Raw genomic sequence first — 113,619 nt, forward strand, 5'->3', positions numbered from 1 at the left:
CGAGCAGCTGGCCGGCGGGGCGCGTCATCGGGATGTGAGTGCCGCCGTCGAGGCCGAATTGCGCTGGCGTCCCGCGCCATTGGTATTCATGCTGGCGGTGAGCGCGGCCGTGGCGCTGGTGCTCGCGGTGCTGCTCGGCCGCTGGCAGTTGGTCGTCTTCGCGGCGCCGCTGCTCGGTGTGCTCGCCACCGCGCCGTGGCAGCAGTCCAGGACCCGGATCCAGGTGGACGGCGGCGGCACGCTGCGCTGTTTCGAGACGGAGGAGGTCGTGACGACGTTCGCCGCCTTCGTAGCATCGGGTCACGCGTTGCTTCGGTTGAAGCCGGAGCAGCTCGCGGGACTCGGGATCGGCATCGAGGAGGCGATCGATTCCGGGAGGGCGCCCGCCGGGCTGCGGTTGGCCCTGACGGCGGACCGCTGGGGTCGCTATCCGCTGTCGGTGCGGGTCACCGCGCTGAGCCCGGCGGGACTGTCCGTGGCGTCGGCGGTGCTGCCCGCGGGCCAGTTGTTCGTCTACCCGATCACCGATCCGCAGCGAATGAAGTTGCCGCGCACCGAACTTCCCGAACGGCTCGGCACCCACCTCACCCGCAAGCACGGGCCGGGTGTGGAGTACGCCGGTATCCGCGCCTACGCGCCCGGTGACCAGCTCCGCATCGTGAACTGGCCGGTGAGTGCGCGACGCGGGCGACTGTATGTCACCGAGCGGCTGACCAACCGATCCGCGGATGTGGTCGTGCTGGTGGATACTTCGCAGCAGGCGCCGGGCCCGGCCACCGATTCGCTCGAGCTGTCGGTGCGCGGTGCGGCGCAGGTGGTGCAGTCGACGCTGCAGGCCGGGGACCGTACCGCGGTGGTCTGCCTCGGCCAGTCTCCGCGCTGGCTGCGTCCGGATATCGGGCGACGGCAGTTCTATCGGATCGTGGATGCCGTGCTCGATGTCGGCGACGAGCATATTCCGACCACCGGCACCTTGGCGCCGCATGCGGCCGTCCCGCTCGGTGCGATCATCGTCGCATTCTCCACACTGCTGGATACCCAGTTCGCGCTCGCGCTGATCGATCTGCGCAAGCGCGGACATGCGGTTGTGGTCGTCGATGTCTTGCGCGGCACGCCCTTCCACGAACATCTCGATCCGACCCTGGCTCGGATGTGGAATCTGGAGCGGGCCTCGATGTATCGGGATATGGGAACCGTCGGCGTCGATATCGTGGCCTGGACCGAAGACGCGCGACTCGATCAGGTCATGCGATTGATCCCGGATCATCGCCGAACCGTAAGGGTGCGCCGATGATTCGATTCCTCGCCATGCTGTCCGGGGTGCTGCTGGTTACCGCGGTGACATTGATGACGCCATGGGCGGGAATTCCGGCGGTGGCACTCGTGGTGGCGGGCTGGTGGTTCCGGCTGCCCGCGGTCGCCGCGGTACTTCTCGCGGTCGGGGTGCTCGCCGCGGCCGACACGGGTGTACTCGCCGCAGCCGCAACGGGTTTGGTGGCCACGGCTTATCTGCTGAATACCGCGACGGTGTCCGCGCCGGTCGGTGTTGTGCCGACCACGGTGCCGTCGGTCATCGGTGCGATGGCATTCGCCGCCGCGGCTGTCGGTGCGGCGCTGCTTCCCTTGCGCTTGGCATGGGTTCCGATCGCCGCCCCGATCCTGGTGATCCTGCTGTATGCCGTGGTAATCCAGGGCATCGCGATCAAGCGGGCACGTGATAGCGACGAGACCGCTCAACTGAGCGCATAAAGCGGCCCAGAGCTTTCGTGATGCCGCGCTGTGTTCGAGAATGTGGTGGCGCCGGGTGTTCGCCACCACCACATGGTTCGGGCGCTCAGGTGAAGCGCAGGCTGACGTCGGCGAGTACCGGCGCGTCGTCGCGGTCCACGACGGTGGCACTGATGATCAGCTCGCCCTCGGTGCGCCAGATTCTGGTGCGGATGGTTTCGCCCGGGTAGAGCACACCGGCGAAGCGGGCGCGGAATCCGGTGACCCGGCTCGCATCCGAATCGAGCACGGTGTCGGTGGCCGTTTTGCAGACGATGCCGTAGGTGCACAGGCCGTGCAGGATCGGGTTGGGGAAGCCAGCGGCGCGGGCGAATTCGGGGTCCGAGTGCAGGGGGTTGCGGTCGCCGCACATGCGATACAGCAGTGCCTGCTGGGGCAGGGTCGGCGTGGTGACATCGAAATCCGGTGCGCGGTCGGGGAGTTCGGCCTTGGTGCTCGGGCCGCGTTCGCCGCCGAAGCCGCCTTCACCCTTGGCGAAAATGGATGAGCGTGCGGTCCAGAGCGGTTGACCGTCGGAACCCGTGACCGTCTGCTCCTGGACCACTACCGCGGCCGAGCTCTTGTCCCAGAGTTCGGTAATGCGTCCGGTGCCGGTCGCCTTGCCCGACGCCGGTATCGGGCGATGCACCTCGACCTCCTGATGGCCGTGCACCACCTTCGCCAGATCGATATCGATGCCAGGGAACTTGACCTGCGGCGGTTCGGTGTCGTGGAAGGTGGCCGCCACGGTCGCGAAAGTGGGCAGCACCTGCGGCGCGCGATCGTCGAGGTAGCGCAATTCGGCCGCATCGGTCCAGCGCGTACCCGCCCCGAGCCCCAGCTGGTACAGCTGCACATCCGACGGCGTCCAAGCGAACTCCCGGCTCGGAAGTTCCGCGCCGAGCGCGATATTCGGGTCGATGGGCATCCCAGGTTCTCCTTGTGCATATTCGTCGTATCAATCGTGCGGCGGCCGCGCCGCGGCGGGCAAGGTGGCGTCCGCTCCGTGAGACGCCACGCCCGGCCTACGCCTGCGCGGTGTCCGCGGCCGACAGCCGCTTCTTACGCTCGGCGATATCCAGCACCGCCAGGTAGCCGAAGGTTATCGCCGGACCGATGGTCGCGCCGGGACCCGCGTACGTATGACCCATTACCGGTGTCGCGCTATTGCCGGAGGCGTACAGGCCCTCGATCACCGTGCCGTCCTCGCGCAGGACCCGCCCGGCGGTATCGGCGACCAGGCCGCCCTTGGTGCCGAGGTCGCCCGGCACGATCTTGGCCGCGTAGAACGGGCCCTGCACCAGCCCGGCCAGGCACGGGTTCGGCTTTACGGTCGGATCGCCGTAGTACCGGTCGTAGTGGCTGTTGCCGCGGCCGAAATCCTCGTCCTTACCGGTCGCGGCGAAGGTGTTGAACCGCTCGACGGTCGCGGTCAGATTCTCGGCGGGCACACCGATCTCGGCGGCCAGCTCCGCGAGGCTATCGGCCTTGACAATCAGGTCGTTTTCCATCCAGCGGGACGGAAACCGCTGACCAGGCTGCAGTCCGGCGAAGATGTAGCGGTTCCGGTAGCGCTGGTCGAACACCAACCACGCGGGGATGTTCTCGCCCGGACCCGCACCCTGCCCGTATTCGCCGCCGTACATGGTGTGCACGGCCTCGACGTAAGGAGCGGACTCATTTCCGAATCGCCTACCGTCGCCGTTGACCATGATGGTGCCGGGCAGATTCCGCTCGGCCAGCGCGAACCACGGCTTACCGCCCTTGAAGATGGTCGGCCCCCACCAGGAATCCGCCATGAAGTCGACCGCGCCGCCGACCTCCATCCCGGCATTGATGCCGTCGCCGGTATTGGCGGCCGCACCGGTGGTCCACTCGGTGGTGATGGGCTGGCGCTGGTATTTGGTGCGCATCTCGGCGTTGTGCTCGAAACCGCCGCTGCCGAGCACCACGCCGTATTTCGCGGTGAACCGCACGGGTTCGCCGTTCTGCTCGGCCTCGACACCGGTGACCACGCCGTCCTCCACGACGAGTTTGGTCAGCGGAGTGTTCAACAGCAGCGGCACGTTCGCGTCCATGAGCCCCTTGCGCATGGCGGCGATGATCGCCTGTCCCATGCCGAGGATGTGCTTGCCGGTCCATTTGGCGAAGTAGGTGCGGGCGCCGACGCGCATGGCCCGCATAATGCCCTTGGGGTGGCGCCGGATCAGATTGAGCCGGACGAAGTCGGCCTGCATGACCACGACATTGAGCGGTGCCTTGGCATACGGCGGCTCCAGGTTGAACCGCTCCGCGCCGAGGGTCTTGGCATCGAACGGCGCGGGTTCGCACGAGCGGCCCTGGCCGAGGCCGCCAGGGGCCTCCGGGTAGTAGTCGGAGTAGCCGGGCACCCACTTCATCTTCAGCGGGGTGTGCTCGAGCACGAAGTCGAAGGCCTCCGCACCACGGTCGATGTAGGTGTCGATCCGGTCCTTCGGTACCACGTCGCCGATGATGCTGTGCAGATAGGTGCGGGCGTCCTCGCGGTCATCGGGACGGCCGGAATCCTTCAGTGCCTTATTGCCAGGGATCCACACGCCGCCGCCGGAGCGTGCGGTCGATCCGCCGTAGTGCGCGGCCTTCTCGATGACGACCACACTCAGCCCGTGATGGGCCGCGGCCAGGGCGGCGGTCATCCCGGCGGCGCCGCTGCCGACCACTACCACGTCATAGCTGTGCGGATCATTAACCGGATCAGTCATGTAGAACACGTTATAGAATGGGACCGCATTTGGTCTATGTTGAGTGGCAGAAGACGCACTCGACGTTCCATTAGTCGAGAAAACTTGTTTCAGTTTATGACCGGAGTGAGGTACATGGGCAGTGTTGTTTCGAGCGACCTGCAAGCAGTCGCCAGCGGCGACTGGGACCTGACTGCGGATGTGGTCGTCGTCGGCTACGGCGCGGCGGGGGCCGCTGCCGCACTGGAAGCGACCGAGGCGGGTGCGCAGGTGCTGGTGCTCGAGCGGTTCGCCGGTGGCGGGGCTTCGGCGTTGTCCGGCGGCGTCATCTACGCGGGCGGTGGCACTTCGGTGCAGCAAGAGGCCGGGGTACGCGATACGCCGGAACAGATGCTGGCCTACCTCGAACGGGAGGTCGGCACGGCCGTCACGTCCGAGACGCTGCGGCGGTTCGTGGCCGAGAGTCCGGCGCTGATCGAGTGGCTGAAGGGGCACGGGGTGCCGTTCGAGGCATCGCTGTGTCCGTACAAGACGTCGTATCCGAATGACAGCTTCTACCTCTACTACTCCGGTAGTGAGGTCTCCGGTTACGGCCGCGAGGTCGCGACGCCCGCGCAGCGCGGACATCGGGTCAAGGGCAAGGGCACATCCGGGAAGAAGCTCACCGGTCCGCTCGCCGCGTCGGCGTCGCGGCGCGGGGTTCGGGTGGAAACCCTCACGCAGGTAACGCGATTGATCACCGATGCCAACGGCGCGGTAATCGGCGTCGAATGCGAGTCACTGCGCGACGCACCCGGGCGGATCCGGGATCGCTACGCCCGGATGGCGAAAATCGCCGCCAAGCCGGGCATTTACTATCCGCCGCTGCGCAAAGCGCTGGAGTGGCGGCTCGCGAAGCTTGATCGCCGGTACCGCACGACAATTCGGGTTCAGGCTCGCCGCGGTGTGGTGCTCAGCGCGGGCGGATTCATCGCGAATCGGGAGATGCTGCGGGAACACGGGCCGCAATACCGCGGCGGCCTCGCGCTCGGCACCACCGGTGATGACGGCAGCGGCATCCGGATGGCCGAACAGGTCGGTGCGGCGACGGATCGGATGGGCAATATCTCGGCGTGGCGATTCATCTTGCCGCCCAGTGCTTTTACCGGTTCGGTGCTGGTCGATGCGCAGGGGCGCCGGGTTATCGATGAAACCCGCTACGGTGCCGCGGTCGGTCATGCGCTCATCACCGAGCACGGCGGCAAGGGTTGGCTGCTCGCCGACAACGAACTCATGCGCACCGCGATCTCCCAGATTCGGACACAGTCGGCCTGGTTTCAGCGCGGACAGTTCGAGGCCATGCGGCGCAATGCCGTGCGCGGCGAAACCCTCGGTGCCGTCGCGGCAAAGGCCGGTATCAACGCCGATGGGTTACGCGCCACCGTCACCGAGCACAATGCCGCCATCACGAATGGTGCGCCCGATCCGGTCGGTAAGCCCGCCGAATTCACCAAAACGGTAGGGGCCGGCCCGTTCTGGTTGTTGGATGTGGGTATCAAACCGAGCGTCATCAATCCGTGCCCGATGCTCACCCTCGGCGGTGTCGTCGTCGACGAACACACCGGAGCGGTGAAATCCACTGCCGGAACCGATATTCCCGGCCTGTTCGCGGCCGGGCGGACGGCGATCGGCATCTGCTCGGACTCCTATGTCAGTGGATTGTCCCTGGCCGACTGCATTTTCTCCGGTCGGCGTGCGGGGAGATTCGCCGCAGACGCCGCAGGGCTTTCCCGGGCAGCGCTGCCCGAAGCGACCACAGTGGAAGGAAATTAGCTTGCTGTCCGACGCTATACGAATCGAACTGGCCGATGAACTAGCGGCCGCCGAACGCGATCGGGTCGGCATCGACCCGCTCATCGCGAGGCATCCCGATATCGATGTCATCGATGCCTATGAGATCCAGCTGATCAATATCCGGCGCAAACTCGATAACGGCGCCAAGGTGGTCGGGCACAAGGTCGGACTGTCATCGCTGGCGATGCAGCAGATGATGGGTGTAGACGAACCTGATTACGGTCATCTGCTCGCGGATATGGAGGTCTTCGAGGATGTTCCGGTCGAGGCCGCGCGCTATCTCATTCCGCGAGTCGAGGTCGAGGTCGGATTCATTCTCGGCGCGGACCTGCCCGGCGAAGATTGCACCGAGGCCGATGTCCTCGCCGCGACGGTCGCCTACGCGCCGTCCATCGAGCTGATCGATTCGCGGATCAAGGATTGGAAGATCGGGCTGGCCGACACCATTTCCGATAATGCGTCCTCGGCCGGTTTCGTGCTGGGCGCGGCGCGGGTCGCGCCGAAAGACCTGGACATCAAGGCCATTGATGCCGTGCTCACCCGCAACGGCGAAGTGATCGCGCAGGGCCGCAGCGATGCGGTGCTCGGCGATCCGGTGATCGCGGTGGCCTGGTTGGCGCGCAAGGTCGCCGGTTTCGGAGTGCGATTGAAGGCGGGCGACATTGTGCTGCCCGGTTCCTGCACCCGCGCCATCGATGCCCGCGCGGGCGATTCGTTCGTTGCCGAGTTCGCCGGACTCGGTTCTGTCCGTTTGCAATTCAAGTAGGAGGCTTGCCGTGTCCGAAACGGGGACCGTCACCGCCGCGATCGTCGGATCCGGCAATATCAGCACCGATCTGCTGTACAAACTGCTGCGCTCCACCAGAGTGCAACCGAAGTGGATGATCGGAATCGACCCGGAGAGCGAGGGGTTGAAGCGTGCCAGCGGGCTCGGTCTGGAAACCTCGCACGAGGGCGTGGACTGGTTGCTGGCGCAGTCGGAACTGCCGGATCTGGTATTCGAGGCGACCTCGGCGTATGTGCATCGGGCGGCCGCCCCGAAGTACGCCGAGGCCGGAATTCGCGCGGTCGATCTCACGCCCGCCGCGGTCGGGCCCGCCGTGGTGCCGCCGGTGAATCTCGGCGCGAATCTCGATGCGCCGAATGTCAATATGATCACCTGCGGTGGTCAGGCAACCATTCCGATCGTCGCGGCGGTATCGCGCGTGGTGCCGGTGCCCTATGCCGAAATCGTCGCCTCGGTGTCGTCGGTGTCCGCCGGACCGGGCACCCGCGCCAATATCGATGAGTTCACCAAGACCACCTCGCGTGGTGTGGAAACCATCGGCGGTGCGCAGCGCGGCAAGGCGATTATCATCCTGAACCCGGCCGAACCGCCGATGATCATGCGCGACACCATCTTCTGTGCGATTCCCGAGGACGCCGATACCGAGGCGATCGCGGATTCCATTCATCGGATGGTCGCCGATATCCAGAAATACGTGCCCGGTTACCGGCTCCTGAACGAACCGCAATTCGACCCGCCGTCGGTGGTTTCTGGTGGGATGGCGAAGGTTTCGGTCTTCGTCGAGGTCGAGGGTGCGGGCGACTTCCTGCCACCGTACGCGGGCAACCTCGACATCATGACCGCGGCCGCCACCCAGGTCGGCGAGGTCATGGCACAGCAGATTCTGTCGGCTCGGGTGTAAAGGAGCTCAACCATGGCATATTCCGCAGAACTCGACATCCGCGTCACCGACACCTCGCTGCGTGACGGCTCGCACCACAAGCGCCACCAGTTCACCGCCGACGATGTGCGCAATATCGTGACGGCGCTCGATGGCGCCGGCGTGCCGGTCATCGAGGTGACGCACGGCGACGGCCTCGGCGGCTCGTCGTTCAACTACGGCTTCTCGCACACTCCCGAGCAGGAGCTGGTCAAGATCGCCGCGGAAACGGCCAAGCAGGCCAAGATCGCGGTGCTCATGCTGCCCGGCGTGGGCGTCAAAGAAGATATCAAGATCTCCCAGGACAACGGTGCGTCGATCTGCCGCATCGCCACCCACTGCACCGAGGCGGACGTATCGATCCAGCACTTCGGCCTCGCGCGGGAGCTGGGATTGGAAACCGTCGGCTTCCTGATGATGTCGCACACCCAGCCGCCGGAGGCGCTGGCCAAGCAGGCGCGCATCATGGCCGATGCCGGATGCCAGTGCGTTTATGTGGTCGACTCCGCGGGTGCGCTTGTGCTCGAACAGGTTTCGGACCGGGTGGCGGCACTGGTTGCCGAACTCGGCGACGACGCCCAGGTCGGCTTCCACGGGCACGAGAACCTGGACCTGGCGGTCGCCAATTCGGTATACGCGGTTCGTGCCGGTGCGAAGCAAATCGATGGCAGCGCGAGGCGTTTCGGTGCAGGCGCGGGTAATACACCCGTCGAGGCATTCGTCGGTGTCTGCGACAAGCTCGGTATCAAGACCGGTATCGATTTCTTCGCAATCGCCGATGCCGCCGAGGATGTGGTGCGGCCCGTCATGCCACAGGAATGCCTGCTGGACCGCCAGTCCCTGATGATGGGCTACGCGGGTGTGTACTCCAGCTTCCTCAAGCACGCCGAGCGTCAGGCCGAACGCTATGGGGTCTCGGCGGCCGAAATGCTGGTGCGTGCGGGCAAGCGCAAGCTGGTCGGTGGTCAGGAGGACCAGCTGATCGATATCGCGCTGGAGCTTCAGCGCGAGACCTCCGTCTCCGCCTGACCTCGGTCCGCAAGGCCGTGCCCCAACCGGGTCGCGGCCTTGCGCGCGGGGGAACCGTTATCGGAGGTGGAGATTGACTGGCTCGCCGACGGTTGGTGGCCGCCGCGTGCCACCCGCGAAGCTGCTCACAGCGTTGGAGCGTGCGGTCGAGCGGATCGACGATGCGGCCGATCCAGGGGCTGGCATCCAGGCGGGGAGTGGGACGTTGGATCATGCAAGAATCCCGTGGTGAACAAGGGTGCACTTCCGGACGGTTGGACCATCAACGAGGTACGGCAACGCGCCCAAGACAACACCGTGGAGTTATTGGATCCCAGCACCCGGGTATTTCTACGTTTCGCCGAGTCTGACCAAGCAGTCTTCCTGGAAGTCGACCTGATCATCGGTTTCACTGGTCTGTGCCTCGCGCGCTGCATAGAAGACGGCGAGTGGTACATGGGCGACCGGGGCCGGTCGGGAGAACCGATCTTCTGCTGGTCCAGCTATGGCGCTGACCTCGGCACCGCGATCGACAGCCTGTAGGACGACATACCTGAGGCGAAGGCAGCAGAGTTGCGGTGACTGTCCGGACGGTTCGCAATGGGTGTTTAGATTCCGTGCTGATGGCGAGGCTGGACTGGTTCCGCAGCAGGGCGCGCCGGCGGCGAGGCAGTTGGCTTGCTCACCGATGAGCGCTGGATCGAGACCGCGCGGGAGGTGATGGCCGAGTACGCCGATCAGTCGCGGCCATCACGAACGATGGTGATCCTCGCATTCGGACCGAGTGGTTCGGCTTGCTGCGTTCTGCGATGATGCCAATCACCAACGACCATCCGAAAATGGCAAATCGGTGCGCTTTGCGATGAATCAGCCATGCTACCGAACCCACCAGCAATGGCCCCAAGACGAGTGCGACCGCTAGCCCCCGAAATCTGGCGTGGCGACCTGGATTGCCGTCCACAACACCGCACCGAGGATCACGCCCACGACTACTTGCAGCTCGAATAACCTGCGGAAAGGACCCACTCTGGCTCCCTTCCCTGCAGGTTACCGAAGTTGCTACTCGTGCAAAATGATCAGGTCGTTGCCATCCTCGTTCTCGAGCCCGACCGGATTCGGCACGATGCGGGCCTCGTGCGCATAGGCCAAGCTGGTGGAGATAATCCCCGTCAGGTCACACAGTCGCGCCGCGACTGCAAACAGCTCGGGCGCCGTGCGACTATCGTACGAGCCACGCAGTGCCGGTCCGACTACGTCATCAAGAAACCGCGCCAGAGTTGCACGCGCGTAGCCGCCACCGAGATGGTGGTCCGCATTAGAGAACACGTCGCACATCGACCACATGACCTGGTGCCAACACGCCGATGGTTCCCGCCTGTGGCGAAGACCGGAACCGTCTCGTCCAACCATTCGCGCACAGGATCGAACACATCGCACCCGACCCACGGCACATTGGGCTCATCCGCTACCAGAAGGCCAGTTGAATCATCTTGTAGCGCTGTCGAATTCAAGTCGAACCACATGCGTTCGAGAACGCCGCCGGTCTCCAGCGCTTCGTCCAAGCCGATTACGACCAGTTGGTGGATGCCCATAGAGTTCTCCCGTCCTCGATGCCACACCGCCGTCGAACCCGGACCAGGTATGCCGGGCCAGTGCGGTAGGTGAAAGCTGTTGCAGTGCCGTTTATTTCGGCGACTCATCGGCGATGCGACAACTCTCGGCAAACACTATGGTCGGCTCTACCGGCTTACCCCTGCTGTCCTTGGGAAACGTCATGACGATGAACTGCGACACGACGGCGCCGGTGGGTAAGCCTGCACGGAGCGGCAGGACTCGCACCTGGACGTTTTCGCGGGTGCGCAGGTCCGCGATGTGGCGCGACTGGGCAGCCATTACGCGCGGTCCGCCGACGATGGTACGCAACACATTCTCATGCAGGATGACCGAGAGCCGCACCGGCTGACGCTGGCGCGTGACGCTGTGCTGCTGCTGCATTCGGAGCGCCACGTGACGTTCCAGCTCCCCATCCGAATCGTTTGGAAAGTAGTGCCTATCAAGGGTTCTCGCGTAATCGGCGGTTTGAAGTATGCCCGGCACGATGACAGGATGACAGATATGCCCCATCGACGACTCACACTTGCCGCATTGCTCGTCCTGCCCGCGATGGCCGGGACGCTCGCCACCGGCGCCATCGCCAGCGCGGGAGCGGGAGCCGCACCTCCGACTCTCGAGGTCTCCACCGTGCCCGGCACCGTCTCGGCGACCTTCCACAACCCGAACTCGATCGGCGTCTGCTGGGCACTCAACGACGCCACCGGAGAAATCTTCGGCGGCAACAACCCCACCTCCTTCGCCCAGGCGGGCCAGACGGTTCAGGCCTCGCTGAGCAACCTCCCGACCGGCCAGATCCGCGTCCGCGCCGTCTGCGCGGAATCGCGCCCGAACGGCGGCAACCAGGACTACGCCTCGACCAGCGACGTGATTACCGTCGACGTTACCGGCAGGCCCTCGACCGGCAGCTTTGGCTGATCCGCATCAGCTGATGCGGCGCGATCGCTCGATCCCCACCATTCGTCGCTCGCGACCACTGCGCGCGAGTTGAACAGCGAAGGCCGCCTCCATCTTTCGATCGAGGCGGCCTTTGTCGATGAGGCCCGGATTCGGCCTGGTGAGCAACGCATGGACGAAGCAACGAGGGCGCTGAGCACACCCGACCCGGACGCAACGCCGACCTGAAACGCACCCCTCGCTGACCAAGTGATCACCAGCCGCGACCAGATGGAGACCGCCGTCCGCTCCTCGTTCCACCGCGTCCAGAAACTGCCCGACCGGGTCCGCGGCTACTTCCAGGCGCCACACACCGTTTACGTTTCAACCAAATGGTCCGGCTGATCCCGCGGCTGCTGCCGCGCTTCGGCCCGAAACCAGTGACGGTAATCGGCGCAGTGTTGATGGCGGCCGGTTTGGTGCTGCTGACCCAACTGACGGTCGACACAGCCTACTTTCCGATGCTGTTCATCGCCATGATCTTGATGGGAAGTGGTATCGGTCTATTCTTTTCACCGTTCAATGTGATCATTATGTCGAGCATCGCGCCGACCGAAGCCGGTGCCGCGGGTGGCGCGCTGCAGACCTTGCAGCAGACCGGTGGCTCGCTCGGCCTCGCCATTCTGGTCACCATATTCGGCACCGCCTCCCGCAATGCCGAAGGTTCGGCGCAGCATGCTCTGGTCAGCGGTATCATCGCGGCCTTCACCGGGGCGGTGGTCATCGCCGCCCTGTCCATCGTTGTCGCTCTCACCTTCCGCAGCACGCGGCCCGCGGGCTGAAATATGGCCCCGTCCAGTCGATTCCGGGCGAGGCCACATTTTCTACAGCCAGGTGTCCAGCGTCGTCGTGGTGAGGAAATGCTCCAGATCGTGCCGCCAGGGCGCTGGTACGGTCTTGTCCGGTTCGATGGCGGTGTACTGGCCGCGGTAGAACAACAGTGGCCTGCCGGAGCTCGTCGACTCCGACAGGGCCAGCACTCGGCCGATCACGATGTAGTGATCGCCGCCGTCGACGACGCTGTCCACTGTGCACTGGATGGTGGCCAGGGCGTCGTCGAGGAGTGGGAGCTCCAGTTCCGAGGTGTGCCATTTGGTTTCGGCGAACTTATCGGGTTCGCGGGAACCGAAGCGGGCACACAGTTGCTGCTGTTCCTCGGCGAGGACATTCACACAGAAACGTCCGGACTGTTCGATGGCTGCCCAGGACCGGGAGGTCTTGGTGGGGCAGAACAGCACGAGCGGTGGTTCCAGGGACAGGGCGGCGAAGGATTGGCAGGCAAAGCCGATCGGGGCGCTGTCGGTATCGAAGGTGGTGATCACCGTGATGCCGGTGCAGAACTGCCCCAGTACATTTCGGAACTGCCGCCCGTCGATCGCCGGATACTCGTCGGTCGTCATCGTCTCCCCGCTCGCCCGGTACATTACTGCTGCCGCTGTCCGACCGTGAAGTCGTGACCCCACAGGCTGACCGCGGTGGATTCCCGTGCGATCCAGTCGGCGTCGTCGACTTCCAAACCTTCACAACCGAATTCGACGTCGAAGCCGCCCGGTGTCTTCATATAGAAGGACAGCATCTTGTCGTTGACGTGCCGGCCCAGTGTCGCCGACATCTTCACCTTCTTGCGCAGTGCGCGATCGAGGCAGAGCCCGACATCGTCGGAGCCCTCCACCTCGACCATCAGGTGCACGATGCCGCTCGGCGTCGGCATGGGCAGGAAGGCCAGCGAGTGGTGGCGCGGGTTGCAGCCGAAGAAGCGCAGCCAGGCCGGTTCACCGTCGGCGGGCCGCCCGACCATCTGCGGTGGCAGCCGCATCGAATCGCGCAGCCGGAAGCCGAGCACATCGCGGTAGAAGGTCAGCGCGGCCGCATCGTCGGTGGTGCTGAGCACCACGTGGCCGAGTCCCTGTTCGCCCGTGACGAATCGGTGCCCGTAGGGGCTGACCACCCGCCGATGTTCCAGTGCCGCACCGTGAAACGCCTCCAGGGTGTTGCCGGAGGGATCCTCGAACGAGATCAACTCGTAGACCCGGCGATCGGCCTTCTCCTGTGTGGTGCCCTCCTTGAACGGCACCCCAGCCGCATCCAGCCGGTTCCGAATGTCCTGCAGCTCAGCGGCATTGGCGGTCTCCCAGCCGGAGACCCGCAGCCGATCCTGCTCGCCGGGCACGATGACCAGCCGAGCGGGGAAGTCGTCCATGCGCAGGTACAGCGCCTCGGGATCGGTGCCCTTGCCCTCGACCATGCCGAGCACTTTGAGGCCGTATTCACGCCAGGCCGCCATATCGGTGGCCTCGATGCGCAGATACGCCAGTGATCGAATACCCATCACTTCTCCTTCACGCCGGCAAGAAAGTCCGTTGTCAGCCGGTTGAATTCGTCGAACTTCTCCAGCTGGGCCCAGTGCCCGCAACCACCGAAGACGTGCAGCTGCACCCGTGGGATCATCTTCGTCGCGACCAGCGCGCCGTCGAGTGGGTTCACCCGATCCTCTCGGCCCCAGATGAGCAGCACCGGCTGGCGCAGCTTGTAGGCATCCCGCCAGATCATGCCCTGCTCGAAATCGGCTCCGGCGAAGGACTTTCCCATCGCCCTGGTCGCGGCCAGTGCCTCGGGCGTACTCGCCGAGGCAAAGCGCTCATCGATCAGCTCATCGGTGATCAGCGACTGATCGAAGACCATGATCCGTAGGAATGCCTCCAGGTTTTCCCTAGTCGCCTCGTGGTTGAACTTCGCGAGGTGCTTCACCCCCTCGGTCGGATCCGGTGCGAACAGGTTGACGCTCAACCCGCCTGGACCCATCAGCACCAGCTTGCCCGCCCGATCCGGATAGTCCAGCGCGAATCGCACCGCGGTACCGCCGCCGAGCGAATTGCCCAGCAGGTGTACGCGTTCGGTGATCTCCAGCGCATCGAGCAGATCCTTCAGCGCCGCGGCGCTGTGCGTGAAGTACTGCGGATGCTCGGTCGGCTTATCCGAGCGCCCGAATCCCGGTTGATCCACGGCGAGCACATGAAAGTCACGCGCCAGCACCGGGATGTTGCGGGCGAAGTTCGACCACGAAGAGGCACCGGGCCCGCCACCGTGCAGCAGCACGATCGTAGGGCCGTTGCCGACTCCGGCCTCGTGATAGTGCAGGCGCAGATCGCGCCGCGCCTGCGCGTATCGCGAGGTCGATTCGTAGGTGAGTTCGGCTGTCGCGGTCATGCCTAGACCATGCCGTCGGTAACCGGAAGCCCGAACTCGTGCGTGCCGTACATGACATACGCGCGCTCGGGGTCATTGGCCGCGTGCACCCGGCCGGCGTGCGCGTCCCGCCAGAAGCGCTGCAGCGGAGTGCCGTTCGCGAGCGCGGTGGCACCGGAGGCCTCGAAGAGCTTATCGATCGAGGAGATCGCCCGGCCGGTCGCGCGCACCTGGTCGCGGCGGGCCCGCACCCGCAGGTCGAACGGAATCTCCTTGCCCGCCACCAGCAATGCGTATTCGTCGGCGACATTGCCCGACAGCTGACGCCAAGCCGCATCGATATCGCTGGATGCTTCGGCGACGCGCACCTTGGTGAACGGATCGTCCTTGGCCTTCTCACCGGCGAAGGCCGCCCGCACCCGCTTGCCCTGATGCTCGACATGGGCGGCATACGCGCCGTATGCCATGCCGACAATCGGTGTCGAGATGGTCGTGGGATGGATGGTGCCCCAGGGCATCTTGTACACCGGATCGGTGTTCTGTTCCAGGCCGGGGGATTTCAGCTCGCTCATCGCGCGGAAGCTGAGAAACCGGTGCGATGGCACGAAAACATCTTCCACCACAACGGTATTGGAGCCGGTGCCGCGCAGGCCGACTACATTCCATACGTCATCGATGCGATAGTCGGTGCGCGGGACCAGGAAGCTGCCGAAGTCGACCGGCTTGCCGTCCTTGATCACCGGACCGCCGAGCACCGCCCAGGTGGCGTGATCCGAGCCCGAGGACCAGGCCCACGCGCCCTTGACGAGGTAGCCGCCGTCGACGACCGTGCCCGCGCCCATCGGGGCGTAGGACGAGGAGATCCGGACCTCGTTGTCCTCGCCCCACACGTCCTCCTGCGCCTGCTGCGCGAACAATGCGAGGTGCCAGTTGTGCACGCCGACGATGCCCGCCACCCAGCCGGTGGAACCGCAGGCGCTGGCGAGCTTGCGAACCGTGTCGTAGAACACGACCGGATCGGCCGCATGGCCACCCCACTGCTTGGGCTGCAGCAGACGGAAGAAGCCGGTCTCCTGCAGTGCCTTCATCGTTTCGTCGGGGATGCGCCGCAGGTCCTCGGCCTCCTGCGCGCGCTCGCGCAGCATCGGCAACAGTGCTTCGACCCGTTCGGTCACTTCTTGCGTCATCGCGGGAGCCGCTCCTGCCTGGTCGGATTGGTAACCGGTACTCATTTGCCTCTGAGATTAGAACAGGTTCTTATTTATGTCGAGAACGGGTGACCATTAGGGCCATTCGTCACCGATTCGCAGGTGGTCGACTGAATCGCTGGCGTGGAACGCGACATTTTTGTAACGTGTTCTAGTACAGAACGAGGAGGAATCGCGATGGCAGTTACCCCACCGCCGCCGAGCGACGGGCCCGGAGGTGGCAGCGTGCGTAACCCCGGAGGGACCCGGGAGGCGGCAAATCAGACACTGCGGAGCGGTGCGAAGGTTCGCGAGCTCGATGTGGGCTCCGTGCCCACCCGATACGCGCGGGGATGGCATTGCCTCGGTTTGGCGAAGTCGTTCCGCGACGGCAAGCCGCACGCGGTCGAGGTGTTCGGAACCAAGCTCGTCGTCTGGGTCGACAGCAATGACGAAATCCGAGTGCTGGACGCCTACTGCAGGCATATGGGTGGCGACCTGAGCATGGGTGAGGTCAAGAACGGCGATATCGCCTGCCCGTTCCACGACTGGCGCTGGTCCGGCACCACTGGCAAATGCACCGCGATCCCCTATGCGCGGCGCGTGCCGCCGCTGGCGCGGACCCGCAAGTGGACCACGCTCGAGCGCAACGGCCAACTGTTCGTCTGGCACGATGTCGAGGGCAGCCAGCCGCCGCCGGAGGTGACCATTCCGCACATCGTCGGTCCGTACACCGACGCGGATGGCAACCCGAGCGAACAACTCGACAGCGGGTGGACCGAATGGACCTGGAACTCCCTGCTGATCGAGGGCGCGAACTGCCGCGAAATCATCGACAACGTGGTGGACATGGCCCACTTCTTCTATATCCACTTCGCCTTCCCGACCTACTTCAAGAACGTCTTCGAGGGGCATATCGCCACTCAGTTCCTGGAGACCAAGGGTCGTCCCGATATCGGCATGGCCACGAAGTACGGCGGCGACACCCTGTTGAAGTCGGAGGCGTCGTACTTCGGGCCGTCTTACATGATCAATCCGCTGGTCAATATCTACAGCGGATACGAGGTCAAGAGTGTCCTGATCAACTGCCACTATCCGGTGACGCAGGATTCGTTCGTGCTGCAATGGGGCGTCTCGCTGGAGAAGCCGAAGGGCGTCGACAATGAGATGGCCGACAAGCTGGCCGCGAAGATGACCGAGGGGATCAGCGTTGGGTTCCTGCAGGATGTCGAGATCTGGAAGCATAAATCCAAAGTCGAGAATCCACTGCTGTGCGAGGAGGACGGCCCCGTCTACCAGTTGCGTCGATGGTACGACCAGTTCTATGTGGATCTGGCCGATGTGACCGACAAGATGACCCAGCGCTTCGAATTCGAGGTGGATACCACCAAGGCGAATGAGGCGTGGGAGGCCGAGGTCGCCGAGAATCTGCGGCGCAAGCGGGAAACGGAAGCGGAAGCAGGGGTCTGATGGCGCCGACCTGGGCGAAAGCACCCGACTTCGCTGACCAACCGGCGCGGCGGGCCGCGGTGCAGGCCCAGACCGTCGCCGACAAGCAGCGCTATCTGGAGGAGGGACTGACGCCGCTGCGGTGTCAGTCATGCCAAATCGAAGTGTTGGTCCGGAAAAGTTCAACGCACCAGACTTCGGTGCAGTGGACCGAGAATCCGGCCGCGCGCTGCCCGGTCTTCGCCAGGCTCAGCGCGCAGGGTTACGGGCCGGGGCGTCCGGAATCCTGCGCGCAGTTGGAGAAGACGATCAAATGGGCCGTCGACGAGGGTGTACTGGAAATCGACTGATCAGTCGATGGTGGCGTCGGCGAAGTCGAATCCCGGCGAAACGATGCAGCTCACGAGCACGTGATCAGCGCCGGCCGGGCGCGCGGCCTGACCGACCCCATCCGGTACCACCGCCTGTCCGTGCTCGACATCGGCGCGAGGACAATCTCCCGCCCCCGATGTCGAGCACCAACGCCGCCCCCCGATGCCATAGCCACAACTCATCCGAGCGCACCGTATGCCGTGCCGGCTGCGCACCCGGCAGCAATAAAAGTAGATCGCGGTAGCGCTGGCCCGCGGTCAGATCAGAAGAGGGTGGGTTCGCCGAAGCCAGGGGTGCGTTCGATTTCCAGAAGACGTTGTTTGGTGGTGATGCCGCCGGGAGCGGAGAACCCGGTGAGCGCGTGGTCGGCGGCCAGCACTCGGTGGCAGGGGATGATCAGGGGAATCGGGTTGCGGCCGAGGGCCTGCCCGACGGCTTGGGCCGCGCCGGGGGCGCCGATGCGGTCGGCGACCTGGCCGTAGCTGAGGGTGCGGCCCGGATCGATGGCGCGGGTGATTTCGTAGACGGCGCGGTGGAATTCCGGAACTCCCTTGGTGGTCACGGGAATCCAGCGCAGATCATCGAGTTCGCCGGCGAGGTGGGCCCGGATGTGCGCGATGGCATCGGCGATCGGGCCGGAGGGTGTCGCCTCCGGAATTTTCTCGGCGTCCGGAATTCGGCTGCTCGGACGCATGATCCGGGTCCGCGTCGCGGCGGGGCTCGCCTCCGGCAGTCCGAATCGGAAGACGAAGTCGTCGGTCCAGGCGATCGCGCAGGTGCCGATCGCGGTGTCGAACAGCGCCGACCCGGTGACCGAGCGAGCGGAAGCACTCATACGGTCAGTGTGCACTGCGGGTCCGACAACTTCGAGCAGACCAGTCCAGTTTTCCAAAACTGGCCTGGGTTCCACCGACGGTCGACTTCGCGGCACCGCAACCCGGGTTCGAGATCGGGCGCTGCCCGGCCCGTTCGGGATGTGCGAGGGCGGGAACATCCGGATCCGGCACGTCATCACGGCCGTAGATTGCCGTGAGATCCGTGTATTGGCGCTGGTTTTCATAGTACGAGGGCGACCATTCGGTCAACGGTCCCGCCGCGCGGAACCGATCGAGGCGGAAGCCCTCGCTCGAGCGTCGCGGTCCGAACCGGTGGACGAAATAGGCGAAGGCAGCGATCACGAGCAGAGTAGCGAGGGCGGTCATGCGAGCCAGGATGCGCTCACTGGCCTTGCCATTAAATATCCACTCAGCCAATACTGGACTTTATGTCGACGAGAGTTATCGGTGCCGCCAGCCTTGCCCGTGATCTGGGGAGCTGGCGCAGTGCCGACGAGAACGGCGAACCGGGGGAGCGCCGGTCGACGCGCCCGGCCTATTTGGCTCTCGCCGAAGGCATCCGTCTGCTCATCCACGATGGCCGCGCACCGCTCGGCGTCGCCCTGCCGAGTGAGCGCGACCTGGCCGCGACCCTCGGCGTCAGCCGTACCACCATCACCTCTACCTACAGCCTGCTGCGCGAACACGGTTATCTGATCAGCCGCCAGGGTTCGCGCAGCACCGTCGCCCTCCCGCGTGACGTGCAGCACGACGGCAGCAAACCGGCCCGCAGCATCCTCGCAATGATGGCGCAACCGGAACTGCCGACCGTCGATATGACCTATGCCGCGATGGCCGCGCCGCTGGAAATGCAGGAAGCGTACTCCGTTGCGCTGCAGGAGCTTCCGGCCTATCTCGGCACGCACGGTATGGATCCGATCGGCGTGCTCGCGCTGCGCGAGGCACTGGCCCGCCGCTTCACCGAGCGTGGCCTGCCCACCGGACCGGACCAGATCCTGGTCACCCTCGGCGCTCAGCACGGCCTGCGCCTGCTGCTGAATGTGCTCACCGCACCCGCGGCCCGGGTGCTCATCGACCACCCGACCTATCCCAATGCCATCGAGGCGATCCGCGATGTCGGCGCTCGCCCGGTACCGGTGCCGCTGCGCCCCGAATCTCTGGAGTCCGGCTGGGATCTCGACGGAATCCGCAGTGCCGCAAGACAAACCGCGGCCACCCTGGCCTACCTGGTGCCGGACTTCAACAACCCGACCGGCCTGCTGCTCGACGCCGAAGGCCGCGCCGAACTGGCCGCCATCGCCCGTGAGACCCGGATGACCGTGGTGATCGACGAATCGATGGTGGATCTGAGCCTGACCGGCCGGACCGCGCCCCCGCCGGTCGCGGCCTTTGCCAAGGGCGGCGAGATCATCACCATCGGGTCGGCCTCGAAATCCTTCTGGGGTGGTCTGCGCGTCGGCTGGATACGCACGAACCAAACATTGATAACGAAACTGCTCGGCATCCGCTCCACCGTCGACCTCGGTACGCCCGTCATGGACCAGTTGGCCACCATCCACCTGCTCGAACATGCCGACACCGTCCTCACCCGCCGTCGCGACCAACTCCATGCCCAGCGTGCGACCCTGCTCGCCACGCTCGCCGAAGACCTCCCGGACTGGCGCACGATCGTCGGCGACGGCGGCATGTCGGTGTGGGCGCAACTACCGGTCCCGGTCTCGACCGCACTGGCCGCCACAGCCCCCAACCACGGTGTATTGCTCGCCGCTGGACCGAGGTTCGGTGTCCAGGGCGCCTTCGAACGCTTCATCCGCCTGCCATTTACCCACTCCGAACCCGAACTCCGCCTCGCGGTGAAGTCCATTGCCGCCGCCTACGAAGCCCTCACACCCCGCGCCGCTGACCCGCTCCAACCCATCACCTGTTACTGACCGGGTGCAAGATCGAAGGCATGGATCTCATTTCGGGACCGTGCGTCCCCGATAGTGTCGACGGTTTCCGTGAGTTGGCGGGCGCACGGTTGGGCGCATTTCCGTACCTGGAAGTTGCCGACGCACCAGGTATTCGTCGGGCGGCGGTGTTGCTGTGCGTGGTGACGGTAGACGGTCCGCCGTCGGTGATGGTCATCATGCGCGCGTATCGCGGGCGCAATGCCGGGCAGTGGGCATTGCCGGGTGGGCGGGTCGACGAGGGGGAAACGGTTGAACAGGCGGCGATACGTGAGCTACATGAAGAACTCGGACTGACCGCGACCCCGGCCGATCTGCTCGGCAGGCTCGACGACTTCCCCGCCGCATCGGGCTTCGTCATTACCCCGATCGTGGCGGCTCTCGCCGACGCGTCCGGGCTGCGGCCGAGCCCGGACGAGGTCCACTCGGTTCATCTGGTGGATCTCGCCCGGCTGGCCGCCGATGATGTCCCGCACTGGGTGCACCCGAAAGACGCGGTGCGACAACAGGATCTGCGGGCCGACGCGCCTTCGGTCACTTCCGAAGGCTCAGGTCTACTACAGATGCGCCTTGCCGAGAACATGACCATCCACGCACCGACCGGCGCGATGCTCTGGCAGTTCCGCGAAGTCCTGCTGCTGGGCCGCGAACCCGCCGCCGCCCGCATCGCGCACTTCGCCCAGCCGGACTGGACGCGCCACTAGCCGCGAATTATCAATCCGCCCAGACGGATTCGAACGGCGTCGCAGCACTGGGCGGCGGGGTCGGCGTACCGGTGGGGGTGCGGGAGAAGCGTGGTGCCGGCGCATGCTGGACGACACCGTCGATCTCGATCAACCCGGTGCGGGCGACAATGTGCGGATTCTGTTCTGCCTCGGTGAAAGTCAGCACCGGCGTCGTGCACGCATCGGTACCATCGAAGATCGCGGCCCATTCGTCGCGGGTCTTGGTCTTGAACTTCTCCGAGAACAGCTTCTTCAGCTGATCCTGGCCATTCGGATCGAGCTGCGCCGGCAGCCCCTCGGGATCGATCTCCAAGCCCTGCAACAGTTCCGCGTAGAACTGCGGCTCGATCGCCCCGACCGCCATGTACTTGCCGTCCGAAGTCTCGTACGTGTCGTAGAACGACATACCGGTATCGAGCAGATTGGTGCCACGCTCGTCGGACCACAGGCCCACGCCGCGCATACCCCAGATCATGTGCGAAAGGGCAAGCGCCCCATCGATCATCGCCGAATCGATGACCTGTCCCTTACCGGAACTCTGCCGCTCGACCAGGGCCGCGAGAATGCCGAATACCAGGAACATCGAGCCGCCACCGAAGTCGCCGACCATATTCAGCGGTGGCACCGGACGCTCACCCTTGCGGCCGATGGCGTGCAACACACCGGTCAGCGAGATGTAGTTGATGTCGTGTCCGGCGCGATCGGCCAGCGGGCCGTGCTGACCCCAGCCGGTCATCCGTCCGTAGACCAACCGCGGATTGCGCGCGAGTACGGCATCCGGACCGAGGCCCATGCGCTCGGTGACGCCGGGCCGAAAGCCCTCGATCAGCACATCGGCCTTCTCGGCGAGCGTGAGCACCTTTTCGATATCCGCCGGGTCTTTCAGATTGGCCTCGACGATGGTGCGCCCGCGCCACTGCGGCCGCTCCATGAAGCCGGGCAGCATATTGGGCCGCTGAATCCGCACCACATCGGCGCCGAGGTCGGCCAGCAGTAGTGCCGCATGTGGACCGGGCCCGATGCCGGCCAGCTCGATGACCTTGATGCCCGCGAGCGGGCCCAGTTCGGCGGTGGATGGTGTGCTCACGCCCTACCTCGGTTCGTCGTTGATCAAGCGCTCCCCGGGCGCGCCCGCGAGGCTGTATTGACTGTATGACAATAACGCTGAAGCTGCATCACCTCGCAGCGCGAGACGGTTCGCAAGCCCCAACGCACGATGCGGATCTGCGCGCCGGTCTGATCGGCGCGATCACCATCGGCGCCGCATCGATCGGCATTTGCTCCAGTTGGACCGACTGTGCGATGCCCCGCCCGAGCGCATCATCGCCCTGTTCCGCGCGGCCTTCCACGACATCGCCTGCGGCCCAACGACAACACCGCCGGAAACCGGTGCATGGCTCTCTAGCTTCGCTAGTCGGATGTGAGTTTCTCGAGTCCGTCGGGGGTGTACAGACGTACCGCTCGAACCGCGGCGGCGACCGCTACCAGCGGGGGTATGCGATGGCCGTGTCCGCCGTTCGCCGACCATGCGAGGCCAGGTCCCGAAACGGGGGGCAGGGGCCATACGGCGCGGCCGACGTGCAGCACCGCCCCACAGTGTTGGAGGTACTCGATGGCCCGATCGGCTTTGCTGACGCCGGTGACGAGCCGGATATGGCGCCCGACCGGACCATCGATAGCGATGCTGGGTCCCGACAGGCCGTTGTCCTGGAAAAACAACTCCACCCCGATTCGCAGCGGAGCGGGTAGCTCGATTCCGGCGCGTTCCACTCCGAACGTCACCACGAGCGTGTCGCCGGTGTGGCTGATCGACCAATCGAACCGGTTGGCCGTGGTGATGGGTTCGGCGGCCGTGGATGTCAATGGATTCGTCGGTGTCGTAATCAGTGTTTACTCCCTTTTCGGGCATCGATAATGTTCGTGGAACGCGCATATGCCCAGACGTCGGTGGTGGGACGCGATATTGTTACGCGGGCCGATCGGTTGGGGGAGGGCATCGGGCATTCGCCTCGCCCCAGGTCCGCTATCTGGAGTCCAGGTTTTGTTCGAGCGGATTTCGTGGACCGGAAGACCCGTTTCGGCTGATGTCTTCGAAATCGAGCAAACGGTAGCCGAGAACCAACCGCTCGGCACGCTGCTAATGCTCAGCTATCAAATAAGTCATTGAAAGAAATTTAATTAAGACCGATCCGGTAAATCTGTGAACAGGATGTACCTCCCAGCTAGAGTCTCTGGCTATGACTGATGTGCAGGTAGGCGGCGGGTATGCCTTTGCGCGAGATATGTGGGCAACTGAACGGTTATGGCTGTCACGGTCCGTGCGGGCCATCCTCGTCGGACTCGCCGGCCAACTGAGCGGGCTCGGACCACAGGCATGGACTCGCTATGAAGACGGTGAGCTGGAATTCGTGGAGGCGCGTGAGTTCCAACTAGCCCTGCTGCGAGTGCACAGTGTGCTAGCGAGTGAGATCGACGCCGGGATGTTGGAAGCCGCTGCCGCCGCCCTCGACCATACGGCCGGGCTTGGCGACGTCGCCTCCGTCACCGGCCTGGACCGGGCGCATGCCTATCAGCGCTGGGGCGCCCTCACCGCGGTCGGTGAACGTATTGCGCTCATCATCTCGCAGCCGTGGCCGGATGCCGGGCCGTCTGCCCTCCGATCCCCCGAAGCGCTCTACGAGCGAGATCGGCGATGGTGGCGAGTGAGCAGCGCCGCGAGACGCAACGCCCACTACGCCATCGTTGTCGTCGACCGACTGGTCCAGCGGGTATACGCGATCGACCCAGACGGTTGGCAACCGGATGCCACGGGAACACGCTGGGAGTTCCAGGCATTCGGGTCCGAACCGCTATCGCAGATCCATGTGGACCGGGCATACCGAAAGGGCCACCTACCGGTCCAATTGGGCGACCCCTATCCCGCCCGGCTGGATCGCGCGTGCGTCCCCAGTTACTTCTCGGATGGGCACGATGGCGACTGAGGCGCGGACATCGATGCCATCCTCTAGCACAATCCGATGTCAGCGAACGCTGGCGTAAGCGAACTTTCGGTATGCGCCTTGCCTGATTTCCCGACATTTGCTCGCACCCATCACCTAATTCTCGGTGTGAAGCTGGTCAGGACATTACGGCTGTGCTTGGGTGTTGGCTCATAGCTGCCGGCCTCCGGTCGCGCACTTCAGTAGGTCCGTCTCGTATGCCTGGTCCATGAAATAGAAAAGGACATTTCGTGATCGAAATCTCGCGCATCGCGGCGATCGCCATCGCATGCGTTGCAGCAATCGCGCCGGTAACCGCCCACGCGGAAGCACCCGCCGAACATGACATCGAGTACAAGGTCACCTCGGCGGAACGTGTTGTGACAACCACGCTCTCGGGAGGGACCTTCGTACTCGACCACGATCACAGCTCGTTCACAATTCGCAATGAGAGCGGCGCCCCCGTGATGGTCGTGCCAACGCGATTCACCGTGGGCGACAAGGTGCTCACAGTCGACTCAACACTCAGCAAAGACGCGAAGGAGTTGCGGTTGACGCCCGGTGAGCTGCGTCCCGCCGCCGCGCCGACCGCGACGCCGGTCGCATCGCCCGTCGAGAACCAGGCCGCGCTGGCGGAGTTCGCGACCCGATTCGGGCTCGCCACCACGATCGGCACATTCGTCGGCACCGCGATCGGCCTGGTCGTCGGAGGCGTTACCGGATGCATTATCGGTTTGCCGCTGTTCGGGGTGGGCTGCATACCTGCGGCGATCGCCGGTGCGGGGATCGGCGGCGTTCTGGGGACAATCGCTGCCGGGGGACCGGTGCTGGCGCTTTCGGCCATGGAGCTGATCGAAACGCTCAACGCGCCCGACGGTACGAGTAAATGGGCGCAGAACTCTTCGCTCAAACCTGCAAATTAGGTGATCGGCTGCGCGATGGCATCAGAAGCGACATAGCGCCGACCTGGGCCGCCAGGTATTTGCCCGATTCTCGGCGAATGCTACGTCGACCACCATGGGTTGCCGCAAACGGCAACGCAGCGATTTATCGCCCGCATGATCCACCTCGATGTGAAAAAGGTCGGCAGCATCCCCGACGGAGTCGGCTGGCGCCGGAAACCGGCCACCAGTCAGCCGACTCCACGTCGGCGTCACCAACGTCACGGCCTCATACATTCAGCTGAGCGCGTTATCCAGATCGCTGAGCAGATCCTCGACATCCTCGAGTCCCACCGATATCCGGACGACACCATCGGAGAGCCCGATGGTGGCGCGACCTTCGGGGCCCATTGCGCGGTGGGTTGTGGTGGCTGGATGGGTGATGAGGCTTTTGGAGTCGCCGAGGTTATTGGAGATATCGATGATGCGCAGGCGGTTGAGGACCTCGAAAGCGCGTTTCTTGGCCTCGCTCGCGGGCGCGTTCAGTTCGAAGGTGACCACGGTGCCGCCGCCGCTCATCTGGCTGGTCGCCAAGTCGTGCTGTGGATGCGATTCCAGATACGGGTAGCGCACCCATGAGACGGATTTGTTGCCCTCGAGGAAGCGCGCGATGCGCAGTGCGGATTCGGTCGAATGACGCACGCGCAGCGGCATGGTCTCCAACCCCTTGAGCAGGGTCCAGGCATTGAACGGGCTCAATGCCGGACCGGTATGGCGCATAAGGTTTTTCACCGGACCGCCGATGTAGTCCTGGGCGCCGAGAATCGCTCCACCGAGTACCCGGCCCTGACCATCGATGTGCTTGGTGCCCGAATACACCAGCACATCCGCACCGAGTTCGAAACCGCGCTGCAGCAGCGGCGTGGCAAAGACATTGTCCAGCACGACTTTCGCGCCGGCGGCATGGGCGAGTTCGGTCACCCGCCGCACGTCGACCAGCGTCTGCATCGGATTGGCCGGTGTCTCGAAGAAGACGGCCTGGGTCGGCACCGAAAGCGCCTGCTCCCACTGATCCAAATCATCGCCGTCGACGAAGACCGTTTCCACACCCCAGCGCGGCAGAATCTCGTTGCACACCACGAAGCACGAGCCGAACAGGCTGCGCGCGGCCACAAGACGGTCACCTGCGCCCAAAAGCGCACCGAGCGAGGTGAATACCGCGGACATACCGCTCGCGGTCGCGAAACAGGCTTCGGCGCCGTCGATCAGCCGCAGCCGCTCCTCGAACATGGCCACCGTGGGATTGCCGTAGCGGGAATAGACGAAATGTTCGATATCGCCGGTGAACGCGGCCTCGGCCGCCTCGGCGCTCTCGTAGACGAAACCGGAGGACAGATACAGCGCCTCGGCAGTTTCCTCGAACCCTGAGCGGCGTAGGCCACCTCGCACGCCGAGCGTCGCGGGACCGATGCCTTCGGGCAGCGGCTTATCGAACGCACCACCGGTGATCATGACTGCCGCCACGGCAGGCCGATGGCGCGCCAACCCGAGCCGCCACGATGTCCGAACTCGTCGATCGGGCCTTCGAAGCCGTCCAGCACATTGAACGACGGGGCGATGCCCGCGCCGGTCGCGGCTTTCGCCGCACCGACGGAACGCTGTCCGGAGCGACAGAGGAAGACGACGGGCGCCGCCGGATCGCGACCCTCGAGCGCCTTGGTCAGCTGCTCGATGAACTGACCGTTGCGGGCGCCGAAGCTGTCGACCCATTCGATCAGCACCGTCGGCCGCTCGATCGAACTCGTATCCGGAACACCGACGAAACGCCATTCGGCCTCGGTGCGCACGTCGACCAAGACGGCTTCGGGGTTGTCCTGCAACAACTCCCACGCCTGCCGCGGGGTGATGTCACCGGCATATGTCATGCGATCCTCCTGTGAATCCACGCTTGCCGCACCCGGGTTTCGGTGCGCGGCCAGGTCGTCACCCGGAGCACCCCACCGCGGAGGAGGGTTGCCGACCAGCCAGCCGGGGCTTGGCGCTGGTACTCATGACCTGAAAATGAGATTGCCTGGGCATGGGTGGCCATGTCAAACCCCAGTTCGCGTCGCGCGTGAGCAATCAACCGCAGACGATCCAGCGGTCTCCGGAACGGGTCAGATTCCAGGTCGCCGGCGTTTCGCGGCCGTCGACCGCGATGGTCACCGTCGCCTTGGCCTTATCGCCGTCGACCATCGCATTCTCAATCTTGGTGACTTTGATCGACTTTCCGGCCGCGGCCCCACCGAACTGATCCAGGAGCGGTGTCTTGCTCTCGTCGAATCCCGGACAGGCAACACCGGGTGGCGGCGTGTTGTCGGTGGTGGCGCGGGCCTCCGCGTAGCGCTGCACCGCGGCGGCGATCTTGTCCGATTCTGTGACATTTTTCTCAGCGGGCGAGAGCACTGCACCGAGCACGATCGCGATCAGTACGACAGCGGCGAAGCCGGCCGCCGCGATGAACGGCGCGATGGAGCGACGATCGGTCTGATCGACCTCGATTACCGGTTCTGCATCGGTGCCCTGCTGCTCTGTCATGGGTCGATCATCCCTGGTGGGGGACGGTATCCGGCATTCGGCCCCCGGCCGCCCCGGATATCCGGCACGCGCGGAGTCGATAGATGTCGGCGGAGCGGGTAGTCACGATAGGTGAGTCGGGCAGCGAACACCCGGTGTACGCACTGCCGCAGGGTGCGCGGTATGCCACCGATAGAATCGCGAGGCTGCGGTCCTGCTGTCATAGCCGAGATGGCCGCCTGCCCGCATCGTCAGGTGCGACCGAAAGGATGCGTCAAGTTAGCCTAAGCTAAAACTGACGCCGTTGAACGCTTCGACCATAAGGGTGCGCGTAAAAGATGACCGAACACAGTGCAGAGTCGACTAGCGGTGCACACGGGCCCTCCGTGGTTACGCAGGCTGGCGGGCCTGACGCGCACACCGCCGGGACTCGCCCGCTTCGCATCGCGATCGTAGGCGCGGGACCGGCCGGTATTTATGCCGCCGACGCGTTGATGAAGTCCGATGCCGAGGTGAGCATCGACCTGTACGAGCGCATGCCGGCGCCGTTCGGGCTGATCCGTTACGGCGTCGCGCCGGACCACCCGCGCATCAAGGGCATAATCACCGCCCTGCACAAGGTGCTGGACAAGCCCCAGGTCCGCCTGCTCGGCAATATCGACTACGGCACCGATATCACCCTCGACGATCTGCGCGCGTTCTATGACGCGGTGATCTTCTCCACCGGCGCCAATGCCGACCGCGCGCTGCCGATTCCCGGCATCGACCTGGACGGCAGCTACGGTGCGGCGGACTTCGTGTCCTGGTACGACGGCCATCCGGATGTGCCCCGCACCTGGCCGCTGGAGGCGGAGAAGGTCGCGGTCCTCGGGGTCGGCAATGTCGCGCTCGATGTGGCGCGTGTGCTCGCCAAGACCGGCGACGAGCTGCTGCCGACCGAGATCCCGCCGAACGTCTACAACGGTCTGAAGGCCAATAGGGCGATCGAGGTGCACGTCTTCGGTCGCCGCGGCCCCGCCCAGGCCAAGTTCACCCCGCTCGAGCTGCGCGAGCTCGATCATTCCCCGACCATCGAGGTCATCGTCGATCCCGAGGACATCGACTACGACGAGGGCTCCGAGGCCGCGCGCCGGCACTCCAAGCAGGTCGACATGATCTCCAACACCCTGGAGCAGTGGGCCATCCGCGATGTCGGCAATCGGCCGCACAAGCTGTTCCTGCACTTCTTCGAATCCCCCGCCGAGATCCTTGGCGAGGACGGCAAGGTCGTCGGCCTGCGCACCGAGCGCACGCAGCTCGACGGCACCGGCAATGTCAAGGGCACCGGCGTGTTCAAGGACTGGGAGGTGCAGTCCGTCTACCGCGCCGTGGGTTACCTGTCGCAGAACCTCACCAACCTGCCGTTCGACGATCAGGCCGGCGTCGTCCCGAACGAGGCCGGACGCGTCCTCGCCGATGAGGACGCCGACGGTGCGGACCGCTACCTGCCCGCCACCTACGTCACCGGCTGGATCAAGCGCGGTCCGGTCGGCCTCATCGGCCACACCAAGGGCGACGCCAACGAGACCGTAGCCTGCCTGCTCGACGACAGCGTGAACTTCACCCCGGCCGCCAAGCCGGAACTGGATGCGGTCACCGACTTCCTCGAGGGCAAAGGCATCCCGTTCACCACCTGGCAGGGCTGGTATCGACTCGACGCCCACGAGCGCGCCCTCGGTGAGCCGGAGGGCCGCGAGCGCGTCAAGGTCGTTGAGCGGGAGGACATGCTGCGCGCCAGCGAACCGCACAAGGTCTAGTGCGAATGCCACCGGGGGTGACCGTCACCTTCTGTGGCGCTCCACAATCCGACCCGGCCGCGGCAGCACAAGATCTGTCGGGTCCGCAGCAGCAAAAATTCCGCCACTGAGGCATTCTGTACAAGTGTTCGATGCCCATCTCCACATCTTCGACCCGCGGTTCCCGCTGGCCGAGAACGAGGGCTACCTGCCCGACCCGTTCACCATCGCCGACTATCGAAAGCGTATGTCGCGCTTCGATATCGGCGGCGGTGCCGTGGTCAGCGGATCTTTCCAAGGCACCGACCAGACCTATCTGAAGGCGGCGCTGGCGGAGCTCGGCGAGGGTTGGGTCGGCGTTACCTCGCTGGACCCGGACGCCACCGATGACGAGATCATCGAACTCGATCGGATCGGCGTGCGGGGACTGCGGTTCAATGTCAAGCGCGCTGCCGCGGATATCACCGCGATGACGCTGCAGGCATTGCGTGCGCACGACCTCGTCGGTTGGCATGTCGAGGTCTATATCGACGGCACCATGCTCAGATCGATGGAGCCGGTGATCTCGAAGCTGCCGGTGCTCTCCATCGACCACCTCGGTATGTCCGAGGAGGGGCTGCCCTATTTGCTGGGTCTGGTGGATCGTGGGGCGCGGGTCAAGGCGACGGGTTTCGGGCGGGTGCAGATGAAGGTGGCTCGTACGCTGCGCCGGATCCACGCGGTCAATCCCGAGGCGCTGATGTTCGGTACCGATCTGCCCGGCACACGTGCGGGACGGCCGTTCCGGGATTCCGATGTCGATCTGATCTGCGATGTGGTCGGCAGCGATATGTTCAAGGTGCTCGAGGACAACGCGCGGGCGTTCTATCGACTGCCGGCCCGCGAGCGCGCGATTCCGGCGGATCCGACGCCGACCCTGCCGATGCATCGCACCGAACTGCCGACACTGCCGCTGCGGCGCGATGAACTGCCGAAAATCGAACCGGCGGATACGATTCCGTTTACGATTCCGTTCCCGATCATCGAGTGAGGACGGGTCGTCTCGCCGTTTCGGCTAGGCCACCAGCGACCCTGGTGCTTGTGCCGAGTACTGGTGGAGGTGTCCGGATTCATTGACGGGCGCGTTGACACAGGTGCGGCGGTGCTGTTGCGAGAGGTGTATGCGGTGCTGTGGTGGCTGGGCGTCATCGAGATCGTCGACTGATCGTCCCGCCGTTCACCATCCGTGGATAGCCGTGACCAGACCGGACGCGAGTCCAGCGATATCGCTGATGGCCGGGAGCGACTCAGTCTGATGCTTCTGCCGAGAACGGTACGAATGGGATAACAGTCGGAGATGGCGCCGCCAATGACGCCGTCATCACCAGCCTCGCAAGTGTCATCGGTTGAGCGAAACGCGGCCTAGCCTAACGCACCGATGACCCACACCCCGGCAGCCAGTAGCGCGCCGAATAGTTCGATGAGCATGGACAGGCCGACGCCCTTGAGCGCGTGCACCGTTGCCTGCCAAGCGGGTTGGTTGTCGCGCAGCCGATGCAGCTCCGAAAGGTAAACGCCCAACACGAATCCCACGAACAACCCGACTACCGGGATGAGGAAGAAGCCCACGATGCCGAAGATCGCGCCGACGAACAGCGCGCGACTGGATACACCCGCATCTTTCATCTTCCGCCCCGGCCAGGCGTACTTGATGATGCCGGACAGCACCAGAAACGCTGTGCTGATGGCGAATACGATCCACGCCGCTGCGCCTCCGGTCAAGAACGCCCACACGGCAATGGCCCCGAAGATCAAGATGACGCCCGGCAGAATCGGGATGATGATCCCGACCAGTCCGACCAGGATTACCAGGCCGACAAGTACTAAAAACCACCCCTGGTGGGCGTACGTTTCCACGGGCCAAAACCCTATGCGCGCGCGAGCCGAGCCGCGAGCCGAGTACGCGACCCTCGATACGTCTCAGTCGAATCACTGGGTCGATGACTAGGCGTGGGGAGAACCGACCACGGTCGATTCCCCATTCCAGAGGAATGGCCTGACCTGGCGAAATGCGCTGAGATCAGTCCACGACCTGCGATTTCTCCGCCCCGCCTCGGCCCCTTTGGCATGTCACAAATCGACATGCCAAAGGGGGCAGGCTGCCGCAGCCGAGGTATCTGTCGGTCTATTTCAGCTGGTATCACCACCTGTTCGGAACAGTGGACATCTGTCCAGCCGTCGCGGGTTCGTCTGCGGCGGCATCGGGAGCTGGGCCGAGGGCGCGTGGAGGTGCGGTGAGGGCCTGCGTCGCGCCGAGGCCTGCGCCGATTCCTGCGCCAATCGCAGCGAGCGGTGCTGCCATCAGGGCGGCGCCGTATGCCGCGCCGGCGGGCACCGCGGCCAGACCGATCGGTGCGAATGGCAAGCCGATCGCCAGTCCGAGCGCACCGCCGACACCCGCGCCGATCAGTGCGAACGGGCTCGCCACCGCCGCGCCTGCGGCAGCACCGAGCGCCGCGGAGCCGACGGTCTGACTCGCAATACGATCGGAGCGAGTGCGTTCCATACCGACCGAGTCGAAGAACGTCGCGAGATCGGCCTCGGTAACCGCCGCGGCGTCGTTCAGTTGGATGGCGGGCTCCCGTGGCAGCCAATCCGGCGCCGCTACCTGCACGTCGCCGAACCGCAGCATGCCCGGCGGCGGCGCGATCGGGGGCACCGGCGCGACCGGGACCGGTCCGTGCAGGAACTCGACCGGCGAGAGGTACTCGCTTTTCGGTACCGGCCGCGCCCACTGCAGTGAACTATCCGTGTCGTCCGGGATCCGCATTCCACGGTAGGGGCGCACATTCGGCGCTTGGGCGGCGGGCCAGTCCGGGGACTGCTCAGTCGGCGCTGTCTGGGCGGCGGGGGTCCCCTCGCCTGAATCCGGGTCGTCGGCCACGAAGGCGGCATGGGCGACGTGCTCGGTCTGGCTCATCGGAATGTCGGGCTCGGCGTTCGCGGTACCGTTGCTACCCACCAGAGTGAGAACAACGGGAACCGCGCCCGCCGCAACCATCGACCCCACCTTCTGCTGACGCGAACTGACTTTTCTGTGCTTGCCCATCGATAACCTTTCACCGTGCAGAGACCTTGTTGATTCGCATTCGGATCACGGGGGCATCTTGGATGGTGCAGCACTCCTTGCGGGGTCGCTGAAGACTATGGCCGTGTGCGGACCGTCAACTACTGCCGCCGATAGCAATTGATCTCGAGGACAGCACGACTGGTGCAATAGGCGACGAAGAACGGTCATGAGGACGAGCCGCTCGCTGTTTTCGGAGCTGCGCAGTAGGAGCGTTATTACGCTTGGGGTATGCGAATTTCGGTTGCGGCGGATGAGCGGGTTGGGGTCGCCGAGGAGCTGGTGGAGGAGCTCGGGCGGCGCGGGTTGGAGACACTGGTGCACGGCGCGCTGTCGGACAGTGAGCGGGACGACTGGGCTTGGGCCAGTGAGGCGGCGGCGCGGGATGTGGCCGAGGGGCGGGCGGAGCAGGGGGTGGTGTGCTGTTGGACCGGGACGGGTGCGTCCATTGCCGCCAATAAGGTCGCGGGGATCAGGGCCGCGCTGTGCGGTGATGCGGTGACGGCGGCTGGTGCGCGGAAGTGGAATGACGCGAATGTGCTTGCGCTGAGCCTGCGTTCGACTTCCAGGGCGGAGCTGACCGAGATTCTGGACGCGTGGTTCGGTGGTGAGCCGAGTACGGATGTGGAGGATCGCGCAAATATCGCGCATCTGGCGAAAATCGAGCGGCGACGCTGAGCGTTTGACAGCCTCCTGTCAAATGTGACAGCATGCTGTCATGCCTACGCAAACAGTTCATATGGCCGTATACGACACGCTCGCCGACTGGGAGGTCGGCGCCGCGACCGCGCATATCAATAGGCCCCTCTGGCAGAAAGCGCCTGGAACCTTCCAGGTGCGGACCGTCGGGCGCAGTGCCGATCCGATCATCACGACCGGCGGGATGCGCATTGTGCCGGATGTGGTGCTCGCCGATCTCACCCCCGCCGCGAGCGCTATGCTGATCCTGCCCGGCGCCGACACCTGGGAGGCAGGCGAACTCGCGCCCTTCGCGCACAAGGCGCGGGAGTTTCTGGGCGCGGGCGTTCCGGTTGCGGCCATCTGCGGCGCTACCTTCGGATTAGCGAAGGAAGGGCTGCTCGATAAGCGCGCGCACACCAGCGCCGCCGCGGAATACCTTGCCTACAGCGGATATTCGGGCCGCGATAGCTATCTGGACCAGGCGGCGGTATTGGACGGCGATCTCATTACCGCGGGCCCGACCGCGCCCTTCGAATTCGCCCGCGAGGTGCTGCGCAGGCTCGACGTCTATGAAGCGCATGTGCTGGATGCGTGGTACCGCATGTTCGGCCAGAGCGATCCGACGGGCTTCGCTGCACTTTCCGAGTATGAGGCGCAAAGGACCACCGCTTCCGGATAAGGAAGAATCCGGGGCAACCCGCCGATCCGGGAAGGGCACGTAGAACAGGAGTTCCGATCGTCATGGAACGTAGTGCGGCGGAGGAGGAAGTCAAATGAGTGACACGCCCGAGCAGGAACTCTTCGCGACTGTCGCTATCACCTCATTCCAGTTGAACGGTCAATTCCTCGCCATCGCCGAGGAATTGGCCGCTCCCGGCGGAATTACCGCGGCGTGGTGGCAGGTGCTCGGCGCGGTGCTGCGCGAACCGCTGCCGGTGGCCGGAATCGCCCGAGCCATGGGAATCACCCGGCAGAGCGTGCAGCGCATCGCGGACCTTTTGGTGGACAAGGGACTTGCCGAGTTCCAACCGAATCCGGCCCATCGCCGCGCCAAACTCGTCGCGGTTACCGGCATGGGCCGCGAGGCGATCAAACGCATCAACCCACAGCACGCGGTCATGGCGAAACGGCTCGCCGACGAACTCGGCCCCGAACAATTCGCCCTGACCGTCCAGGTCTTGACTCGACTGTCCGCCGCCCTGGACGCGATCACCGACGAAACCTGATCACCGGCTGCGGTCCCGTCTGTCGACGATCGCCCGACCCACGTACAACGGCGCTCTTTCTCGGGATTCGTGCTCGGCGCCCGCAAGCATTGCGGGTACCGAGGAGGGGTGCGAATTCGCTCACCTCGACCCACTTCGCCCTTATCAGCTTGCGGGATATGCGAATCCGTGCCGGTCAGGCGAAGGGGTTGTCGGTTCGGCCGACAAGGTCGGCTACGGAGTCGACGACGAGGGTTGGGCGGTAGGGGAATTGCTCGACGGATTCGCGGGTGGAGATGCCGGTGGTGACCAGGACGGTGCGCATGCCCGCCTCCAAGCCCGAGACGATATCGGTGTCCATTCGGTCGCCGATCATGACGGTCGACTGCGAATGCGCGCCGATCCGGCGCAGTGCCGAGCGCATCATCAGCGCGTTCGGCTTGCCGACGTAGTACGGCTCCTTGCCGGTCGCGCGGGTGATGAGCGCGGCGACCGAACCGGTCGCGGGGAGCAGACCCTCGCGGGACGGTCCGGTCGCGTCCGGGTTGGTGGCGATGAAGCGCGCGCCCCGATCGACCAGGCGGATCGCGGTGGTGATCGCCTCGAAGGAGTAGGTGCGGGTTTCGCCGAGCACCACGTAATCCGGGTCGCTATCGGTCAGCACATAGCCGATTTCGTGCAGTGCGGTGGTGAGTCCGGATTCGCCCACGACGTAGGCGGTGCCATTGGGGCGCTGGTCGTTGAGGAAGGTCGCGGTGGCCAGCGCCGAGGTCCAGATCGCCTCCTCCGGAATATCGAGTCCGGTGTGACGCAGCCTGGCCTGCAGATCACGCGGCGTGCGGATGGAGTTATTGGTGAGCACCAGAAACGGGATCTCCTTGCTACGCAGCTCGGCAAGGAACTTATCGGCGCCGGGCACCAGATGGTCCTCGTGCACCAACACCCCATCCATATCGGTGAGGTAGGACAGAATCACGTCATCTGGTGTGCTCACAAGTCGAATTGTCAGCTATCTCCGCACTCAGCGCGCGAATACCCACCCCGATTGCGACCATCGCCACACCGCGCCACTCACACCCGCACCAATTCGAGCACCAGAACTGCTGCTGTCACATATCCAGTGAGCATCGCGCAGAAGGGCAGAAGTATGGGTTGTCCCTGTGACAGCACAGAAGGTATGGAGCCTGGTACTGGATCGTGATCTCAACGCCGCCCGGAACCCGGCGGTATTGGCGTCCACGCAGAGTTGCGGCGGGACGGTAAACATGCCCGATGGAAAATGTGTAAGCCCCTGCCGGAACGATCCAGCATGTCACGGAACACAACAACGCACTCCGTGAACGGTGACCCTGCACACGTCGAGGTGGTGGCGCGCTGACTATGGTCGAGGGGAGGCCGTGTGAGGAACGATCGACTCAGGTAGGCCGATCGAGGCGCGGGAACTCCGGTGTCGCGCTTGCGGTTGTACCGGGGTGCGGTCGTGGGATTCAGGCGGCCGACGGTGTGCGGAACCCTCCCGCACGGACCGTTGAGCGAAGTGACAGGAGTGGCGCATATGGGTGATCTCAAGCTCGGATACAAGGCGTCGGCAGAACAGTTCGGACCGCGGGAATTGGTGGAAATCGCGGTGCTGGCCGAGGAACACGGCCTCGACAGCGCGACCGTGAGCGACCATTTCCAGCCGTGGCGGCACAAGGGCGGACATGCGCCGTTCTCGCTGGCCTGGATGGCCGCGGTCGGTGAGCGCACCAAGCGCATCCAACTCGGCACCTCGGTGCTCACCCCGACCTTCCGTTACAACCCCGCCGTGATCGCGCAGGCCTTCGCGACCATGGGGTGTCTGTACCCGGACCGCATCATGCTCGGTGTCGGCAGCGGTGAGGCGCTCAATGAGATCGCCACCGGCTACACCGGCGAATGGCCGGAATTCAAGGAGCGTTTCGCTCGGCTGCGCGAATCCGTCGACCTCATGCGCGCACTGTGGACCGGTGAGCGCACCGACTTCGACGGCGAGTACTACAAGACCGTCGGCGCCTCGATCTACGACGTGCCCAAGGGCGGCATCCCGATCTATATCGCCGCGGGCGGACCGCTGGTCGCGCGCTACGCGGGCCGTGCCGGTGACGGTTTCATCTGCACCTCCGGCAAGGGTATGGACCTCTACACCGAGAAGCTGATGCCCGCCGTCGCGGAGGGCGCCGCCAAGGCCGGCCGCACTGTCGAACAGATCGACCGGATGATCGAGATCAAGATCTCCTACGACACCGATCCCGAACTGGCACTGGAGAATACGCGCTTCTGGGCCCCGCTCTCGCTCACCGCCGAGCAGAAGCACTCCATTACCGACCCGATCGAAATGGAGGCCGCCGCCGACGCCCTGCCGATCGAGCAGATCGCCAAGCGCTGGATCGTCGCCAATGATCCGGACCAGGCCGTCGAACAGATCAAGCCGTACCTCGACGCCGGCCTCAACCACCTGGTCTTCCACGCCCCCGGCCACGACCAGTCCCGCTTCCTCGACCTCTTCCAGCGCGACCTTGCCCCGCGCCTGCGCGCCCTCGGCTGAGTCGCAATCGTTCCTGCCTCGGACTCCGCCGCACCAGGCCAGCTTCGGTGAAATGTTCCAGCCGCTGGTCGGCAGGGTGCGGCTGGTCAGGTGCGGGTGAGGGCGAAGATGCGGAGGTCTCGGGTGGTGCGGGTGCGGTAGACGCGGTAGGCGCTGGTGATCTCGACGAAGCGGGTGAAGATGGCGTCCTTGTCGGATTCGACCAGGGTGGCGCGTACGGGGATGCGTTGGCCGGCGATAGCGACGGTGGCATTCGGGTTGGCCAGCAGGTTGGCGGTCCAGGCCGGATGGTGCTGCTGGCCGAAGTTGCTGCCGATCACGTAGATCGTGTCGCCGTCGTGCAGGCAGAGCAGCGGCTGGGTGCGCGGTTCACCGGATTTGCGGCCGGTGGTGGTCAGCAGCATGACCGGGGCGCCGATCGGGCCGAGCAGCGTGTACTTGGCAGCGGTGCGCTCGAGAATGGCCCGATCCAGCGGTGCGACCGTCCGGATCAGCCACGAACCGGGTTTGGTTGACGCGAGTTCGGTCGCCAGGCGGGCAAGAAAATTGGTGTTCGAACCCCACTGCCGTTTCGGGAACTCCTCAGCCATCTCCGGACTATATCCGGATCGATGCGAATCGGAATTCCGGATCGCCGTCTAGCCGCACGGTCCAGGTAGCCGCGGGTTTACTAAGCTCTCGAACATGGCCGATTCCGCTCCATCCGCTGTGTACATCGCATCTCCGGAGGGTGACACCGGAAAATCGACGGTGGCCCTTGGCATGCTCCAGATGCTGTGCGCGACGACCGCCCGGGTCGGCGTATTCCGGCCGATCACCCGCTCGACGACCGAGCCGGACTACATCCTGGAACTGCTGCTCGAGCACAGCACCGCCGATATCGATTACGCGCAGGCCATCGGCGTCACCTACGAGCAGGTGCACGCGGATCCGGATGCCGCGATCAGTGAGATCGTGATGCGCTTCCACGAGGTCGTGAAGCTGTGTGATGCGGTGGTGATCGTCGGCAGCGACTACACCGATGTGGCCAGCCCGAGCGAACTGCGCTTCAATGCGCGCATCGCGGTGAACCTCGGGGCGCCTGTACTGCTGGTGCTGCGCGGTGCGGGCCGAACCCCGAACGAGGTCAAGCAGCTGGCCGAGCTGTGCGCGTACGAGCTGTCCCTCGACCACGCGCACCTGGTGGCCATCGTCGCGAATCGTTGCGTACCGGAGCAATTGGATGCGGTCGGTGCCGCGCTGGCCGGCTTCGATGTCCCATCCTGGACGCTACCCGAAGTGCCGCTGCTGATTTCGCCGACGATGGCCGAGCTGTGTACCGCGATCGGTGGCGAAATGTACAGCGGCGATGTGGAATTGCTGCAGCGTGAGGCCTTGGAAGTCATGGTCGGTGGCATGACGGCCGAACATATTCTGGAGCGGTTGGTCGACGGTGTCGTCGTCATCGCGCCGGGCGATCGCTCCGACGTGCTGCTCAGTGTCGTGAATGCGCATGAGGCGGAAGGCTTTCCGTCGCTGTCGGGCATCATCATGAACGGCGGCATGCTGCCGCATCCGGCCGTCGCCAGGCTGATGAGCGGGCTCAAACCCAAGCTGCCGATCCTCACCACCGACCTGGGCACCTACGACACCGCCAGCGCCGCCTACCGCACCCGGGGCCGCATGTCGGCGGGCAGCCCGCGCAAGGTCGATACCGCGCTGGCCCTGATGGAACAGCATGTCGATGCGTCGGAGTTGTTGCAGCGCATCGAGATTCCGAATACGTCGGTGGTGACACCGCAGATGTTCGAGTACCAGCTGATCGAACGCGCCAGGGCCGATCGCAAGACAATTGTGCTGCCCGAGGGCGACGACGATCGGATTCTGCGCGCTGCCGGACGCGTATTGCAGCGCAAGATCGCGGATCTGGTCATTCTCGGCGACGAGGCGGCGGTGCGCGCCCGCGCCGCGGAACTCGGCGTCGATATCTCGGCCGCGCGGGTACTCGATCCACGCACCTCCGATTATCTCGACGAATTCGCCGCGGAATACACCGAGCTGCGCAAGCACAAGGGCATGACACTGGAGCGCGCACGCGAAACCATGGCCGATATCTCGTATTTCGGCACCATGATGGTGCACAAGGGCATTGCCGATGGCATGGTCTCCGGTGCCGCGCACACCACGGCGCACACGATCCGGCCGTCCTTCGAGATCATCAAGACCGTGCCGGGTGTCTCCACCGTCTCCAGTGTGTTCCTCATGTGCCTGGCCGATCGCGTGCTCGCCTACGGTGACTGCGCCGTCGTGCCCGATCCGACATCGGAGCAGCTGGCCGATATCGCGATCTCCTCCGCACACACCGCGGCCCGCTTCGGCATCGACCCGCGCGTCGCGATGTTGTCCTATTCGACCGGCGAATCCGGCAGCGGCGTCGATGTGGACAAGGTGCGGGTAGCGACCAAACTGGTCCGCGAGCGCGCGCCGGAACTGCTGGTGGAGGGCCCGATCCAGTACGACGCCGCGATCGAACCCACCGTGGCCACGACCAAACTCCCGGACTCCGAAGTGGCTGGGCGTGCAACGGTCTTCGTATTTCCGGACCTCAACACCGGTAACAACACCTACAAGGCGGTCCAGCGCAGCGCCGGTGCGATCGCGATCGGCCCGGTGCTGCAGGGGCTGCGCAAACCGGTCAACGATCTGTCCCGCGGCGCCCTCGTCGCCGACATCGTCAATACGGTGGCCATCACGGCGATCCAGGCGCAGGAGGGCTGATGTGCGTGGGGTGCCGGGTGTCGATGTCGTGCGGCACAGAGCGGAACAATGCAGCCCGATTTGCGGTTGCCGATCGAGTGCGGGCGACGCGCGCGATGCAGGAGGTGCTGGTATGAACGATGACCTGGTGCTGGTGCTCAATTCCGGTTCGTCGTCGATCAAATACCAACTGCTGGACCCGGAGTCGAGTGTGGTCGCCGCGTCCGGCATGGTCGATCGGATCGGCGAGGAGCACGCCGGGATCGAGCATCGGGTCGATGGCCGAATCATCGAACATCGCGGGCCGATCGCCGATCACGCGGCGGGGCTGCGGCTGGTTTTCCAGATGTTCGCCGAATCCGGCCACGATCTGGCCGCGGCCGGTGTGCGCGCGGTCGGGCACCGGGTGGTGCACGGCGGCGAGGTGTTCTATCAGCCGACACTCATCGATGACGCCGTTGTCGCGGCCATCTCCGAGTTGTCTTCGCTTGCACCGCTGCACAATCCGGCGAATGTCGCGGGCATCGAGAGCGCGCGTGAACTGCTGCCCGGCGTACCGCAGGTGGCGGTCTTCGATACCGCGTTCTTTTACGGCCTGCCCGGTGCCGCCAAGACCTATGCCATCGACGCGAAAATCGCTGTCGCGCATGGCATTCGGAAGTACGGGTTCCATGGCACATCGCACGAGTACGTTTCGGGCCGGGTCGCCGCGCTGTTCGGGCGAGATCCGGCCGAGCTGAACCAGATCATCTTCCACCTCGGCAACGGCGCGTCGGCATCGGCCATCCGCGGCGGACACCCGATCGACACCACCATGGGCCTCACCCCGCTGGAGGGGTTGGTGATGGGCACCAGGGGTGGCGATCTCGATCCCGGGATCATCGCGCATCTGGCCCGCTCGGCTCAGCTGAGTATCGACCAGATCGACGAAATGCTGAACCGCAACGCCGGACTCAAGGGCCTATCCGGGGTCAACGACTTCCGTGAGTTGCAGCGGCTGATCGACGCGGGCGACGCCGCGGCCCGCCTGGCCTACGACGTGTACATCCACCGCATGCGCCGCTATCTCGGCGCCTACCTGATCGAGCTCGGCGGTGTCGACGCCATCACCTTCACCGCGGGCGTCGGCGAGAACAGCCCGCAGGTCCGCGCCGACGCGCTCGCCGGGCTGTCCCGCTTCGGTATCGACGTCGATCCGGACCGCAATGTCGCCAAGGACCGTGCCGCCCGGTATATCTCGGCACCGGGTGCCGAGATCGCCGTGCTGGTGGTGCCGACCAATGAGGAATTGGCGATCGCGCAGGCCGCGCACCGTGTTGTCACAGATCAGGGCGCTGGCTGAGGGCTAGTGTTTTGAAAGTTACCCGTATAGGGCGGCGCATCAACAGCAGACCGACCGCGAAATCCCTCTGGTCGTGGTGGAGCAGGACAACAAGGATGTTTGAAGGTCGGCTCAGCGTAGCCATTGGTTGATGGCGGCGATGTGGACGGTAGCGAGGTATCGGACGGCCCACCTTCAAAACACTGGCTAGCGGACCGGCCCAGGAAAACCTCACGGAATCCTCACAGTCGATGCGGCAACATGGGTGTCGGATCGGGTTCGCGCCGGACGCCGAAACCGGGGCCGGACCAACCGCCGCTATCGGGACCGCGATGCCCTCGCCACGCTCGATATGCCCGCGCTGGCTGCCCTCGGTGCGGGCCGCGAGCGCGCGGAAATCCGGGGATTCGGCGGCGTGCCGACTGCTGCGCGAAACCGGATCCGAGCCCGGCCGGTATTCCCTCCCGGCCGGGTGCTCCCCGCCTCCCCGGGCCTTGCCGGTCGTTGGGAGGCGGGGCCTGTCGTCGCGGGCCGGCGGCTGCGAGTGTCGCTCGGTTCTGGGGTACCCGGTGAGTTACCCATGTTCATACGAGACCAGTTGTCCGGCCGCGAATCTAGATCCAAGTCTTGGCACGGATCGAGTTCGCCAGGTCGACCAGGGCGTAGCGGTGATTGCGGCCGGGGGCGCTGCGGGCCAGCGCGCGCAGGCCGGCCTCGGTGCCCGCGCGCAGCTCGCGCTCGGTGAACGGCGCGCCGAAGAGGGTCGCCTCGTCGTTGGCGGGCGTATTGCCCGATTTCAGCCAGGCCAGGGCGGCGCCGAGAACGAGCACGCGCAACTGGGTCGCGCGGCCCTCCCCGCTGGGCAGGCCGGCGACGCGCGCGGCCGCGATGTGCAGGGTGGATTCGGGGAGTTCGGCGATCGGGGCGGCGGTCAGCAGCAGCCACACCGCGGTCATCCTGGCCGTTGTGTAGTGCCGGGCGGCGGCGGGCACCTCGTCGAGTGCGCGCACCGCCTCGTCGACCCGACCCACCGCGGCCGACTGTCTGGCCAGGCCGAATGCCGCGCTCACCACGGCGCGGTCGGTGTGCCAGACGGCGGCGTAGAACTTCTCCGCATGGGTTCGCCATTGCTCCGGATCGGCCGAATCCCAGTGCTGCAGAATGAGTTCCGCGGTCGCCGCGAGTGCGAGCTTGGGTGCGATCTCGCCCGGAAGTACCCGCAGCACCGCGTCGAAGCTGTCATAGGCCCGCTGATAATCCAACTCCAGCAGCCGGGCTTGGCCCAGGTACCAGTCGATGCGCCAATCGTGATCATCGGGCAGCCGCGACAGCATATCCAGCACCTCCGCCGATTCGCCGAGTTCGAGCCGTAGCCTGGCCTCGGCCAGTGTCAGCTCCAGATCCCGTTTCTCCGGGGCTTTTTCGGGATCGGTCACGGCGCGTTCATGTGCCTCCTGCAACGCTGCCAGCGCGTCACGCGGCTGCGGATGTGCCAGGGCCGCGAGCACCGGCACCGACGCGTCTGTTGGATCGATGAGCGGAACCGCAAGTGCCACAGCCACTTCGCGAGCGCGCAGCAGGTTGCTCCTGGCAATGCCATCGGCATACGCGTCGGTCTGGCTGATCAACTCCTCGGTGCCGAAGCTGCCGCGCTGTGGACTGAAAACTGTGGACAACTGTGGATGTTCGACACCGGTCTCCACGGACAGGATCTCGCGCAGTACCCCGGCTAACTGGGCCGACATAACCCGTGCGGAGGGAAAACGGCGCTCGGGATTCGGATCGGTCGCGCACAGCAGCAGACGATGGAAGAACTCGTAGCGTTCGAGTACCGGATGGTCGGCGGGGTCGGGTATGCCGTCGAGATAGCGGCCCTGTTCCATCGGCATGCTCAGCGTCAGCACGGCCAGCGTCCGTCCGACGGTGTAAATGTCCGAGGCCACCGTCGGTCCGGTCCTGGCGATCTCGGGTGCCTGAAAACCCCTGGTGCCGTATAGGTTTCCGTAGGCATCGAGGGTGGTGACGGCACCGAGGTCGATGAGTTCGACCTGGTCCTCGGTGACCATGACGTTGTCGGGTTTGAGGTCGTTGTAGGCCAACCCGATCGAATGCAGATACTCCAGCGCGGGCAGGATCTCCAGCAGATAAGCGATCGCCTCGGGCACCGGCATGCGCTGCGGCCGCGGGTAGGTGTCGAGGATATCGCGTAGTGAGCGGCCGCCGACGTACTCCATGACGATGTAGCCGATCGACTCGCCGTCCGGGCCGGTGTGCTCGACGAAGTTGTGGATCTTGACGATGCTGGGATGTGCGACCTCGGCGAGGAATTGACGTTCGGCCACGGCCACCGCCTGCGCCTCGGTATCGCCCGCATGCAGCAAACCCTTCAGCACCACCCAGCGGTCGCTGACATTGCGGTCGATCGCGAGGTAGACCCAGCCGAGCCCGCCGTGCGCGATACAGCCCTGGATCTCATACTGGCTCGAAACGATATCGCCATCGTGCAGCGACGGTCGGAAATCGTATGGCGCACCGCAGGTTTCGCAGGTCCCCGCGGTTGTCGCGGGGCGGGTCGCGGTGGCGCGGCCGACCGGGTTGCCGCAGCGCCAGCAGAAGCGCCTGCCTTCGGAGACAACGGGATCGGCGAGCACCGCGGTGCGTGGATCGGCAGGCGCGATATTCGGAATCGTGACCAGTCCGGCACCGAGTTTGCGCGTCGTCGGTCGCGAGCGCGCGGTGCGCACGCTGCGGCCGGAGGTGCGCATGGTGGCGGCCGAGGTCGGCTCCGGGGCATTCCACGCGCCGACGGTGAATTCGGCGGCCATATCGTCGCGGCGAATGGTTTCGGCGCAGGCGGATTGCTGGCGGATCGTCTCGGCGGAGGCGCGGTACTGCCGCGCCGCTTCCGCGGTGTGTTCGGTGGTTTGCTGTGGCTCGCTTTCGGTCGAATCGGCGGCATCGTGTGTTGATGTCATCGCCGTCAGTCCTGATAGGTCGGAGCGGGCGGGGTGGGGACCGGCCCAAGAGCGATCAGGTATTGCTGGTACAGCCGGACCCAGGTGCCGTCGTTGCGGATACGCTCCAGCGTGCCGTTGACGAAGCGGACGAGATCGTCCTTGCCCTTGGGTATTCCGATGCCGTAGGGCTCGATGCTGATGCTGGGGCCGACCAACTCGGTGTACGAGGAGTCCTGCGTGGCGAGACCCGCGAGGATGGCGTCGTCGGTGCTGATCGCGTCGACTTGACGCTGCTGCAGTACCACCAAACAGTCGGCCCAGGTGGGCACGGTGAGGATGGTCGCGGCAGGCTGTTCGCGGCGCATGTGGTCCAACGAGGTGGTGCCGGATACGATGCACACCCGCTTACCCGCCAAATCGGCCAGACTTCGGATGCCGGAGTTCTTCACGGCCAGCACGCGCTGATTCGCGTGGAGATAGACGGTGGAGAAGCTGACCTTCTGTCGCCGTTCACAATTGACCGTCATCGTTTTTGCGACGATATCGACGACATGATCCTGCAGCGCGGACTCACGCTCCGCCGATCCGAGACTGCGGTACTCGATCTGGTCCGGGCTGCCGAGCAGATCGCGGGCGACCTCCCTGGCGATATCGGCATCGAAACCGACAATCGTGCCGCTGACCGGATCCCGGAAGCTGAAGAGGTTGCTTCCGGTATCCAAGCCGACCACCAGCCGACCGCGGGCGCGAATCGCATCGATGGTCGGTCCGCGGGCGGCCGCACCCGCCCCGGTGGGCCGCAGGCTCGCGGTCGGATCGCCGCAGTGCTCGTCACGTACCGGTGGAATCGGCGCGTCGGTCGGAATCGAAACGGCCTTGGCGGGCAGCGGTGGTTCGGTGTATTTGGCGGTCTTGGCTTCGATCGTGTCCGCGCCCGCGGCGCACCCGGCGAGCAGGGTGATTGCGGCGAGCGCGGCGAGCAGCCCGCGCACACGGTTCATCGGTACTCCCGAAGTCGCGGCCAGATACCGAGGCCGACATAGCCCGCGGCGAGTATCCCCAGCACCATCGCGCCCGGTGCCAGGAAGTCCAGTGCTCGAGTCGCACCGGAGATGTTGTCGCGCAACGTTTTGCGCGTCGCGTCCAAACCCACTCCCAGGGCGCGGTCCAGCGAGTCCACCTGTGCCGCGGCATCCGCCGCGCCCGGCCCGGTCGTCACCGTCGCCGCCCCGACGAAGTCGCCGCGCGCGAGAGAATCGTTCATGCGCTGATGGGCCGCTCGCCAACGGGTGAGTGCCGCACGAGCCTGGGTGATCTCCTCGGACGCCGGCGCATCCGAGGGATAGCCGCTGAGTAGTTCGTTGAGCCGGGTGACACTCGACTCGTAGGTCCGGTCGTAGTCGCCGGTGGCGTCGCGGCGCACCAACTTCAGGGTCTCCGCCGCACGGGCCTGCTGGGTCAGGATGCGGCTTTCGGTCAAACGGGAGCTCGGTACCGCGCCGTGGTCGCGGCCGGCGATCATTTCCGTGGCCGAGACGGATCCGGCGGTAACCGTCCAGGCCAAGAGGATCAGCATCGCGGCCGAGGCGAGCAGCAGTCCCGGGTTGAGCACGCGGTGCCAGCGTTTCGACAGATCGAACTGCGCCCAGACCAGCGCGCCCAGCGCCAGGATCAGCAAGCCGATCGGGCCCCACGGCGGCTGTACGTGATGCCGCTGCGCCGCGCTGACGGCATCGGATCGATGGCTCTGCAGCTGTGCGGCCATCGGCAGCAGGACGGTCTGCATCTGATTCGATGCCTCGCTCAAATACGCGGCGCCGACCGGGTACCCGTTGCGATTGTTCGCGCGGGCGGTTTCGACCAGACCAGAGTAGACCGGCAGGCCGGTGGCGATGCCGGCGCGCAGTCGGGCATCGGGACCGTCGTCGCTGCCCACATGACCCGTTTGCGTCACCAATTCCGCGGAAGCCTCGCCGAGCGCCTGGCTGTAGCGATCGCGCACGGCCTCCGGTTCCAGGCCGCCGGCGATGAATGCGGTACTCGCTGCGGCGTCGGCGATGGACAGCGAGGTGTAGAGGTGATGGGACGAGTTCGCGTCCGGCTCGGTGTTGTCGAGCAGGATGTCGAGTGCCTGTTGGCGATCGCTCACCGTCGCGGCGGTCATCATGCCCGCGGCCAGGCACACGCCGATGAGCAGCAGGCCGATGGCAATGAGCCGGCCCGGGGTCGACAGTGCGAAGGATCGTAGGTTGGCCGGGTCCAAATGGGCTCGTAACCCCGCCTCGCGCGGCACGTCCACCCGCTCGGGCCCGCCATCGGCCGTGACCGACGGCGGCCGCGGGGCCGTCGTCGACTCGAGCGCTGCCATCTCCACCTCCCCGGTTGGTGCGCACGTTGGTGCTCCTGCTGGGAGCTTATTGTGGTCTTACCGGCGCCGTGGCGTGTGGAATACCTTCGCTACGGCTGGATGAGGATGGTAACCAGATGCGTGGTGACGGTGACGGTTGGTCACACGGTCCGGACGGATTGCGGCATTGGGGCCGCTTCGGCGCCGCCGGACTGCTGCTGCGCGCCCCGCTCGCGGGCGGCGGTTCGGCGGTGTTATTGCAGCACCGCGCGCCGTGGAGTCATCAGGGCGGTACCTGGGCGCTGCCCGGCGGCGCCCGCGACAGCCATGAGACCCCGGTGCACGCGGCGGTCCGCGAGGCATGGGAGGAAGCGGGCATCGATCCCGCCGATGTTCGGGTGCGCGGCGAGCGAGTCACCACGACGGCAGTGAGCGGCTGGACATACACCACCGTGGTGGCCGACGCCGTGATGACGCTGCCGACGAGTCGCAATCGGGAGAGCAGTGCACTGGCCTGGGTTCCCGAGGACGAGGTCGACAGTCATCCGCTACACCCCGGCTTCGCCGCCTCCTGGCCTAGGCTGCGCGCGGCTCCCGCATGTGTCTGTCTCGACGAAATAGCTGTGGATGAAACCGATATGGTGGCGGCTGCGCTGCCCCGCACCGTCGACCTCGCCGATCGGGGCTTCGTCTGGTTGCACGCGGATCCCGACGGACCCGGTGCCTACGCCCGCATCGTCGACGTGCAAATGGATGCGACGAATGCCGCGCCCGATGCGAATTCGGAGACCGCAGCGGCCGATTCGATCTTGTCGTTCACCCGTGTTCAGTTGCTGTCCTGAAGGGCAGCCGAGTCGAGCATTGAACGGGCGCTGGGACTCTCAGCCGCGGTGCGCGTTCTCCAGCAGCGCTGCCTTGAGCTGCCGTGCCGCCGCCTCCGGATCACGCGCCTCGGTAATCGCGCGCACCACGACAACGCGTTCCGCTCCCGCCGCCAGCACTTCGGGTAGCCGCTCGGCATCGATGCCGCCGATCGCGAACCACGGCCGGATCGGATGGGCGTCGGCGGTGGAACGCACCAGATCCAGGCCGGCCGCCTGACGTCCCGGCTTGGTCGGCGTCGCCCAGACCGGCCCGGTGCAGAAGTAGTCGATGTGCTCGTCGATCGCCGCGAGCCCGGCCTGCGCGCGGCTGCTGGTGGAGCGCCCGATCACCACCTCGGGTCCGAGAATGCGCCGCGCGTACCACGGCGGCAGATCGTTCTGTCCGAGATGCAGCACATCGGCGCTGGCGGCGAGCGCGATATCGGCGCGGTCGTTCACCGCGACCAGTGCGCCGTGCCTGCGGGCCGCGGCCTTCAATTCGGCGAGCGCGCCGATCTCGGCCTTGGCCTCGAGCGGGCCGAACTTTTCCTCACCGGGTGAACCCTTATCCCTGAGCTGAATGATGTCGACACCGCCCGCGAGTGCGGCCTCGGCGAACTTGGCCAGATCGCCCCGCTCCCTGCGCGCGTCCGTGCACAGATACAGCCGAGCAGTAGCCAAACGCTCCCTGGGCGATAGGGACCGGGACAGGTGGGAGGGTTGCACGTGCTCGACCGTAGTCGCGCTACGGTGGGGATGCGAATAGTGAGGCAGGTGGACCAAATGCGGACTCTGGCGGTCGTTGGTGGCGGCGCCATCGGACTGGCCACCGCCTGGCGGGCGGCCGAGGCGGGCTGGTCGGTTACCGTATTCGATCCCGCCGTCGGATCCGGCGCTTCCTGGGTTGCCGGGGGGATGCTCGCACCACTGTCCGAGGGCTGGCCGGGGGAGGATCTGGTTCTGGAGTTCGGCGCGGCTTCGCTGGCCCGCTGGCCCGAATTCGCCGCGCGACTCGAATCGACGACCGGTGTGTCGGTGTTCGTCGCCGAAGAAACCCTGACCGTCGCGCTGGATGGCGCGGACGCCGCCGACCTGCGCACGGTGGCCGAATGGGTGGGTGCGCGTGGCCATGAGCTCGAGATGCTCGACCGAGCGGGGGTGCGCGCGCTGGAACCCGAGCTGGCACGCACCGTGCGCGCCGGTCTGCGCGCCACCGCCGAACCCGCCATCGATAATCGGAAACTGCTCGATGCCCTCCAAAAGGCTTGCAGCACAGCCGGAGTCGAGGTGCGCGCGGAAACGGTCGAAGCGGTGCACGCGCTGCCGCACGACCAGATCGTGCTCGCCGCCGGCGCGGCATCGTCGCGACTGTGGCCCGGACTCCCGGTCCGCCCGGTGAAGGGTGAGATCCTGCGCTTGCGTCATCGTCCAGGTGCGACACCGCCGCCGCTGCGCGTGATTCGCGCGCGGGTGCACGGCAGGCAGGTCTACCTGGTGCCGCGTGCGGACGGAATCGTCGTCGGCGCAACACAATACGAGGCGGGCTACGACACGACAGTGACCGTCGCCGGAGTCCGCGACCTGATCGCCGACGCCGAGGCGGTGCTGCCCGGTATCGGCGAATACGAATTGGCCGAGGCCAGTGCCGGATCCAGGCCGGGCACCCCCGACAACCTGCCCTTGATCGGACGGCTCACCGATCGGATCGTGGCGGCCACCGGCCACGGCCGCAATGGCATGCTCGCGGTTGCGCTCACCGTCGACGCGGTGCTGAGCCTGCTCGACGGCGCACCGCTCGAGGCTGCGAAGGCCGCCGACACCCAACGTTTTTCGACGGTGCACCCGCCGTCGATCGCCATATCTGTAGGAGGAGTTCGATGACCTCGGTCCCCATCGGTGTCACTGTGAACGGGCAGGACCACGAATTCGACCGATCCCTCACGGTGCGCGAACTTCTCGATCGTCTCGGGTTGCCGTGCCAGGGGGTCGCGCTCGCGGTGGACGGTGCGGTTTTCCCGAAGTCCCGCTGGGACGAGCCGGTCGGCCGCGGCTGGGAGATCGAAGTGCTGACGGCGGTTCAGGGTGGCTGACGCACTGGACACCCCCGAGGCATTGGAGATTGCGGGCAAGCGGTTCGGTTCCCGCCTGATCATGGGCACCGGTGGCGCCGAGAATCTCGCCGTGCTGGAGGAGGCGCTGGTCGCCTCCGGCACCGAGCTGACCACGGTCGCCATGCGCCGGGTCGATGCCGTCGGCGGCACCGGCGTGCTCGACCTGCTCAAACGCCTCGAGATCATGCCGCTGCCCAATACCGCTGGCTGCCGCACCGCCGCCGAGGCGGTGCTCACCGCGCAATTGGCCGCGGAGGCACTCGACACCAACTGGGTCAAACTCGAGGTGATCGCCGACGAGCGCACCCTGCTCCCGGACCCGATCGAATTGCTCACCGCGGCAGAACAATTGGTCGACGCCGGATTCGTCGTACTGCCGTACACCACCGACGACCCGATCCTGGCCCGCCGACTGGAGGATGCGGGCTGTGCCGCCGTCATGCCACTCGGCGCCCCGATCGGCACCGGACTCGGCATCGGCAATCCACACAATATCGAAATGATCGTGGCCGGTGCCGGCGTACCGGTGATCCTCGACGCGGGCATCGGCACCGCAAGCGATGCTGTGCTGGCCATGGAACTCGGCTGCTCGGCCGTATTGCTCGCCACCGCCGTCACCCGCGCTCAGCACCCCGCACTCATGGCAGCGGCCATGCGCTCGGCGGTCGACGCCGGCCACCTCGCCCGCCGCGCGGGCCGCATTCCCAAGCGCTTCTGGGCGCATGCCTCCTCACCGGCTCGCTGAGTCAGGGGCACCCTTGGTCCGACGCTAACGCGGAGCTCGGCGGTGTCAGCAGGTCAGGTGCGTGAAGCGAGCGTCGGAAGCCGCGCATACTCGTACGGCCGCATGTACCCCTGCTTGTCGGCGCGGTGTGTTGGCCCGCCGATGACCGCAATGACGAGGACGAGTAGACCCGGCAATTTGTCAACGGGACGACCGTTTGCGGACCACAGTCGCCGCTCATGTCCAGCGGCTAGTATGTGGCGGGCCGACCGGAGCCTCGGCTCGTTAACGGCGGTCAGGGTAATTCCCTGATGAGGCTCGGGGATGAGGGGATCCTTCGTCATCCTCGAGGATGATTGAACTAGGCACCATTTTAATGACGCGCGTGGCCGCGCGATGAGGAAAGCTGGTCACCATGATCGAGCTGAGAGGCCTGACCAAACATTATGGGCAGACCGTCGCGGTTCAAGATCTCTCTTTCACTGTTCGACCCGGACAGGTGACTGGGTTTCTTGGGCCGAACGGCGCCGGTAAATCGACCACCATGCGGATGATCCTCGGCCTGGACAAGCCCACCGCGGGCACCGCATTGATCCAGGGCAAGCCCTATCACCAGCTCGATCATCCGCTACGGGCCGTCGGTGCGCTGCTGGATGCCAAATGGGTGCATCCGAACCGTTCGGCCCGCGCGCATCTGCAATGGATGGCCGCCTCCAATGGCATCGCCTCCGCCCGCGTGGACGAGGTGTTGCGGCTGGTCGGCCTGTCCGAGGTGGCGGGTAAGAGCGCCGGTGGCTTCTCCCTCGGTATGTCGCAGCGGCTGGGTCTGGCAGGGGCGCTGCTCGGCGATCCGCCGGTGCTGCTGTTCGACGAGCCGGTGAACGGCTTGGACCCCGAGGGCATCCTCTGGATCCGTCGCTTCATGCAGCGGCTCGCGGCCGAGGGGCGGACCGTGCTGGTCTCCAGCCATCTGCTTTCCGAAATGGCCCAGACCGCAGAGCATTTGGTCGTCATCGGACGCGGTCAGCTGATTTCCGATTCGACCACACAGGAATTCATCGAGCGCGCCTCGGAACAGTCGGTGCGCGTGCGCAGTCCGCAGCTCGAACAGCTGCGCAGCCTGCTCACCTCCAATGGCATGACCGTCCGCGAGGACGGTGCGGGCCAGGACGGCGCCGCCTTGGTCGTGGCCGGGGTGACCAGTGACGCGGTCGGCAAGCTGGCCGGCGCGAACGACATCACCCTGTTCGAGCTGGCACCGCAGCGGGCCTCGCTGGAGGAAGCCTTCATGCGGATGACCGGCGGCGCGGTGCAGTACCACGGCGAAGGCCTCGAACAGGTGATGGGAGGTGCGATCTGATGGGCGTGCTGGCAGCGGAACGTATCAAACTCACCTCGACCAGGTCGCCATGGTGGTGCTCGGCGATCGTGATTGCGCTCGCCCTCGGCCTGGCCGCGCTCTTCGCGGTGGTGGCCCGCTCGTCATCGGGCCAGGAGAATGTGCTCGACCTGACCGTCGCCACGGCGGTCGGCGGGATCAGCGGATTCGGTGTAATGGTCCTGATGATCATGGCCACTTTGTCCGTGACCAGCGAATACCGCTTCGGCATCATCCGGACCACCTTCCAGGCGACGCCGCATCGCGCCAAGGTGATCGCCACCAAGGCGGGGCTGGTCGGCGTATACGGCGCGGTGCTCACCACCGTGCTGGCCTTCGCCGCTTTCGCGATCGCCAAGGTAGTCGGCGGCGATGCGGGCAAAAACCTGACGCTCTCCGGCGGTGATGCCTGGCGCGAGATCTACGGCATTCCGATTTATGCCCTGCTCGGCGTGATCCTCGCGGTCGGCATCGGGGTGCTGGTCCGGCAGTCGGCCGCGGCGATTTCGCTGATCGTGCTCTGGCCGCTGCTGATCGAGCCGCTGCTCGGCGCATTCGGCAGTTTCGGGCGCAATGTGCAACCATTCCTGCCTTTCGCGAACGCGAGCCACTTCTACAGCGCCACCCAATCGCCGGCGAACTGGCACTGGGGACCGTGGGGGAGCCTGCTTTACTTCACGGCTTTTGTCGCGATTGTCTTCGGCGCCGCGCTGGTTATGGTCAACCAACGCGACGCATGATGGATACCGCCCGAGTTGCCCTCCCTCGCCACTCGGGTGATGGGTGCCGACCTTGTCGGGAGGTCCGAGCACCCCGCGCATCGTCTGCCACTGCCCGGCGGACGATGTGACATCGGCCCGGTGTGTGAATCCCCTTCCACACCGGGCCGGTGTATGTATGGGGACAATCCGGGCGGCAAGTGAACATCCCGGAAACTATGACCGGCTCGGCTTCCATCCGAAATCAGCGCTGACTACCCTCGGGGACAGCAACCAGTGAGTTACCCATTGGCGGACCCGATGCAGTGCCCGCTCAATCTGATCGAGGGGGTGCAGGTGGCGGCAATAAGTAACCCGCCGACGGTTGGTTGGCTCAGATACGCTCGGGGCGTGACCGAAACACCTTCCCGCGGTGCTGAGCCGGGGACGGGCGACGAGGACAGATCCGCTCGTCGCGGTTCGGGAATTCGACGTGGCCAGTTCTCCGCACTGATGAATGCCGCGAGCCAGCGGCCCGACATCATCGGTGCGTTGCGGAAGGCACGCGAACAACTGCCGGGTGACCCGTCTTTCGGTGACCCGCTTTCGGTTTCGGGTCCCGGCGGCGCCCGTGCGGTGGCGCGCGCGGCGGATAAGCTGGTCGGCGATACGCCGAGCGCGGCGCGCGAAATCGGGTTCGGTGCACTGCAGGTCTGGCAGGCCATATTGGAGCGTGTCGGCGGCGGTCGCGATAGCGAAGAAATAACTGTGATGTTCACCGACCTGGTGGCGTTCTCCAGTTGGTCACTTTCAGCGGGCGATGAGGCGACCCTCGAATTGTTGCGTGGGGTTGCCAAGGCCATCGAACCGCCGATCGCCGATGGCGGCGGTCAGGTGGTCAAACGCATGGGCGACGGTGTGATGGCCGTGTTCACCTCGGCCGATGGTGCGCTGCGCGCCGCGGTGCAGGCCAAACGGAATCTTGCCGATGTCGATGTGCACGGTTATCGCCCGCAGATGCGGATCGGTCTGCACACCGGCACACCGCGCGAGATCGGCGGCGACTGGCTCGGTGTCGACGTGACGATCGCCGCTCGGGTGATGGAAGCCGGGGGCAATGGCAACACCATGCTTTCGGATGCGTCATTGCAGTCACTCGGGCCGGAGACGCTCACGGAACTCGGGTTCTCGATCAGGCCGTATCGGCGCGGTTTCTTCGCCGCGCCGCTGAATGGCGTGCCAGAGGATCTGCGGATCTTCCGCTGTGTCTAATTTGCCGCGCCTTCGGCGCTGCGTGTTCGCGGCCCCCTGGTGTCTCGCGACTGACCCTTTCGAGCGACCTGCAAGCAGTCGCTAGCGGCGCCGTCGAGACTCGCGACTTCGTCGCATGCGCTTCGACGACTCGGCTGTGTTCGATGGCCGCGCCTACGGCGCGGACGCGAGACGGGCCGCGAACTCCTCGCTCGTAAGACTCGCTCCGTGGTGGTTGTGTGGGTGGTGAGGTCCTACATCAACCAGACGACCGCACCCGCGGCGGCGAGTACGGCGAGCACCACGAGGGTGATGGCAAGTGGGCGGGCGGTCTTCCAGGTGGAGTAGGCACCGCCCAGGAGGAACCCGGCCAGCGCGAACAGGATGACGGACGACATCCAGTCATTCTGCCTCGCGCGCACTGGCCAATTAACAATCACGCGTGCTTGCTTTTTTCTGGATCGGGTGTGATGCTGGACCTCGGAACGCGGACTCCACCGATGGCGCATGCGGCGGCATCGGGACGGTTCGCCGCACAGGAGGGCCTTCCAGCTGATGAGTATGCTGGCCGCCGATCCGGAGCTGATCCGGATCGGCAACTGTTCCGGGTTCTACGGTGATCGGCTCAGCGCCATGCGGGAGATGCTCGAGGGTGGGCAGCTCGATGTGCTCACCGGGGACTATCTCGCCGAGTTGACCATGCTGATCCTCGGTCGCGACCGGATGAAGGACCCCAGCCTCGGCTATGCCAAGACCTTCGTCCGCCAGATCGAGGACTGCCTCGGGTTGGCGCTGGAACGCAATGTTCAGATCGTCACCAATGCGGGCGGACTCAACCCGGCCGGGCTCGCGGAGAAGCTGCGCAAGGTTGCGGCGGACCTCGGGCTCGATGCCAAGGTCGCGCATGTCGAGGGTGACGACTTGCTGAGCCGGGCGGGCGAACTCGGCCTCGGGGCGCCGCTGACCGCCAATGCTTATCTCGGTGCCTGGGGCATCGTCGAATGTTTGAATGCCGGTGCGGATATCGTGGTCACGGGTCGGGTCACCGATGCCTCGGTGATCGTCGGCCCGGCCGCCGCCCATTTCGGTTGGGGGCGAACCGATTATGATCAGCTGGCCGGTGCGGTCGTGGCCGGGCATGTGATCGAGTGCAGTACGCAGGCCACCGGCGGTAACTTCGCGTTCTTCACCGAGCTGGCCGATCTGGGACGGCCCGGCTTCCCCATCGCCGAAGTGCGCAGAGACGGCAGCAGTGTCATTACGAAGCATTCGGGCACCGGCGGTGCGGTCACGGTGGATACCGTTGCGGCACAGCTGATGTACGAAATCCAGGGTGCGCGCTATGCGGGGCCGGATGTGACCACGCGGCTGGACAGCATCGAGCTGAGTCCGGAAGGTCCCGATCGGGTGCTGATCAGCGGTGTGACCGGCGAAGCGCCGCCGCCGCAGCTCAAGGTGTCGCTCAATACCCTGGGCGGTTTCCGCAATGAGATGGAGTTCGTGCTCACCGGACTCGATATCGAGGCGAAAGCCGCACTGGCACAACGACAGCTGGAGTCCTGGCTGCCCGTGCGGCCCGCGGAGCTGACCTGGACCCTGGCACGACTCGACCGGCCGGATGCCGAAACCGAGGAGCAGGCAAGCGCTTTGCTGCGCTGCGTGGTTCGCGATCCGGATCCGAACAAGGTCGGCCGCGCCTTCGCCAATGTCGCGGTCGAGCTGGCCTTGGCCAGCTATCCAGGTGCCAACTTCACCGGCCTGCCCGGCAATGGTTCGCCGTACGGCGTGTACACACCCGGATTCGTCGATGCCGCCGAGGTGCCGCATGCTGCGGTGCTGCCGCAGGGCACGCGCGTCGATATCGCACCCGCGTCGGACACGCTGGAATTGGCGGAGGTGGCCGAACCGGAACTGCCGGAGCCATTGCCCGCCAACGAAACTCGCCGAGTGCCACTGGGCACGATCGCGCTGGCCCGCAGCGGCGACAAGGGGGGCAATGCCAATATCGGGGTGTGGGTGCGCACCGATGAGCAATGGCGCTGGCTGGCGCATACCCTGACGGTGCAGCGCCTCGAGGAACTGCTGCCCGAGGCCGCGGCGCTGACGGTAACCCGGCATGTGCTGCCGAATCTGCGTGCCGTGAACTTCATTATCGAGGGGCTGCTCGGGCAGGGTGTGGCCTATCAGGCCCGCTTCGATCCGCAGGCCAAGGGGCTCGGCGAATGGCTGCGCTCGCGTCATGTTGATATCCCAGTGGAGTTGCTGTGAGTCCGTGGAATACGCCGGAAAGGCGCGAATTGCGCGCCACCGTAAGGGGTTTCGCCGAGCGCGACGTGCTCCCGTACCTCGATGACTGGGAGCGTGACGGCGAGATCCCGCGTGAACTGCACAAGAAGGCCGGAGCGCTCGGCCTGCTCGGCATCCAATTCCCCGAATCCGCGGGCGGTTCCGGCGGTGATGGTATCGACGCCATGATCGTCTGCGAGGAGATGCATCAGGCCGGTTGTTCCGGCGGCCTGTTCGCCTCGCTGTTCACCTGCGGTATCGCGGTGCCGCACATTATCGCCTCGGGCAATGAAGATCTGATCGAGCGCTTCGCCCGCCCGACTCTGGCCGGGGAGAAGATCGGCTCACTCGCCATTACCGAACCGGGTGGCGGCTCTGATGTCGGCCACCTCACCACCACCGCGCGTCGTGATGGCGACCATTACATCGTCAATGGCGCCAAGACCTACATCACCTCGGGTGTGCGCGCCGATTTCGTGGTGACCGCCGTGCGCACTGGTAGTCCGGGCTCCGGCGGGATTTCGCTGCTTGTGGTGGAGAAGGGCACGCCGGGCTTCACGGTCAGCCGCAAGCTCGACAAGATGGGTTGGCTGGCCTCCGATACCGCCGAACTGTCCTATGTGGATGTGCGGGTGCCGGTGGAGAATCTGGTCGGCCCGGAGAATTCCGGCTTCTATCAGATCGCCGGTGCGTTCGTCAGCGAGCGGGTCGGCCTTGCGGTGCAGGCGTATTCGCAGGCTCAGCGCTGCCTGGACCTGACCCTGGAATGGGTGCGCAACCGACAGACCTTCGGCCGCCCACTGATCAGCAGGCAGGCCGTGCAGAACACGGTGACCGAAATGGCCCGCCGCATCGATGTGGCCCGCGTCTATACCCGAAATGTGGCGCAACGCAGCGCCGAAGGCGAAACCGATTTGATCGCCGAGGTGTGCTTCGCCAAGAACACCGCCGTGGAGGCGGGCGAATGGGTGGCCAATCAGGCCGTGCAGCTGTTCGGCGGGCTCGGTTATATGCGCGAATCCGAGGTCGAGCGGCAGTATCGCGATATCCGCATTCTCGGCATCGGCGGTGGCACCACGGAAATCCTGACCGGACTGGCGGCGAAACGATTGGGGTACCAGTCTTGACGACACTTCGCACTACTCTCGATACCGCGTCGCCGGAGTACGCAGCCGCGGTCGAGGCCATGACCAGCAAACTCGCCGAGGTGGAGGCCGAATTCGCCAAGGCCATCGCGGGTGGAGGCCCGGATAAGCTGGCCCGGCATCGCAAGCGTGGCAAGTTGACCGCGCGCGAGCGCATCGAACTGCTCGTCGACGAGGATTCGCCATTCCTGGAGCTGTGCCCACTTGCCGCGTGGGGCAGCGACTTCCACGTCGGTGCGAGCGTGGTGTGCGGTATCGGCATCGTCGAAGGCGTCGAATGCATGATCGTCGCACCGGATCCCACGGTGCGTGGCGGCACCTCGAATCCGTGGACGTTGCGCAAGAACCTGCGCATGAACGACATCGTCATGCAGAACCGGCTGCCGGTAATCGGACTCGTCGAATCCGGCGGCGCCGATCTGCCGACGCAGAAGGAAGTCTTCGTCCCCGGCGGACGAATGTTCCGCGATCTCACCAGGGCATCGGCAGCCGGAATCCCAACCATCGCTTTGGTTTTCGGCAATTCCACCGCGGGTGGCGCATATGTACCGGGCATGTCCGATTACACGGTGATGATCAAGGAGCGCTCCAAGGTATTCCTCGGCGGACCGCCGCTGGTCAAGATGGCGACCGGTGAGGAATCCGATGACGAATCGCTCGGCGGCGCGGATATGCACGCGCGCGTCTCGGGTCTGGCCGATTACCTGGCGGTCGATGAGCAGGATGCGATCCGCATCGGTCGCTCCATTATCAAGCGGCTGAACTGGAAGAAGCAGGGTCCGGCACCGCGCGCTGAGGTCACCGAGCCGCTTTACGACCAGGAAGATCTGCTAGGCATCGTCCCGTCGGATCTGAAGATTCCGTTCGATCCGCGCGAGGTGATCGCGCGCGTGGTCGACGGTTCCGATTTCGACGAATTCAAACCGCTCTACGGCAGTAGTCTGGTTACCGGCTGGGCGCAGCTGCATGGTTATCCGGTCGGGATTCTCGCCAATGCGCGGGGTGTGCTGTTCTCGGAGGAATCGCAGAAGGCGACCCAGTTCATCCAGCTGGCGAACCAGTCGAATACGCCACTGCTGTTCCTGCACAACACCACCGGCTACATGGTCGGCAAGGAGTTCGAACAGAAGGGCATCATCAAGCACGGCGCGATGATGATCAACGCGGTATCCAACTCGAAGGTGCCCCATATTTCGCTGCTGATGGGCGCGTCCTACGGCGCGGGCCATTACGGCATGTGCGGTCGCGCCTATGACCCGCGCTTCGTCTTCGCTTGGCCCAGTGCGAAATCCGCTGTCATGGGCGGTGCCCAGCTGGCCGGGGTGATCTCGATCGTGGGCCGGGCGGCGGCGGAGGCCAGGGGCCTGCCGTTCGACGAGGAGGCCGACGCCGGAATGCGCGCCATGGTGGAGGCGCAGATCGAGGCCGAATCGCTGCCCATGTTCATGTCGGGGCGGTTGTACGACGACGGCGTGATCGATCCCCGTGATACCCGCACGGTATTGGGAATGGCGTTGTCGGCCATTCACAATGCCCCAGTCAAGGGCGCCGATGGCTTCGGCGTCTTCCGGATGTGAGGCTTTCATGACCTTCACTACTGTTCTGGTTGCCAATCGGGGTGAGATCGCCCGTCGGGTATTCGCCACCTGCCGTCGCATGGGTATCGGCACGGTCGCGGTCTACTCCGATGCGGATGCCGCGGCACCGCATGTCGCCGAAGCCGATGCGGCGGTGCGCCTTCCGGGCAATACTCCGGCGCAGACGTATCTGCGTGGCGAGCTGATCATCGAGGCGGCCCTGGCCACCGGTGCTGACGCCATTCATCCCGGTTACGGATTCCTTTCCGAAAATGCGGAATTCGCACGGGCGGTGCTGGCGGCCGGACTGGTGTGGGTCGGCCCGCCGGTCGAGGCCATCGAGCAGATGGGTTCGAAGGTCGCGGCCAAGAAGATGATGGATGCGGCCGGAGTCCCGGTGCTCGCCGAACTCGATCCCGCTGAGGTCACCGCGGCACAGCTGCCGGTGCTGATCAAGGCATCCGCCGGTGGTGGTGGGCGCGGTATGCGCGTGGTGCGCGAACTCGCCGACCTGGAACCCCAGATCGCCGCCGCGCGCCGGGAGGCCGAATCGGCATTCGGCGATCCGACGGTGTTCTGCGAGCGGTACCTGGAGACCGGCAGACATATCGAGGTCCAGGTCATGGCCGATACCCATGGCACCATCTGGGCGGTGGGCGAGCGGGAATGCTCCATTCAGCGCCGCCACCAGAAGGTGATCGAGGAGGCGCCGTCACCGCTGGTCGAACGGGTCGACGCCATGCGCGCGCCCGCAGGGGCCCCGCGCATGGCCGATGGACACGCCATGCGTGCGTCAGGCCCGGAGGCGGTAGCGGAGCGTGACCACGCAGGGGCCGCGCGCATGGCCGATGGACACGCCATGCGTGCGTCAGGCCCGGAGGCGGTAGCGGAGCGTGACCACGCAGGGGCCGCGCGCATGGCCGATGGACAGAGCATGCGCGAGCGGCTGTTCGTGGCGGCCAGGCTGGCGGCCGGTGCGATCGGCTACACCGGTGCCGGGACCGTGGAATTCCTCGCCGACGAGGCAGGCGAGTTCTTCTTCCTGGAGATGAATACCCGACTGCAGGTGGAACATCCGGTCACCGAATGCACCACCGGACTGGATCTGGTGCGGACTCAGCTGGAGGTCGCGGCCGGCGCCGAATTGGCTGCCGGTCCGCCGCCGCTGCGTGGGCATTCGATCGAGGTGCGGCTGTATGCCGAGGACCCGGCGCACGATTGGCAGCCGCAGAGCGGGACGGTTCATCGGATCGATATCCCTTCGGCGGTAACCGAATTCGATGTTCTCGATCGGCCGGGCATACGCTTGGATACCGGTGTGGTGGACGGTTCGGTTGTCGGTGTGCACTACGACCCGATGCTCGCGAAGGTCATCTCTTATGCCGCGACCCGTGGCGAAGCGGCGCGGCTATTGGCAACGGCCCTACAGCGGACCAAGATTCACGGTTTGGTGACCAACCGCGATCTGCTGGTGCGGGTGCTGCGCCACCCGGCATTCTTGGCCGGAGACACTGATACCGCATTCTTCGAAACGCACGGATTGGACTCGCTCTCGGCACCTTTGGTGTCCGAAAGCGATGAGGCACTGTCCATCGTCGCCGCCGCGCTCGCGGATGCCGCGGCGAATCGGAAGGCGGCCAGGGTCGGCGGCGGGCTGCCCGCGGGCTGGCGGAATCTGCCGTCGCAGTCGCAGCGCAAGTCGTACGAAAGTCGCACCAGCGGAACACATGACATCGGTTATCGCTTCACCCGCACCGGCGTCGCGGTGGACGGTCACAATGGCCTGGAATTGGTGCAAGCGGGTCCTGAACGCGTGGTCCTCGCGGTTCCTGGTGAACGCGGACCGGTGCGTAGGCAATTCGATATCGCCCGCTACGGCGAGCTGGTCTGCGTGGACTCCCCGCTCGGACCGGTGTCGGTGCGCAGACTGCCGCGCTTCAGCGATCCGGCTGATCAGGTCGCACACGGTTCCCTACTTGCGCCCATGCCGGGCAGCGTGATTCGCATCCGCGCCGAGGTCGGCAGCGCCGTCGAACAGGGGCAGCCGATTCTGTGGCTGGAGGCCATGAAGATGGAGCACACCATCTCCGCGCCTGCCGCGGGCGTGCTCAGCGTCCTCAATGTCACCGTCGGCCAACAGGTCGATGTCGGCACCGTGCTCGCCGTCGTCGATCCCACCGAATCCCAGGAGAACTGATGAGTTTCATCGAAACCGAAGAGCAGAAGGCGCTACGGGCGGCGGTCGCCGCGCTCGCCGCGAAGTACAGCTTCCGCGATTACGTGCTGCCGAAGGCGCGCAAGAACGAACCGCTCACCGAATTATGGGATGAGGCAGGCAAACTCGGCTTTCTCGGCGTGAATCTGCCGGAGGAGTACGGCGGCGGTGGCGCGGGCATGTACGAGCTCGCGCTGGTCATGGAGGAGCTGTCCGCGCAAGGCGCGGGACTGCTGCTGATGGTGGTCTCACCGGCCATCTGCGGCACCATCATCACCAAATACGGCACCGATGAGCAGAAGCAGCAGTGGCTGCCCAAACTCTCCGACGGCACCGCCAAGATGGTATTCGGCATTACCGAACCCGACGCCGGTTCGAACTCGCACCAGATCACCACGACCGCGCGGCGCGACGGTGACGACTGGATCCTCAACGGCCGCAAGATCTTCATCTCCGGCGTGGACCAGGCCGAGGCTGTGCTCATCGTCTCGCGCACCGAGGACCACAAGACCGGCAAGCTCAAGCCCGCGCTGTTCATCGTGCCCACCGATGCCCCCGGCTTCATCAAGACGCCGCAGGAGATGGACATTATCGAGCCGGACCACCAGTTCACGCTGTTCCTCGATGACGTGCGCCTGCCGTCGGATGCCTTGGTCGGCAAGGAAGATGCCGCGCTGATGCAGCTGTTCGCGGGCCTCAACCCGGAGCGCATCATGGGCGCGGCCATGGCCGTCGGCATGGGGCGCTACGCCATCGACCGTGCCGTCGAATACGCCAAGCAACGCACGGTGTGGAAGACGCCGATCGGTGCGCACCAAGGCATTTCGCATCCGCTCGCCGCGGTGAAGGTCGAGGTGGAGCTGGCCAAGCTGATGATGCAGAAGGCCGCGACCTGCTACGACGCGGGCGATGAGATGGCTGCCGCCGAGGCCGCGAATATGGCCAAATACGCTGCGGCGGAAGCCAGTATCAAGGCACTCGATCAGGCCATCCAGACCCACGGCGGCGCGGGACTCACCAAGGAGTACGGCCTGGCCGCGATGCTGGCCGCGGCCCGCATCGGCCGCATCGCGCCGGTCAGCCGGGAGATGGTCCTGAATTTCGTCGCCCAGTACTCGCTGGGCTTGCCGAAGTCCTACTGACACCCCGGCCTCGTCGCCGTTATCGGGCGACGAGGGATCGGGCCGGATGCCGCTATAGGAGGGTCGATGACCGAGATATCCACCGCACCATATGTGCGTTACGAGGTCAGCAATGGATTCGCGACACTCACGCTCGACTCGCCACACAACCGCAACGCACTGTCGTCGCGGTTGGTCGCCGAGCTGCTCGAGGGCCTCGACAATGCCGCGGCCGATCCCGCCGTCCGCGGTATTGTGCTCGCGCACACCGGCAATACCTTCTGTGCGGGCGCGGACCTGTCCGAGGCCAGCAATACCGACCCGGCGACGGCCGCCGAGGAGCGTACCCGCGTGATGATCGGCGTACTGCGCCGGCTCGTCGCAACACCCAAGCCGATCATGGCCCGGATCGATGGCAATGTGCGTGCCGGCGGTATGGGCATCGTCGCGGCCTGTGACATCGTGGTGGCCGGTCCCGGCAGCAGTTTCGCACTCACCGAGGTGCGAATCGGCTTGGCGCCGTTCATGATTTCGCTGACCCTGCTGCCGCGGCTCAGCTCGCGCGCTGCCAGCCGCTACTACCTCACCGGCGAGAAATTCGGTGCGGATATCGCCGAGCAGATCGGCTTGGTCACCATCACCGCCGCCGATCCGGTGGCCGAGGTGGCTCGGCTGTGCGCTGAACTGCGTAAGGGCTCCCCGCAGGGCCTGGCCGAGGCCAAGCGACTGGTCAATGCGGGCATCCTGGCGGAATTCGACAGCTCCGCCGAGGAACTGGCGAAACGTTCCGCGAGCTTCTTCGGCACCCCGGAGGTACAGGAGGGCATGTTGGCCTTCTTGCAGCGCCGTCCACCGACCTGGGCAGAATAGCGCCGTGACGACGCCGACGACCGAAGCCGCCATGGCCGCGAGCCTGTTCGGAGTGAACCAATGGTGACTTCCCACGAACCCAAGCAGGACCGCAGCCGGGCCACCCGGCAGCGTCTGCTCGAGGCGACCATCGACTGCCTGGCCGAAACGGGCTGGGCAGCCGCCACGGTCTCGGTTGTCGCGGAACGGGCCGGGGTATCGCGGGGTGCGGCCCAGCATCACTTCCCGACCAGGGAAGACCTGATCACCGCCGCACTCGAGTACATGTTCGACAGCCGCACGCAGCAGGCCACGGGCGAGGCGAAGGCGGTGGCCGCGCTGGCCGAGGGGGTCGAGCGGACCGAGGCGGTGGTGGCCGGGCTGGTCGAGTCCTACACCGGCCCGCTGTTCAAGGCGGCGCTGCAGGTGTGGACGCATGCGGCGGCAGATCCGGCGCTGCGGGAGCGAATTGTGCCGCTGGAGGCCAAATTCGGGCGTATATCGCATCGGCGGGCGGTGCAGGCGCTGGGGGTGGACGACGGTGATCCGGTCGCCCATCACCTCGTTCAGGCCACGCTCGATATGGCGCGCGGGCTCGGGCTGGCCGATGTCCTGACCGATGACTCAGCGCGCCGCAAACAGATCGTGTCGCAATGGGCGGCGACACTGCACGCCGCATTGCACGGCCACGGTCCTGACGCCGCTGGGACGCATCGCGCCGAGTCGAGCCGCTAGTCCTCGGTCGGCGCCTTGGCCGGTGACACATGCTGGAACCACATCGATGAAGCGATCGGTAGTCGTGCTTATATCGGCACGCTAACACGTTGCCGGGCAATGGCTTTCGTGACTAGCACAGGCCTTGCTGCTGGAGGTGTCCTTCATCGACCGCGTAGGAGGTGGAACCGATGAGGACGCCGAGAAGTCCGCCGATGACCAATCCCGGAATCGCGCCGGCTAAGAAAATGGGCAGGCCCGCAATGCCGCCGATGGCCGCGCCGAGCAGTCCACCGACCAGCGTCCTGACCTCGATGGTGTCGCCGGGCGGCAGGGGGCATCCGCCGATGGGGGTGGCCCGCGGGGTCGGTCCGGCTGCGGCTGCGATCGGCTCGGTCGGGACCGGTGCGGTCGGCTCTGGCGATCCGCCCGGCGTGGCCGATGCGGTCGCGGCGAAGCCGACGGTGAGCGCGATGGCGACGAGCGCGCCGATGACGGTTAGGGCGAATCTCGAAATGCTTCTCACGATTTTCCTGATGGTTCGGAGTGGGTGCTTGACCTGATGGCCGACCCCGGCCGGAGTCGTCCCGCGCTGGACCATCATTCCCGGAGTTCGCGGTGCGCGAAAGGGTTTCGAATGAATACCACATCAAGAGGATCTCGAGGAAGCAGGTAAAGGGATCTCGAGCGCACCGGGCGAATCGCGTGTGGATCAGTGGGCGACGGTCAGGTCGTAGAGGGTGATGCCGTCTACTTCGGTTGCCGTGAAGTGCTCTTGCACCCACGTGCGGATCTCGCTGCTGGTGCCGGAGCGGCCGAAACCGCCACCGCCATCCGCACCGCCGCGGTTGCCATTGCCGATGAAGTAGTGGATCTTTCCATCGGCGACATACTGTTCGAACTGATCCAACGTCGGCGACGGATCGCTGCCGTTGAAGCCGCCGATCGGCATGACCGGCAGTTCGGTGGCCAGCTGGAATCCGGCGGCACTGTTGGAGCCAATGGCTGCGGCGACCCAGGTGTATTCGGAGCCATTGCTTTCCAACATCGCGATAACCTTCGCGCTCGGCCTGCTCGCGCCGAGCAGACCACCGGTGGGCCCGCCCATCATCGGACTGCCTCCGGCCTCGATGGTGCCTTGCATATCGGTTTCGCCGGGTTGTCTATCCCGCATGCCATGGGATCCGGCGCCATTGCGACCGTCGGCATTTCGCGCACCGGGCATTCCGCCGACGGGATCGCCGAAGTCGCCCTCGCCCGCGGGGGGAGGTCCGAACATCCCGAATTTCCCGACATTCGGTCCGGCCGATACGATCCCGCCCTCATGACCGGTCGAAATGGTTTGCGCGGAATACGCGACGGGCCCGGCCGATCCGGTGAATGCGGCCGCGAATGCCGCGACCAGCGCCAGCTTGCGCGGCGTGGGGAGCAGCACCGTGATGGTCGCGAGCACACCGACCACCAACACCGCCCAGCGCAACCACGGCACGAAGCTCGAGCTGCGCGACAACAGCATCCACGCCGTCGCGGTGGTCAGTCCGACGGCCAGCCCGGCGAACAACCGGACCCACAGCCGATGCCGATCCCGCCACAGCGCAACCGCGCCGATCCCGACCAACGCGGCGACCGCGGGAGCCAGCGCCACCGTGTAGTACTGGTGGAAGATACCTGCCATGAAGCTGAAAGTCAGCCCGGTCACCAGCAGCCAGCCACCCCACAGGATCAGCGCCGCGCGCCCTCGATCGGTGCGTGCGGCCTTGCCACGCAACAGAATTCCGGTCATCAAGGCGACCAATGCCGCGGGGATCAGCCAGGCGATCTGACCGCCCTGTGCCGGTTCGAACATCCGGGTGATTCCGGTACTGCCCCACATGCCGCCGCCACCGCCGCGCGGCATATCGCCGCCGCCGGGGGCGACGCTGCCGTGTTCGTTGCCGTTCAATCGACCGAGCCCGTTGTAGCCCAGGGTGAGTTCGACGATCGAATTATGTTGCGACCCACCGATCCACGGCCGCGACGAGGCGGGCCAAAGTTCCACCGTGACCAGCCACCAGCCAGCCGCGGCGATCATCGACAAGCCCGCCGCGAGCAACTGCACGATCCGCTTGACGAGTGCGGGCGGCCCGGCGAACAAATAGGTCAGCGCCAGTGCGGGCACCACCAGTAGTACCTGCAATTGCTTGGTGAGGAAGCCGAATCCGATGCAGACACCGGTGAGCAGCAGCCAGCGAGTGCGCCCATCCTCGACCGCCCTGGTCATCGCCCAGATCGCCGCGATCATGAGGAATACCAGCAGTGCATCCGGGTTGTTGAACCGGAACATCAGCGCGGCAACAGGAGTCATCGCGAGTACCAGTCCGGCGATGAGTCCGGCCGCCGGGCCGAAGGGCCTGCGCACCGTTGCCCACACCAGTGCCACAGCGGCGACGCCGAGCAGCACCTCCGGAACGAGAATGCTCCAGGAGTTCAGCCCGAACATCCGCACCGACAATTCCATCAACCACAGCGAGGCCGGTGGCTTGTCGACGGTGATCGAGTTGCCCGCATCCGAGGAACCGAAGAAGAAGGCCTCCCAGGACTTCGAACCCGCCTGTACCGCTGCGGAATAGAAGGAATTCGCCCAGCCGCTGGCACTGAGGTTGCACAGGTAGGCAATTCCGGTGCCGAGCAGCAGGACGGCCAAGGCCGGGTATTCCCAACCGATCTCGCGCACGGGGCGTGGTTGTGGCCGTACCTCTGTCGACGGTGGTGTGAGCGTGGCCGTCACTGCTGTCCGCCCGCGCAGACCAGCGGGGTGCGGGTGGCCGTCGGATTCCGGAAGACCCAGCGCAGGCCGACGAATCGGATCAGCGTGGCAATGAGATTGGCAACCACGAGTACGAACAATTCCAGATGAACCGCGGCGTCGGGGGCCCATCGGTGCAAGGCGAACAACGAGCCGCAGGTGACCAATAAGCCGAAGCCGAATATCAGCAGACCTTGGAATTGGTGTGACACAACGCCATTCGACCCGCGCACCCCGAAGGTGAAGGCACGGTTGGCGGCGGTATTGCCGATCGCGGTGATCAGCAGCGCGGCGCAGTTCGCGACCTGCGAGCCGGTCATGGGCTGCAACACCAGATACAACAGCATGTAGGCGAGTGTGGAGAAAACGCCGACTATCGCGAACCGCACCACCTGCCCGACCATCCCCAGTGGCACGCCGGGCACCAATGGTTCACGTCCGACCGAGCGGTGTAGCTCGTCCAAAGCCAGCGCACCGGTCGTCAGTCCGCGCAGCAGTCGCCACACGCCCAGCAGGTCCTTGCGCGCGGTATCGACAATGTCGACCCGGCTGTCCGGATCGTCGATCCAGTCGACCGGCACCTCGTGGATGCGCAGCCCGGCGTGCTCCGCGAGCACCAGGAGTTCGGTATCGAAGAACCATTCACCGTCCTCGACCAGCGGCAGCAGCCGCCGCGCCACCTCGGTGCGCATTGCCTTGAAACCGCACTGCGCATCCGAAAAACGGGCCTGCAGTGAGGCTTTCAGGATCAGGTTGTAGCAGCGCGAGATGAGTTCGCGCTTGGGTCCGCGCACCACCCGCGATGCCGCGTCGAGCCGGGTGCCGATGGCCAGATCCGAGTGGCCGGAGATCAGTGGCGCCACCAAGGGCAGCAATGCATTCAGGTCGGTGGACAGATCCACGTCCATGTAGGCGACGACCTGGGCGTCGGAGTGCTCCCATGCCGCACGCAGTGCGCGGCCGCGGCCTTTGGCGTCGAGGTGCACCACCCGCACGTCATCGAGTTCGTCCGCGAGCAGCTGCGCGACCTGCATGGTGTCATCGGTGCTCGCATTGTCGGCAACGGTGATCCGCGCCGGGAACGGGAACCCGTCGCGCAGGTAGGCACGCAGCCGCCGCACGCATACGCCCAGGTCGGCCTCTTCGTTGTAGACGGGGATCACGACGTCCAGCACGGGCGTGAACGCCGTTTCGGTCATTTCCGCCCGGTGCGCGGCGGTCGTCGGTTCGGTCATGGTGACCACCCTCGCCAACCGCGCTGGACCCTGGCTGGGCCCTAGCTGTGAGGTTCCTGGGGGCCGCGCCTATCGCACTCGACGTATCCGCAATACGGTATCGGTACGCAGCCCCACCTGTCCCTCCGGCCACGTGACTTCCCGCTCGACCGCATCCTTGGTCTCGACGCTCCAGTCCGCCCCGAGAGCCAGGTCCGCTAGCACTTCATCCATTGTCGGAAAGTGCACGTCATGCCGATGTTCGACGAATGACGGCCACCCCGCATGCCCCGCAATCAACAAAACCCCGCCGCGCTGCACCGCCTCCGCCGCCCGCCGCAGCACCTTCGCCCGCTCCTGTTCCCGCGCCACCGGCGAATGAAAGAACTGCGCCGAAACCAGATCGAACACCCCCTCCGGAAACGATTGCGCCAGATCATGTTCGGCAAACGTGATGTGCTCCCCGAAGCCCGCCTCGTCGGCATGCGCCGCCGCGCGCCGCAGCGCTGTCACGGATACATCGACCGCGGTGACCCGCCAGCCGCGCCCCGCAAGCCAAACAGCATCCGCACCCTCACCACATCCGAGGTCCAATGCGGTCCCCGGCTCGAGCCCCGCGGCCTCACGCACGAGCAATGGATTGGGATTCCCGGTCCATACCTGATCCCGATCCTGATAAAACCCCTCCCAGAACTCCTGGGTATTGCCGGTTGCGGTGCCCTCGCTCATGCGTCGCTCTCCCATCGAAATCGCGTATCTCGGTCCATCGACCCTGTTCGCATGATGTGCGCGTGGTCCACGACAACGCCAACTTTCTTGCCGGTTCAGCAAAAGCCCGCCGGCCTCGGTTTCGGTTCCGACCGAGGTCGGTGCCGGGGTTGGTACGGTCGGATTCGTGATGCAGAGCGGGCGGGAAGTCGATGCGGGGGCGCCCAAGCGGGTCGATGCTCGGACGGAGCGGTGGCGGGAGCATCGGGTGAAGGTGCGGGGGCAGTTCGTGGATGCGGCGTTTCGGGCGCTGGACAAGTTCGGGCCCGAGGTGAGTATGGGGGATATCGCGAAGGAAGCCGGGGCGGCCAAGCCGAAACTTTACCGGCACTTCGAGGATAAGACAGATCTGTACAACGCGATTGTCGACCGGGTTGGCGACATGCTGTGGGAGCGGATCGTTTCCAGTGCCGATCTGACGAATGATTCGGCGCGGGAACTGATTCGGCGGGGTGCGGCCGCGTATGTGCTCGTGGTGTCCGAGCATCCCAATGTTTTCCGGTTCATGCTGCACAGCCACTTCACCCGGCGGATCGATGAATCCGAGCGGGCGCTGCAATCGGCTCGGCAATCGGCCAAGCGGGCCGCGGATCTGTTCACCGGACTGCTCGCCGACGAGTCCGTCGAGCTAACCGGCGTTGAACTCGTCAGCTATTCGGTATTCGGCGCGGTGGCCTCGGCCACCGACTGGTGGCTCGGCGCGAACCGGCTACAGGTACACGCCATGCCGATCGAGAAGTTCGTTGCCTACCTGGCCGAGATCATCTCCGCACTGGCCGATGCCAATGCGCGGCTGAACGGCATCCGCTTCCACGCGGAGCTACCGCTGCACCGCGCGTTCTCCAACGACTGATTTGCACCACCGGTGGTGCCGACCGCGGGCGCGCCCTGGGCGGTCGGCTTCCGCAGCCACTTCGAACCACTGTGTTCTCGTCAACCGCATCGTCGAGGCCGACGGTGTCTGCGATGTTCCAAGTATGTACCCACCCACCGACAAGTTTCGGCACCCGAACCCGATGGCTTCGGCGATCAAGAAGGGGAGAGCCGCCAGAGCGGAGAAACAGGCCCGTGACCTGCGCCGAGATCATATGATGCGGCCAAACAGCGGTAGGTCCAATCCTTGGCGAACTCGACCGCATCCGGCACCGAGTACCCATTGGCGAGCGCGCACGCGATGGCCGCGGCGAATGTGTCACCGCCGCCGTGGTCATTGCCGGTGCTGATCCGCGGCGCCGTGAACTCCAGGAATCGATCGCCATCGAAGAGCAGATCGGTACTCACCGCCGAGGAGCGCAGGTGCCCGCCCTTGACGATCGCCCATCGCGCCCCGAACTTGTGCAGTGCCTCCGCCGCCCGCCGCGCCGAGGCATCATCGATGACCTCGATCCCGGTGATCAGCCGCACCTCGTCCAGATTCGGTGTCACCACTGTGGCCAGCGGAATCAGCGTATGCCGCACCGCATCCAGTGCCTCCGCATGCAGCAGCGGATCGCCGTGCATGGATGCCGCCACCGGATCGACCACCAATGGCGTCCGATCCCGCCCGATCCCCACCTCCTGGCACACCGCCGCGACCGACTCGATGATCGCCGTCGAGGCCAACATTCCGGTCTTGGCCGCCCCGACCCCGATATCCCCGACCACCGCGCGCACCTGATCGGCCACGACCTGCGGCGGAATCTCATGGAACCCGCTCACCCCGACCGAATTCTGTACCGTCACCGCTGCCACCGCCACACACGCGTGCACCCCGCACAGCGCCATGGTCCGCGAATCGGCCTGAATGCCCGCGCCGCCGCCGGAGTCGGTCCCGGCGATAGTGAGGACGCGAACCGGGGTCTGCCCATCGGGCACTAGCGGCAGGAATTTCACAAACCAGACCCTACCCAGCATGGACCCGACCGAAGGGGGCCGGATTCCGATCTGCCCGATCGCCTAGTTTTAAATGAAAACCATTATCATTAAAGTGTGACCACTTCATCGACCCCTGACCTGCTGCCCGTCACCGTGCTCTCCGGCTTCCTCGGCGCGGGCAAGACGACCCTGCTCAACCACATCCTGGCCAATCGGGACGGTCGCCGCGTCGCGGTGATCGTCAATGACATGAGCGAGGTCAATATCGATGCCGCGCTCGTCGCCGGGCAGGGGCACCTGGACCGCACCGAGGAGAAGCTGGTCGAACTGACCAATGGCTGCATCTGCTGCACGCTGCGCGAGGATTTGATCGAGGCGGTCGGCAGACTCGCGCGGGCGGGCCGCTTCGATCAGCTGGTCATCGAATCCACCGGAATCTCCGAACCGATGCCGGTCGCCGCGACCTTCGACTGGGAATTCGACGACGGCTTCAAACTCGGCGATATCGCTCGCCTGGACACCATGGTCACCGTGGTGGACGCCTCCACCTTCCTCGCCGAGATCGCCCGCGGGCAAGCGCTCGCCGAGCGGAATCTCGAGGCGGGCGAAGGTGATACGCGTACCATTGCCGACTTGCTCGTCGATCAGGTCGAATTCGCCGATGTCCTGCTGATAAACAAGACCGACTTGGTCAGCGCCAATGCCGTCGGAACCGTGGAAGCCACTGTGCGACGGCTCAATCCACGCGCCCACGTGTTGCGCACCGAGAAAGGGGCGGTAGATCTCGCGGAAGTCCTCGCGACCGGTCGCTACAACCCCGTCGTCGCCGCCGAATCCGAGGGCTGGGTCGAAGAACTCGCGGGCGGCCACACTCCGGAAACCGAGGAATACGGCATCGGCAGCCTCACCTACACCGCCGACCGTCCCTTCCATCCCGAACGCCTCGCCGAAGCCCTAGCCCAACTGCGAGGCATGTTGCGCAGCAAAGGCTTCTGCTGGCTCGCCACCCGCCCCGAACTCGCCGCAATCTGGTCCCAAGCCGGTCCGAACCTCACCTTCGAACCCGCCGCCTGGTGGTCCGCCCTGGAAGTCCCCGCAGGCCAAGAAATCGTCTTCATCGGCATCGAACTCGATACCGCCCACATCCGCGCACTCCTTGACGCCGCCCTGCTCACCGACGACGAATTCAACGCGGGCCGCACCACCTGGGCCACCTATCCGGACCCGTTCCCCACCTGGGGCGCTCTCCATCAGCACTGACCTGGAACCATGCAGGCAATCGCCGAGCGGCCCCCGCCGCCAATGCATTCTCGGTCACTAGTTGGAGATGCCGGGGGCCAGGTGGGTGTAGGTGGGGTCGGTGAGTTGAGTGAGCATGAAGGCGGCGATATCGGCGCGGGCGATTTTGAGGGACAGGCCGTTGGTGTCGGCCGGGAAGCCGTGGCGGTAGGTGTCGGTGCGTGGGCCGTCGGTGAAGGCGCTCGGGCGGACGATGGTCCAGTCGAGGTTGCTGCCGCGGACGTATTCTTCCTGCTTTTCGTGGTCGGCGTAGGCCTCGCGCAGCAGCATTCCGAACATGACGTACTTCCACAGGAAGTTCAGATTGCCGCGGCTGTCGCCGACGCCGAGAGTGGTCTGGCAGATCAGGCGCTTGACGCCGGTCCGGTCCATCGCCTCCAGCACCGCGCGGGTGCCTTCGGCCCGGATGACGCCCTTGCGGCCCGCACCCAGCGAGATCAGCACCGCGTCCTGCCCGGCCACGGCCCGCTCCACCGAACTCGTATCGAGCACATTGCCCTCGACGACCTGCAGCCGCTCATGTCGCTGCTGCACACTCGCCGCATTGCGCGTGAAGGCGGTGACCTCGTGCCCCTGCTCGAGTGCCTGTTCGACGACCAGCCGACCGACGGTGCTGGTGGCTCCGAAGACTGCGATACGCATGATGTTCTCCTTGTGTTGGATGTGCGGTGCTCCCGGGCCCTACGTGGTTACGCAGGCTGCCGTCTCCGGGCCGGACGCTCGCACCGCGGGGTGTTGAAAGCTGTTGAGCTGTTGGTGAATCCAGTACATCAACAGAGAACGAGACGAACCATGGCCATGCGTCTCGAGACCATACGAGGGGGTCTACGCCGGAAAGCGCAAGAGCCCGCGTCCGGAGATAGGATGCGGGCCCTTGCGTAGCGCAACTCAGCCGAGCTTGGCGAAGAACTGCCGGATATCGGCGACGATCAGCTGGGGTGCCTCATGTGCGGCGTAATGTCCGGCCGCATCGTTCGGGTCGCCTGGTACGAAGCCGGCGTCGTAGGAATTCCAGCTGATGATGTTGCTGTGATCGCGCTCGGCGAACCGGCGGATCGACTGGAAATCACCCTTGAACATCGCCAATCCGGTCGGCACCGTGGTCGGTCCGCTCGGCTGCTGCGCGGTGTGCGCATTCTCGTAGTAGAACCGCAGCGACGACCCGGCAGTACCGGTCAGCCAGTAGATGGCCACATTGCCGATCACGAACTCCTCGTCGAGGCTCTCGCCGAACAACTGCGCATTCCAGCCGAGCAATCCGACCGGCGAATCGGCCAGCGCGAACGCCAGCGTCTGCGGCTGCTGGCTGTGCAAGGTGTTGAAGGCCATCTTGTTCTCCTGGAACCACTGCAGATGCCGCAGCGCCGCCATATCGTCCTCGGACAGCCCCTCGAACTCCGATGGATCACCGGATGGGAACGAAAACAGCTGCGTCACATGCACTCCGACGACGTGCTCGGAATCCAGCCGTCCGATCTCCGGCGAGACCATGGAGCCACCGTCGTTGCCGATGGCGCCATAGCGCTCGTAGCCAAGTCGGCCCATCAGCTCCGCCCAGGCCGCGGCGGTGCGGACGGTGCCCCATCCGGTGCTGCGGGTCGGCCCGGAGAACCCGAATCCCGGCAGCGACGGGATGACCAGGTGGAAGGCGGGCTCATCGGCCGATTCCGGCTCGGTCAGCGGCGCGATGACATCGAGGTATTCGAGCACCGACCCCGGCCAGCCGTGGGTGAGGACCACCGGCAGCGCATCCGGCCGAGCGGATCTGATGTGCAGGAAATGAATATTCTCGCCGTCGATCTCGGTGGTGAACTGCGGGTAGGAGTTCAGCTTCGCCTCCAGCGCGCGCCAGTCGAAGCGTTCCAGCCAGTACGTGGCCAGACCCCGCACCCGCTGGTTCGGCACCCCGTAGGCGTCGCCGACGCCGGGCAACTCATTCGGGTAGATGGCCCGGGACAGCCGGTCGGCCAGATCGTCGAGCTGAGCCTGCGGGATGTCGATGCGGAAGGGGGTGATGGCGGTCATCTCTACTCCTTTTTGAAACGGAATGCTTCGTTCTGTTCTGAATGTATCAGAACGGATCGTTCCGTTTCAAGTGCTAATCTGAATCCATGCCGAAGACATCCGATGCCCCAGTTGAGAAGGGGTTGCCCGGTCGCAAGGCCCAGGCCGCACGCAATGACGGGCTCATCCTCGAGGCTGCCCGCGCGGTCTTCCTGGCCGACGCCAACGCGCCGATCGCCGCCGTCGCCGAACGGGCCGGAGTGGGGATCAGTGCCCTCTACCGCCGTTACCCGAGCAAGGAGGTGCTGTTGCGCACCCTCTGTCACGAGGGCCTACGCCGCTATAACGCCGAAGCCGATGCCGCACTGGCGGATTCGGATGGCTGGCGCGGTCTGGTGGGATTCCTGGAACGGGTGGTCGACGCCGATGTGCATTCGCTGGCCGTACATCTGGCGGGCACCTTCACCCCGGATGAGTCGATACTCCCGGATGTCACGCATTCGGGTGCGGTCACCGAGGAACTGGTGCGGCGGGCGCACGCTTCCGGTCGGCTGCGCGCGGATGTCAATGCCAACGACCTCGGTCTCGTCCTGGAATCATGCGCGGCCATCGCCATGCCAGACCAGGCGCGAACCGCCGAACTGCGCCGGCGCGTGCTGGCCATACTGATCGCGGGGCTCTCGGGTGAAGGTGAATTGCCCGGTCCGCCACCGGAAGTGGGCGAATTCGCGTGGCGCTGGCAACCGCGTAACCAGCGACAATGAGTTCGGCCGCGGCGCGCCGTCTGCGCAATCAGGCATGTCCACAGCAGCGAGAGGGTCGCCATGAACTGAGCGAGATCCAGGTGATAGGCACGAATCCCCATCCGGTGCCCGACCCGCTCGACAATGCCGGTATCTGCTAGTGCGACGATCCGGATGGCAATCGTTGGGCCGTCCAACAGATTTCGACGCGCCCGAAACCCTCCCCATCGCCGATTACTCTGGCGAACCGGCTCGTGACCGGGACGTCGGATGCGCCCGTTGTCGGTGGATGTTCAGGGTGCGTCGGGCAGTGTGAGTGGTTGGATCGCGCGGCCGTCCACCCATGCGGTCCAGCCGTTGTCGCAGGCGATATGCGCCCAATCGCCGGCGCGGCCGAGGATCTGGAGTTCGACGCCGGCAGCGATGCTGGTGATCGGGTCGAGGCTCGGATCGGGCGCGGCCCATGCGTCCAGTCCGCCCTCGGGTACCAGGTGGGTCGGGTACCACGCGCCGGCAAGGGGTTCGATGACGCGCCCGTCGACCCATGCGGTCCAGCCGTTGTTGCAGGCGATATGCGCCCAGTCCCCGGACCGTTCGAGGATCTGGAGTTCGACGCGCGGGTCGATGCGGGCGACGGGCGGCCGGGTCGAGTCGGGAGTGGTCCAAGCGAGCATGCCGTTGCCGGGCACCCGGTGGGTCGGATGCCATGCCGGTGCGCTGTCGCGCTCGACCAGCTCGACCTCCGTGGGTGCGGCGGACGCGTCGAATGCCGGTATGGCGCCGGCGAACGGCTTGACCACGACAGGGTCCAGCACATCACGTACCAGACGGAGCGCGACTTGCGCTGTGGTCTCGAACAATTCCGCACGCGGGTTGCGCGCCGCCAGCTCGCGCCAGAATGCGAACCGGGTCGTGAACGTCGAACGGAAGACCGTGAAATGGGCGAGTGCGTCCTGTTTCGTTGCCGCACTGGTCAATACGGCAATGCTCCCGGTCGTCACCAGCTGACTGAACGACCGCGCCACCGCGGTCCCGGCATCGGTGAATCGGTAGCTACCGAGCGCCTCCAGTCGGACCAGGTCCAGCAACGCCAGCCGGGCCAGTCCTTCCGTCATCCGACCGGCCGCCGCGGCGAGCGATACCGGTGCGGCGCCCTTGGCGGCGGATAGGGCCCAACGGGTGTCGCCGCTGGCCAGCCCCTTGGCGAGTTGCTCCTCCAGCTCGAGCGCCCGTAGCTCGAGCGGTCCGGGCGCGACGTTTCGACGTAGGACCGCGGCCAAGCGGGCCTCTTGTGCCGCGTCGGCGGCGGCGAGCAGCGCGGCGAACGTGATGAGATCGAGGTCGATCGGTGGTGATGCGGATCCGGGGGCGTAGGAGGTGAGATCGAGCAGTTCGTCCACAAGCACGGTGGCTTCGGCGAGTGTGGGCACAACGGCGAAATCGAAGCCGTCGTCGCCGGTTCCGGCCTGCATGACGTAGGTGTCGTCTTCGTCCCCGCGCAGTAGCAGCGCCGCCATCCAGGTGTCCTGCCCGGCGCGGTTGGCGGTGATGGCGGTGGTGTAGGCGGGATCGGCGGCGATCCGCAGTGCGTTCGTCGCCGGTCCGGAGAGTCGGTCGTCGGCTTCGATCAGTCCGGTGTCTCGCAGCGCCGCCGCCGGGTCGCGCGGCGGGGTCCGCGGCGGCAGCGCGGACCGCGGCCCCGGCGCCAGGCCGGCGATGGACAAGGCCGCGGCGAGTTGGTCCGGGGTCAGCCGGAAGCGCAGCGGATTCGACATCGTCGACTCCTTCCCGCGTCGGCCAGCAGTGGCGCGACCGGAAGCAGCCCGAGCAGGGCACATAATCCAGCAAGACCCGGACCGGAAACCATTGCGCGAGTGGTATCGGTCGCCGGGCCCGGTGTCCGCGATGCGCGGTTTGCTGCCGGGTATCCAGTCATCAGAGTTCTCGGGTCGACCGAATCACATTTATGGTTTCACATGCGGCGATTGCTCAGCAACAGGCCGATCGGTGGTCCCAACCTGCGAAGTTCGGACCGCTCACAGCGTTGATCCGGTCGGCCGGTTAACCCGATCCGACAGCCCGCACCGAGTGTCCGCGCGGGGTCGCCCTCTTCGACCGCGCCGGATGCAGCCGGGCTAGCGCGGTCCCAGGAACAGCGTTTGAGTGCTGCGGCCGAGCGGGCCCTTTTCATCGAAGAGCGCCGACTCGGCCAGGCCGACGCCGTGCGGTTGCGGGTAGGTCGCGGCATCCAGGCAGACCCATTCGCTGACCGGATGTCGGTACAGGGTTACCGTGAGATCGGTATTGATGAACAGATAGCGGGACCAATCCAATACCGAGCTGACGCCGTTGCCCGAATCCGCGGCCGCGAGTGTGCGTTCCAGTGGGCTCGGGGTGGTACCCGCGACGATCGGATACTTCAGCCGGATCCAGCAGATCGCCGGGCCGGGTTCGCCGAAGGATCCGGTGACGAAGCGGTAGTCGATGCCGGTGTGAAAACCGATCGACTGGTCCGACGGGAACGGCGACGACACACCCTGGTCCGGACCGGGCCGGGCGCCGGACGGCAGGAACTGCTCAGGCAGTTCGAGTTCCGGCTCGGCGAGTTTGAAGCGCCAGGCATTCGCCCGCAGCACCGGTCCGCGATCGGTGGACAGGGTCGCCTCGATCAGCTCCACACTGCGGCCGGGGCGGGCCACCCGCGTCGCTACCGTCAGCGGCTCCAGCGGAACCGGGCCGAGGATCTCGACCGCGACCCGCCCGACCTGGAATCCGGCCCGCGGCTCACAGCGCTCGATCGCGTACCCGAGCAGTGCGGATGGCGGTCCGGCGTGCTGGGCGTCCGGTGACCACGGACCGCGGGTCAGTTCGGTTGAGACGAACCGATTCGGGTTCGCCGGATCTGGGGTGTAGAAGGCGTCCGCCACGTCGTTGTCCCGTTCCGCTGAGTTGTTCGTACGGTTAACGATTCTGCTATGAAGCTACTCCGCGGCGTTAGGCCACCAGCGCTACGCCCGCCCGAACGCCAGGGCGACATTGTGGCCGCCGAAACCGAAGGAGTTATTGAGCGCGAAATCGATGTGCTGCTCGCGGGGTGCGCCGGCCACGATATCGAGGTCGATCTCCAGGTCGCGATTGTCGAGATTCAAGGTGGGCGGGACGATTTGGTCGCGCAGCGTCAGCATGGTGAGGATGGATTCGAGCGCACCGACCGCGCCGATCGAATGGCCCAGAGCGGATTTGGGCGCGTACACCGATGCCTCCGGTGTAACCGCGGTAATGGCATTGGCTTCCGACGCGTCGCCGATCGAGGTGGACGTGGCGTGCGCATTGACGTGCTGAATATCCGAAACCTGTAATCCGGCAGTGCTTATCGCTTTGCGCATGGCGCGCGCGGCGCCGACGCCCTCCGGTTCCGATGCGACGATGTGATAGGCGTCGGAGGTGATCCCCGCGCCGAGTACGCGGCCGTGAATCTGCGCGCCGCGCGCCCGCGCGTGCCGCTCGGATTCCAGCACCAGGAGTGCGCCCGCCTCCCCGAAGACGAATCCGTCGCGGTCCCGGTCGAAAGGCCGCGATGCCCGCTCCGGTTCGTCATTGCGGGTGCTCATCGCTCGCATCATGGCGAAACTCGCGATCGGCACCGCATCGATATGCCCCTCGACGCCACCGGCCACCACCACATCCGCCTCGCCGGTGGTGATCAGCCGCCAGGCGTGCGCGATCGCCTCCGAACCGGAGGAGCAGGCCGAGACCGGTGCGAAAACCCCTGCCTTGGCACCGATTTCGAGTCCGACCGTCGCGGCCGGACCGTTCGGCATGACCATCGGCACCGACATCGGCGACACCTTCCGATAGCCACCGTCGCGCATCGAATCGACCGCATTGATCAGCGCATCGCCGCCGCCGAGTCCGGTGCCGATGACGACCGCGAGCCGCTCGCCCTCGACCTCGGGTGCGCCCGCATTGCGCCAGACCTGGCGGCCCAGCACCAGGGCCAGCTGCTCGACATAGGAGTGACGGCGCTGTTCGATGCGGGTGAGCTGATCACCCGGCCGTGTCTTCAACTTGCCGCCGATGCGGACCGGCAGTTCGTATTCGGCCACGAAATCGTCGTCGAGCATGCCGATACCGCTGCGCCCGGCGAGCAGTCCGGACCAGGTCGCATCAATGTCATCGGCGATCGATGTGGTCGCGGCGACCGCGGTGACCACGACGGCCGGGCGAGTTTCTGAAGCGATTGTTACAGTCACGGTGTCATGAATACCTGTACCAATCGCTACAGTCAACTCATGGCCCGCCCCATCGACCATGCGAAACGCGCCGAACTGCTGGCCGGTGTCGTCGAATACATCGCCGCCCACGGTCTCGGCGACCTGTCGCTGCGCCCGCTCGCCGCCGAACTCGGCACCAGTTCGCGCATGCTGATCCACTACTTCAACACCAAGGAAGAACTGCTGGTACAGGCGCTTACTACGCAGCGTCCGGATATCCCCGCGGTCTTCGCGGGGGTCTCCGACGCGGCTTCGCTGCGCGCGCGGCTCGGCGAATTCTGTGCGGTGAATATCGCGGGGGAGGCCACGACGAGTGTGCGGGTGCTGTTGCAGGTGCTGGGGGCGGCGTGTGCGCCGGGCAGTCCCTATGGCGAATACGCGAATGCCGCGATCGCGACCTTCATCGGGACGCTCGCCGATGCGCTGCGTCGAATCGAATCCATCGATGACCCGGAAGCTGTTGCCACGCTATTGGTTTCGGGATTGCGCGGCATCATTCAGGATCGGTTGATCACCGGTGATGTGGAGCGCACCGACCGGGCCGCGCGCCGATTGATCGATCAGATCATCCGTTAGATACCCACGCCATGTCACTGCTGGTCAATTGCGACAGCCAGGACGAGGTCGACCGACTCTGGACGGCGTTGCTCGCCGACGGCGGTCAGCCGGTCGAATGCGGTTGGCTCAACGACAAATATGGTGTGCCCTGGCAGATCTGGCCGGTCGAAGCCGACACTCTGCTGGCCAGTGCCGATCGCGTGGCCGCGAACCGCGCCATGCAGGCGATGCTCGGGATGCAGAAGATCGACCTGCAGGGCATGCGAGACGCCTACGCGGGCAAGATCAGCTGATCTGCGGAATCTACCGGCGCCCGGTCGGGCCTCGGGCGCTTCGCTGGATGTTCCTCCGATCGCCCGGCGGGGCACGGACATGGAAAGGTATCGTCGAGCGGGAAAATTTCGCACACCAACGGGGGCTCGCACCAGCGGGCTGAGAGGACGGCTAGCCCAATTCGGGCGTTCAGGGCCGTCGACCGTATGAACCTGACCGGGTAATGCCGGCGTAGGGAGGATATTCATGGGCACACCTGTCGACTCCGTGACCACCGGTCCGATCGAGGGCAGCGTCAAGCACTATCAAGAGGTCGATGACCTGCGTATTCCGGTGCGTCGGATCAATCTGACCAACGGCGAGCACTTCGACGTCTACGACACCTCGGGCCCGTACACCGACGATACGGCGTCCATCGATCTGGAGGCCGGTCTGCCTGAGTTGCGCGACGGCTGGGCCAAGCCCGATGTCGACGGTCCGCCGACCCAGCTGGCCTGGGCACGGCAGGGCATCATCACCCCCGAGATGCGCTTCATCGCCGCGCGCGAGGGCGTCACGCCGGAGCTGGTCCGCGACGAGGTCGCCGCGGGTCGCGCGGTCATCCCGGCCAACCACAAGCATCCAGAACTGGAGCCGACCATTATCGGCAAGAAGTTCCTGGTGAAGATCAATGCCAATATCGGCAATTCGGCCGTGTCCTCTTCGATCGCGGAGGAGGTGGAGAAGATGGTGTGGGCCACCCGCTGGGGCGCGGACACCATCATGGATCTGTCCACTGGCAAGAACATTCACGAGACACGCGAATGGATCCTGCGCAATTCGCCGGTCCCGGTCGGTACCGTGCCGATCTATCAGGCGCTGGAGCGGGTGAACGGCGATCCCACCGCGCTCACCTGGGAGATCTACCGCGACACCGTCATCGAGCAGTGCGAGCAGGGCGTCGACTATATGACCGTGCATGCCGGTGTGCTGCTGCGCTACGTCCCGCTGACCGCCAAGCGGGTCACCGGTATCGTCTCGCGCGGCGGATCCATCATGGCGGCATGGTGTCTGGCGCATCATCAGGAGTCGTTCCTGTACACCAACTTCGCCGAGCTCTGCGAGATCCTGGCGAGGTACGACGTAACGTTCTCCCTCGGTGACGGACTGCGTCCCGGCTCCATCGCCGATGCCAATGACGAGGCCCAGTTCGCCGAGCTGCGCACCCTCGGCGAACTGACCAAGATTGCGAAATCGCATGGCGTGCAGGTCATGATCGAGGGTCCGGGGCACGTGCCGATGCACAAGATCGTGGAGAACGTGCGGCTGGAGGAGGAGCTGTGCGAGGAGGCGCCGTTCTACACCCTCGGCCCGCTCGCTACCGATATCGCACCCGCTTACGACCACATCACCTCGGCCATCGGCGCGGCAATTATCGCGCAGGCGGGCACCGCGATGCTGTGCTATGTCACCCCCAAGGAGCACCTGGGTCTGCCCAACCGTGACGATGTCAAGGTCGGCGTGATCACCTACAAGATCGCCGCGCACGCCGCCGACCTCGCCAAGGGCCATCCACACGCTCAGGACCGCGATAACGAATTGTCCAAGGCGCGGTTCGAATTCCGCTGGCGCGACCAGTTCGCCCTCGCCCTCGATCCGGACACCGCCCGCGAATACCACGACGAAACCCTCCCCGCCGAACCCGCCAAGACCGCCCACTTCTGCTCCATGTGCGGTCCGAAGTTCTGCTCCATGCGCATCTCCGCCGACGTGCGGGAATACGCCGCGCGCCAGGGGCTTTCGGAGGTCGAGGCGATCGAAGCCGGGATGGCGGAGAAGTCCGCGGAATTCGCCGACCATGGCGCACAGGTATATCTGCCGGTGGTGTCGTAGATAGGCCCCGGCGGCCGCTGAAATGGCGATAGCCCCGGACCAAGGGATGGTCCGGGGCTTCTCTCAGGAAGTTACACGAACAATCCGCCGCTCCCGAGCGGATTCGAGAAAATTGCTGCCGAGCGGTTTGCGCGGTCAGCCGTACGTTGAGCGCACCTCTCAGTCACGCGCATGCCCAGATACGCCCGCGGACCTCGCCGAGGCCGATGCGCGGCGCATGCGAACCCCGGGCCGGTGCCGTGATGACCACTTCGTTGCCGTCTTCGAGGAACGTCTGGTGTTGCCCGCTTATCGTGACGGGTTCGGCTCCGCCTCAGGACAATTCGATGAGCGAAGCGTCCGGACCGAAGAGGGTGCTGTCGGGAACCTCGGTCTTCATGCGGGCCCACGGCGCCGGGTCGCGTGCGGGCGCTGATGCGGTTGCCGATGCGCGCCGGATTGCGGTCCGCGCCCGGACCAGGTCCATGCGTATCCGGGATCCTCGCAGGCCAATGCGCCTTCGCCGAGTTCGAGCGGTCGGAAGGTGTCGACCATGACCGCGAGTTCGTCGAAGAAATCGATACCGATACTGCGCTCATATGCGCCCGGCTGCGGACCGTGCGCATAACCGCCGGGATGTACCGACACCGAACCCGGTCCGATACCGGAACCCCTACGCGCCTCGTAATTTCCACCGCAGTAGAACATGATCTCATCGCTGTCGACATTGGAATGGTAGTACGGCACCGGAATCGACAGCGGGTGGTAGTCGACCTTGCGCGGTACGAAATTGCACACCACGAAATTGATCCCCTCGAATGCCTGATGGGCGGGCGGCGGCTGATGCACCCGGCCGGTGAGCGGTTCGAAATCGGCGATATTGAAGGTGAGCGGATACAGGCAGCCGTCCCAGCCGACCACATCGAATGGATGCGTCGCGTAGATCATCCGCGTGCCGACCACTTGACCGCCTGGACAGTGCTTCACCAGCACCTCGATATCGGTTCCGGTGGCGATCAACGGTTCGGCTGGCCCGTGCAGATCCCGCTCGCAGTACGGCGAATGTTCCAGCAGCTGACCGAATTTCGAGAGATAGCGCTTCGGCGGGGTGAGGTGGCTGGCGGCTTCGATCACATAGGCGCGCAGCGGTTCCGGGCCGCTCGGTAGCCAGCGGTGCGTGGTCGCGCGCGGGATCAGCACCTGGTCGCCCTGCCGGGCCGGGATGGTGCCGAAGACCGTTTCGACTACGGCCGCACCGGATTCCACGTACGCCAGCTCATCGCCGATCGCATTGCGATACAGCGGTGACGCGCCCTTGGCCACCACATAGGAGATCCGCACATCCGCATTGCCGAGCAGCAGCCGACGGCCGGTGATCGGATCGGCGCCCGCCGGGGTATCGCCGGGAAAGAGTTCGTGCAGACGCAGATGTCGGTGGCGCAGTGGATGATTCGGGGTGAGGGTCTGGTCCGGCAGCTCCCATACCGTCGAATCGACAATGGCGGGTGGCAGGCCGCGGTGATACAGCAGCGAGGAATCGCCGGAGAAGCCCTCCTCGCCCATCAGCTCTTCGTAATAGAGCCGTCCCTGGTCGTCTCGATGCTGGGTGTGCCGCTTCGGCGGCACCGCACCCACCTGCCGATAGAACGCCATGACCGTACCTCCGGCTGGACCGCTGGATTTGCTTTCCATCCTAGTGCGGCACGCGCTGGCAGGATGGACATTTTGTCGGTCAAATGCGGACTTCTGCGGCATTTCGCCTAGCGATGGGGTGAAGTGCTGAACAATTGTCAGGCGTGACGCAATGTGCGGTACGCGGCCGCCCCGACAAAGGCCCCGAGGCTCTGCGGATCCCAACCGCCCTCGCTCGCCAGCAGTGTGCGCACCGCACCCTCACCTGCGGACACCCACGGCTCGACAAGTACCAGCAACTTGCGCTCGGCATCCTCGATGCCGGGCTTGTGTGTACATGATGATGTACATTGGTTCTACGAACGTTTCGAGAGGACCGTCATGCGACCCATCTCCATCACCGAGGCTCGCGCCAATCTGGCTTCCGTTCTGGATTCGGCTACCGAAGACCTGGAAGAGGTCGTCATCACCCGCGCGGGACGCGAGTCAGCGGTCGTGATTTCGCTGCGTGAGTACCAGTCGCTCAAGGAAACCGCATACCTGCTGGGATCACCGGCCAATGCCCGCCATCTGGAGCGATCCATCGAGCAGTTACGGGCCGGCGAGACCGAACACCATGAACTCGTCGAAACCGACGACGAGGGCGCGGAGTGAAGATCTTGTTCACGCCCGATGCCTGGGCCGACTACCTCTGGTGGCAGGCCAACGACAAGGCAACGCTGAGGCGAATCAACAGACTCATCGAGGACATCACCCGCAACGGCTACGACGGTGTTGGTAAGCCGGAACCATTGCGGCAGAACCTCGCTGGGTTCTGGTCACGTCGCATCACAACCGAGCACCGCATTGTATATGTGATCGAGGATGATACGGCCAAGATTGTCGCCTGCCGCTTCCACTACGAATGAGATCGGCGTCAGCGACTAGCCGGTGAATTCAGCGATTACGGGGGCGTGGTCGCTGGGGCTCTTGCCTTTTCGCTCCTCGCGGTCGACCATCGCGTCCTTGGTGCGAGCGGCCAGTGTCGGGGAGGCGAGGATGAAATCGATACGCATGCCTTCCTTTCGGGGGAAGCGCAGTTGGGTGTAGTCCCAGTAGGTGTAGACGCCGGGGCCGGGGGCGAACGGGCGCATGACGTCGGCGAAGCCGGTTTCGACAATGGCGTTGAAGGCGTCACGTTCGGGTTGGGAGGTGTGGGTTTTGTCGGCGAAGAATTCGACGGACCAGACATCGTCGTCGGTCGGGGCGATATTCCAGTCGCCGACCAGCGCGATCTGCGCCTCCGGATGCTCGGCGAGCCACTGGGCGCCGTTGGCGCGCAGGGCGGCAAGCCATTCCAGTTTGTAGGTGTAGTGCGGGTCGTCCAAGGTGCGGCCGTTGGGGACGTACAGGCTCCACACCCGGACGCCCCCGCAGGTCGCACCGAGTGCGCGCGATTCCACGATCGGGGCGCTGATCAGCGATTCGCCCGCGTCCTTGTCGAAGCCGGGCTGATCCGGGAACGCGTCTGCAACGTCGTCCAGGCCGATGCGTGAGGCGATCGCGACACCGTTCCACTGGTTCAACCCGATATGGGCGACCTCATAGCCGAGCTCGTCGAAGCGCTCGAACGGGAACTGGTCGTCGCGGCATTTGGTTTCCTGCATCGCGAGCACATCGATGTCCTGGCGGTCGAGGAAGTCCGCGACCCGGTCGAGACGGGAGCGGATCGAATTGACGTTCCAGGTCGCGAGACGCACGGATGCCTTCCTTCATAGTTGTCGGTTCAGCGGGAGCCGTCCGGTGTGGCATAGCGGTAGGTGTGGTGGTCGAGGAAGCCCAACTCGTGATACATCGCGATGGCCCCGGTGTTTTCGGCCTCGACCTGGAGATATGCGTGGGTGGCGCCACGGTCGGCGCCCCAGCGGATCAGTTCCGCGCAGATCAGCGAACCCAGCCCGTGCCTGCGGTGTTCGGCCGCCACCGCGACGCAGGTCAGGCCGATCCAGCGGCGGCCGTCCGGTGCGGTGGTGAGTGCACCGCGGCCGATCGCAATAGGCTGCGGCAGGCCGAGCGAGGCGAAGCCAACTTCGCCGTCGTGTACGGCCGTCAGTACCTCTACTACCGGCGGCGGTGAAACAGCCTGTGTCGCAGGATCTTCGCCGCTATAACGGTGCATCGACAACCAGGCGTCATCTGGTGCGGACACGATGCGAACCATTCGCGGCCCCTGCGGCAGTATGAAATTCTCGATATCGATCGCCAATAACTGGGTTTCCCGCCGACTCTGCCAACCCGGCGGCGGCGATGCGAGCCGATCCGGCAGGGCGAGCTGCACCGGCAGGCCGTGTGCGGTGTACCACTCGCCGATGCGCTGCAGCGTATCTGCGCCCAATGCCGCTGGACGATCCGAGCTACCAAGCGGCACAGCGGAATTGGCGCGGTTGGTGTAGCCGTTTCCGGCCCGCAACAGCCACCCGTCGATCCAGCCTTGTTCGATACCGGGCCAGCCGTACGCCGCCGCGGCCTCCAGCGCCCGGATCTCCTTGGTGCGAATCGGTCTCGGCCCCAATGCTTTCATGGCGACCACGCGATCCATCGCGACCGCGACCACCTGCCCGTCCGTGGCCCGCACGGTAGGCGGATCCAGTGAAACCAGTTCGCCGATCACATCTGTGAGCGGTTGTGGATAGCCCGCCGGCAATCGGTACCGCAGCACCACGCGCCGACCCAACGGGATATCGGGCAATGTCGAATCGCCCGGTGCAGCCGCAGGATCAGTCATCGTGTCCGAAGGGATCGGGCACGGTACCTGGAATCCAGCTGAGTCCCGGTGTGCCCCAACCGTTTCGCTTGATCGCCTTCTTGGCCGCGCGGGCATTGCGGCCGATCAGCACATCCACGTAGAGAAAACCGTCGAGATGTCCGACCTCATGCTGGAGCATGCGGGCGAAGAAGCCCTTGCCCTCGATCTCGACCGCCGCGCCGTGCTCATCGGTTCCGGTGACACGGGCCCATTCGGCGCGGCCGGTGGGGAATTGCTCACCGGGCACCGAGAGGCAGCCCTCGTCATTGTCATCGGGATCCGGCATGGTCTCCGGAATCTCCGAGGTCTCCAGCACCGGGTTGATCACCGCGCCCTTGCGCCGCACGGTCGCGCCGTTGGCATCGATATCCGGGCAGTCGTAGATGAACAGCCGCAATGGCACGCCGACCTGGTTCGCGGCCAGTCCGACGCCATTGGCGGCATCGAGCGTCTCGTACATATCCGCGATCAGCTCGGCCAGTTCCTCCGGCGTCTGGGTGACCCGCTCAGTCGGATTGTGCAGAACCGGGTCACCGACGATCACGATGGGGAGGATTGCCATGGGGCAATTATTGCCGATGGGCGCGCAGCCGCCGCAATTGCTCTTATCACGGATGGTTGCGACTCGCTACCGACCGGTAGCGAACACGCCGCGACGGTGCTGGGGCAATCCCGCGGCCCGTGGTTGAATGTTCCGCGACGTACAAGCATCATTTTCGTCTGGTGGCTACTCGGCGAGGGAGCAAGATGGACGGCGCAGCAGCTCGGAATGTTTCCGCGATCCAAGACGGCCCTTCTGCGAGCGAAGATGTCACGGCAGCCCTGCAGGTCGATGGTGCCGGTGACGGTCTCAGCCGTCGCGAACACGACATTCTCGCCTTCGAACGGCAGTGGTGGAAATACGCCGGGGCTAAAGAAGGGGCCATTCGTGAACTGTTCGGCATGTCGCCGACCAGGTACTACCAGGTACTGAACACGGTGGTCGATCGGCCGGAGGCACTGGCCGCCGATCCCATGCTGGTGAAACGGTTGCGCCGACTGCGGGCGAGCAGGCAGAAGGCGCGAGCCGCGCGCAGGCTCGGATTCCAGGTATGACGCGCCGCCGCAAGTACGGAGCCTGCGCAACGACCACGGCACCGGGTTTGCGGCTAGGGTTCTCAACGTGAGCGAGCGTCAGCGAGTGAACCAAAAGCAGAGCGCGCCGTCGCGCACGGCGGAGCCGAGCGCCAGCGAGGCGCAGCCGTGAGCGAGTCGAATCCCACCCCCGGCGGGCCGCCGTTGCGCGCGCTGGCGATGGTGTTGATCGCGCTGGCCATCGTTTTCGCCGGGCTCGGCGCGATGTCGTTATCGAGTTCGGACTCCGATACCTCGGGGGCGGGTGATTCCTCGGGCACAACCAGTCGGGCCGCCGCCACCACGGCGGTCGCGACGACCAACTCGCCGGTGCAGAACATGAATCCGGCACCGACCAGTTCGGCATCGGTCACCACGAAGTCGTCGACCACCTCGACGACTCCGGCCACCACCACGGCAAATCACGCTGTGCCGGTACATGTTCTGAACAACAGCACTGTTCCCGGACTGGCCGCGCGCACCGCGAGCGAGCTCACCGCCAACGGCTGGACGGTTGAGGAGGTCGGCAACTATCCCGGCCCCAATATCACGAATACGACTGTGTACTACGGCAATAACCCCGGCGAGAAAGAAGCCGCACTGGCCATAGCCGATGAACTGGGCGTGACCGCCGAGCCGCGTTCGGGTGGGGCGGGTTCGGGCGTGACGGTGGTTGTCACCGGCAACTAATCGATGCGGGGGCTCGCGACACGGCCCGGTCACGGGTGCGACACGGCGGGCGTGGCATCATCTTGTCCGGTAACGAAGGTTTCCACTCAGCTTTACTCGTAAACTCGGTACTCGTAAAGGAGTTCCCCGATGGCCCCGTACACAACTCGTCGCCCGTCCTGGCTGACTGTGACCCCGGTGCTCGCTGTCGCGGTCTTCGGGCTGGCCGCCTGTTCGAACAGTCAGGAGTCCAGCGACGTCCAGGGAACTACACCGCCCGTGTGGACCGGTGCGTCCGCACCGCCGGCCAGCGCATTCGGCACCGAGACGGGCGCCCCGAATGCCAATACCGGGGTGAAGGTCGACCTCAAAGACCCGGCCGGTGCCTCGGTCGGCGTCGCGAACATCACCAAGGACGGCAACCACCTGCAGGTCAGCATCGAGGCGCACGGCCTGCGTCCCGGCTTCCACGGCGTGCACATCCATCAGTTCGGCAAGTGCGAGCCCAACTCGGTCGCGCCCACCGGCGGACCCTCGGGTGACTTCCTGTCGGCCGGTGGCCACCTGAACGTCGGCAGCGCCAACGCCCACCCGGCCAGCGGCGACCTGACCTCGCTCGAGGTCCGTGCCGACGGTGCGGCCAAGCTGGTCACCACCACCGATGCGGTGACGTTGGATGACATCAAGGGCAAGGCCCTGATGATCCACGCCGGCGCCGACAACTTCGGCAATATCCCCAACCGTTATGTCCGCGCCGACGGCGTTGCCGGCCCGGACGACACCACTTTGGCGACGGGCGATGCGGGCGGCCGCGTCGCCTGCGGCGTAATCCAGTAGCAAGGTTCACCGATATGGCCGGGACAGCAATCGCGCGGGTTCCTTTCCCCGGTTCGCCCCGGCCCACTATCGGCATCGAATGGGAGATCGCGCTCGTCGACAAGGTCACCCGCGATCTGTCGAATACCGCTGCGGCCGTATTCGATTCGCTCGGTGACCTACACGCCTACGACGGAACCCCGCAGGTCACCAAGGAATTACTGCGCAATACCGTCGAACTCGTGACCGGTGTGCACAACAATGTCGGTGAGGCCGTCGACGATCTGCGCGGCACCATGGATACCGTGCGCCGGGCCGCCGATCCGCTCGGCGTTGATCTGTTCTGCGCGGGCACCCATCCGTTCGCCCAGTGGTCGGCCCAACAGCTCACGCGCTCAGCGCACTACGACGAACTGATCGATCGCACCCAGTGGTGGGGCCGCCAGATGATGATCTGGGGCGTCCATGTGCATGTCGGAGTTTCGCACGCCGAGAAGGTTTTTCCGATCCTGAACTCGCTGCTGCTGTCGTATCCGCATCTGCTGTCGCTGTCGGCGTCCTCGCCGATGTGGGCGGGTGCGGATACCGGCTATGCGAGTAACCGGACGTTGATGTTCCAGCAGCTGCCCACCGCCGGTCTGCCATTCCAATTCGAAAACTGGTCCCAGTTCGAGCATTTCGTGCACGATCAGATGAAAACCGGTGTCTTCGAACAGCTCGGCGGCATGCACTGGGATATCCGGCCCGCACCGAAATGGGGCACCATCGAGGTGCGGGTCTGCGATGGGATCTCGACCCGCGCCGAGCTGTCGGCCATGGCCGCGCTCATTCACTGCCTGATCGTCGACCTCGATCAGCGTCTCGACGATGGCGAGGCATTGCCGACCATCCCGCCGTGGCATGTACAGGAGAACAAGTGGCGCGCGGCCCGTTACGGTCTCGACGCGATCGTCATCGTGGACGATGACTGCAATGAGCGGTTGGTCACCGATGATCTGATCGATCTGCTGCAGCGGTTGGAGCCGACCGCCAAGCGGCTCGGCTGTGCGGACGAACTCGCCTTGGTGGCGGAGATCCCACAGCGCGGCGCGTCCTATCAGCGGCAGCGCAAAGTGGCAGCGAGCACCCAGGGTGATCTGGTCGCGGTGGTCGATGCCCTGGTCAAGGAGTTGAACCAGTAGATCCGCCTGACCGGGCGGACCGCTGACGTTCAGCTGGTCAGGGGATGGCGTTAATCCGCCGTTTACTATGGTCGACGTGCTTGTCGAAGATCCGGGTGATCCCGTAGCGACTGCTCGCAGGTCGCTCGAAAAGGTCAGCGGTGGCAGTCTCGCCGAGCGGGTGCGCGTGCCGCGTTCGCGGATCTGGACGGCAGTCGCGATCGCGGCGGTGCCGGTACTGCTCATCGCGCTACAGGTGGGTTCGATCGGGCACGATTTCGAGGGGCCGCTCGCCAGTCTGTGGCACGACTACGTCGGCACACCCAAGTCCATGTCGTTGCCGTGGGCCGGACTCATCCTCGCCCTGGTCGGAATTTCCAAGCGCCGCAGGATAATCGCCGTCGGCATTGCGGCGGGTATCGACGTGGTGTGGGCGAGTGTTCGACTGTTGAGCGACGAATCGTTCGCCATCGGCAATGGGCCGACGCTCGTGCTCACCGGTCTGGCGCTGGTCGCCGGATTCCGCTGGAGCGGGGCGGAGCGCCGCAATGCGCTGCGCGCCGCCGCATTGGGCGCCCTGCTGGTGCTTGCCACCAAGGTCGGTGATGTATGGCTGCACATTACGGTCGTCAGCCGGCCGCAGGTCTACGACGTCTATGTCGCCCTGGCCGATCACGCGCTCGGCGATCCGTCCTGGGTGATGGGCCGCGTGGTGGATGCGCTCGGCCCGGCCGTCTACGCGGTGCTGCACTGGGTCTATATCGAACTGCCGGTGGCGGCGATCGTCGTCGCGGTGTGGCAGCTGCGCCGGGTGGTATCGACCGGGGTGTGGCCGACGCACTATCTGGTGCGCACCTTCCTGGTGCTCGGACTGATCGGTCCGGTCAGCTATGTGATCTTCCCGGTGGTCGGCCCGATGTTCGCCTTCGGTGCGGACGGCCACGGCATGCAGGTGGGCAACTTCTGGCCAGGTGTCATCCCGCCGATCGATCGCAATCCGGCAGCAATGGCGTTCGACTCCTTCACGCCGCGTAACTGCATGCCCTCCATGCATACGGCTTGGGCGCTGTCGGTCTTTGTGCACACCCGCCGGGATGCCGATGGCTCGCGTGCTCCGCTGTGGCTGCGCTGCCTCGGCGCGTTCTGGTTGGTCGCCACGCTGATGGCGACGCTGGGCTTCGGCTACCACTACGGTGTCGATCTGGTCGCCGGTGCGGTGCTGTGCTTGACCGTCGAGTCCGCACTGCGCGATCCCGGACGCGGCTGGGGCTGGTTCCGGGTGCGCCTGGTGCTGTTCGGTGCGGCGATCCTCGGCACGCTATTGCTTTCGTTCCGCTATCTCGCGGTTTCGATGGCCGAGTATCCGGTGCTGGCCGGGACGGTTGTGCTCGCGCTGCTGGCCGCAATGGTCGCGGCATTCCATGCGACGTGGTTTGCCGCGACGCCGATGGTCGTGGCCGGAACAGACGCGCCGGTTGGCGCGGCTCGATAGTGCAGAGCGCCCATTCCAGTCGTGATCTCGGCAGACTCAGCGCGCGAATGGGTGCTCAGGCCAAGCCCTTCGGCCCGTCGTCGACCGATTGCGCGGGCTTGGGTCGACGGCGCGGTCGGAAGCGGTGCAGCGCTACCAGCCCCAGGGCCGAACCGAGCGCGAGCGCGAGCGCGGTCCGGCCGGCCAGCGTTTGATGGTTGGCGCCCCCGTCCAGCGGCCATTCGGCGGAGTCGTGCGGCAATGCGGTAATGATCGTCGGCAGATACAGTGCGGAAAGGGCCAGTACCCCGCTCGGTGCGTAGCGGGGACGCGCGGTGCCGCAGCAGTAGCCGACCGTCAGTGCCAGTGCCGCGCTGCCCGCCGCGGTCACGTAGCGATGGTCGTTGGGGGGTTTCACCAGGGCGAATACCGCGAGCCCCACGATCAGCACGATGGCGATGAAGGTCGAGGGCATGCGGATCCCGATCAGTAGCCCGGCCGCGGTGACCGCGATCAGCACCGCGATGCTCCACCCGGGCCGCGGATCCTCCGTGACGGCCTCGGCGACGGCGACCAGGCTCACCGCAAGGTACACCCCGATACCGTCGCGCCCGGGTAGCAGCATGGCCGCGGCGGTGGCGGCGATGAGCGTCGCGGCGACCGCCATCCCGATTTCGATCGCATGGCTGACGTCCGGCGCATGGTGATACTGCCGCGCCAGCCATTCGGTAATGGCCAGGATCACCAGTGCCAGCACCATCGAGGCCAGGATCGGCGTGACCGGAAGTTCGACGGCGATCCGTAGCGGCTTCGTTTCCTTGGACTGGGACCGATTGCGCAGCGTACTGATGATCAGCAAAACCACCGCAACGCTGATCAGCCAGCGCGGCGGTGCCTCGAGTACCGCGTACGGATCGTTGGCGATTTGCAGCATTGCGGCGAGATCACCGAAAACGAAGAAGCTCGCGGCGCCGACGACGAAGCCGATCGCCGGAACCGGTCGGCGCACCACCGCCGCGCCCAGCGCGCCCAGCAGCACACCGGCCAGAATCGCATCCAGATAGTTCTGGGTGGTCAGCAGGTCGGCCGAGGTAACGTGGCGTCCGGCAAAGTGATTGATGTCCATGGCGACCGCGCCGAACAGGGCCGCGGTCCATGCCAGCAGCGGCTCGCGGAAGGTGACCACCATTACCGCGGCGGTTACCGCGACGATCACCCCGATCGCCGCACCGCGCGGGACGCTGTTGTTCAGGCTGGCCAACCGATACGCCGAGCTGGCGGCGGTCCATCTGAAGGTGATCGGCAGGAACAATGCGACGCCAGCGACCGCGGCCCCGAAGAAGGCCGTGATCGTATCGATCGCATCGCCGCTCTTGCGCACCTCGTCGAACTTACTCGCGTCGGCGCGCGAATCGGTGATTGCGCCCATATCGCCCGAACATGTCGGATCTGCGGAAACCCCCAAGAAGGCGGTTATCACCGGGGTGTTTTGATCGGTAACGGCTATCGGCGGCTATCCGCGTACCGGCGCAGCGACTCGACCTGCTCGGCATCGAGCGATGGACGCACCACTGCCCTGGCCGCCGCGACATCCCGGGCGGTGACATCGGCGGCGTCCACATCGCGGCGCATCGCGGCCAGTGCGGCTTCACGTAGCAGGGCACTGCAATCTGCCGCAGAGTAGCCGTCGAGGTCGGCGGCTAGTGCGGCCAGGTCGATATCGGCAGCGAGCGGCACCGATTTCCCGGCGGCCCGCAGGATTTCCAGTCGGGCGTCGCCATCGGGCGGTGGTACGAAGATCAGCCGTTCCAATCGGCCGGGCCGCAGCAGTGCGGGATCGATCAGTTCCGGACGGTTCGTCGCACCGAGCACCACCACATCGCGCAGCGGTTCCACGCCGTCGAGTTCGGTGAGCAGCGCCGCCACCACGCGGTCACCGACACCGGAGTCGCTGTTCTGACCGCGGCGGGGCGCGAGCGCGTCCACCTCGTCGAGGAAGATCAGCGAGGGCGCGGAATCGCGTGCGCGCTGGAACAATTCGCGCACCGCGCGCTCGGAGGCACCGACCCATTTGTCCATCAATTCGGCGCCCTTGACGGCGTGCACGCTGAGCTGACCGGTCCCGGCCAGTGCGCGCACCAGGAAGGTCTTGCCGCAACCCGGTGGACCGTAGAGCAGTACGCCGCGCGGCGGATGAATACCGAGACGGGCGAACGAATCCGGGTGCCGCAGCGGCCAGAGCACGGTTTCGGTGAGCGCCTCTTTGGTTTCGATCATGTCCCCGACGTCATCAAGACTGAGGCTGCCGATCGCGAGTTCCTCGGTCCCGGAGCGCGATAGCGGCCGGATCACCTCGGTCGCGCCGAGCAGGTCCGATTGGGTCAGTTCCGGTTCCGAGTTTTGCTTACTGGCCCGCGAAGCCGCGCGCAGCGCTGCCTCCCGGCACAGCGCGGCCAGATCCGAGATCACGAAACCTGGTGTGCGCGAGGCGATTTCCTCCAATTTCAAATCTTGGGTCGGCACCTTGCGCAATAGCTGCTCCAGCAGCGCCTTGCGGACGGCCGCGGTCGGCAGCGTGAGTGCGAGCTCGCGATCGCAGAGATCCGGTGCCCGCAGCCGCGGATCGATACCGGCCGGATGCGCCGTGGTCGCCAGGAATGCCACGCAGGGCTCGGCCATCGCCGCGCGCAGCTGATCCAGGATCAGCGTGGCGACCGGTTCGGCCGGTGCGGGCAGCAGTGCATCGATATCGGTGACGAGCAGGATTCCGCCTCGCCCGGAACCGATTTCGGCCACCGCGGCAGCGACCTCGCGCAACCGCGCACCGCTTTCGGCCGCCCCGACCGTCGGACCATCGAGTTCGACGATGCGGCGCGGCGCGGCCACCGCGCGCGCCAGCGTGGCCTTGCCGACCCCGGCCGGCCCGGTGATCAAGACCCCCAGATGTGGTGTGGCGCCGAGGGCCTTCAGCAGTTCCGGTTCGTCGAGTGCGAGGCTGAGCCACTCTTGGAGTTTCGCCGCCTGCCCGTGCGCACCCGCCAGATCCTCGACCGCAATGGCCGACTCGCCGACGGTCTCGGTCCAACCCGCGCCCGCCCCGTTGGTCGCGGCGAGCGCCGCGGCCTCGGCGGCCCCGCGCGCGGCCTCACCCGCCGGTACCGGCAGCCCGGCCGCCGCCCGATCGGCCGAATCCCGGGCCGCCACCGCACTCGCGCCCCAGACCACCGCGGTATTCGGCTGCACACTCACCGGAGCGCGGCCGGGATCGGTCGCGGTGACGGTCAGCAACTCGGTGGTCCACGCGATGCCGAAGGTGCGCGAAAGTGCCTGGGTGGCAGCCGAAGAGCTGATATCGGGGCCGAGATCGCGGGGCAATAGCGAGACCGCGTCGCCCACCGTGACAACCTTGCCGAGCAGCGCCTGCCGCAGCGTCGCCGCCGGAATGGTTCGGGTGGCATGCACCGAACCGCTCACCGAAATCTGCTTGGCGCCGTACACCGTCGCGGGGGCGACCACCACATTCGCGTCCTCGCGCAGTCCCGCATTGGACAACGTGACATCGTCGAGCAGCGCCACCCCGGCCGGTGTACCCGCCGGGGCCACCCCGACCACCGCGGCGGTGCGGCGTGCCCCGAGCAGCGCGATACCGTCCCATTCCCGCAGGCCGAGCGCGGTCAGCGCCTCCGGATGCAACCGGACCACCCCGCGCCTGGCATCCGCGGCGGAGGGATTCAGTCGAGCGGTGAGCGCCAGTTCTGTCACCGTGCCATTCTGCCCCGCGTCTGGCCCCCGTTGGTCGGCGGACCGTCGGATAGATCGCGGATACGCGGAAAATCAGCGATGGCGAGTGCCGCCATCCGCTATTTCCGGCCCGCAATCCAAATTGTGAATGTACTCACGGAACCGAAAACGGTCTCGGATCGTCTTTCGATATCGCTGATCAGATGTGCGATCGCGGCAGTGCGCTCTGACCAGTAATTTCGCCCCGGAGACTGGTACGCCTGTCCGAGTCGATCTCACTGTCCTCGGCCAATCACGCCACCCCATTGCGGATCTACCGGGACCTACGGCTTACTTGCGATATGACGGGCGACTGTTGCGGAGTTAGAAGCTCGGCTAGAGCAAATGTGGGGCATCCATCATATGGCCCGACTGCATCGCCCATCGATCCGCGGAACTGTAAATAGCTAAACCTTGGCAATTGACGAACCCTGATGTGCGACAACGAATTCCGCACGCTAACGTTCTGGTCCCGCCCGTTGGTCCGGCGGGACAACAAAGTGGAGGGAATTCAAGAAATGAAGTTCGGAAAGATCACTACTGCTGTCTTCATGGCTGTCACCGCGGTGGGGATTACCGCGGCTACCGCCAATGGGCAGCCCGCCGTGGCGACCGACCAGCCGGCGGCAGTGACCCAGGGGGACGTGACTTCTGGTGTTGCACACGGAATCAACTACCACACAACGGTTTCCCCAACTGATAAGACCATCACCTGGGCGGTTGACAGCGGTCGGTTCGAGCTCGCCTCGGACGGTGCCGCAGTGCTGCTGAAGTCCGACGACGGCGTGACGGTGGACCAGGTGCCGCTGCACTCCGAGGTCGCGGGACTCCCGATCGCGGTGAGCCAGCAGATCAGCGCGGACGGCCGCACCCTCGCGCTGGCTTCGACGATGACCCCGGCGGACACCGCGAAGCTGAAGGACATTGCGGGGCTGAAGGACATCAGCTCCTACGACCGGCTCATGGAGCAGGTCAACAAGAACCTGCCGGGCATCATCATCGGTGCCGTCATCGGGGCTTTCATCCCCTTGCTGTGGATCTTCAGCATCCCGGCCGGTGCGCTGATCGGCGGATACGTCATGGGCGGCCAGGAGTTCCTCGACGCCGTGATCGCGTTCGCCACCGGTCAGCCCTGATCGTCGCGCCATAAGTAGAACGCGCGTACACGGCGGCCGCCCGCTGTGTACGCGCGTTCTGTGTATGTGCCGTTGGTGCTGCGACCGAGCAGCGCGGGCCCTACTTGTCTTCTTCGACGATCCCGGCGGCCACCGCGACTGAGGTATCTGCGTAAGTGGGGGCCAGGCAGACGAGTTTGGCGGTGCCGAGGGCGACATTAGGGCTGCCCTCGAACGCACTGCCCGGATTCTCCGCGAGCACCTTCTCGATCAGCTCCTTCTCCTGGGTGCTGTCCAACTTCTTGAACTCACCGCAGGTGGTGCTCGACGCCGGGCCGAGCGCGGAATTGCGCGCCGTGGTCTTGATGGTGGTCGGTGTGTCGGCAGCCGTGGTCGGCGCGGCACCGCTCGGGCGTGCGGAAGTCGTGCTCGCGGGTGTGCTGGTGCCTGTCGTGCCTTTGCGCAGACCGTTCGCGTCGGTGCCGGAATCGTCCGAACTGCCACACCCTGCCAGCGCGACGGCCACCGCCCCGGTGGCCAGGGCGATGGCGGTAACTCGCTTGATCACGTGCGTTCCCCGGTAACTCGCGGCGCCGGAGTCTCCGGCGCGTCCGGAGCAGGGTACCGGGTGCGATCGTTCGGTTGTCATGGAGCCCACGGTGCGGTGCGGCCCCTATGTCTTTCCACACGATCCCTGTGATGGTCAGTGGATGTGGCTCTGCCAATCGGCTGGCACCCGGCCGCGCGGTCCGGGAACCGGCTGGTCCACCGGGTGATGGGTCGGTGATGCGAGTTCCGGTCCACCGCTGTACATCTCGTCGGAGCGGAAATCGAAGAACCAATCCTCGCCCGGCTCATAGCTCTGGATGAACGGATGCCCGGTGTCCTTGGCGTGTTTGGAGGCGTGCTGCTCCGGCGAGGTGTCGCAGCAGCCGATATGGCCGCACTGCGCACATCGCCGCAGATGTACCCACCAGCCCTGGGCGGCTTCGCATTCCATACAGCCCGGACCGCTCGGCGCGACCATGGGATCGATACCGTCCAACTCCTGCGTCATAACTGACCTCCTGCATCGGCTTCGGATCGGTCGCTGGACTCCGGCATCTCCTCCGGACGGTGCAGCGGGAGCCAGACCGTGAATCGGGTATTGCCCGGCTCGGAATCCAGCCGGATCTCGCCGTGGTGCTTGTTCACCACGATCCGGAACGAAATGTCGAGACCGAGACCGGTTCCCTCACCCACCGGCTTGGTGGTGAAGAACGGTTCGAAGATACGGCCGCGCACCGCGGCAGGCACGCCAGGGCCGGAATCGCCGATTTCGACGACGGCGCAATCGTTTTCGTACCTGGTGCTGATGGTGAGCGTGCCCTGACCGTTCATCGCGTACACCGCGTTATCGATCAGGTTGGTCCACACCTGATTCAATTCCGCGGCATAGCAGGGCACTTCGGGCAGCGTCCGGTCGTACTCCTTGACCACCTTGACGCCGTCACCGATCTTGCGGCTCAGCATCACCAGCGTGCTGTCCAGCAATTCGTGGATGTCGACCACCTGGAACGGCGCCCGGTCCATCTGCGAATACTGTTTGGCGGCACCGATCAGGGTGGAGATGCGCGTGGTCGAATCGGCGATCTCGTTCATCAGCAACTCGGTCTCGATGGTGTAGTTCAGCCATCGGATCGCACCCTGGAACACCTGGTCGGGACAGCCATCCAGGGTGGCCGAGACCCGTTCCAGCCAGTCCACATCGAAACCGGCTTGGACGAAATTCGGGGCCAGATTCCAGCCGTCGCCGATGCCGTGGTCCTCCAGCCATTCGCTGAGGATGTCTTCGCGCTCCGATGCCTCCAGGGTCGTCAGCTCCGGCGCCTTGGCGACCTGGGCCGCGGCCTCCTCCTGCAGGCGTACCAGCGCCTCCAGGGATGCGGTGTCGAATTTGCCCTGCGCCATCATGGCCAACTTGTGCCGCATGCCGGCGACCCGCTCGCGCAATCCGGCGGTGGCGCGCACGGCCGCGGCGGCCGGATTGTTCAGCTCATGGGTCAGTCCCGCCGACAGCGAGCCCAATGCGAGCAGGCGCTCACGCTCGGCGATCCGCTCGGCGGAGTTGCGGTTACCGAAGAAGGCGCCCTCGAGCAGATGCACGGCCATCGGGAACCAGTCGTGCATCATCCGCGCGAAGGTGCCCGCATCCAATACAAAGAACCGCGACCGACGGGTCACATACATCGAACCGGTGTAGTTCTGGTCGACCTTGTCGCCGAGATAGGCCGTCCACGCACCCGCGTACGCGCCCCGATAGTCGGTGCGTACCGTCTCGATCTCGGCGCCGCCGGAGAGCTTGGTGAGCTGCACCTCGCCCTCGATCATCACGTAGAAGCAGGTGGCCGGATCGCCCTCGCGGTAAACCAGTCCTGGTTCGATGATCTCGATGCGGCCATCGGCGCAGAGCAGCTCCAGCTGTTCGTCGGTGAGCTTTTCGAAGAGAAAGAGACTGCGCAGCTCCACCGGATCGCAGACCTGATGACTGCTGCGATCCGCTGTCTCTTTCGAATTCATGGTCCAGCCTCCTATCACGCCAGATACCGATGCACGAGCATGACCGCCATCGCACCCTCGCCGACCGCCGAGGCCACCCGCTTCGCCGAGTCTGCGTGCACGTCACCCGCGACAAAGACGCCCGGGACGCTGGTCTCCAGGTGATGCGGCGGTCTGGGCAGCTCCCAGCCCGCGGGTCTGGTTCCGTCGACGAGCAGATCGGGGCCAGCGAGCACATAGCCCGCCGCGTCCCGCTTCACCACGCCATCGAGCCAGTCGGTTTGTGGTGCGGCACCGATGAACAGGAACAACCGTTCGGCATCGGCCTTTTCTTCCACGCCGGTCCGGTTGTTGCGCAGCACGATCTGCTGCAGGTGATCGTCGCCGTCGGCGGCGATCACTTCGGTATCGGTGTGGACGCGAATATTCGGTATCTGCCCGATCTGCTGGATCAGATAGTGCGACATGGATTTCTCCAGCGTATCCGCGCGGACCACCAGATGTACCGTGCGCGCGTTGCGGGACAGGAATACCGCCGCCTGCCCGGCCGAATTCGCCCCACCGACAATGTAGACATCGTGGTCGACGCATTCGGAGGCCTCGGTCATGGCCGAGCCGTAATAGACCCCGCGCCCGGTGAAATCGTCCACGCCGGGTGCGGGATGACGCCGGTAGTCCACCCCGGTCGCGATGATCACCGTGTGCGCGCAGAGCCGTCCGCCGTCGGCGAATCGCACGGTCCGTGCGGACCCATTCACCTCGAGTCCGACCACCTCGCGCGTGGTGATCACCTCGGCGCCGAACTTCGCGGCCTGCCGCCGCGCTCGGTCGGCCAGTTGCGCGCCGGACAGCCCGTCCGGGAAGCCCAGATAGTTCTCGATGCGCGAACTCTGCCCGGCCTGGCCACCGGTCGCAGTGCGCTCGACGAGCACCGTGCGCAACCCCTCGGAGGCGCCGTACACCGCCGCGCCGAGTCCGGCGGGTCCGCCGCCGACCACGATCAGGTCGTAGAAGTCACCGGTCGGATTGGTATTCAGCCCGACGCTTTCGGCGAGTTCGCCATCGCTCGGCTGCACCAATGCCCGACCGTCCGGGGTGATCACCACCGGACAGATATTCGGATCGACGCCCGCCGCCTCCAGCAGCCGTGCACCTTCCGGTTCCTCGGCCAGGTACCAGCGGTAGGGCAGCTGATTGCGAGCCAAGAATTCGCGCACCTCCGTCGACCGCGGCGACCAGCGGTTGCCGACCACCTTGGTCTCGGTGACCGGTTTGTGGTCGTTGCTGCGCCAGATCTCGAGCAGTCCGTCGAGGACGGGATACAGCTTCTCCTCCGGCGGATCCCACGGCTTGAGCAGATAGTGGTCCAGATCGACGACATTGATGGCATCGATCGCGGCGCTGGTATCGGCGTAGGCGGTCAGCAGCACGCGACGCGCGTACGGGTGCAGGTCCATGGCCCGCTCGAGGAATTCGATGCCGTCCATGCCCGGCATCCGATAATCGGCGATCAGTACCGCGACTGGTTGACCGCGCAGTTTCATCTCACGTAGTGCGTCGAGCGCGTCCGGGCCCGACTCCGCGCGCAGAATCCGGTAATCGGCCCCATAACGGCGGCGCAGGTCGCGCACGACCGCGCGGGAAACGCCCGGATCGTCGTCGACGCTGAGGATGGCCGGCTTCGTAGCAGCGGGTGCAGTCACCTTTCGAGTATGGAACGCTCGTCAAACGCGATGCTCGCGCACCAAGTCGAGCTCGGTGGGCGTGAGCAGGCGCTCCAGTTGTTCGTCCGGAACTACCGGGTGGGCGGTGCGCGGCGCGGAGGTGCCACGGGTAGCGGAGATCGCGGGTTCGGTGGCCGGCAGCAGCGGAAGCCGATCCGCGTGCCGACGATGTAAGAGCGAGCGCAGTTTCACGGCCGATCACCTCACGCTGGACGGAAACGCTTGTGGCAGTGTCTGATGCTTCCTCTATCCGCCATTGTGCGCGCGCCATTACAAGGCCGGGTAAACAAATCGCGAAAAGTGACACATTTGTCTTCCAACAGCCGCCGACTAGCCTATTGCCAAATCGTCAAGTCGTGCTAGACGGACGTCCGTCGCACAGTTCTTCGGAGGCAGGGTTGCCGAAAAATGTCGAAGCCACGATCGAGATCGCGGCACCACCGGAACAGGTCTGGGCCGTCGTCGCCGATCTCGAGCGAATGCCCGAGTTCAGCCCGCAGTGTGTGCGGATGCTCGCGCTCGGTACCCCGAAGGCCGGCATGGACGATCAATCTCAATACCGACGGCAAGAAGTACTGGCCAACCACCGCGCGCATTGTGCGCTATGAGCCCAACCGGGCCTTCGCCTTTCGGATCAACGAGAACCGCAGCATCTGGAGCTACACACTGGAACTGACCGCCACCGGCACCCGGCTGATCGAACGCCGAGATGTGCCCAATGGCACCAGCTGGTTCTCCCGCAAGGCGATCGATGCCGCGCTCGGCGGCGAGGCGCCGTTCGAGGAAAAGCTCGAGCGCGGGATGAAGGAAACGCTCCAGAAGATCAAGTCCGCGGCCGAGGCCGCGGCCGAGGCCGCCGCCTGAGCCGCTGCCGGCGGCCACATACCCAACCGAACACGAGTCAGGCCCGATCCGACCATGCGGACCGGGCCTGATTCTGATTCGGGGAACGCTACCTGCGGTCGAATTCGCCGTCGCGAGCGCTGCCGAGGAAGGCGTCCCAACGGCCACCTCGAAAGTGCACCCGCACCAGCCCGCGCGAACGTTACCAACGCCTGCTGCACCGCCCCGCCGATGGTGGCGGCTCGGCCCTGCTGCATGTCGGTCCCGTCAATGGCCTCGAGAATGTCCACTCGATGGAACCGTTTCGAAAGACGGTGCGTCCATTACTGATACAAGTGCCTTGATCCGACTGGAACTCCACTTCCACCCTGCGAAGTGTCCACACGGACCGGACAGGGTTCTCGGCGGTCGGCCTGGACATGACCTCGCATGAAGGAGAGTGCTGAGTTGGCCGGGTTTCTATCGGTAGACATCGATGTGTTGACCAAAACGCTTCAGTTGAGAAATTCAAGAATGCCGAGTTCGTCGAATTATCAGCGCGACCCATCCTGTTGCTCGACCGAGTGAAACCCGTGCCGACTCGGCAAGGCCGTATTCGGATTGCGCGTCATCCGCCCCGACAACGGAACCTTCCCTTTATTCGGACGACTGTTGGCCGTGTGGTTGGTAGATCTGTATCTATTGGTGGCGTTTCCGATCGCGCTGGTCGGCAACTCCGATTTACCGGGGCCGGATAGGGTCGAGGACTACTTCCTCCCCGCCGTACGAAGACGAGATATACGGGCACCTCGCTGATCACGAGATCGCAAGACATTGCGTGTGTTTCGGGATCGAGGACGATTCGAAGCTGCTCGCCGATGCCCGTTCGCGTGCCTTCGCCGATGTCAAAGCGCGGGCCGAGCAGACGCGGTGCTGGCCGGATTGAAGCTGACCGATGTCATCACCATCAGCGAGGCCAGCAGCCGCGACGAAAACACCCCGAAGGCCGGTGCGGCGGATTCGTTCCAGCTGGAACCGGGGCACCAAGACGGTGACCTTCACCGTGAAGGTCACCTGGGGTCTCGGCTGAGTTACTGCCAGTTGGGCAGTGTGACGACCTGCGCGGCGTAGGAAAGACCCGCACCGAAGGCGATCAGCAGCGCGGTATCGCCCGGCTTCGACTCACCGTTGCGCAGCAGTGCCTCCATGGCCAGCGGAATCGAGGCGGCCGAGGTATTTCCGGTCTCCTCGATATCGTTGGCCAGCGCGCAGTGCTCGGGCAGTTTCAGCACTCGGGCCATGATCTCGATGATCCGGCCGTTGGCCTGGTGCGGGATCATCGCGTCCAGGTCATCGGTGGATAGGCCAGCGCGATCGATGGCGTCGCGGCACACCTTCTCCAATGAGTGTGCGGCCCAGCGGAATACCGCCGTACCCTCCATGGCGAGGTAGGGCCGCACCGCGTCCAGGCCCTTCTCCTCGATTTCGCGGAAGAATTCGGTCCAGTCCTTGTCCTGCCGGATCGCATGGTGCTGGGTGCCGTCCGAACCCCAGACCGTCGGGCCGATGCCCTGTTCCTCGGACGGACCGACCACCACGGCGCCCGCGCCGTCGGCGAACAGGAATGCGGTGGAGCGATCGGTCGGGTTGACAGTGGCGCTCAACTTCTCGACCCCGATGACCAGCACATGCTGAGCGGTCCCGCAGCGCACCAGATCCGAGGCCAGCGCGAGAGCATGACAGAACCCGGCGCAGCCCGCCGAGACATCGAAGGCCGCTGTCCCGTTCATCCCGAGCTCGGTCGCGATTCGCGGCGCGGCGGCCGGGGTCAGCAGCAAGTGGGTGGAGGTGGCCACGATGACGCAGTCGACCTGATCAACTTCGACGCCCGCGGATTCGAGCGCGCCGCGCGCGGCCGCGACGCTCATCGACTGGATCGTCTCCGTCTCCGAGGCGAAGCGCCGCGTTTTGATTCCGGACCGGGTGCGGATCCACTCGTCACTCGAGTTGATGGGTCCGGCCACCTCGTCGTTGGTGACGACTCGAGCGGGGCGGTAAACGCCGAGCCCGAGGATCGCCGTGTGCTCAGCCCCTGTTGTCTGGGCGATTCGAGCAGCCATTATGCGTCTCCTATGTACCTGCGGCGGCGCCGCCGGGGTGTACCCCGAAGCATCGAAATGAGTCCCTCATCGGCCGGCCGCCCACTTCAGCGTAGACATGAGGCCCCCTCATATTAGCTGGTGCCGCGCGCATTGGGAGTGCGTATTCTCACATTTGGCGGGTATGCCCTCGAAGTACGCCCTGTGGTGCGGCGCTGCCGCAATTAGTGATTCGAGGACACCATGCTCGGACTCGGGATTATCGGGTGGATCATCATCGGCGGTCTTGCCGGCTGGATCGCCAGCAAGATCATGAAGACGGATGCGCGACAGGGCATCCTCCTCAACATTGTCGTCGGTGTGGTCGGAGGCCTACTAGGCGGATTCCTACTCAGGTTGCTCGGCGTCGACGTCGAGGGCGGCGGACTCTGGTTCAGCTTCTTCACTTGCCTCGGCGGCGCGGTGATTCTGCTGTTCCTGGTGAAGCTGTTCACCGGTCGCAAAGTCGTGCACTGAGCGCAGTATTGGATTTGCGACGTTTGCGAGCCGTCCGCGGTTACGCGGGCTGCCTCGTCCGGGGCTGACCCAAACGTCGCAGTGTTGGATTTGCGGGCATTTGTGGGCCCTGGGTGGTTACGCGTGCTTGCCGCCTCCGGGCCTGACCCAAACGCCGCCGTGCCGCATCCTAGGTTCCCGTAAGGTGTGAACGCTTGCGCCGACCTATCGTTGAGGGGCGCAAACCGTCGCATCGAGCACGAAAGAGGAGCCTGTGGCACGCCGTCCCACCCCGCCCGGCACGCCCGAAACGACCGGAGTCGGCCATATCGTCGATCTGGTCCGGGCCGCGATTCCCCCGCTGCATCCCGCTGGGTTGCCCTTCGTCGCGGCGCCGCTCGCGGTGGCGGTCATCGGGGGTAGGCGCAAGTGGGTGCGCCGTACGGGGCTGCTGGCCGCCGCGGCCTGCGCCACATTCTTCCGGCATCCGAACCGGGTGCCGCCGAACCGGGCGGGCGTGGTCGTCGCTCCGGCCGACGGTGAGATCGCCTTGGTCGATACTGCGGCTCCGCCCGCGGAACTCGGCCTCGGCGATGCGCCGCTGCCGCGCGTGAGCATCTTCCTTTCGGTGCTCGATGTCCATGTGCAACGCACCCCGATCTCCGGCACTGCGCGCACCGTGCTGCACCAGTCCGGTCAGTTCCGTTCGGCGGATCTGCCCGAGGCCAGTGCGGTGAACGAGCGCAATAGCGTGGTCATCGATACTGCCGGTGGCGCGCAGCTCGTGGTTGTGCAGATCGCGGGTCTGCTGGCGCGGCGCATCGTCTGCGACGCGCAGGTCGGTGACAAGCTGACCATCGGCGATACCTACGGCCTGATCCGTTTCGGCTCCAGGGTCGACACGTACTTCCCGGCGGGTACCGAATTACTCGTCGAACCCGGACAGCGCACGATCGGGGGCGAAACTGTGCTGGCCGTACTGTCTACCGACTCATGATGGAGCAGGCCCTGCCGACACCGCAGCGAAGGCGCCGGACCATCCGGCTGTTGCCGAGCATCGTGACAATCATGGCGCTGTGCGCCGGATTGTCCGCGGTGAAGTTCGCTCTGGACGGTAAGCTCGCCATCTCTTTGGCGATGGTCGGTGCGGCGGCCGTCCTGGATACCCTCGATGGTCGGCTGGCTCGGATGCTGAGCGCCACCACCAAGATCGGCGCCGAACTGGATTCGCTTTCCGATGCCATCTCCTTCGGCGTCGCGCCGGGTCTTGTGCTCTACATCGCGCTGCTGGACAGCAATAGCGCGGGCTGGATCATCGCGTTGGTTTTCACGGTGAGCATCGTGCTGCGCCTGGCCAGGTTCAATACCCTGCTCGACGACGACACTCGACCGCAATGGTCGCGCGACTACTTCGTCGGCGTCCCCGCGCCGGCGGCGGCATTGATCGCGCTGGTGCCGATCGGGCTGTACGTGCAGTTCGGTGACGGCTGGTGGGTCGGTTACTACGAGGTCGCGGCCTGGACCGTATTCGCGGCGGCGCTGGCGGTCAGCACGATTCCGACGCTGGCCATGAAGTCGGTGTCGGTGGCGCCGCAGGCCGCGGCCGGGCTGCTGGTGTTGACCGCCCTCGCGGCGGCGGCGCTGGTCACCTTTCCGATCGTGCTGCTGCTGGTGCTGGTCGCGCTGTACCTCGGGCATATCCCGTTCGCCTGGCATTCACAGCGCTGGGTGGCCGCGCGTCCGGAAACCTGGCAGCACAAGCCATCCGAACGGCGGGCCCAGCGGCGCGCGCAGCGGCGACGGCCCGCACTGCGGCGTCCGGTGATCCGCGGGGCGAGCCGCCTGCGGCTGCGTAGTCCGGGTAAGGAAAGTCGGATGGACGACCTGCCCAACTGAACGTTTATCCGCTGTTGCGGGTTACCTGGTATTCGTTAAGGAATCGTCCAGGCAGCGCGGGAATGCTGCGGTAATGAGCAGTCTTGCGGCACTTGGTGGTTTGGGAGTCTGGGGTTTCGATCTCGGGCGGGTTTTCTGGGGTGGCCGAACCATCGGATCGGCCACCGAACTCCCGAGGGCCGGGACGATCCCGACCGGTACCGTCAGCTCCGGCGGCCGAGTGCGGAAGAAGGTGGCGGTGGAACCGGATGGATTGCGCGAATTCCAGGCGCATCGCCCGCGCCTGTTCGCGCTCGCCTATCGAATGCTCGGCTCCGCGACCGAGGCCGAGGATGCGGTACAGCAGACCTACCTGCGCTGGGATGGCACCGATCGCAACACGATCCGCTCGGCCGAGGCCTGGTTGACCACCACGATCGTGAATCTCTGCCGCACCTGGCTGGTTTCGGCGCGGGCCCGCCGGGACACCTATGTCGGACCGTGGCTGCCCGAGCCGGTGCCGACCGCACGCGGTGAGCTCGGTCCGCTGGAGACGGCGGAGGAGCGCGAGCTGGTTTCACTGGCGCTGCTGACGGCATTGGAACGGTTGAGCCCGATCGAGCGCGCGGTTTTCGTGCTGCGCGAGGCGTTCGGATACGCCCACCGGGAGATCGCGGACATGCTGGCGGTATCCGAGGCCAATTCGCAGCAGATCTTCCGCAGGGCCGGGGTCCGGGTGCGCGAAGGCCGGCCGCGCTTCGATGTTCCGGCCGATCAGGCCCGCGAGCTGATCGAACGTTTCCTCGCAGCGGCGCGGATCGGGGATATCGAGGCTTTGGAGCGGATGCTCGCTGCCGACGTCGTCTCGACCGCGGACGGCGGCGGCCAGGTCAAGGCGGCTCGGCGGCCGGTCGTCGGTGCGCCCGCGGTCGCGCGGTATGTGGCCGGATTGTTCCGCTGGGAAGTGCCGGGGATGGTGATCGTGTTGGAGGAGATCAACGGCGCGCTCGCGGTCGTCGTGCGGTTGGCGGGGGAGCCCGCGCTGGTCGTCGGCGTGGACACGCTCGACGATGTGGTGACCGCACTGCGCTTGATCGTCAATCCGGAGAAGCTGTCCTATATAGCGATACCGAGCGCAAGCGGGTGATCCTCGACGGCGCACTGGATCTCGAATACGACTCGCTCATCTACGCGCTGGGCAGCACGAATGACGCGGCGGGCGTGCCAGGGGGCCGATTACGCGTATTCGGTGTGCCACACCTCAGGATTCGGAGTGGTTGCGCAACGGCATTCCGGCAGGACGGATCGTGGTGGTTGGCGGCGGCGCCACCGGCCGGTGCGGCATGTCCGTGAAAGCGTCAACCAACGGTTGACGAAGCCGAATCGTCAACCTATGGTTGACGCATGGCAATCAACGTACGACTCGACGATCTGATCGAGGGCATCAAAAAGGCACGTCCGGACAATGTGCTCGACCAACTCTCCGATGCGGTGGTCGCGGCCGGGCATCTCGGCGAAGTGGCCGATCATCTGATCGGCCACTTCGTGGATCAGGCCCGCCGCTCCGGTGCCTCGTGGACCGATATCGGCGCCAGCATGGGCGTCAGCAAACAGGCGGCGCAGAAGCGGTTCGTGCCGAAGGGGCCAGGTGATCCGGCGGAGGCCGCGGCCATGGATCCCAATGCGGGCTTCGCGAAGTTCACCCCGCGGGCGCGCAAGATCGTGGTGGCCTCCCAAGAGGCGGCGCGCATCTCCGGGCATTCGGAGATCGCCCTCGGACATCTGGTGCTGGCCCTGCTGACCCAACCGGAAGGCCTCGGTGCCCGGGAGATCGTGGCTCAAGGGGTGAAACTCGACGTGGTCCGGGAGGCGGCGACAGCAGCTATCGCCCAACAGCCCGCCGATCCAGCGAATGTGCCCGCACTGATTCCGTTCGGTCCCGAGGCCAAGAAGGCGCTGGAGCTGACCTTCCGTGAGGCACTTCGCTTGGGACACAACTACATCGGTACCGAACATGTCCTGCTCGCCCTGCTCGAACAGGAGAACGGTTCCGGAATTCTGTCCGGTCTCGGCGTCGACAAGGTGAAGGCCGAAGCCGATCTGGTCGAACTGCTGTCGGTGATCGCCGCCGAGCAGTCATGAACGTCCGGGCCGCCTCCGCCGCCGGACGACGTCGAATTGCCTGGATAGTCATCGGCATTCGATCGACGCACGCGGCCAGGGCGCGGCAGTGGCGGGCCAGCCGGACACGCGGGATGTCGGTGCGGCGCGGCTCGCGGATCCGCTCGAACACCGTGCGCGCGTTGCCGTGTGATCGCGGCTCAGCTCTCCGGCACGTTGCGGGCGAGTTCGTCCAGCCAGGCGGCGGCGGAGGCGTCGCTCGGCGCGCGCCAGTCGCCGCGCGGTGAAAGTGAGCCGCCCGAACCGACTTTCGGAGCATTGGGCAGGGTAGAGCGTTTGAACTGGCTGGTCTGGATGAAGCGGCGCAGGAATTCGGCCAGCCAGCGTTTGATGGTCGGCAGATCGTAGGTGTTGCGCTGGTCGGCCGGAATGAGATCCGGCCAGCTGCCGCGATCGCGCTCGGACCAGGCGTGCCGGGCCAGGTAGGCGACTCGGCTCGGACGGTAGCCGAAGCGCAGCAGGTAGTAGAGGTGGAAGTCCTGCAGTTCATAGGGGCCGACGGTGGCCTCGGAGCTCTGGCTCGGGGCGGTGGAATCGTGGCTCGGCACCAGCTCCGGCGAGATCTCGGTCCGCAGAATCGATGACAGCACCCGGCCCGCCTCGGGTCCGAACTGATCGGTGTCGACCGCCCAGGCGATCAGATATTTGATCAGTGTTTTGGGGACCGATGCGTTCACGCTGTAGTGCGCCATGTGGTCGCCGACGCCGAAAGTGCACCAGCCCAGGGCGAGTTCGCTGAGATCGCCGGTGCCGACCACGAGTGCGTGGTGCTGGTTGGCGAGTCGGAACAGGTGCGAGGTGCGCTCGCCCGCCTGCACATTCTCGAAGGTGATGTCGTACTGCGGAACATCGTCGGCGGCCGGATGATTCAGGTCGCGCAGCATCTGGGTGGCGGACGGGCGGATATCGATCTCTCGGGCGGTCACGCCGAGCGCGTCCATCAGTGCGTGCGCATCGGTGCGGGTGCGGGTGCTGGTCGCGAAGCCGGGCATGGTGTAGGCCAGCACATTCGTGCGCGGCAGCCCGAGCCGGTCCATGGTTTTGGCCGCCACGATCAGCGCCTGAGTGGAGTCCAATCCGCCGGAGACACCGATGACCACCCGCTGACTGCCCGTCGCGCGCAGGCGGGTGCTCAGGCCCTCGACCTGGATGTGATGCACTTCGGCGCAGCGCTCGTTGCGCGCGACCGGATCGCTGGGAACATACGGGAAGCGCTGGATTTCGCGCCGCAAGGCAACCACACTCGACGGGACCGGCAACTCCAGCTCGATGCGCCGCAGCCGGACCAGACGGTCGCGGTGATCATGCACATTGTCGGCGAAACTGGTGGTGCGGATGCGATCCGCGGCCAGCCGCTGCAAGTCGAGATCGGCAGTGATCAACCGCGGCTGATCGCTGAACCGCTCGCCCTCGACGAGCAGGTCGCCGTTCTCGCACACCAGCGCCTGCCCGTCCCAGGCCATATCGGTGGTCGATTCACCGTGTCCCGCAGCCGAATACAGGTAGGCGGCCAGATAGCGTGCGGAATGCGAGGTGCACAGCGCTCGCCGGTAATCGGCTTTGCCGATGACGATATTGCTCGCCGACATATTGACCAGCACCGTCGCGCCAGCCAGCGCGGCAAATCCACTGGGCGGCAACGGAACCCACCCGTCCTCGCAGATTTCCAAGTGGAAGACGAAGCCGTCGAGATTGGTCGCGGTGAACAGCAGATCGGAACCGAACGGCACCCGCTGACCCGCGATCGTGATGTGGTCGTCCAGGGTTTCGCGCGCCGCCGCGAACTGGCGCTTCTCATAGAACTCGCGATAGTTCGGCAGATAGCTCTTCGGTGCGGCACCGAGCACAACGCCGTGGCACACCGCGATCGCGCAGTTGAAAAGCCGACCCTGCGTCCGCACCGGCGCACCGACTACCAGCACCGTGTCGATATCCGCGCTCGCCGCGACCACCTGCTCGATTGCCGCGGCCACCGCATCGTCGAGGGCATCCTGGTGGAACAGATCGTCGGCGGTGTAGCTGGCGAGTCCGAGTTCGGGAAAAATCGTCAGCACCACGCCGTCGGCGCCCGCCTGCCGAGCGAGTTCGAGTGTCCGCTCGACATTGAACGCGGGATCGGCGACCCGGACCCGCGGCACCGCGACCGCCACTCGTGCGAACCCGTGTCGATAGAGCGAGTTGAACGGCAATGCGGGCACCGGCGTCCCCCTTCGGGTTCGTAGCTCTTCCTGCATGGCGAAATCTACGCCCGCCCGCGCAGCCCCCCGCCCCAGCGCGGCCATTCGGCCTTGGCCTTCGGTTCCGCCACGAGTGGTCCGCGATCGATATCGGTGACCAACAGCGGCAGCCGTGGCGCGAGTTGGTCGAGGACGGCCTGGGTGTGCCCGCCCTGCGCGGCCCGGTACTCCGGCATGGTCAGGCCGACGATCTGCAGGAACCGCAAGCGTCCGTGCGGTGTGTCGATTGCGCCGAGTTCCGGGTCGACGGTGAAGGCGACGGCATGGATATCCGAATCCGGATGGTCCGCGGCGATCGGGCCGTTCGACTTGATGGTGCGGCCGGGTGCGAACCAATTCCCGGATTGGAATACGAACCGGGCCAGATTCTGCAGGAATTTCGCGGGCCAGAGCGGTGGTTCGGCATCGGTCGGGGTGCGCAGCAGCCGGAAGGTGAACTCGAATCCCCAACCCGATTTATCCGGGTTATCCCATTCCTTCTCATGCAGCTCGGTCATGCCATAGCTGATGTAGTGCCAGTGTGGGACCGGTTCCGTGCGCGGATAGGCGCTGATGCCGTCCAGCGGATCGGGCCCGCCGAGCGACCAGGGGACCCGCGTCCCCCAATGGCGGGGTGCGGTGTCGTGGTACAGCTGCTCCAATGCGGCGTCGATAGCGTTCCAGCCGGGACTTTCACTCACCTGGACACCATAAGGTGGCGCCGACCGAGTATTGCGCCACGTGGATCGCCAAGCCGTTGGCGGACAGCGGTTCGCTCATGGCGCGAGCTGGGCCGTGCCGCGGATTCTGGACTGGTCGGCCTGTCGGGAAAGGGCTGCTCCGGTGCCCCGGTACGCTATAGCAATGGCGGATGACATGGATTCCGACCTAGTTGCGGGGGAACGACGCGCTGATCTCGAGCGTGCGCTGACCTATGTCTCCACCGAATCGCAACCCGATGGCAGCTATGTCATCAACGGCGACCTGCCGCCGGATGTCGCGCCGCCGTTCATTCGGGCGATCATGCGGGTGGAGGCGGAGTTGCTGCTGAACGATGCGGAACTCGTAACGGTCGATGAGGGGGAACCACGCACGCCCGAACAGCGTCGGGCCGATGCGTTTGTCGCATTGATACTCCGGGTGGACGACCGCAGCTCGGCCTGAGCAGGTCCGACCGGCGCCGAGCTGCCAGGCGCGGACCTTGCACTCGGTACCCCTGAGTGCTAAAAAGGGCTTGGCACTCTCGACGTGTGAGTGCCAGGTCGGGACGGTGAGACCGGGTTCCATCGACACCCTCGGTCGTCCGTCGCGGGCACCGAACCTGGCCAGCGTAAATGGGGCGATCCAACCTGCGATCGTCCTGTGTGTCAGCCATATACATGGAGGATCTCAACAACGCCATGGCCAAGACAATTGCGTATGACGAAGAGGCTCGCCGCGGCCTCGAGCGGGGTCTGAACGCCCTCGCCGACGCGGTCAAGGTGACGCTGGGCCCCAAGGGGCGCAACGTTGTCCTGGAGAAGAAGTGGGGCGCCCCCACGATCACCAACGATGGTGTTTCCATCGCCAAGGAGATCGAGCTGGAGGACCCGTACGAGAAGATCGGCGCCGAGCTGGTCAAGGAAGTCGCCAAGAAGACCGACGACGTCGCGGGCGACGGCACCACCACCGCCACCGTGCTCGCCCAAGCGCTCGTACGTGAGGGCCTGCGCAACGTCGCCGCCGGTGCCAACCCGCTGGGCCTGAAGCGCGGCATCGAGAAGGCCGTCGAGGCCGTCACCACCAAGCTGCTCGCGACCGCCAAGGAGGTCGAGACCAAGGAGCAGATTGCTGCCACCGCCGGCATCTCGGCCGGCGACGCGTCCATCGGTGAGCTCATCGCCGAGGCCATGGACAAGGTCGGCAAGGAAGGTGTCATCACTGTCGAGGAGAGCAACACCTTCGGACTCCAGCTGGAGCTCACCGAGGGCATGCGCTTCGACAAGGGCTACATCTCGGGTTACTTCGTGACCGACCCGGAGCGTCAGGAAGCAGTCCTCGAGGACCCGTACATCCTGCTCGTCGGTTCCAAGGTTTCCACCGTCAAGGACCTGCTGCCGCTGCTGGAGAAGGTTATCCAGGCCGGTAAGCCGCTGCTGATCATCGCCGAGGACGTCGAGGGCGAGGCCCTGTCGACCCTGGTCGTGAACAAGATCCGTGGCACCTTCAAGTCCGTCGCCGTCAAGGCGCCGGGCTTTGGTGACCGTCGCAAGGCGCAGCTCGCCGATATCGCCATCCTGACCGGTGGCGAGGTCATCAGCGAAGAGGTCGGCCTCTCCCTGGAGACCGCCGGTATCGAGCTGCTCGGCCAGGCCCGCAAGGTCGTCATCACCAAGGACGAGACCACCATCGTCGAGGGTGCGGGTGACGCGGAGGCCATCAAGGGCCGCGTCGCGCAGATCCGCACCGAGATCGAGAACTCGGATTCGGACTACGACCGGGAGAAGCTGCAGGAGCGGCTGGCCAAGCTGGCCGGCGGTGTTGCGGTGATCAAGGCCGGTGCCGCGACCGAGGTCGAGCTCAAGGAGCGCAAGCACCGCATCGAGGATGCCGTGCGCAACGCCAAGGCCGCCGTCGAGGAGGGCATCGTCGCCGGTGGTGGCGTGGCTCTGCTGCAGTCGGCTCCGGCGCTGGATGACCTGAAGGTCTCCGGTGACGAGGCGACCGGTGCGAACATCGTGCGTGTCGCGCTGTCGGCTCCGCTGAAGCAGATCGCCTTCAACGCGGGCCTCGAGCCCGGCGTTGTCGCCGAGAAGGTTTCGAACCTGCCGGCGGGCCACGGCCTGAACGCCGACTCGGGCGAGTACCAGGACCTGCTGGCCGCCGGTGTCGCCGACCCGGTCAAGGTCACCCGTTCGGCCCTGCAGAACGCGGCCTCCATCGCGGCCCTGTTCCTGACCACCGAGGCCGTCGTCGCCGACAAGCCGGAGAAGGCCGCCGCTCCCGCCGGCGACCCGACCGGTGGCATGGGCGGCATGGACTTCTGAGTCCAGCCTCCTGGCAACACCTTTAGACCCGAAGGCCGGTCCACCAATGGTGGACCGGCCTTCGGTCTTGGTCGGCTATTCGGCGAAAGATGTTGGGGCGTACGTCAATTCGATGCGGTGCTCAGGTCTTGCTCGAGGCGGTCGGTTGCTTTGCCGTTCCCGTCGGTCCTTGGGGGTTCGATTTGTTCGTCGGAGGGTGTTTCGGGTGCGCTGTCGACCACCGGTGCGGGCGGATCGGGTTCGGCGACCGGTTCGGGATCCGCTGGTTCGGTTGCGGCCGATTCGGCGGCGAACTCCGTGGCGGCGGCGACGCGGAGGCGTTCGGCGAGTTCATTGAAGATGTAGAAGTTGGGGACCTGGCCGACGGGGGTGAGGGAGATCCAGCTGCCGTCCACCTTCATGCGGACCAAACCGCTTCGGGCGTCGATCAATTGGATGCGTTCCCAGGTGTAGGCCCGGCTGTGGAAATAGAGTGCCGTCAGGTCGAGGGCGATTTCGCCGAAGTGGACGGTCGCGCCGTCATCGATGGCGGCGACGGCACGGGGGAGTTGGGCCAGGGTGATGGCCGACTGGATAGCCCGGCCCCAGTCGCGCGCGTCGCCGAACAGGGTGTCGTCGAATGCGGCCTCGGCACCGTCGGGGCCCGACATTCGCAGCGAGTACTCGGTGGGGGCGGAATTCTGGAAGGGGATGACCTGCTGGCGCACTTCGGCGGTGTTCCAGCGGAATCCGGCCACCTGCTCACCGGAGCGATACACGGTCATGCCGAAGTCGAATAAATCCAGCCGCGCCGCACGGTGGCGACGATTGCGCCGCCCGCGCAGGAATGCCATCGCCGCGGGCACCAGGGCAAGGAGAGCGACGGCGAGCGCAGCGGAATATGCCCCCACCGTGACACAGATAATCCCAACAGTCATGAACCCGCCCGTGACGATCCCGCAGCCGCGCACAAAGGTATCGCGCGCCGGCGCCGGTAGAAACGTCTGTCGGTGCGTGCCGAGCTTCTGATATTCGGCCATCAGGTGGATCAGCTGCGACAGTGGAACCTTTTGTGATCCGCCGGTTCCGACATCGCCCTGGATCGGAGTGGTCAATTGTCCCTCCATGAGGCGGTTTTCCTCCGCGGCGAAGCGTATGACACTCGGCCGAAGGT

The 113,619-nt window shown here is 65.5% G+C and carries 108 protein-coding genes, 1 pseudogene and 2 riboswitches (1 of these 111 cut by a window edge); of the genes and pseudogenes, 59 read left to right on the forward strand and 50 right to left on the reverse strand.

From position 1 onward, the window contains the following. Positions 1-1,294, forward strand: the 3' portion of a protein-coding gene (locus AB0L63_RS14080; protein ID WP_364499520.1) for a DUF58 domain-containing protein. Its footprint begins 89 nt before the window's first position; 1,294 of the gene's 1,383 nt are visible here — the last part of the coding sequence; its start codon lies off the left edge, out of view; the stop codon is at positions 1,292-1,294. Next, on the forward strand, positions 1,291-1,749 hold the full coding sequence (locus AB0L63_RS14085) for a hypothetical protein (protein WP_364499522.1): 459 nt from the start codon (positions 1,291-1,293) through the stop codon (positions 1,747-1,749). Before AB0L63_RS14080 ends, AB0L63_RS14085 begins: the two co-directional genes overlap by 4 nt. 85 nt (positions 1,750-1,834) lie before the next feature. Here the strand turns inward: AB0L63_RS14085 and AB0L63_RS14090 are convergent, their stop codons facing one another. Both AB0L63_RS14090 and kstD read right to left on the reverse strand, forming a co-directional pair. Further along, entirely contained in the window at positions 1,835-2,695 is an 861-nt protein-coding gene (locus AB0L63_RS14090; RefSeq protein WP_364499524.1) for a MaoC/PaaZ C-terminal domain-containing protein, read from the reverse strand. 97 nt (positions 2,696-2,792) lie between these two features. Then, on the reverse strand, positions 2,793-4,508 hold the full coding sequence (gene kstD / locus AB0L63_RS14095; protein ID WP_364499527.1) for a 3-oxosteroid 1-dehydrogenase: 1,716 nt from the start codon (positions 4,506-4,508) through the stop codon (positions 2,793-2,795). A gap of 114 nt (positions 4,509-4,622) precedes the next feature. On the opposite strand from kstD, the gene AB0L63_RS14100 reads away from it, so the two are divergent. The 5 genes from AB0L63_RS14100 (at position 4,623) to AB0L63_RS14120 (ending at position 9,577) form a co-directional block, all read left to right on the forward strand. Next, positions 4,623-6,299 carry an FAD-binding protein gene (locus tag AB0L63_RS14100; protein WP_364499530.1) on the forward strand — a complete coding sequence of 559 codons (1,677 nt, stop codon included), beginning with the start codon at positions 4,623-4,625 and terminating at the stop codon, positions 6,297-6,299. A 1-nt stretch (position 6,300) separates the two neighbouring features. Then, positions 6,301-7,086 (forward strand): 2-keto-4-pentenoate hydratase, encoded by a 786-nt coding sequence (locus AB0L63_RS14105; protein WP_364499532.1) that lies wholly within the window; start codon positions 6,301-6,303, stop codon positions 7,084-7,086. Between the two features lie 10 nt (positions 7,087-7,096). Then, positions 7,097-8,008 carry an acetaldehyde dehydrogenase (acetylating) gene (locus tag AB0L63_RS14110; RefSeq protein WP_364499534.1) on the forward strand — a complete coding sequence of 304 codons (912 nt, stop codon included), beginning with the start codon at positions 7,097-7,099 and terminating at the stop codon, positions 8,006-8,008. Between the two features lie 12 nt (positions 8,009-8,020). Continuing rightward, positions 8,021-9,055, forward strand: coding sequence for a 4-hydroxy-2-oxovalerate aldolase (gene dmpG / locus AB0L63_RS14115; RefSeq protein ID WP_364499537.1), 1,035 nt, complete (start codon positions 8,021-8,023; stop codon positions 9,053-9,055). 228 nt (positions 9,056-9,283) lie between these two features. Then, on the forward strand, positions 9,284-9,577 hold the full coding sequence (locus tag AB0L63_RS14120) for a hypothetical protein (RefSeq protein ID WP_364499540.1): 294 nt from the start codon (positions 9,284-9,286) through the stop codon (positions 9,575-9,577). Positions 9,578-10,093: 516 nt separating this feature from the next. Here the strand turns inward: AB0L63_RS14120 and AB0L63_RS14125 are convergent. Beyond that, positions 10,094-10,369 carry a hypothetical protein gene (locus AB0L63_RS14125; protein WP_364499542.1) on the reverse strand — a complete coding sequence of 92 codons (276 nt, stop codon included), beginning with the start codon at positions 10,367-10,369 and terminating at the stop codon, positions 10,094-10,096. A gap of 348 nt (positions 10,370-10,717) precedes the next feature. Next, the gene (locus AB0L63_RS14130) at positions 10,718-11,158 is read right to left on the reverse strand and encodes a DUF5753 domain-containing protein (protein ID WP_364499545.1); all 441 of its coding nucleotides are present in this window, start codon (positions 11,156-11,158) and stop codon (positions 10,718-10,720) included. Between AB0L63_RS14130 and AB0L63_RS14135 the strand changes: the two genes are divergently transcribed. Together AB0L63_RS14135 and AB0L63_RS14140 are read left to right on the forward strand one after the other, a co-directional pair. Beyond that, positions 11,150-11,563, forward strand: coding sequence for a hypothetical protein (locus AB0L63_RS14135; RefSeq protein ID WP_364499548.1), 414 nt, complete (start codon positions 11,150-11,152; stop codon positions 11,561-11,563). The two genes, AB0L63_RS14130 and AB0L63_RS14135, sit on opposite strands and share 9 nt — an antisense overlap. A gap of 350 nt (positions 11,564-11,913) precedes the next feature. After that, the gene (locus AB0L63_RS14140; RefSeq protein WP_364499551.1) at positions 11,914-12,363 is read left to right on the forward strand and encodes an MFS transporter; all 450 of its coding nucleotides are present in this window, start codon (positions 11,914-11,916) and stop codon (positions 12,361-12,363) included. Positions 12,364-12,405: 42 nt separating this feature from the next. Here AB0L63_RS14140 and hsaB read toward each other — a convergent pair whose 3' ends face one another. From hsaB to hsaA, 4 genes are read right to left on the reverse strand one after another with little or no spacing between them, the layout of a single operon-like run. Next, positions 12,406-12,981, reverse strand: coding sequence for a 3-hydroxy-9,10-secoandrosta-1,3,5(10)-triene-9,17-dione monooxygenase reductase subunit (gene hsaB, locus AB0L63_RS14145; RefSeq protein ID WP_364499554.1), 576 nt, complete (start codon positions 12,979-12,981; stop codon positions 12,406-12,408). Positions 12,982-13,004: 23 nt separating this feature from the next. Beyond that, positions 13,005-13,910, reverse strand: a complete 906-nt coding sequence (gene hsaC / locus AB0L63_RS14150) for an iron-dependent extradiol dioxygenase HsaC (protein ID WP_364499556.1) — start codon at positions 13,908-13,910, stop codon at positions 13,005-13,007. Next, on the reverse strand, positions 13,910-14,788 hold the full coding sequence (gene hsaD / locus AB0L63_RS14155) for a 4,5:9,10-diseco-3-hydroxy-5,9,17-trioxoandrosta-1(10),2-diene-4-oate hydrolase (protein ID WP_364499559.1): 879 nt from the start codon (positions 14,786-14,788) through the stop codon (positions 13,910-13,912). Before hsaD ends, hsaC begins: the two co-directional genes overlap by 1 nt. 2 nt (positions 14,789-14,790) lie before the next feature. Then, the gene (gene hsaA / locus AB0L63_RS14160) at positions 14,791-15,954 is read right to left on the reverse strand and encodes a 3-hydroxy-9,10-secoandrosta-1,3,5(10)-triene-9,17-dione monooxygenase oxygenase subunit (protein WP_364499562.1); all 1,164 of its coding nucleotides are present in this window, start codon (positions 15,952-15,954) and stop codon (positions 14,791-14,793) included. A 330-nt stretch (positions 15,955-16,284) separates the two neighbouring features. Between hsaA and AB0L63_RS14165 the strand changes: the two genes are divergently transcribed. Further along, entirely contained in the window at positions 16,285-17,424 is a 1,140-nt protein-coding gene (locus tag AB0L63_RS14165) for a Rieske 2Fe-2S domain-containing protein (protein ID WP_364499565.1), read from the forward strand. Further along, positions 17,424-17,753, forward strand: coding sequence for a hypothetical protein (locus AB0L63_RS14170; RefSeq protein WP_364499568.1), 330 nt, complete (start codon positions 17,424-17,426; stop codon positions 17,751-17,753). Before AB0L63_RS14165 ends, AB0L63_RS14170 begins: the two co-directional genes overlap by 1 nt. Here AB0L63_RS14170 and AB0L63_RS14175 read toward each other — a convergent pair whose 3' ends face one another. Next, positions 17,754-17,957, reverse strand: coding sequence for a cupin domain-containing protein (locus AB0L63_RS14175; RefSeq protein WP_364499571.1), 204 nt, complete (start codon positions 17,955-17,957; stop codon positions 17,754-17,756). Between the two features lie 80 nt (positions 17,958-18,037). Beyond that, on the reverse strand, positions 18,038-18,610 hold the full coding sequence (locus AB0L63_RS14180; RefSeq protein ID WP_364499574.1) for a methylated-DNA--[protein]-cysteine S-methyltransferase: 573 nt from the start codon (positions 18,608-18,610) through the stop codon (positions 18,038-18,040). A 429-nt stretch (positions 18,611-19,039) separates the two neighbouring features. Here AB0L63_RS14180 and AB0L63_RS14185 point away from each other — a divergent pair, with 429 nt between their 5' ends. Continuing rightward, positions 19,040-20,542 (forward strand): PLP-dependent aminotransferase family protein, encoded by a 1,503-nt coding sequence (locus AB0L63_RS14185; RefSeq protein WP_364499576.1) that lies wholly within the window; start codon positions 19,040-19,042, stop codon positions 20,540-20,542. A 20-nt stretch (positions 20,543-20,562) separates the two neighbouring features. Beyond that, positions 20,563-21,264, forward strand: coding sequence for a CoA pyrophosphatase (locus AB0L63_RS14190; protein ID WP_364499578.1), 702 nt, complete (start codon positions 20,563-20,565; stop codon positions 21,262-21,264). Between the two features lie 10 nt (positions 21,265-21,274). Here the strand turns inward: AB0L63_RS14190 and AB0L63_RS14195 are convergent, their stop codons facing one another. Beyond that, positions 21,275-22,372, reverse strand: coding sequence for a CaiB/BaiF CoA-transferase family protein (locus tag AB0L63_RS14195; RefSeq protein ID WP_364499581.1), 1,098 nt, complete (start codon positions 22,370-22,372; stop codon positions 21,275-21,277). 323 nt (positions 22,373-22,695) lie between these two features. Continuing rightward, positions 22,696-23,148 (reverse strand): hypothetical protein, encoded by a 453-nt coding sequence (locus tag AB0L63_RS14200; RefSeq protein WP_364499584.1) that lies wholly within the window; start codon positions 23,146-23,148, stop codon positions 22,696-22,698. A 374-nt stretch (positions 23,149-23,522) separates the two neighbouring features. Between AB0L63_RS14200 and AB0L63_RS14205 the strand changes: the two genes are divergently transcribed. Further along, positions 23,523-24,266 carry a hypothetical protein gene (locus tag AB0L63_RS14205; RefSeq protein ID WP_364499586.1) on the forward strand — a complete coding sequence of 248 codons (744 nt, stop codon included), beginning with the start codon at positions 23,523-23,525 and terminating at the stop codon, positions 24,264-24,266. Between the two features lie 248 nt (positions 24,267-24,514). Then, positions 24,515-25,186 (forward strand): ammonium transporter, encoded by a 672-nt coding sequence (locus AB0L63_RS14210; protein ID WP_364499589.1) that lies wholly within the window; start codon positions 24,515-24,517, stop codon positions 25,184-25,186. A gap of 255 nt (positions 25,187-25,441) precedes the next feature. Here AB0L63_RS14210 and AB0L63_RS14215 read toward each other — a convergent pair whose 3' ends face one another. From AB0L63_RS14215 to AB0L63_RS14225, 3 genes are all read right to left on the reverse strand, one after another. Continuing rightward, entirely contained in the window at positions 25,442-26,656 is a 1,215-nt protein-coding gene (locus AB0L63_RS14215; RefSeq protein WP_364500217.1) for an O-succinylhomoserine sulfhydrylase, read from the reverse strand. Then, positions 26,653-27,069 carry a rhodanese-like domain-containing protein gene (locus AB0L63_RS14220; RefSeq protein WP_364499591.1) on the reverse strand — a complete coding sequence of 139 codons (417 nt, stop codon included), beginning with the start codon at positions 27,067-27,069 and terminating at the stop codon, positions 26,653-26,655. Before AB0L63_RS14220 ends, AB0L63_RS14215 begins: the two co-directional genes overlap by 4 nt. Before the next feature lie 14 nt (positions 27,070-27,083). Next, positions 27,084-27,200, reverse strand: a riboswitch (SAM riboswitch). Positions 27,201-27,265: 65 nt separating this feature from the next. Then, a complete protein-coding gene (locus AB0L63_RS14225; RefSeq protein ID WP_364499594.1) occupies positions 27,266-27,721 on the reverse strand; it encodes a hypothetical protein in 456 nt (151 codons plus the stop codon). A 365-nt stretch (positions 27,722-28,086) separates the two neighbouring features. On the opposite strand from AB0L63_RS14225, the gene AB0L63_RS14230 reads away from it, so the two are divergent. Both AB0L63_RS14230 and AB0L63_RS14235 read left to right on the forward strand, forming a co-directional pair. Then, a complete protein-coding gene (locus AB0L63_RS14230) occupies positions 28,087-29,496 on the forward strand; it encodes an FAD-dependent oxidoreductase (protein ID WP_364499597.1) in 1,410 nt (469 codons plus the stop codon). Positions 29,497-29,620: 124 nt separating this feature from the next. Further along, on the forward strand, positions 29,621-30,505 hold the full coding sequence (locus AB0L63_RS14235; protein ID WP_364499600.1) for an amidohydrolase family protein: 885 nt from the start codon (positions 29,621-29,623) through the stop codon (positions 30,503-30,505). 371 nt (positions 30,506-30,876) lie between these two features. On the opposite strand, the gene AB0L63_RS14240 is transcribed toward AB0L63_RS14235, so the two are convergent. Together AB0L63_RS14240 and AB0L63_RS14245 are read right to left on the reverse strand one after the other, a co-directional pair. Then, entirely contained in the window at positions 30,877-31,371 is a 495-nt protein-coding gene (locus AB0L63_RS14240; RefSeq protein WP_364499603.1) for a DUF456 domain-containing protein, read from the reverse strand. Between the two features lie 283 nt (positions 31,372-31,654). Further along, on the reverse strand, positions 31,655-32,563 hold the full coding sequence (locus AB0L63_RS14245) for a hypothetical protein (protein ID WP_364499605.1): 909 nt from the start codon (positions 32,561-32,563) through the stop codon (positions 31,655-31,657). A 249-nt stretch (positions 32,564-32,812) separates the two neighbouring features. On the opposite strand from AB0L63_RS14245, the gene AB0L63_RS14250 reads away from it, so the two are divergent. The 3 genes from AB0L63_RS14250 (at position 32,813) to AB0L63_RS14260 (ending at position 34,488) form a co-directional block, all read left to right on the forward strand. Beyond that, complete coding sequence (locus AB0L63_RS14250) at positions 32,813-33,259, forward strand: RpiB/LacA/LacB family sugar-phosphate isomerase (RefSeq protein ID WP_364499608.1); 447 nt, start codon at positions 32,813-32,815, stop codon at positions 33,257-33,259. 40 nt (positions 33,260-33,299) lie between these two features. Next, complete coding sequence (locus tag AB0L63_RS14255; protein WP_364499610.1) at positions 33,300-33,941, forward strand: DJ-1/PfpI family protein; 642 nt, start codon at positions 33,300-33,302, stop codon at positions 33,939-33,941. A 94-nt stretch (positions 33,942-34,035) separates the two neighbouring features. After that, positions 34,036-34,488 carry a MarR family transcriptional regulator gene (locus AB0L63_RS14260; RefSeq protein ID WP_364499612.1) on the forward strand — a complete coding sequence of 151 codons (453 nt, stop codon included), beginning with the start codon at positions 34,036-34,038 and terminating at the stop codon, positions 34,486-34,488. 175 nt (positions 34,489-34,663) lie between these two features. Here the strand turns inward: AB0L63_RS14260 and AB0L63_RS14265 are convergent, their stop codons facing one another. Next, positions 34,664-35,419, reverse strand: coding sequence for an HAD-IIA family hydrolase (locus tag AB0L63_RS14265; RefSeq protein WP_364500220.1), 756 nt, complete (start codon positions 35,417-35,419; stop codon positions 34,664-34,666). Between the two features lie 603 nt (positions 35,420-36,022). Here AB0L63_RS14265 and fgd point away from each other — a divergent pair. Next, positions 36,023-37,033: a glucose-6-phosphate dehydrogenase (coenzyme-F420) gene (gene fgd / locus AB0L63_RS14270; RefSeq protein WP_364499615.1), complete on the forward strand. Its 1,011-nt coding sequence runs from the start codon at positions 36,023-36,025 to the stop codon at positions 37,031-37,033. 86 nt (positions 37,034-37,119) lie between these two features. Here fgd and AB0L63_RS14275 read toward each other — a convergent pair whose 3' ends face one another. After that, positions 37,120-37,623, reverse strand: coding sequence for a nitroreductase family deazaflavin-dependent oxidoreductase (locus AB0L63_RS14275; RefSeq protein ID WP_364499617.1), 504 nt, complete (start codon positions 37,621-37,623; stop codon positions 37,120-37,122). Between the two features lie 94 nt (positions 37,624-37,717). Between AB0L63_RS14275 and pta the strand changes: the two genes are divergently transcribed. Both pta and AB0L63_RS14285 read left to right on the forward strand, forming a co-directional pair. Further along, a complete protein-coding gene (gene pta / locus AB0L63_RS14280) occupies positions 37,718-39,790 on the forward strand; it encodes a phosphate acetyltransferase (protein ID WP_364499620.1) in 2,073 nt (690 codons plus the stop codon). Positions 39,791-39,902: 112 nt separating this feature from the next. Continuing rightward, positions 39,903-41,111, forward strand: coding sequence for an acetate kinase (locus tag AB0L63_RS14285; protein ID WP_364499623.1), 1,209 nt, complete (start codon positions 39,903-39,905; stop codon positions 41,109-41,111). A 593-nt stretch (positions 41,112-41,704) separates the two neighbouring features. On the opposite strand, the gene AB0L63_RS14290 is transcribed toward AB0L63_RS14285, so the two are convergent. Genes AB0L63_RS14290 through AB0L63_RS14300 form a run of 3 tightly spaced genes read right to left on the reverse strand, consistent with a single transcriptional unit; the run spans position 41,705 to position 46,415 of the window. Further along, positions 41,705-44,065, reverse strand: a complete 2,361-nt coding sequence (locus AB0L63_RS14290; RefSeq protein ID WP_364499625.1) for a tetratricopeptide repeat protein — start codon at positions 44,063-44,065, stop codon at positions 41,705-41,707. A 5-nt stretch (positions 44,066-44,070) separates the two neighbouring features. Further along, on the reverse strand, positions 44,071-45,048 hold the full coding sequence (locus AB0L63_RS14295; protein ID WP_364499627.1) for a glutamate ABC transporter substrate-binding protein: 978 nt from the start codon (positions 45,046-45,048) through the stop codon (positions 44,071-44,073). Next, positions 45,045-46,415: a hypothetical protein gene (locus tag AB0L63_RS14300; protein WP_364499630.1), complete on the reverse strand. Its 1,371-nt coding sequence runs from the start codon at positions 46,413-46,415 to the stop codon at positions 45,045-45,047. Before AB0L63_RS14300 ends, AB0L63_RS14295 begins: the two co-directional genes overlap by 4 nt. A gap of 116 nt (positions 46,416-46,531) precedes the next feature. Here AB0L63_RS14300 and AB0L63_RS14305 point away from each other — a divergent pair, with 116 nt between their 5' ends. Further along, the gene (locus tag AB0L63_RS14305; RefSeq protein WP_364499633.1) at positions 46,532-47,236 is read left to right on the forward strand and encodes an NUDIX hydrolase; all 705 of its coding nucleotides are present in this window, start codon (positions 46,532-46,534) and stop codon (positions 47,234-47,236) included. Between the two features lie 39 nt (positions 47,237-47,275). Here the strand turns inward: AB0L63_RS14305 and thiE are convergent, their stop codons facing one another. Continuing rightward, on the reverse strand, positions 47,276-47,983 hold the full coding sequence (gene thiE, locus AB0L63_RS14310; protein ID WP_364499636.1) for a thiamine phosphate synthase: 708 nt from the start codon (positions 47,981-47,983) through the stop codon (positions 47,276-47,278). Positions 47,984-48,040: 57 nt separating this feature from the next. Between thiE and thiO the strand changes: the two genes are divergently transcribed. From thiO to AB0L63_RS14340, 6 genes are all read left to right on the forward strand, one after another. Then, complete coding sequence (gene thiO / locus AB0L63_RS14315; RefSeq protein ID WP_364499639.1) at positions 48,041-49,138, forward strand: glycine oxidase ThiO; 1,098 nt, start codon at positions 48,041-48,043, stop codon at positions 49,136-49,138. After that, a complete protein-coding gene (thiS, locus tag AB0L63_RS14320) occupies positions 49,135-49,347 on the forward strand; it encodes a sulfur carrier protein ThiS (RefSeq protein WP_364499641.1) in 213 nt (70 codons plus the stop codon). The genes thiO and thiS overlap by 4 nt, the downstream gene beginning before the upstream one ends. 4 nt (positions 49,348-49,351) lie before the next feature. Continuing rightward, a complete protein-coding gene (locus tag AB0L63_RS14325; protein WP_364500223.1) occupies positions 49,352-50,113 on the forward strand; it encodes a thiazole synthase in 762 nt (253 codons plus the stop codon). A 394-nt stretch (positions 50,114-50,507) separates the two neighbouring features. Continuing rightward, a complete protein-coding gene (locus tag AB0L63_RS14330) occupies positions 50,508-51,452 on the forward strand; it encodes an ATP-binding cassette domain-containing protein (RefSeq protein ID WP_364499644.1) in 945 nt (314 codons plus the stop codon). Then, positions 51,452-52,210 (forward strand): ABC transporter permease, encoded by a 759-nt coding sequence (locus AB0L63_RS14335; RefSeq protein WP_364499646.1) that lies wholly within the window; start codon positions 51,452-51,454, stop codon positions 52,208-52,210. Before AB0L63_RS14330 ends, AB0L63_RS14335 begins: the two co-directional genes overlap by 1 nt. Before the next feature lie 471 nt (positions 52,211-52,681). After that, positions 52,682-53,440, forward strand: coding sequence for an adenylate/guanylate cyclase domain-containing protein (locus AB0L63_RS14340; protein WP_364500226.1), 759 nt, complete (start codon positions 52,682-52,684; stop codon positions 53,438-53,440). 233 nt (positions 53,441-53,673) lie between these two features. On the opposite strand, the gene AB0L63_RS14345 is transcribed toward AB0L63_RS14340, so the two are convergent. Further along, positions 53,674-53,817 (reverse strand): hypothetical protein, encoded by a 144-nt coding sequence (locus AB0L63_RS14345; protein ID WP_364499649.1) that lies wholly within the window; start codon positions 53,815-53,817, stop codon positions 53,674-53,676. Between the two features lie 157 nt (positions 53,818-53,974). On the opposite strand from AB0L63_RS14345, the gene AB0L63_RS14350 reads away from it, so the two are divergent. The 7 genes from AB0L63_RS14350 (at position 53,975) to AB0L63_RS14380 (ending at position 63,347) form a co-directional block, all read left to right on the forward strand. Beyond that, complete coding sequence (locus AB0L63_RS14350; protein ID WP_364499652.1) at positions 53,975-55,687, forward strand: acyclic terpene utilization AtuA family protein; 1,713 nt, start codon at positions 53,975-53,977, stop codon at positions 55,685-55,687. Beyond that, the gene (locus tag AB0L63_RS14355; RefSeq protein ID WP_364499655.1) at positions 55,684-56,832 is read left to right on the forward strand and encodes an acyl-CoA dehydrogenase family protein; all 1,149 of its coding nucleotides are present in this window, start codon (positions 55,684-55,686) and stop codon (positions 56,830-56,832) included. Before AB0L63_RS14350 ends, AB0L63_RS14355 begins: the two co-directional genes overlap by 4 nt. After that, positions 56,829-58,427, forward strand: a complete 1,599-nt coding sequence (locus tag AB0L63_RS14360) for a carboxyl transferase domain-containing protein (protein WP_364499658.1) — start codon at positions 56,829-56,831, stop codon at positions 58,425-58,427. Before AB0L63_RS14355 ends, AB0L63_RS14360 begins: the two co-directional genes overlap by 4 nt. 7 nt (positions 58,428-58,434) lie before the next feature. Next, on the forward strand, positions 58,435-60,624 hold the full coding sequence (locus tag AB0L63_RS14365) for a biotin carboxylase N-terminal domain-containing protein (protein ID WP_364499661.1): 2,190 nt from the start codon (positions 58,435-58,437) through the stop codon (positions 60,622-60,624). After that, complete coding sequence (locus tag AB0L63_RS14370; protein WP_364499664.1) at positions 60,624-61,784, forward strand: acyl-CoA dehydrogenase family protein; 1,161 nt, start codon at positions 60,624-60,626, stop codon at positions 61,782-61,784. Before AB0L63_RS14365 ends, AB0L63_RS14370 begins: the two co-directional genes overlap by 1 nt. Positions 61,785-61,850: 66 nt before the next feature. After that, positions 61,851-62,633 carry an enoyl-CoA hydratase family protein gene (locus AB0L63_RS14375; RefSeq protein WP_364499666.1) on the forward strand — a complete coding sequence of 261 codons (783 nt, stop codon included), beginning with the start codon at positions 61,851-61,853 and terminating at the stop codon, positions 62,631-62,633. Between the two features lie 60 nt (positions 62,634-62,693). After that, a complete protein-coding gene (locus tag AB0L63_RS14380; RefSeq protein ID WP_364499669.1) occupies positions 62,694-63,347 on the forward strand; it encodes a TetR/AcrR family transcriptional regulator in 654 nt (217 codons plus the stop codon). Positions 63,348-63,459: 112 nt separating this feature from the next. Here the strand turns inward: AB0L63_RS14380 and AB0L63_RS14385 are convergent, their stop codons facing one another. The 4 genes from AB0L63_RS14385 to AB0L63_RS14400 all read right to left on the reverse strand — a co-directional run bounded on the left by AB0L63_RS14385 (position 63,460) and on the right by AB0L63_RS14400 (position 68,054). After that, positions 63,460-63,852 carry a hypothetical protein gene (locus AB0L63_RS14385; protein ID WP_364499671.1) on the reverse strand — a complete coding sequence of 131 codons (393 nt, stop codon included), beginning with the start codon at positions 63,850-63,852 and terminating at the stop codon, positions 63,460-63,462. A 186-nt stretch (positions 63,853-64,038) separates the two neighbouring features. Beyond that, a complete protein-coding gene (locus AB0L63_RS14390) occupies positions 64,039-66,039 on the reverse strand; it encodes a glycosyltransferase family 39 protein (RefSeq protein WP_364499674.1) in 2,001 nt (666 codons plus the stop codon). 50 nt (positions 66,040-66,089) lie between these two features. Then, a complete protein-coding gene (locus AB0L63_RS14395; protein WP_364499677.1) occupies positions 66,090-67,346 on the reverse strand; it encodes a bifunctional glycosyltransferase family 2/GtrA family protein in 1,257 nt (418 codons plus the stop codon). 69 nt (positions 67,347-67,415) lie between these two features. Next, a complete protein-coding gene (locus tag AB0L63_RS14400) occupies positions 67,416-68,054 on the reverse strand; it encodes a class I SAM-dependent methyltransferase (RefSeq protein WP_364499680.1) in 639 nt (212 codons plus the stop codon). A 169-nt stretch (positions 68,055-68,223) separates the two neighbouring features. On the opposite strand from AB0L63_RS14400, the gene AB0L63_RS14405 reads away from it, so the two are divergent. Then, positions 68,224-68,946, forward strand: a complete 723-nt coding sequence (locus tag AB0L63_RS14405) for a TetR/AcrR family transcriptional regulator (protein WP_364500229.1) — start codon at positions 68,224-68,226, stop codon at positions 68,944-68,946. A 176-nt stretch (positions 68,947-69,122) separates the two neighbouring features. Here the strand turns inward: AB0L63_RS14405 and thiD are convergent, their stop codons facing one another. Beyond that, positions 69,123-69,965, reverse strand: coding sequence for a bifunctional hydroxymethylpyrimidine kinase/phosphomethylpyrimidine kinase (gene thiD / locus AB0L63_RS14410; protein ID WP_364499683.1), 843 nt, complete (start codon positions 69,963-69,965; stop codon positions 69,123-69,125). Positions 69,966-70,061: 96 nt separating this feature from the next. On the opposite strand from thiD, the gene AB0L63_RS14415 reads away from it, so the two are divergent. Continuing rightward, positions 70,062-71,207, forward strand: a complete 1,146-nt coding sequence (locus tag AB0L63_RS14415; protein ID WP_364499686.1) for a GTP-binding protein — start codon at positions 70,062-70,064, stop codon at positions 71,205-71,207. Positions 71,208-71,264: 57 nt separating this feature from the next. Here the strand turns inward: AB0L63_RS14415 and AB0L63_RS14420 are convergent, their stop codons facing one another. Next, positions 71,265-71,888: an SDR family oxidoreductase gene (locus AB0L63_RS14420; protein ID WP_364499689.1), complete on the reverse strand. Its 624-nt coding sequence runs from the start codon at positions 71,886-71,888 to the stop codon at positions 71,265-71,267. A 246-nt stretch (positions 71,889-72,134) separates the two neighbouring features. Next, positions 72,135-73,271, reverse strand: coding sequence for an epoxide hydrolase family protein (locus AB0L63_RS14425; RefSeq protein WP_364499691.1), 1,137 nt, complete (start codon positions 73,269-73,271; stop codon positions 72,135-72,137). Positions 73,272-73,357: 86 nt separating this feature from the next. Between AB0L63_RS14425 and AB0L63_RS14430 the strand changes: the two genes are divergently transcribed. Next, positions 73,358-74,014: a TetR/AcrR family transcriptional regulator gene (locus AB0L63_RS14430; RefSeq protein ID WP_364499694.1), complete on the forward strand. Its 657-nt coding sequence runs from the start codon at positions 73,358-73,360 to the stop codon at positions 74,012-74,014. Positions 74,015-74,286: 272 nt separating this feature from the next. Here AB0L63_RS14430 and AB0L63_RS14435 read toward each other — a convergent pair whose 3' ends face one another. From AB0L63_RS14435 to AB0L63_RS14445, 3 genes are all read right to left on the reverse strand, one after another. Then, entirely contained in the window at positions 74,287-75,768 is a 1,482-nt protein-coding gene (locus AB0L63_RS14435; RefSeq protein WP_364499697.1) for an SH3 domain-containing protein, read from the reverse strand. A gap of 360 nt (positions 75,769-76,128) precedes the next feature. Continuing rightward, on the reverse strand, positions 76,129-76,920 hold the full coding sequence (locus tag AB0L63_RS14440) for a thioesterase family protein (RefSeq protein ID WP_364499700.1): 792 nt from the start codon (positions 76,918-76,920) through the stop codon (positions 76,129-76,131). An 81-nt stretch (positions 76,921-77,001) separates the two neighbouring features. After that, positions 77,002-78,246, reverse strand: a complete 1,245-nt coding sequence (locus tag AB0L63_RS14445) for a KasA/KasB family beta-ketoacyl-ACP synthase (protein WP_364499703.1) — start codon at positions 78,244-78,246, stop codon at positions 77,002-77,004. A gap of 39 nt (positions 78,247-78,285) precedes the next feature. On the opposite strand from AB0L63_RS14445, the gene AB0L63_RS14450 reads away from it, so the two are divergent. The 3 genes from AB0L63_RS14450 to thiC all read left to right on the forward strand — a co-directional run bounded on the left by AB0L63_RS14450 (position 78,286) and on the right by thiC (position 80,970). Further along, complete coding sequence (locus tag AB0L63_RS14450) at positions 78,286-78,843, forward strand: TetR/AcrR family transcriptional regulator (protein WP_364499706.1); 558 nt, start codon at positions 78,286-78,288, stop codon at positions 78,841-78,843. Between the two features lie 11 nt (positions 78,844-78,854). Then, the gene (locus AB0L63_RS14455; RefSeq protein WP_364499709.1) at positions 78,855-79,118 is read left to right on the forward strand and encodes a VOC family protein; all 264 of its coding nucleotides are present in this window, start codon (positions 78,855-78,857) and stop codon (positions 79,116-79,118) included. A gap of 108 nt (positions 79,119-79,226) precedes the next feature. Beyond that, positions 79,227-79,353: riboswitch (TPP riboswitch) on the forward strand. Next, positions 79,345-80,970: a phosphomethylpyrimidine synthase ThiC gene (thiC, locus tag AB0L63_RS14460; protein ID WP_364499712.1), complete on the forward strand. Its 1,626-nt coding sequence runs from the start codon at positions 79,345-79,347 to the stop codon at positions 80,968-80,970. It overlaps the preceding riboswitch by 9 nt. A 375-nt stretch (positions 80,971-81,345) precedes the next feature. Here the strand turns inward: thiC and AB0L63_RS14465 are convergent, their stop codons facing one another. Further along, positions 81,346-82,602 (reverse strand): homogentisate 1,2-dioxygenase domain-containing protein, encoded by a 1,257-nt coding sequence (locus AB0L63_RS14465; RefSeq protein WP_364499715.1) that lies wholly within the window; start codon positions 82,600-82,602, stop codon positions 81,346-81,348. A gap of 360 nt (positions 82,603-82,962) precedes the next feature. On the opposite strand from AB0L63_RS14465, the gene AB0L63_RS14470 reads away from it, so the two are divergent. Together AB0L63_RS14470 and AB0L63_RS14475 are read left to right on the forward strand one after the other, a co-directional pair. Continuing rightward, positions 82,963-83,235 (forward strand): type II toxin-antitoxin system prevent-host-death family antitoxin, encoded by a 273-nt coding sequence (locus AB0L63_RS14470; RefSeq protein ID WP_327094215.1) that lies wholly within the window; start codon positions 82,963-82,965, stop codon positions 83,233-83,235. Next, a complete protein-coding gene (locus AB0L63_RS14475) occupies positions 83,232-83,489 on the forward strand; it encodes a Txe/YoeB family addiction module toxin (RefSeq protein WP_364499719.1) in 258 nt (85 codons plus the stop codon). The genes AB0L63_RS14470 and AB0L63_RS14475 overlap by 4 nt, the downstream gene beginning before the upstream one ends. A 15-nt stretch (positions 83,490-83,504) precedes the next feature. Here the strand turns inward: AB0L63_RS14475 and AB0L63_RS14480 are convergent, their stop codons facing one another. The 3 genes from AB0L63_RS14480 to AB0L63_RS14490 are packed head-to-tail and all read right to left on the reverse strand — an operon-like array spanning position 83,505 to position 85,928. Beyond that, positions 83,505-84,320: an exodeoxyribonuclease III gene (locus AB0L63_RS14480; protein ID WP_364499722.1), complete on the reverse strand. Its 816-nt coding sequence runs from the start codon at positions 84,318-84,320 to the stop codon at positions 83,505-83,507. A 26-nt stretch (positions 84,321-84,346) separates the two neighbouring features. Next, positions 84,347-85,345 (reverse strand): GNAT family N-acetyltransferase, encoded by a 999-nt coding sequence (locus AB0L63_RS14485; protein ID WP_364499725.1) that lies wholly within the window; start codon positions 85,343-85,345, stop codon positions 84,347-84,349. Further along, complete coding sequence (locus tag AB0L63_RS14490) at positions 85,338-85,928, reverse strand: peptide deformylase (protein WP_364499728.1); 591 nt, start codon at positions 85,926-85,928, stop codon at positions 85,338-85,340. Before AB0L63_RS14490 ends, AB0L63_RS14485 begins: the two co-directional genes overlap by 8 nt. A gap of 185 nt (positions 85,929-86,113) precedes the next feature. Here AB0L63_RS14490 and AB0L63_RS14495 point away from each other — a divergent pair, with 185 nt between their 5' ends. The 5 genes from AB0L63_RS14495 to AB0L63_RS14515 all read left to right on the forward strand — a co-directional run bounded on the left by AB0L63_RS14495 (position 86,114) and on the right by AB0L63_RS14515 (position 90,616). Further along, on the forward strand, positions 86,114-86,461 hold the full coding sequence (locus AB0L63_RS14495) for a DUF3263 domain-containing protein (RefSeq protein ID WP_364499730.1): 348 nt from the start codon (positions 86,114-86,116) through the stop codon (positions 86,459-86,461). 198 nt (positions 86,462-86,659) lie between these two features. Beyond that, positions 86,660-87,169, forward strand: a complete 510-nt coding sequence (locus AB0L63_RS14500; RefSeq protein ID WP_364500232.1) for a LytR C-terminal domain-containing protein — start codon at positions 86,660-86,662, stop codon at positions 87,167-87,169. 129 nt (positions 87,170-87,298) lie between these two features. Next, positions 87,299-87,985, forward strand: a complete 687-nt coding sequence (locus AB0L63_RS14505; protein WP_364499732.1) for a superoxide dismutase family protein — start codon at positions 87,299-87,301, stop codon at positions 87,983-87,985. A 14-nt stretch (positions 87,986-87,999) separates the two neighbouring features. After that, positions 88,000-89,145 (forward strand): glutamate--cysteine ligase, encoded by a 1,146-nt coding sequence (locus AB0L63_RS14510; protein ID WP_364499735.1) that lies wholly within the window; start codon positions 88,000-88,002, stop codon positions 89,143-89,145. A 160-nt stretch (positions 89,146-89,305) separates the two neighbouring features. Then, positions 89,306-90,616 (forward strand): DUF5933 domain-containing protein, encoded by a 1,311-nt coding sequence (locus AB0L63_RS14515; protein WP_364500235.1) that lies wholly within the window; start codon positions 89,306-89,308, stop codon positions 90,614-90,616. A gap of 55 nt (positions 90,617-90,671) precedes the next feature. Here AB0L63_RS14515 and AB0L63_RS14520 read toward each other — a convergent pair whose 3' ends face one another. Next, positions 90,672-92,024, reverse strand: coding sequence for a hypothetical protein (locus AB0L63_RS14520; protein WP_364499738.1), 1,353 nt, complete (start codon positions 92,022-92,024; stop codon positions 90,672-90,674). 74 nt (positions 92,025-92,098) lie between these two features. Then, entirely contained in the window at positions 92,099-94,357 is a 2,259-nt protein-coding gene (locus AB0L63_RS14525; RefSeq protein ID WP_364499741.1) for an AAA family ATPase, read from the reverse strand. Positions 94,358-94,893: 536 nt separating this feature from the next. Here AB0L63_RS14525 and AB0L63_RS14530 point away from each other — a divergent pair. After that, positions 94,894-95,511 (forward strand): hypothetical protein, encoded by a 618-nt coding sequence (locus tag AB0L63_RS14530; RefSeq protein WP_364499744.1) that lies wholly within the window; start codon positions 94,894-94,896, stop codon positions 95,509-95,511. A 100-nt stretch (positions 95,512-95,611) separates the two neighbouring features. Here AB0L63_RS14530 and AB0L63_RS14535 read toward each other — a convergent pair whose 3' ends face one another. The 5 genes from AB0L63_RS14535 to AB0L63_RS14555 form a co-directional block, all read right to left on the reverse strand. Beyond that, positions 95,612-96,058, reverse strand: a complete 447-nt coding sequence (locus tag AB0L63_RS14535; protein ID WP_364499747.1) for a hypothetical protein — start codon at positions 96,056-96,058, stop codon at positions 95,612-95,614. A gap of 135 nt (positions 96,059-96,193) precedes the next feature. After that, entirely contained in the window at positions 96,194-96,547 is a 354-nt protein-coding gene (locus AB0L63_RS14540; RefSeq protein ID WP_364499750.1) for a UBP-type zinc finger domain-containing protein, read from the reverse strand. Next, positions 96,544-98,049 carry an ATP-binding protein gene (locus tag AB0L63_RS14545; protein WP_364499753.1) on the reverse strand — a complete coding sequence of 502 codons (1,506 nt, stop codon included), beginning with the start codon at positions 98,047-98,049 and terminating at the stop codon, positions 96,544-96,546. The genes AB0L63_RS14540 and AB0L63_RS14545 overlap by 4 nt, the downstream gene beginning before the upstream one ends. Positions 98,050-98,063: 14 nt before the next feature. After that, positions 98,064-99,731, reverse strand: a complete 1,668-nt coding sequence (locus tag AB0L63_RS14550; protein ID WP_364499756.1) for an FAD-dependent oxidoreductase — start codon at positions 99,729-99,731, stop codon at positions 98,064-98,066. A gap of 21 nt (positions 99,732-99,752) precedes the next feature. Further along, positions 99,753-99,944 carry a hypothetical protein gene (locus tag AB0L63_RS14555; RefSeq protein ID WP_364499759.1) on the reverse strand — a complete coding sequence of 64 codons (192 nt, stop codon included), beginning with the start codon at positions 99,942-99,944 and terminating at the stop codon, positions 99,753-99,755. 206 nt (positions 99,945-100,150) lie between these two features. Here AB0L63_RS14555 and AB0L63_RS14560 point away from each other — a divergent pair. Beyond that, positions 100,151-100,616, forward strand: a pseudogene (locus AB0L63_RS14560) (SRPBCC family protein). A gap of 774 nt (positions 100,617-101,390) precedes the next feature. Here AB0L63_RS14560 and AB0L63_RS14565 read toward each other — a convergent pair. After that, positions 101,391-101,648, reverse strand: coding sequence for a hypothetical protein (locus tag AB0L63_RS14565; RefSeq protein WP_364499762.1), 258 nt, complete (start codon positions 101,646-101,648; stop codon positions 101,391-101,393). A 17-nt stretch (positions 101,649-101,665) separates the two neighbouring features. Continuing rightward, complete coding sequence (locus AB0L63_RS14570) at positions 101,666-102,694, reverse strand: beta-ketoacyl-ACP synthase III (RefSeq protein ID WP_364499765.1); 1,029 nt, start codon at positions 102,692-102,694, stop codon at positions 101,666-101,668. Positions 102,695-102,916: 222 nt separating this feature from the next. Here AB0L63_RS14570 and AB0L63_RS14575 point away from each other — a divergent pair, with 222 nt between their 5' ends. From AB0L63_RS14575 to AB0L63_RS14595, 5 genes are all read left to right on the forward strand, one after another. Further along, positions 102,917-103,189, forward strand: coding sequence for a GlsB/YeaQ/YmgE family stress response membrane protein (locus tag AB0L63_RS14575; protein WP_364499768.1), 273 nt, complete (start codon positions 102,917-102,919; stop codon positions 103,187-103,189). 253 nt (positions 103,190-103,442) lie between these two features. Beyond that, a complete protein-coding gene (locus AB0L63_RS14580) occupies positions 103,443-104,165 on the forward strand; it encodes a phosphatidylserine decarboxylase (RefSeq protein ID WP_364499771.1) in 723 nt (240 codons plus the stop codon). Further along, positions 104,162-105,064 (forward strand): phosphatidylcholine/phosphatidylserine synthase, encoded by a 903-nt coding sequence (locus tag AB0L63_RS14585; protein WP_364499773.1) that lies wholly within the window; start codon positions 104,162-104,164, stop codon positions 105,062-105,064. The genes AB0L63_RS14580 and AB0L63_RS14585 overlap by 4 nt, the downstream gene beginning before the upstream one ends. Positions 105,065-105,302: 238 nt before the next feature. Further along, positions 105,303-106,190, forward strand: a complete 888-nt coding sequence (locus AB0L63_RS14590; RefSeq protein ID WP_364500238.1) for an RNA polymerase sigma-70 factor — start codon at positions 105,303-105,305, stop codon at positions 106,188-106,190. 257 nt (positions 106,191-106,447) lie between these two features. Further along, positions 106,448-107,185, forward strand: a complete 738-nt coding sequence (locus tag AB0L63_RS14595; protein WP_364499776.1) for a Clp protease N-terminal domain-containing protein — start codon at positions 106,448-106,450, stop codon at positions 107,183-107,185. 179 nt (positions 107,186-107,364) lie between these two features. On the opposite strand, the gene AB0L63_RS14600 is transcribed toward AB0L63_RS14595, so the two are convergent. Beyond that, on the reverse strand, positions 107,365-109,422 hold the full coding sequence (locus tag AB0L63_RS14600) for an NAD(+) synthase (RefSeq protein WP_364499779.1): 2,058 nt from the start codon (positions 109,420-109,422) through the stop codon (positions 107,365-107,367). Between the two features lie 44 nt (positions 109,423-109,466). Further along, complete coding sequence (locus AB0L63_RS14605; protein ID WP_364499781.1) at positions 109,467-110,141, reverse strand: suppressor of fused domain protein; 675 nt, start codon at positions 110,139-110,141, stop codon at positions 109,467-109,469. Positions 110,142-110,283: 142 nt separating this feature from the next. On the opposite strand from AB0L63_RS14605, the gene AB0L63_RS14610 reads away from it, so the two are divergent. Beyond that, positions 110,284-110,604 (forward strand): DUF222 domain-containing protein, encoded by a 321-nt coding sequence (locus AB0L63_RS14610; protein ID WP_364499784.1) that lies wholly within the window; start codon positions 110,284-110,286, stop codon positions 110,602-110,604. Between the two features lie 236 nt (positions 110,605-110,840). Beyond that, positions 110,841-112,466: a chaperonin GroEL gene (gene groL, locus AB0L63_RS14615; protein ID WP_364500241.1), complete on the forward strand. Its 1,626-nt coding sequence runs from the start codon at positions 110,841-110,843 to the stop codon at positions 112,464-112,466. A gap of 104 nt (positions 112,467-112,570) precedes the next feature. Here groL and AB0L63_RS14620 read toward each other — a convergent pair whose 3' ends face one another. Then, positions 112,571-113,560: a DUF6585 family protein gene (locus AB0L63_RS14620; protein WP_364499787.1), complete on the reverse strand. Its 990-nt coding sequence runs from the start codon at positions 113,558-113,560 to the stop codon at positions 112,571-112,573. Positions 113,561-113,619: the final 59 nt, after the last annotated feature.

It is taken from the genome of Nocardia sp. NPDC051990, assembly GCF_040680755.1.
Lineage (GTDB): Bacteria > Actinomycetota > Actinomycetes > Mycobacteriales > Mycobacteriaceae > Nocardia.

What these genes read in the sequence shown, in the direction of transcription:
- AB0L63_RS14085 (WP_364499522.1), top strand. Translation starts at nt 1,291, where the DNA reads ATGATTCGATTCCTCGCCATGCTGTCCGGGGTGCTGCTGGTTACCGCG.
- AB0L63_RS14090 (WP_364499524.1), bottom strand. Translation starts at nt 2,695, where the DNA reads ATGCCCATCGACCCGAATATCGCGCTCGGCGCGGAACTTCCGAGCCGG.
- kstD (WP_364499527.1), bottom strand. Translation starts at nt 4,508, where the DNA reads ATGACTGATCCGGTTAATGATCCGCACAGCTATGACGTGGTAGTGGTC.
- AB0L63_RS14100 (WP_364499530.1), top strand. Translation starts at nt 4,623, where the DNA reads ATGGGCAGTGTTGTTTCGAGCGACCTGCAAGCAGTCGCCAGCGGCGAC.
- dmpG (WP_364499537.1), top strand. Translation starts at nt 8,021, where the DNA reads ATGGCATATTCCGCAGAACTCGACATCCGCGTCACCGACACCTCGCTG.
- AB0L63_RS14125 (WP_364499542.1), bottom strand. Translation starts at nt 10,369, where the DNA reads ATGTGCGACGTGTTCTCTAATGCGGACCACCATCTCGGTGGCGGCTAC.
- AB0L63_RS14135 (WP_364499548.1), top strand. Translation starts at nt 11,150, where the DNA reads ATGCCCCATCGACGACTCACACTTGCCGCATTGCTCGTCCTGCCCGCG.
- AB0L63_RS14130 (WP_364499545.1), bottom strand. Translation starts at nt 11,158, where the DNA reads ATGGGGCATATCTGTCATCCTGTCATCGTGCCGGGCATACTTCAAACC.
- AB0L63_RS14140 (WP_364499551.1), top strand. Translation starts at nt 11,914, where the DNA reads ATGGTCCGGCTGATCCCGCGGCTGCTGCCGCGCTTCGGCCCGAAACCA.
- hsaB (WP_364499554.1), bottom strand. Translation starts at nt 12,981, where the DNA reads ATGACGACCGACGAGTATCCGGCGATCGACGGGCGGCAGTTCCGAAAT.
- hsaC (WP_364499556.1), bottom strand. Translation starts at nt 13,910, where the DNA reads ATGGGTATTCGATCACTGGCGTATCTGCGCATCGAGGCCACCGATATG.
- hsaD (WP_364499559.1), bottom strand. Translation starts at nt 14,788, where the DNA reads ATGACCGCGACAGCCGAACTCACCTACGAATCGACCTCGCGATACGCG.
- hsaA (WP_364499562.1), bottom strand. Translation starts at nt 15,954, where the DNA reads ATGACGCAAGAAGTGACCGAACGGGTCGAAGCACTGTTGCCGATGCTG.
- AB0L63_RS14170 (WP_364499568.1), top strand. Translation starts at nt 17,424, where the DNA reads ATGGCGCCGACCTGGGCGAAAGCACCCGACTTCGCTGACCAACCGGCG.
- AB0L63_RS14175 (WP_364499571.1), bottom strand. Translation starts at nt 17,957, where the DNA reads ATGAGTTGTGGCTATGGCATCGGGGGGCGGCGTTGGTGCTCGACATCG.
- AB0L63_RS14180 (WP_364499574.1), bottom strand. Translation starts at nt 18,610, where the DNA reads ATGAGTGCTTCCGCTCGCTCGGTCACCGGGTCGGCGCTGTTCGACACC.
- AB0L63_RS14185 (WP_364499576.1), top strand. Translation starts at nt 19,040, where the DNA reads ATGTCGACGAGAGTTATCGGTGCCGCCAGCCTTGCCCGTGATCTGGGG.
- AB0L63_RS14190 (WP_364499578.1), top strand. Translation starts at nt 20,563, where the DNA reads ATGGATCTCATTTCGGGACCGTGCGTCCCCGATAGTGTCGACGGTTTC.
- AB0L63_RS14205 (WP_364499586.1), top strand. Translation starts at nt 23,523, where the DNA reads ATGACTGATGTGCAGGTAGGCGGCGGGTATGCCTTTGCGCGAGATATG.
- AB0L63_RS14215 (WP_364500217.1), bottom strand. Translation starts at nt 26,656, where the DNA reads ATGATCACCGGTGGTGCGTTCGATAAGCCGCTGCCCGAAGGCATCGGT.
- AB0L63_RS14220 (WP_364499591.1), bottom strand. Translation starts at nt 27,069, where the DNA reads ATGACATATGCCGGTGACATCACCCCGCGGCAGGCGTGGGAGTTGTTG.
- AB0L63_RS14225 (WP_364499594.1), bottom strand. Translation starts at nt 27,721, where the DNA reads ATGACAGAGCAGCAGGGCACCGATGCAGAACCGGTAATCGAGGTCGAT.
- AB0L63_RS14245 (WP_364499605.1), bottom strand. Translation starts at nt 32,563, where the DNA reads ATGGGCAAGCACAGAAAAGTCAGTTCGCGTCAGCAGAAGGTGGGGTCG.
- AB0L63_RS14250 (WP_364499608.1), top strand. Translation starts at nt 32,813, where the DNA reads ATGCGAATTTCGGTTGCGGCGGATGAGCGGGTTGGGGTCGCCGAGGAG.
- AB0L63_RS14255 (WP_364499610.1), top strand. Translation starts at nt 33,300, where the DNA reads ATGCCTACGCAAACAGTTCATATGGCCGTATACGACACGCTCGCCGAC.
- AB0L63_RS14260 (WP_364499612.1), top strand. Translation starts at nt 34,036, where the DNA reads ATGAGTGACACGCCCGAGCAGGAACTCTTCGCGACTGTCGCTATCACC.
- AB0L63_RS14265 (WP_364500220.1), bottom strand. Translation starts at nt 35,419, where the DNA reads ATGGATGGGGTGTTGGTGCACGAGGACCATCTGGTGCCCGGCGCCGAT.
- fgd (WP_364499615.1), top strand. Translation starts at nt 36,023, where the DNA reads ATGGGTGATCTCAAGCTCGGATACAAGGCGTCGGCAGAACAGTTCGGA.
- AB0L63_RS14275 (WP_364499617.1), bottom strand. Translation starts at nt 37,623, where the DNA reads ATGGCTGAGGAGTTCCCGAAACGGCAGTGGGGTTCGAACACCAATTTT.
- pta (WP_364499620.1), top strand. Translation starts at nt 37,718, where the DNA reads ATGGCCGATTCCGCTCCATCCGCTGTGTACATCGCATCTCCGGAGGGT.
- AB0L63_RS14285 (WP_364499623.1), top strand. Translation starts at nt 39,903, where the DNA reads ATGAACGATGACCTGGTGCTGGTGCTCAATTCCGGTTCGTCGTCGATC.
- AB0L63_RS14290 (WP_364499625.1), bottom strand. Translation starts at nt 44,065, where the DNA reads ATGACATCAACACACGATGCCGCCGATTCGACCGAAAGCGAGCCACAG.
- AB0L63_RS14295 (WP_364499627.1), bottom strand. Translation starts at nt 45,048, where the DNA reads ATGAACCGTGTGCGCGGGCTGCTCGCCGCGCTCGCCGCAATCACCCTG.
- AB0L63_RS14300 (WP_364499630.1), bottom strand. Translation starts at nt 46,415, where the DNA reads ATGGCAGCGCTCGAGTCGACGACGGCCCCGCGGCCGCCGTCGGTCACG.
- AB0L63_RS14305 (WP_364499633.1), top strand. Translation starts at nt 46,532, where the DNA reads ATGCGTGGTGACGGTGACGGTTGGTCACACGGTCCGGACGGATTGCGG.
- thiO (WP_364499639.1), top strand. Translation starts at nt 48,041, where the DNA reads ATGCGGACTCTGGCGGTCGTTGGTGGCGGCGCCATCGGACTGGCCACC.
- thiS (WP_364499641.1), top strand. Translation starts at nt 49,135, where the DNA reads ATGACCTCGGTCCCCATCGGTGTCACTGTGAACGGGCAGGACCACGAA.
- AB0L63_RS14330 (WP_364499644.1), top strand. Translation starts at nt 50,508, where the DNA reads ATGATCGAGCTGAGAGGCCTGACCAAACATTATGGGCAGACCGTCGCG.
- AB0L63_RS14335 (WP_364499646.1), top strand. Translation starts at nt 51,452, where the DNA reads ATGGGCGTGCTGGCAGCGGAACGTATCAAACTCACCTCGACCAGGTCG.
- AB0L63_RS14340 (WP_364500226.1), top strand. Translation starts at nt 52,682, where the DNA reads ATGAATGCCGCGAGCCAGCGGCCCGACATCATCGGTGCGTTGCGGAAG.
- AB0L63_RS14345 (WP_364499649.1), bottom strand. Translation starts at nt 53,817, where the DNA reads ATGTCGTCCGTCATCCTGTTCGCGCTGGCCGGGTTCCTCCTGGGCGGT.
- AB0L63_RS14350 (WP_364499652.1), top strand. Translation starts at nt 53,975, where the DNA reads ATGAGTATGCTGGCCGCCGATCCGGAGCTGATCCGGATCGGCAACTGT.
- AB0L63_RS14365 (WP_364499661.1), top strand. Translation starts at nt 58,435, where the DNA reads ATGACCTTCACTACTGTTCTGGTTGCCAATCGGGGTGAGATCGCCCGT.
- AB0L63_RS14370 (WP_364499664.1), top strand. Translation starts at nt 60,624, where the DNA reads ATGAGTTTCATCGAAACCGAAGAGCAGAAGGCGCTACGGGCGGCGGTC.
- AB0L63_RS14375 (WP_364499666.1), top strand. Translation starts at nt 61,851, where the DNA reads ATGACCGAGATATCCACCGCACCATATGTGCGTTACGAGGTCAGCAAT.
- AB0L63_RS14380 (WP_364499669.1), top strand. Translation starts at nt 62,694, where the DNA reads ATGGTGACTTCCCACGAACCCAAGCAGGACCGCAGCCGGGCCACCCGG.
- AB0L63_RS14395 (WP_364499677.1), bottom strand. Translation starts at nt 67,346, where the DNA reads ATGACCGAACCGACGACCGCCGCGCACCGGGCGGAAATGACCGAAACG.
- AB0L63_RS14400 (WP_364499680.1), bottom strand. Translation starts at nt 68,054, where the DNA reads ATGAGCGAGGGCACCGCAACCGGCAATACCCAGGAGTTCTGGGAGGGG.
- AB0L63_RS14405 (WP_364500229.1), top strand. Translation starts at nt 68,224, where the DNA reads ATGCAGAGCGGGCGGGAAGTCGATGCGGGGGCGCCCAAGCGGGTCGAT.
- AB0L63_RS14420 (WP_364499689.1), bottom strand. Translation starts at nt 71,888, where the DNA reads ATGCGTATCGCAGTCTTCGGAGCCACCAGCACCGTCGGTCGGCTGGTC.
- AB0L63_RS14425 (WP_364499691.1), bottom strand. Translation starts at nt 73,271, where the DNA reads ATGACCGCCATCACCCCCTTCCGCATCGACATCCCGCAGGCTCAGCTC.
- AB0L63_RS14430 (WP_364499694.1), top strand. Translation starts at nt 73,358, where the DNA reads ATGCCGAAGACATCCGATGCCCCAGTTGAGAAGGGGTTGCCCGGTCGC.
- AB0L63_RS14435 (WP_364499697.1), bottom strand. Translation starts at nt 75,768, where the DNA reads ATGTCGAATCCGCTGCGCTTCCGGCTGACCCCGGACCAACTCGCCGCG.
- AB0L63_RS14450 (WP_364499706.1), top strand. Translation starts at nt 78,286, where the DNA reads ATGGCCCGCCCCATCGACCATGCGAAACGCGCCGAACTGCTGGCCGGT.
- AB0L63_RS14455 (WP_364499709.1), top strand. Translation starts at nt 78,855, where the DNA reads ATGTCACTGCTGGTCAATTGCGACAGCCAGGACGAGGTCGACCGACTC.
- thiC (WP_364499712.1), top strand. Translation starts at nt 79,345, where the DNA reads ATGGGCACACCTGTCGACTCCGTGACCACCGGTCCGATCGAGGGCAGC.
- AB0L63_RS14465 (WP_364499715.1), bottom strand. Translation starts at nt 82,602, where the DNA reads ATGGCGTTCTATCGGCAGGTGGGTGCGGTGCCGCCGAAGCGGCACACC.
- AB0L63_RS14470 (WP_327094215.1), top strand. Translation starts at nt 82,963, where the DNA reads ATGCGACCCATCTCCATCACCGAGGCTCGCGCCAATCTGGCTTCCGTT.
- AB0L63_RS14485 (WP_364499725.1), bottom strand. Translation starts at nt 85,345, where the DNA reads ATGACTGATCCTGCGGCTGCACCGGGCGATTCGACATTGCCCGATATC.
- AB0L63_RS14490 (WP_364499728.1), bottom strand. Translation starts at nt 85,928, where the DNA reads ATGGCAATCCTCCCCATCGTGATCGTCGGTGACCCGGTTCTGCACAAT.
- AB0L63_RS14495 (WP_364499730.1), top strand. Translation starts at nt 86,114, where the DNA reads ATGGACGGCGCAGCAGCTCGGAATGTTTCCGCGATCCAAGACGGCCCT.
- AB0L63_RS14500 (WP_364500232.1), top strand. Translation starts at nt 86,660, where the DNA reads ATGGTGTTGATCGCGCTGGCCATCGTTTTCGCCGGGCTCGGCGCGATG.
- AB0L63_RS14505 (WP_364499732.1), top strand. Translation starts at nt 87,299, where the DNA reads ATGGCCCCGTACACAACTCGTCGCCCGTCCTGGCTGACTGTGACCCCG.
- AB0L63_RS14510 (WP_364499735.1), top strand. Translation starts at nt 88,000, where the DNA reads ATGGCCGGGACAGCAATCGCGCGGGTTCCTTTCCCCGGTTCGCCCCGG.
- AB0L63_RS14520 (WP_364499738.1), bottom strand. Translation starts at nt 92,024, where the DNA reads ATGGGCGCAATCACCGATTCGCGCGCCGACGCGAGTAAGTTCGACGAG.
- AB0L63_RS14530 (WP_364499744.1), top strand. Translation starts at nt 94,894, where the DNA reads ATGAAGTTCGGAAAGATCACTACTGCTGTCTTCATGGCTGTCACCGCG.
- AB0L63_RS14540 (WP_364499750.1), bottom strand. Translation starts at nt 96,547, where the DNA reads ATGACGCAGGAGTTGGACGGTATCGATCCCATGGTCGCGCCGAGCGGT.
- AB0L63_RS14545 (WP_364499753.1), bottom strand. Translation starts at nt 98,049, where the DNA reads ATGAATTCGAAAGAGACAGCGGATCGCAGCAGTCATCAGGTCTGCGAT.
- AB0L63_RS14570 (WP_364499765.1), bottom strand. Translation starts at nt 102,694, where the DNA reads ATGGCTGCTCGAATCGCCCAGACAACAGGGGCTGAGCACACGGCGATC.
- AB0L63_RS14575 (WP_364499768.1), top strand. Translation starts at nt 102,917, where the DNA reads ATGCTCGGACTCGGGATTATCGGGTGGATCATCATCGGCGGTCTTGCC.
- AB0L63_RS14585 (WP_364499773.1), top strand. Translation starts at nt 104,162, where the DNA reads ATGATGGAGCAGGCCCTGCCGACACCGCAGCGAAGGCGCCGGACCATC.
- AB0L63_RS14595 (WP_364499776.1), top strand. Translation starts at nt 106,448, where the DNA reads ATGGCAATCAACGTACGACTCGACGATCTGATCGAGGGCATCAAAAAG.
- groL (WP_364500241.1), top strand. Translation starts at nt 110,841, where the DNA reads ATGGCCAAGACAATTGCGTATGACGAAGAGGCTCGCCGCGGCCTCGAG.